Genomic DNA, 115,343 nt, shown 5'->3' on the forward strand with positions numbered 1-115,343 from the left:
GCAACATGCGAGCGTTTACCTCTTTTGGTGATTTTATTACAATTATAGCACATATGTTCTCATGTATACACAAGAGATACTGATTCATCTCCCCCTTGTCGAAGAGGGAATCTTCTCAGCCTTAACGATAAATGTGTACGCCTGGGCAATGAAGCAGTTATCCCCTATCCGAATTTCGCATACATCCAGGAAGACGCAATCGAAATTTGCATAAAAGTTTTCGCCGACATGAATGTTGTAACCGTAATCACAGCGTAAATTCGGTTCTATGTATATACTTTCTCCTGTAGAACCGAACAATTCTTTTAATAAGATGTAGAATTCACTAGAATCATATCACATGGATCATATAATAGAAAAAAATGAGGAGAGCTTAAAGGATGAGACCTTAAAGATTGATAAAAATAGCATAATAAAGGAAACTATTCACTAAATATAAGGCTATAAATATTTATATATTGTACAATATTTCTTTTTGTGTTATACCTTATTAGGGCAAATGCTGGGCAAGGCCAGATATTGGATTGCCGGGCTCACGCATGACCAATAATAACAACATGGGGGAAGTCCACGTGTCCTTGATCGTAAAAAACGAACAGAACGATAAGAATGAACCTACGCAAGCGCAAGAGAAGCTCAATTTGTTCGAAAGAACGCAGGACGTCATCCGTACCGCTCTCGATCGAATGGGGTACAAGGACGATGTATACGACTTGTTGAAGGAGCCGCTTCGACTGCTGACGGTGCGCATTCCGGTTCGCATGGACGACGACTCGATTAAAGTATTTACAGGCTACCGCGCTCAGCATAACGATGCGGTCGGCCCGACCAAAGGCGGCGTCCGCTTCCATCCCGACGTAACGGAAGAGGAAGTCAAGGCGCTGTCCATGTGGATGAGCATCAAATGCGGCATTACGGGACTGCCGTACGGAGGCGGCAAGGGCGGTATCCAGTGCGATCCGCGGTCGATGTCCTTCCGCGAGCTGGAGCGTTTGAGCCGCGGATATGTCCGCGCCATCAGCCAATTGGTCGGCCCGACCAAAGACATTCCGGCGCCGGACGTATTCACGAACTCGCAAGTAATGGCTTGGATGATGGACGAGTACAGCCGCATCCGCGAATTCGATTCGCCGGGCTTTATTACCGGCAAGCCGCTTGTGCTGGGCGGTTCTGCGGGCAGAGAGTCCTCGACTGCGCTTGGTGTAACGATCGTCATGAAAGAGGCTGCCAAAATCGCAGGCATCGAAATTCCGGGCTCCCGCATTATCATTCAAGGCTTCGGAAACGCAGGCAGCTTCCTCGCTCAATTCCTGCATCAAGCGGGAGCGAAGGTCGTGGGCATCTCCGACGCTTACGGCGCTTTGTACGATCCGGAGGGCCTCGATATCCCGACGCTGCTGGACAAGCGGGATTCGTTCGGTACGGTCACGCCTTATTTTAAAAGTCAACAAATTACAAATAAAGAGCTGCTCGTCCAAGAATGCGACATTCTCGTTCCGGCAGCCATCGAAAACCAGCTTACGGAGGAGAATGCGCCGGACATCAAGGCTCGCATCGTAGTTGAAGCAGCGAATGGACCGACGACGCTCAAGGCAACCGAAATTTTGACGAACCGCGGCATTCTGCTCGTTCCGGACGTACTGGCCAGCGCCGGCGGCGTAGTTGTCTCCTATTTCGAATGGGTACAAAACAACCAAGGCTACTACTGGTCGGAGGAAGAAGTTCAAGAAAAGCTGGAAAAAATATTGACGACTTCCTTCCACAATGTGTACCGGACCTCGTCGGACAAAAAAGTAGACATGCGCCTGGCGGCTTACATCGTAGGGCTGAAGCGGGTGGCCGAGGCCATCAAGTGGAGAGGCTGGGTATAAGCCTGGATAGAAGCAAATGGCAGGAATCCATCTATGGGGACATAGGTGGATTTTTGTTTTTGCAGCCGTCGCTCCCGCATAACAAAATTACGGTTTGTTCACCATAATATGGGGGGCGACAGGCATGTGGAAATTGGTTTCGACTCTTCTGATGAATTGGGAAATTATTGTGCAAGCCATCCTGTGCAGTGTGGTGCCCTATGGTGTGTACAAGCTGGGATCTTGGTTGAAATCGGCTTTGACCATCCGCAGCAGCGGCAAGCCCGCCTCCGAAGAGCGGTTATATGTCTTTACCGGGGAGTTCGAGAAGGACTTGCCGGAGCTTCAGGACAGATTAGGCCACAATGACGATATCTTGATCCGAACGTTTGAAATCGGCGGGGAGCGGACGAAAGCTGCCTTGATCCTGGTCAAGGAGCTTGCGGACAAAAACTACATCGATACGCATATTTTACCTCTGCTGATGTCCGAATTCGCCATGCCGGGCTGCGCGGATGAACTGACGCCGCACATCAAAAACCGGATCTTGCCCGTGAGTGAGCTGGGCGAAGCAGGGAACCTGCGCGATTTGCTGCCCGGTTTATGGAAAGGGAATGCCGGCCTCTTGATCGACGGCTGCCCGAACGTCTTCGTCCTGGCCAGCGGAAGCGAGAAAAAACGCAGCCTCGGCGAACCGGCCTCGGAGGCTTTGGTCCGGGGGCCGCGCGTCAGCTTCAATGAAAGCCTGGCGGATAATACCGCGCTGCTGCGTCAGCTTGGCGGGAGTCATACGCTATGTATCGTTTACACGCTGGTGGGACGCAAAGCTCCCAGAACGGTAGCGATCGCTTACAACAGCGACATTGCCAATGACGCCTTGGTGCAGGAGGTTCGGAAGCGTATCGCCCGGATCGATATGGATGACGTTCCCGATTCCGGGTATATCGAGCAGTTTATCGAAGATAACCATCTTACACTATTTCCCCAAGTGCAAAATACGGAACGGCCGGATCGGGTCAACAGCGCGCTCATGGAAGGCAGGGTAGCGATCCTGCTGGACGGCTCCCCGTTTGCGCTGATCGTCCCGGTAAGCGTCAGCATGCTGCTGCAATCCCCGGAGGATTATTACGAGCGCTGGATCCCGGCTACGCTCGTGCGTGTGCTGCGTTATATCGCAGCGCTGATTTCCACGCTCGGGCCCGCGCTCTACATTTCGTTCATCTCGTTCCATCAAGGGCTGATTCCTACCAAATTGGCGGTATCTATCGCCAGCTCAAGGGAAGGCGTGCCTTTCCCTTCGTTAATCGAAGCGTTGATCATGGAAGTATCGATCGAAATTTTGCGTGAGGCCGGTTTACGCTTGCCGAAGCCAATCGGTCAGACCATCGGCATTGTCGGCGGTCTGGTCATCGGGGAAGCGGCGGTACAAGCCGGTATCGTCAGCCCCATCATGGTCATCGTCGTTGCCATTACGGCGATTTCTTCGTTTGCCATCCCTCAGTACAGTGCAGGAATTGCGTTGCGGATCATCCGCTTCGGTACGATGTTTTCGGCGGCCATCTTCGGACTGTACGGGGTCATCCTGTTCTTCCTGCTGGTGTGCAGCCACTTGGCCAAGCTGAAGAGCTTCGGCATTCCTTACTTGAGCCCCGCGGCTCCTTACCAGCTCGGCGATTGGAAGGATTTCGTCCTGCGTGCGCCGCTATCTTTCATGACTCGCCGTCCGAAGGCCATGCAGGTCAAACAACCGAAGCGCCGCGGATAAAAAGCAAGGATTCGTTATCGCAATCACCCGGGTGACACAAGTCGTCCGGGTTATTCGCCGTTATCCGATATGAAAACCTACTTTTATCCATTATTGAAAAATGATTGGGAACTTGGCTTGACCCCCCGTAACACATGCGGAGCGAAATTCATAAAAATGTTGTATGTTCTGTCGAGAGCGGAGAAAACGTGATCACCTGACGCGCTCCTTGCCCGGAAGGTTCCTTTCCGCCTCTTGTCAGTCTCCGGCTGGAGCCGGCATATTACTTTTGACGGAGGGAATGTTCAACATGAGTGAATTTCAGAACGAGCTTCAGCAATTGCAAATCGGGGCATACAATGCGGGCCAAGTAACGCCTTTTGAACATCAGGTCCAATACGAAGCGGATTCACGTCTATGCGGTTGCGTTATTTCCCGTTGCGTCGTTTCCTGCAGTTGTAGCTGCAGCTGCAGCTGTAGCTGTAGTTGTAGTTGTAGTTGCAGTTGCAGTTGTAGCTGTAGTTGTAGCTGCAGCTGCGGCGGTCGTTGTGGCGGTCGTTGTGGCTTTCGTTGCGGTGGACGCTGCCACTAAGTCATTAAACGGGACCGTCGAAAATTTCAGCCCCTGCAGATGCTGTTTCGGTCCAAACTGCGGGGGCTGGAGCGTCCCCTTAAAATAGTTGACAAGAAGGACAAACAACGCTACATAAGATAGCAATGAACATCCGGCCGGATTGAATAAAAGATCTGATAAGGAGGAGTGAGATGACCACATTAGATGCTTCCGTGCGTCCGAAGATCAACGGAGATACTTTTTTTATACCCGACCCGAACGGTTCCGTCTATTTTAGAAACAACATGGGCTCGTTCAAGCTGGAAGGCGAGTCGATGGACCGATGGATCGAAAAGTTGATTCCGGTATTTAACGGGAAGTATACGCTCATGGAATTGACGGACGGCTTGCCTGAGCCGCACAGAGGCCGCGTGTTCGATATCGCCGCTTTGTTGCTTCAAAACGGCTTCGCCCAGGATATAAGCGGAGACCTTCCCCATCGGCTGTCAGACCGGATTCTTGAGAAGTTCGGCTCGCAAATTGAATTTCTGAGCAATTTTGGAGGCTCCGGCGCACACCGCTTCGAACAATATCGCCAACAGAAGGTGTTAGCGGTAGGTTCCGGTTCTTTTCTGCTTTCATTAGTCGCGGCTTTGCTGGAATCCGGGCTGCCCCGAATCGGAGTGGCTATTGGCGACTCGTTGCCGACCAACCGCGAGCGGCTGAAGGAACTGGGGGAGCATGCCCGGAAATCCGACCCGGAAATACATATTCAGGAAGTACCTTACTCCGGAAGGGACGTTTCCGCTTGGCAGGAGGTCCTGAAACCGTTCGATTCGATCATGTACGTATCGCAGGAAGGGGATATCGAAGAGCTTCGGATCGTCCAAGCGGCCAGCAAGGGGGAGCAAAAGCTCTTTCTTCCCGCGATTTGCTTGCAGCAAGCCGGTTTGGCCGGGCCACTTGAGCGGCCGGAGGACGGGAATGGCTGGGAGTCGGCGCTGCGGCGCATTCATCAGCCTGTTCTGCGTCGAGATCCGCAGCAGCACGGGTTTTCTGTCCATGCCGGGGCTTTGCTGTCGAATGTGATCGTGTTTGAGCTCTTCAAAACGGTGACGGGGGCTGCCGATCCGCTGCGAAATCAAGCGGTATATTTGCTGAACCTGGAGACGCTGGAAGGGGACTGGTATTCGTTCGTGGCTCACCCGATGGTGGTCGGCTCCAACCGGATGGATCGCATTCCGGATATCGAGCTGCGGCTGGCGCAGGATTCGGGCCTGGCGGGGCAAAGCGGAAGGCACAACCCGTTATTGGATTATTGTGAACGGTTAACGTCGCCGGATACGGGCATTTTTTACGAATGGGACGAAGGCGACTTAAAGCAGCTGCCTCTTGCGCAATGCCGGGTTCAGGTGGCGGACCCGCTCTCCGACGGGCCGGTTGAGCTGCTTCCGTCGATAGTCAGCGTGGGGTTGACGCATGAGGAAGCAAGACGGGAATCGGCATTTGCCGGATTGGAAGCTTATACGTCCCGGCTAGCCGAACGTATGGGGCAGACGTCTTCCCTGTCGGAAACGGAAGCAACGGGCCCTTGTGTATCCGGATATGTCGGCATCGGGGCGGGTGAGACGCTGACGGAAGCCGTATGCCGGGGCTTGCGAAAATGTCTGGCGGAAGAGCTGGACTTTCGGCGGACCGTTCGAAAGCCGCTTGTCGCTCCGGCACAGCTGAGTATGGTGGATGACGAGCGGGTCCGTTATTATTTGAAATCTTTGTCTACGCTGCAGGGGGAGCCGGCCCTCGTTTTGGAAGAAGAGCTGTTCGGTTTCCCTGTGGTGCGTGCGGATATCGGCGGTAGGTGGTACACGGGCATCGATTTGAATATTACCCTTGCGCTTCGAAGGGCTCTGCTTCAAGCGCTGTCGGAGGTTCAAAGTCAAGCGCCCCGGCTTCAAGTTCGGATTGCTTCGGTTCCAAGCCGGGCACCGAAAAAGGGAAAGCCGCACAGCTTGGCCATTCCGGCCTGTGAAGAAACGACGCAAGCTAGCGTACTAGCTTCCGCCATACAACAGCTGAAGCAGCATGGCAGACAGCTGCATGTATTTGATTACAGGCTTGATCCTTTCTTGAATAAAGGGCCCGTTCACGTCCTGGGCGTTGTGCTGGGAGAGGAGGTTTCGCCATGAGCAGTGTTATAGCCGTCATCGGCCAAGGCGTGCTGGCGGATTTGTTATGCGCCGAGCTGAATTCTGCCTTTTGGGTGATCCGTACGGCCGAGCTTGAGGAGGAGGAATTCCGATCGGCAGATCTGGTTATCCTGGCGCAGGATGGCTGGCTTCCTGCCGAGCAGAGCAGGGCGGAGGAGGTCCTTCATTCTGCCAAGGTTCCTTGGCTGCGGGGCTTTGTGTCTTTCGGGGAGGCGTTAATCGGACCGCTGGTTCGGCCGGGCGTTCAAGGATGCTCCAGATGCGCGGACATGCGGCGGCTTATGGCCACCAGCGATCGCAAGGAGCTGCGAGAACTGCTACAGCAGCTTGCCGACCGCGGCGGAATCCCGCAGGACGCCTGGGCTTCCCGCACGGGATTGACGCAGGCAGCGACGCTCCTGGCCGCGGAAGCCCGGCGGGTGCTTCTCGGCGGACAGCCTCAGTTGGAGGAACGAATTCTGCTGGTGAATCTGAAAACTTTGAAAACGTCACGCCACCTTTTTTTACACGATCCGATGTGCCCGATTTGTGGCGAATTGCCGGAAGATTCGGAGGAGCTGGCCCATTTCCTGCTCGGGTCAAGTCCGAAGATCCATCCGAACAGCTTCCGCTGCCGTTCGATCGATGAACTGAAGCAAGTGCTTCCCCGCGATTATTTGGATTTCCGGACCGGACTCATGAACGGTAAAATGAAAGACGGTGTGTCACCATTCGCCGATATTACCGTAAATCTTCCGTTTTACTCTGGAGATGAACCGGGTTCCGGCCGGACGCTCTCCTATGCGGAGAGCGAGCTGACGGCGATACTGGAAGGCTTGGAGCGTCATTGTGGAGTATTCCCGCGCGGCAAATGGACAAAGGTGCGCAAAAGCTACCGCGAGATCTCCGATCATGCGTTAAATCCGCTCAAGGTAGGAGTCCATGCGGAAGAGCAGTATGCGAGGCCTGATTTCCCATTCCGTCGTTTTGATCCCGATCGTGAGATGGATTGGGTCTGGGGCCGATCCATCATCCACAATCGTCCCATTCTGGTGCCGGAGCTGCTCGCTTATTACAGCCCCAGCTGCAGCAACGGCATCGTCTATGAGACATCCAACGGATGCGCTTTGGGCGGCAGCATGGAGGAGGCGATTTTCCACGGCATCATGGAAGTGCTGGAACGCGACTCGTTCCTGTTGACCTGGTATGCGCAGCTTCCGCTTCCCCGCGTCGATCCTTATTCCGCCGGCGACCGCGAATTAAATATGATGATCGACCGGATGAGGGCGGTGGCGGGTTATGAGCTGCACGTGTTCGATGCCACGATGGAGCATGGCATTCCATGCATATGGACCTATGCGAAAAACCTGAAATCGCGCGGGATGAACCTCATCTGTGCGGCAGGAGCCCATCTCGACCCGATTCGGGCGCTGAAAAGCGCCATCTTCGAGCTGGCAGGCATGATGCTCTCGCTCGATGGGCGATTCGAGTCCAAGCGGCAGGAAAGCGAACGGATGGCTGAGGACCCTTACCAAGTGAGAGAGATGGAACATCACTCCATGCTGTACGGCTTGCGGCAGACGGAGAACCGTTTGGATTTCTTATGGAAGAAGCCTGGACCTCCGTTGACGTTCCGGGAGGCGTTCCAGCCACAAGTCCTTCATGCGGATCTTACCGACGACTTGAAAATGATCCTGCAGAAATTCCGCTCCTTGAATCTGGATGTCATCGTGGTCGATCAGACCTCGCCCGAGCTGAAGCGGAATGGGTTAACCTGCGTCAAAGTGCTGATTCCGGGGATGCTGCCGATGACGTTCGGTCATCATTTGACGCGGGTTACAGGGCTGGAACGGGTACTGAAGGTTCCGGCGCAGCTCGGCTATATGAAGCAGCCGCTCACGGTCGATCAGCTTAACCCGCATCCGCATCCGTTTCCGTAAGGCGCAAGGAGGGGGGAGTAGAGTGAGCCTTAAATCATTTCTGCACAAGCTGCATTATGATCCTGATCATTCCAGGCCGCCGGACTTTGAACCCGATTGGAATAATGCTCCGCTTGGTTATAAGCTGTATCGCGGCTTACCGACCTTTGCGCTCTCTTCGGAAGTACCGTTGACCCTTGAAGGAAGATCCGTGCCGGTTCGACCGGAAATTCGCGATATCGGTCATTTTCTCTGGTATGCCTACGGGCTTGCACAGATGTGCCAGTCCGTCTTTTACATGGATTACGGCGGACTGGAGGGAGGAACAAGCGTAGTCCACTCGTTCCGGCGGTTCGCGCCTTCCGGCGGCTCCCTTTATCCGAGCGAATTATATGTGTACTTGAAAACGGACGATTTGCCTATCGGGATCTATCATTACGATACGGCGCATCATCGTCTCGTGCAGCTGCGCCTTGGCGATTTTGATGCTTATCTGGCGCGGGGGTTGGGGGATCGCTGCGACCTTTCGGCTTGCTTCGGCGCTGTGTTCGTATCAACCGTATTTTGGAAAAATTTTTTTAAATATAATAACTTTAGCTACCGTTTGCAGGGACTTGATGCCGGCGCGCTCATCGGACAGCTGCTGGAAACGGCCAAACGATTCGGATATCATACGGGGGTATACTTCCGTTTCCTCGACCGGGCCGTTAACCATTTGCTTGGCCTTGCCGAGCAGGAAGAGAGCGTGTATGCGATCATCCCCTTATCGCTGCAGCCGGCCAGCGGCTGGTTCTCCAGCAGTGGGACTGAAGCCGGAGTCTTGACATCCCGGCAATTGTGCGAAGTACTGCCTGCGATCCGGCACGAGTCTTACATCCGCTCACTTCAATCGATAGAGTTCCCGATGCTGCTTCGCATGAACGAAGTTTCATTGATGGAAACAACGCAATCGTTCGGTCCGCTCGATACCGCGAATATCGGAGGAATGATGACCGGCGGAGGGGAGAGAGTAGCGTTGCCCCGGACGCAAAGGCTGTCGTTTGATCTGGCTTCGGTCGTCCGGAAACGGTATTCGCCGCACTTGGATTTTGTTTTTGGCACGGTTGATGCTTACCAGGCCGCCGCTTTACTGCACGAGGCAACGTCCTCGTTCCCTTATACGAACGATTTGGATACGGCAGGCGAGCCCGGGAAGCGGGTGTCCATCTACGGCTGTTTGTACGGTATTGAAGGCATTCCCGACGGCGCTTACCGTTACGATGCTCTGGCTCACGAGCTGCGGCTGATCCATGCGGGGGATTACAGAATGCTGCTGCAGCAGGGGATAGCCATAGGTAATGTGAATCTGTTTCAAACTCCGTTTTGCCTGCATGTGGCCGCGGACAGGAATCACTACGCGGATGCGCTTGGTTTTCGGGGGTACCGTATTCAGCAGATGGAAGCAGGGATGCTTGTTCAGCGACTGTTGATCGCGGGGGTCGCTCTTGGGCTGAACGGGCATCCGCTCCTCAGCTTCAACCCGGCCGATTGCGATAAAATTTACAAAATGGAAGCGGAGGGGGTTACCAGTCTCATCCAAGTGCCGCTAGGCGCTTGCAGACCCAGCTCCCGGCTGGAGGGCGGATTGTACTCCTGAAAGAACGGCAAAAGACAGCAGCTCGAAATCACATTCGGGCGTGCTGTCTTTTTTCATTAATAGTAAGGTGAAATTAACAGATACACAAGAACTCCGGTGGAGCTTACATACAGCCAGATGGGCATCGTCCAACGGGCGATTTTCCGGTGCGACTCGATTTTCATATTGAAGCCCCGGGTTACGGTGATTAAGGCCATCGGGACGTTCACGATCGCCAGCAGCACGTGGGTGATCAGGACAAAAAAGTAAACGTATTTCAGCCACAGGCTTCCTCCGAATTTCGTCGGCTCGGTCAGAAAATGGTAAGCAACGTACGAAACAAGGAAGAGGGCCGTGGTCACAAAAGCGAGAAGCACAAAGTTCCGGTGCGCCGCGATGTTTTTCTTCTTCACGAAATAAAGCGAAAGCAGCAAGAAAGCAAAAGTAAAGCAGTTAAAAACGGCGTTCAGCAAAGGGAGCACCGTTACGTCGAAGCCGACCGTACCTTCATATTTTGGCATAAAAAATAAGGCGGCGATCACTCCGATCAGGATGATGGAAAAAACGGTGATCAAAGCGGTAAAATTGCGTGGTTTGCTCATAGTATTCCCCCGTTTTCTGGCATTTTGCAACTATTGTCCATTTAAGGATAGACATCCTTTTCTTCAAAAACAACGGGGTTTTCCTGCGTTTTGTTACATTTTATCGAACGCTGGGAACCGCGAGGTCCTGCCTGCCGTGCTTGCATAACATTGGAGCGGAATGCCCACCATAATATGGACTTCGGAGCAGAATGTGGAACTGCGTTCAAAACACCGTTTTGGAGGCAAAATGAAGCATCACTACCTAGGAAGAGGGGGTTGCCGTGGCTTATTTGCCGCCCGAGGAACGCATCACAACCATACAAGCAACCGTGCTGATCTCCAATTATATGCTGGGCGTGAGCATTCTGACGCTACCCCGTACCTCGGTAGAGGCGGCGCAAACGCCCGATGTCTGGATTTCACTCATCCTCAGTGGGTTAATCACGGTAATGGTCGGAATTCTGATTGTAAAATTGTCCCATCGCTTTCCAGGCCAAACCTACTATCAATATAACCGGCTTCTCGTCGGCAAATGGCTGGGGATCGCGCTCAGTTTTTTTACGGCTTTATACTTCATTCTAATGGCCTCTTTTCAGGTTCGAGCGATGCTGGACGTTACCCGGCTGTTCCTGCTGGAGGGCACGCCTAACTGGGCGATTACGTTCGCTTTTATGTGGGTGGGGGTTTATTTGATGATGGGCGGAATCAATCCGCTCGCCCGGCTCTTCGAAGTGATTTTTCCGATCACGACCGTTATTCTGATCTTGATCGCCTTCATGGGGCTCAGCGTATTCGAGCCCGACAACATGCGGCCTGTGCTGGGTCACGGCCTCATGCCGGTGCTGCGCGGGCTGAAAACGACGATACTGGCTTACACGTCCGTCGAGATCATGCTCGTCATTCCCGCATTTATGAAGCATCCGGAAAAGGCGGTCAAAGCGGTGCTGATCGGGGTGCTCATCCCGACGTTCTTCTACGTGGTCACCTGCGTCATTGTCATCGGAACGTTATCGGTGGACGGCGTCATTACCCGGACCTGGCCGACCATCTCGCTTTTCCGGAGCTTCGAGTTCAGGGGAATCTTCTTCGAGCGCTTCGAGACGCTGCTGCTCGTCATCTGGCTTATGCAGATTTTTACCACCTTTACGTTGTCTTATTATCTCGGAGCGCTTGGCATCGCACAAAGCTGGAAGGTGAATCACCGGGCGGTCATCTTTGTCTTGCTGGCGATCATCTATGTGATCTCCTTCGCGCCTGCGGATACGAACGAATTGTTTAAGCTGGGGGAAATGCTAGGCTTGTCGTCGCTGGTTCTGTTTATCCTGGTGCCTGCGGTTCTGTACGTTCTTCCGAGCAGGAAAGGAGCCCGGTCTTGAAACGCCGAAAGATGATGCTTGCGATCGTGGCTCTGCTGCCGATGATGCCGCTGCTGGCGGGCTGCTGGAGTCAGCGGGAGATCGACGACCTTAGCCTTGTGGCCGGAATCGCGCTGGATAAAGCTCATGAAACGAAGGTCGAAAAGGCTCTGACCAAAAATGGGGCGACGCGCAAAAAAGAGGATTTGATCTCGATAACGTATCAGATTTTTACTTCCAGCTCCGGCGGGGGGCAAGGCAAAGGAAGCGGCGGCTCGTCCGAGCAAAAGAGATACGAAAACTTTACGGAAACCGGAGACTTGCTATTGGAATCGACCCGGGAAATCTCGCTCCGGACGGAACGGCCGATATTTGCCCAGCATTTCAAGACGCTGGTGATCGGCGACGAACTGCTTCGTACGACACCGATCCGAAGTTTTATGGATCTGATGTACCGCGAGTCGGAATTTAGACCGAGCGCCCTGGTGTTCGTCGCCCGCGGATTGGCGAGGGAGACGTTTGAGCTGAAAGGGGCGAAGGAAATCCCGGCATTCCGCATCCTGAAGATGGTTGACAATCAATACAAATCGACCCGCATCCTTCCTCCGGTATCCTTAGCCAAGCTGCTGACGCTCCTGCAGAGTAAGTCGAGCTTTTTGCTGCAAGCGATCGTCAAAGGGGGAGGGGAGATTAAATTTGCCGGGGCCGGAGTCGTTCACGGACAGAGCGGAAAGCTGGTCGGCTTTCTCGATGAAGACGAGCTGGGCAGCATCACGCTGATCACGGGAAATGTACGGGGAGGCGTCGTGAAGTTCGCCGACGAGGAAACCGGGCAAAAAAACCTGTATGAAATTTTGTCGTATAAGAGCGACATTGTGCCGCACGTGGAAGGGGATAACATCTCGTTCGAGGTTCGGATCGAATCCCGGGGCCGGTTAAGCGAAAGCTGGGTAATGAACGAGAAAAGCTTTGACGACCGTTTCCTGAAGCGACAGGGGCAGTATGCGGCGAAGCAATTGGAACGGAACATCCGCCAAACGCTGGAGAAAATTCAGAGGAAGTACAAAGCCGACGTGATCGGATTTAGCAAGGAACTGCGCATTCATGAGCCGAAAACATGGGATAAAGTCAAATCCCAATGGGACCAAAAGTTCAGTCAAGCCGAGGTTCGCGTACACGCCAAAACGATCGTGACGGAGTACGGAGCGAGCGGTTCGAAAGTCATTGAGCATCGCAATCCGCCCGGATCATGAAGACAATCCATAGTTTGGAGAAAATACAAAAAAAACATAACCGGATCTAAAAAAAACAAAAGACATTAGCAGGCGGATGTTATAGATTGTAAGTACAAAAATAAAATTCCAAATGATGAAGGATGTACATTTCCGTGGACCGGAGCAGAACCTGTAAGTTTGTTTCAGGTTCTTTTTTGCACATGCTTCTCCGCTGGAACAGGGGCGAACGATCATACTAAGCGGAAAGGAGGAAATGGTTTACCGCACGCAACAAATCCTACCCGATATAAGGAGGAAAATGACAATGTACAGAACCCGAATTCAATCGACCCGCAGCAAAATGAGAACGGTCTCTCTAATTTTGCTTTCCGCAGCGCTGCTTCTGGCAGCCTTCGGCTTGCCCGCTCCGTTGCAGCCGAAGGCTCATGCCGCCGGAGAAATGAAACCGTTCCCACAGCAGCTGAGTTACCCCGGTATCCTCAAGCCGAATCATGTTTCGCAAGCTTCCATGAATGCGTCCGTCGCTGCTTACTACGACTACTGGAAGGGGGCGCATCTGAAGAACAACTTATCTTCCTTGCCGGGCGGCTATTACGTCAAAGGGAACGTTGCGGGCAACCCGGACGGCTTCAAGGCGCTGGGCTCTTCGGAGGGACAAGGCTACGGCATGGTGATTACGGCGCTGATGGCCGGTCATGACCCGGATGCGAGAACGATTTTCGACGGGCTGTTCAAAACGGCAAGAGCTTATAAAAGCTCTGAAAATTCGAATCTGATGGGCTGGATCGTCGCGGACGACAAGAAAGCTCAAGGGCATTTCTCCTCGGCCACCGACGGAGACCTTGATATCGCCTATGCGCTCATTTTGGCCGATCGTCAATGGGGGTCCGGCGGTTCCGTCAATTATTTGGCGGAAGCGAAAAAAATGATTACGAACGGCATCAAGGCCAGCAACGTGACGACCGGCAACCGGCTGAATCAGGGAGATTGGGATTCCAAAAGCACCTGGGATACGCGTCCGTCGGATTGGATGCTCAGCCATTTGCGGGCATTCTACGAAGTGACGGGAGATCAAACCTGGCTTGACGTCATCAACAATCTGTATAACGTGTACGGCCAGTTCAGCAGCAAATACACGCCGGTCACCGGTCTGATCTCCGACTTCGTTATCGATAACCCGCCGAAGCCGGCTCCGCGCGATCATATGGAAGGGGAAGAATTCCCTGACGAATACAATTACAACGCCAGCCGCGTTCCGCTGCGCATTGTGATGGACTACGCGTTCTACGGGGATGCGAGAGGCAAAGCGATCGCCGACAAAATGGCGACATGGATCAAAGGAAAGACCGGCGGCAACCCGAACAATATCAAAGACGGCTACAAGCTTGATGGCACCGTTAACGAAAAGGCAAGCTATGCGACGGCCGTGTTCGTCTCGCCGTTCATTGCCGCGTCCACGACGAACAGCAGCCATCAGGCGTGGATCAATGCGGGCTGGGATTGGATGAAGAACAAGAAAGAAGGCTATTATAGCGATTCCTTTAATCTGTTATCGATGCTCTTCATTTCGGGCAACTGGTGGATTCCGACGGCCGGCAGCGGCACGCCGGATACGCAGGCACCCACGGCTCCGGCGAACTTGACCGCAACGGCCGTATCGAGCAGTCAAGTGAATCTGAGCTGGACGGCCTCCACGGATAACGTTGGGGTCAAAGAGTATAAAATTTACCGCGGCGGCGCGGAGGTCGGCACGGCGACAGGCACTTCGTACAGCGATGCGGGTTTGAATCCGTCCACGACGTACAGCTACACGGTCAAGGCTTATGATGCGGCAGGCAATGCGTCGGCGAACAGCAATACCGCCAGCGCCACGACGACCGATGGTCCTTCTACGGAAGCCAATCTTGCGAAGGGGAAAGCAGGCAAGGCCAGCTCAGTGGAAGGAAGCGGCTACGAAGCGTCCAAAGCGTTCGACGGCAACGCCTCCACTCGCTGGGCGAGCAAGGAAGGCAGCGACCCGCAATGGATTTACGTCGATCTCGGGAAGACGTACAGCATCCATAAAGTGAAGCTGAACTGGGAAGACGCCTATGGCAAAAATTACAAAATTCAAGTATCGAACGATAGCGGCTCGCCGGCGAATTGGACGGACGTTTATACGAAGACGAATGGGAAGGGTGGAGTCGAAGAGATCAACTTTGCCGCGCAGGATGCCCGTTATGTCCGGATGTACGGCACGGCAAGAGGCACGTCTTACGGGTATTCGCTCTACGAATTCGAAGTGTACGGCCCGAGCGGAATGTGAGGGATATGTAAGCGTTCTATTGTTAAGGTTTTATATTGTTTTTGGGAATCCGTGGACAACGGGCGTTAGCCGGGATTAGACTGATCAATGTTCGAACCTCAACTTTGGCAGTACAACATTGATCAGAGGAGCAGTCAGCATGATATCCCCAAAATGGAAACGCACCTTATCCCTTATTCCCTTGTCCATTTGTATCCTTGGTCAAGGCCAGCCTAACGCAATCGTATATGGAGCGCCGGCCGATGCAGGAGGTCAAGCAAGTCCGTCTGCCGGAAAATGGATGACGGGCGAGTACCACGCGCACACCTATCAGTCCAACGATGCGCAGGAATCTCTGGAACACGTGCTGGACTCAGCATTCGATCAACACGGTTTCGATTGGCTGGCCCTTGCCGATCATTTGAGAATGTCCAACCGGGATGATAACGGCAACGACATTCCCGGAGGACCGATTCCTTTTTCCAAGGGTCTTGCCCAGGTTCAGGCTCCTAAAATCAAACAACTGCAGGAGTCGGGCAAGTACAAAGATAAAATTATTTTTTCGGGCTTCGAGTGGGACATGCCGAAATACGAGCACGTGGGCGTCGGCATCGTCACCGATAACCCGGGTTCGCCCGAGGCGCTGAAAGCCGTAAGCCAGTTCGAATATTTATTCACCGACCGGGACGAAAGCTTGTTCGATCCGACGGACGTTGCCGCCTGGAAGGCGCAGGACAAACGGGCATACACCACTCGCGACGACGCGCTGACCGCTTTGCGGTGGCTTCGTGAAAAATATCCCGAGACCAGTTACGCGATCTTGAATCACCCTTCGAGAAAAGGAGTTTATACGATTGCCGATATCCGGGATTTTAACAGTGCGGCTCCGAATATCGTCTTCGGATTCGAGGGCATGATCGGCGGGCAGATGGAGCCCGACCGGGGCGGCTTCAACCTGACCACCCCGGCCAACCGGTCCTATGGCGGAACGGATTACATGGTCGCCAAGCTTGGAGGCGTATGGGATTCGCTGCTAGGGGAAGGGCGTAGATTCTGGAACTTTTCCAATTCGGATTTTCATTTCAAAATCAGCAGCAACCGCTTGTACTCCAGCGGATATTGGCCGGGCGAATACTCCAAAAACTATACGTGGGTGAACGGTTCCGATATGAAGGCGGTTGTGGCCGGCATGCGGTCGGGCAAATCGTTTTCCGTGTATGGCGACTTGATTAACGCGCTAGATTTCGCGATCGCCGGTGACGGACGCAAGGAAGAAATGGGCGGAGAGCTTCAGGTGAATGAGGGGGATAATCTCCAGCTTACGATCCGGTTCAAAACTCCGAAACAAAATAATAACGGCGATCCTGTTCAAGTCGATCATGTCGATCTGATTTCCGGCGATGTGACGGGACTGGCACAACCGGGTACCCCCGAATATAACAAAGACACCAACGATTCGACGAAGGTGCTGAAACGCTTCACTAGCGCGGACTGGACGACGGATGCGGAAGGGTATCATGTCATCAGCTACAATCTGGGAACGGCAAGCAAGAATCAGTATTTCAGGCTCAGAGGAACGAATCTGGGGCTCAACGTCGAGGGCGAAACAAGCAACGGGGAGCCGCTGATCGATCCGAAAACGGATATCGCCGATAACGAAACCCGTTTCGCCGAAATTGAAAAGCGGAATTACCGGGACCTGTGGTTTTATTCCAATCCGATCTTCGTAAACGTGGCGCCCTACAGCGATCAGCAGGCTGTCGACGATACGAAGCAATCGTTGTCCTTGGGCGATCTAAGCCAAGTCGCTGCCAATCTTCAACTGCCGACGACAGGCAAGCATGGGGCAACCATCTCGTGGACAAGCTCCGATCCTCAACGGATGACCGATGACGGCAAAATCGTATCGCGTCCCTTGCAGGATACGGTGCTTACGCTGACCGCCACGATCAAGCGCGGAAATGCCATAGCGAGCCAAGCTTTTGCGGTGAATTTGAAAGGAACTTCTCTGGAGCTTCACGGTACGTGGAAGACAGCGGACGGACAGCCTTATTCCAGCGGCGCCTGGACGAATCAAAGCGTTACGGGCAGCGTCTATGCCAGCGTATACGGAAGTGTGTATGGGGCCGACTCTGCCGTTGGGTTGGAACTTTCCACCGACAACGGGCAGAATTATAAATCCTATCAGAGCAACAGCAACATCGAGATTTCTCAAGAAGGCGTGCATTCGCGGCTATTCCGGGCCACCGATATTTTCGGAAACAAAGCTTTGCTTCCGTTGACAGTAAACATCGATCTTACGCCTCCGGTCATCACGCTCAAGGGAGACCCGACCGTGAATCTGACCGTCGGAGCGGCCTACGTCGAGCAGGGCGCTTCCGCTGCCGATAACTTCGGGGTGGACGGCGATGTCGTCACCACCGGAGCCGTCGATACGCATACGGCGGGAACCTATACGGTGCATTACAATGCCCGGGATTTGGCGGGGAATCGTGCCGCCGAGGTACGGCGTACGGTTGTCGTAGCGAAAGCGACGGACAGCAGCGATTCGAGCGGCGACTCCGGAAGCTCCGGCTCCGGCGGCGGTTCGAGCTCATCGAGCGGCAATTCGGGCAGCACGACAACCCAACCGGCATCCGGCGATAAACCGAACCGCCCTGTCTCTTTGGAGCTTGCGGTCAATGCAAAGCAAGCGACCAAGGGCAGCATCAAGGACGCTGTAACTGTCGAAGTTCCGGCAGGCGCCTTGCCATCGAACGGCACGATTCGGGCCAACATCCTGTCCACCAAGGAGACTCCTTCCGCTGGGAATCTGCGGGCGGTGAGTCCGGCGATCGAATTCACAAGCACGACCGGTCATACTTTTAATCAACCGATCGCTTTGACGTTCCATTATAACGCGAGTCAATTGCTTCCGGGGCATCAGGCAGCGGTGTATTATTATCACGAGCAGCAAAAACGCTGGATTTATATCGGCGGGACCAATCGTGCGGACGGAACCGTCACTGTGAACGTTAACCATTTTACGAAGTTCGCCGTATTCGATTATCAGCCGGCCACTTTCCTGGATCTCGCCGGGCATTGGGCTGCGCCGTATACCGACCGTTTGGTTGGGATGAACGTCATTCAAGGGTTTGAAGACCGGATGTTCCGTCCGGAAACGTTGGTCACGCGCGGGCAATTTGCGAAAATGATGGCGGAAGCGCTCGGTCTTCAAGCCTCCGCGGACGCCTCCGGTTTTGCCGATGACCCGCAAATTCCGGATTGGGCGAAACCCGGCATAGCCGCAGCGGTCAAAGCAGGCCTGATCCACGGATACGAGGAAAACGGCCGCACGTGGTTCAAAGCGGACCAAACGGTTACCCGGGCGGAAATGTCCGTGATGATCACGAATGCGCTGAATTCCGGCGGCGGATTCAATTCGGGGAACGAAACGAAAGCATTCCGGGATGCCGCAAGCATTCCGGCCTGGGCAGAAGCAGCTGTGAACGCCTCGGTGTCGGCCGGGATCGTGAGCGGGTACGAGGATCAAACGTTCCGCGCCGGTCAAACGGCTACGAGAGCGGAGGCGGCAACGATGATTTACAAGCTTTTGGAAGCTTTGAAGCTGTAGTCGATCCATTCGAACCAGCCTTTTATAAACGTAGAAAGCCTGACAGGGAATCCTGTCGGGCTTTTCCGTGATTTGCGTCTTTTGCGCTTTTTCTAGCATCGTGTTGAAGTGCTTCAGAAGCATCCTTTATAATGATCCTTAATGATAATAATAATCGTTATCAATAACGGAATTGGAGCGAAAAAGGGATGCGCGATTTATATCAAATGAAGGATATCGAGCGGCTGTCGGCGGGGAATGAGGCGCACAGACGTTGGATAGATGCCTATACCTTTATTGTTGCCGAGGAGGGGAAGGGCGAGCTCCGTATCGACGGCTTGCGAATGCTGGTGGATTCCGGCACCGTACTGTTCTGCAACCCCGGGAGAATGATCGAATACTGCGCCGCCCCCGGAAGCGGCCTGCTGCTGGACTTGATTACGTTCCGCATCTTCACTTCGTCCGGTCAAGAAGAACGGCCCGCAGGACGAGCGGCGTATGAAGAAAGGCGGAGCCTGTGGCTTCCCGACGGCAAGCTGTATCCGGAGTCCTCTTACCGGATCGGGATGCTCGTCAAGGAGCTGAGAGCGCTCCGCAGTCAGGAGGCCGGGAATGATCCGTTCCGGCAGGAGATGCTGCTCTATGAACTGCTTCACCTGCTGGCGCCGGGCCGCCATGCAGACTCGGAGACGGACATCCGGCCGTCGCGTAAGGGGATCGAGTCTTGCGATCGACTACATGCATAAGCATTACCGGGAAGAAATCAGCCGGGACATGTTGGCGCATATGACGGGCTTTCACCCGCGCTTTTTTTCGATGCTGTTCAAGCGGGAGACCGGGCACAGCTTTTCCGACTATTTGGCCCGTATCCGGATCGACCGGGCGAAGGAGCAGCTGCTGCTGACGGGCGGGAGCCTGAACGATATCGCCCGTAATGTCGGTTATGCGGACGGGTTTTATTTAAGTCGCAAATTCAAGCAGGTCGTCGGCGTATCCCCGACAGGCTATGTGCGCGAACCGAAAAAAATCGTCGTCTACGACCTGGTCGGACATCTGCTTGCTCTCGGCATCAAGCCGCTCGGCGCTTCATACAATCAAGGGCTGAGCAGCCTGGCGCTGCTGAGGGAGGAGCTGGCGGGCACGCCTGATGTCGGCTACACGTCCGTGGAGCCGATGCTGGAGCTGGAGCCGGAGCTGATCATCGCGACGGACTGGTTGGGCCGTGGCATGATCGAGCAGCTGCACAAAATCGCGCCGACGCTTGTATTTCACAGCGGCGATCCGTTCGAGAGATTCAAGTCGCTGGCGGATATCCTGAAGCGGAGACGGGAAGCGGAAGCATTCATTGCCCGGTATGAGGAAAAAGGGAAGCGAGCGCGGGCGGAGCTGAGCGGTCTTGTCGGACCGAACGAGACGGCGGCCGTCTACGAGATTTGGGCCGACTGCCTCTGGGTCATGTGCGAATCGTACGGAAGAGGCGTCTACAATTTGTACAAGCCGCTCGGGTTCACTCCCCCGCCGAAGGTGAAGCGGGAGGTGCTGGACATCGGCCAACCGAAAAAAATTACGCTCGAAGAGCTGCCGGACTATGCGGCCGATCATATGTTCATCAGCGTATACCCGGTGAACGGCGGGGCCGAAAGAGCTGTTAAGGTGATGGAGAGCGCCATCTGGAAGCAGCTCCCTGCCGTACGGCGCAACCGGGTATATTCCATTGAGCTGGACGTGATTCATTCCGTTGACGTGCTGTCGCTGGAAAAGCAGCTCGATATCCAGACACAGTTGTTGAAATCCGCCCTCGGATGACCTTTTGTCCATAAAAATGATGATCATCGGATATGGTCATTCCGCCTTGGACTGATACAATACGAGATGGGATTTAAAATGATAATCATTATCATTGGCATCGGAGGGGGACTATGGGTCACATTAGCTTTAAACAGATGGCAAGGCTAGGGCTGCTTTTCGTTGTGATGGCGGCCGTTATTGCTGCTTGCAGCGGCAGGACGGAGAATCCGTCGAGTACGGCAGGAAATCGCGCAGCCACCGGGGACAAGCCGGGGACGAAAATATTCAAGGCGGAAAACGGGGAAATCGAGATCCCGGCGAACCCTCAGCGGATCGTCGCGATTCAGTTTGTGGGGGATCTGCTGGCGCTTGGCGTCAAGCCGGTCGGCGTGGGATCGATCGTATTGAGCAATTCCGAGCAATTGAAGGACGAGCTGGCCGGAGTAGCGGACGTCGGAGACGTTTCCGTCGAGAAGGTGCTGGAGCTGGTGCCGGATCTCATCGTTGCGCCGAGCTATTTGCCGCCTGAAGTGATCGAGAAGCTTGGCAAAATCGCGCCTACGGTGACTCTTCCGTGGGGAGGCTTCGCCGGATCAGACCCGCTGGAAGAAGTGCGCACGTTCGGCCGCATGCTCGGCAAGGAGAAGGAAGCGGAAGCCTGGATCGCGCGCTACAAGGAGAAGGCTGCGCAGGCGAAGCAGAAGCTGGCTGGTGTCATCGGGCCGGGGGAAACGGCGGCTTCCTACGAAATTTGGGCCAAAAATTTATGGGTCTGGGACAAAAATCAGCGGGCCGGGTACAATCTGTTTGCCACGCTCGGGTTAACGCCGCCGGACAAAGTGAAGAAGGACGTTTTCGAGCCGGGCAAGAGCCGGGACATCTCGCAAGAGGTGCTTCCGGAATATGCCGCGGACCATATGTTCGTTACGGTGTATCAGGAGGACGGCGGAGCGGAACGGGCCAAGGAGTTGATGGACAATTCCATATGGAAAAACCTTCCTGCGGTTAAAAGTAACCGGGTGTATTTGCTTAACTTGAAGCAATTCTGGTTTTCGGACGGACTGTCGCTGGAGAAGCAGCTGGACATTTTGACGGAAACGATTTTGTCCCGGAGCCAAAAGTAATAAACGCCGGTTCGTTTACAATTTATTTAATTGCGTTTGATGCTCCGATAACAAACCGCAGTACAATTAGAAAGTGTAAGGACAGCCAAATAAGCAGGGTACGAGACGAGGAGAAAACCCTTTTATGCAGCAAACGGAGGAGCCGGTTCGGCGCGCCCCCTCTGTTTGATGGATGGAAGGGTTTTTTTGTCATGTTCACATGAAGGGAGCTGTGCATACCGAACCGGATGTTGCCAGGATAAACGCTCTAAAAGCAGAAGCGGGATCGAAATGACCTACCAAGACGATAGGAAAGGACAGAATCCACAATGATACGTCATGCCAAATCGTTCTACGTATTTCTCATTATCGCATTACTTAGCGGGACGATTCCGGTCGGCCTTGTTCCGGGACAAGCCGAAGCCGCCGACACGGGACGAAAATCGATGATTGCCAAAAAGACGAAGAACGCACCCGTGATTGATGGACAGCTCGACGAATCCGTCTGGAGCATCGACCAGCCGTTAACCGTCCGTACAGGAGAGGGCATCTCCAAGGAGTCCAAATTCGGCCTCTTATGGGACAATCAATATCTCTATATCGGCGTGAAGGCCGACGACGATACGCTGATCCATAACGGACCGGGCTATTGGTTCGAGCAGGATAATATCAATTTATTCTTCGATCCGACGAATCACCGCTCGGCGCCGTTTGCAAGCGAGGACATGCAGCTCGGATTCGTCTATCAGCCGGGGGCGACGACTCCGGAGTTTCACTTCGGCGCAGCGCTGAATAATCACAGCGGCAAGGACGAGAAAAAAATACTGCGTGCCATCCGCACGACCGGCAGCGGCTGGACGCTCGAAGTGGCCGTGCCGTGGGATATGCTCCAGCTTGACCCGAGGCGGAACAAACAGTTCGGATTGGAAGTCGGCACGACCGACCGGTATGATGCCGCAGACCCTGCGAAGCAAAGGTCGAGCTATTGGAGCGCCTACAACACCACATCGTTCTGGAACGATACGTCCGGATACGGCACCGTCAAGCTGGACGACGGCAATCCGGTGACTGGAGCGGTGAATCCGGTCCTTTTGCAAGAGACGTTTGACGGTACCCCGTCAGGACAGCTTCCATTCGGCTGGATCTCCGACGTGAATGCGGGGAGCGATCCGTTTACGGTTGTGCAGGATACATACGGCAACGGGCGAATGGTATTCGACGGGAGCGCGTCAGGCAAGCAAGGTCGGGCGATTGCGCCGGTGCAGTGGGACAACTACGTGATAGAAGCGGACGTCCGATTCGAAAAAGTGCTGGATGCGGGACGCTGGGCTTCCCTCATGTTCCGCGGAGCCGCCAGCGGCAAAGCTCCTTACAACCAGATGGCGGTCCGGCAAAACGGCACCTACGAAATCGCCTACCGGAAGCCGGATAACGCGTGGTTCAGCCCCACACCTATGAGCGGGATATGGAAGCCGCTTGCTTTGAATAACGATTACACGATGAAAGTCCGCGTGTTCGACAACAACGTCAAAGAATACATCAAGGCGAAAAGCGATGCGGATTTTACACTGCTGACCGACAAAACCTTGAGTCCGAATGTGCTGCTGGAACGCGGCAAAATCGGCTTGCAGGCCGACCAGAGCAAAGTGTCGTTCGATAACGTGAAGGTCACGCGGATAACGGCCGATCGGCTCAATCTGGCGATTCCGCCAACGATGGAAGCGCTGACCGGACCGCTGAGCGTGACCGGCAACGTCTACTTCTCGGACGGCGTTACGGAAGCGGTCTATAGCGACCGGCTGAAGCTGTATTCCTCGGACGAGAGTACGATCAAAATCGTGGACGGCAAGCTGTATCCGGTCAAAGCGGGGAAAGCGACGATTCAATCGGTTTTCACCAATGCCGAAGCAGCGCAGGAGGTTACGGTTACGCCGTCGGCCACTGGGGCAAAAGTCGTTTCGCTCAAGCATAACGAAGGCTATGTGCTGGGCACCGCAGGCGGGACCATCGATCTCCAATCCATTGTATTTCAATCGGAGCTTAGCGATTTTACCTCAGGCCCGCTAAGCGGCGACCGTTTAATCTGGAGCTCGAACAGCAGCGGGATCACAATAGAAAACGGTAAAATCAGCGTCAAGCAAAAAGGCGTTCACACGCTGACCGCTTCCATCGATAGCGTATCGGTTCCGATTCTCGTTGTAGCGAAAGAAGCCGGGGACGCCGAGTACGTACTGTATGAAGAGAACTTCGACGCATTGCCGTACGGCGCGCTGCCGCCGGGCTGGACAAGAATCGAAGGCACGACGCCTAGTGCGGCCGTCGTGAAAGCCGGCGCATTCGAGCTGAATGCCAGCTCGGCCCCGGACAACCCGTCGCGCGTGCTGCTTCCGGACTATTTGAAGCTGTTCGGCAACTATAAAATCGAAGCGGATGTCACCCATCTGTCGGCCAATGATGCGGCGAGATGGAATTCGATCATGTTCCGTATCCAAAATAACGACCACCCTTATTACCAAATGGCAGTCCGCAAAGACGCGACGGCTTCCAATGGTGTCGAATTCGCCGAGCGGACCCCGTCGAACGGCTGGAACGTGACGGACCGCGGCTCGAACAACGAAGCGATCGACCCGGCGAAAATGTACCGTTACACGGTCAAAGCCTACGGCAACCGGGTGCAGGAGCTGATCGACAACCGCGTGATGGTCAACTCTGATGCGGCCTCCGCTTATGCCAAGGGCGGCATCGGCTTGCAGGCAAACGGCAGCAGGATGAAAGTGGACAACATCCGTATTACTTTGCAGCAGGAGGCGCTGCCGCCGATGCCGACAGACCGCTTCGTGAACGTCACCGAGCCGGAGACGAAGATTTCGCTTGCGCCGTCCGTTGTCAAGGAGGTTCGCAGCGGAGCGGATCTGGCAAGCTTGAACGGGCCCGCCCTGCCGGCGACGGTGATTCTGCATGTGAACCCTGAGTTGAAGGTGACTGACCCGTCAGGCGCGAACGTGCTCGGAAGCTTGGACGAGGTGCTGGCTTCGCTCGGCACCCGGATGATTCCGGCGTTCTATGTGAAGGATGAGCAAGCTGCCGATAAGCTGACCGACTATGTGCAGCGGACCGAGCTGGAAGACGCGTTCGTCGTCTCGGACCGTGGCGAGCTGGTCAAGCGGGTAAGAACGTCGTACCCGATGATCCGGGGCATTGTCGATTACAGCGCTGCGCCGGCCCCTATGACGCAGGAAAGCCTGCTCGATATCCGCAGAAAGACAACGGTCAATCAGGCGAAAATCGCCATCCTGCCGCAGAGCGCAGCTTCGATTGATAATGTTGCTTATTTGCAGCAGCGTCTGATCGCGGTATGGGCCAAGGAAACGGCAAGCGCAGCGGACAAAAGCGTGTCGATTCACCGGCTGATCACGGCCGGCACGAACGGCATCGTGACGGATTCTCCGGCGGCAGCCTTCGATGCGCTCAAGGTGTACTCGAACCAGACCACGCTGGTTCGCAAGCCGTATGTGATCGGCCACCGGGGCATTCCGTCGGAGGCGCCCGAAAATACGATTGAGAGCAACGAGCTTGCCGTCGATTACGGGGCGGACTTTATTGAGAACGACATGTACGTGACGACAGACGATCATCTGGTCATCATTCACGACGACGTGCTGCAAAATACGACGAACGGGTTCGGCAAGGTCGAGGACCATTCGCTGGAGCAGATCAAGGCGCTCAACGCGAGTAAGCCGAAGCCGGGCTATAAGGAAACGAAGGTGCCGACGCTGGACGAGCAGATCGATCTGGCCAAGCGACGCGGCATTATGGTATACGCCGAAATCAAAACAAGCAATCCGCGCGCGGTCGACGTGCTGGTGAAGCTGATCAAGGAGAAGAACGCGGAGCACCTGCTCAATGTCATGTCGTTCGATCCGAATCAGTTGAAGCGGTTCGCCGAGCAAATGCCTGGGATGCCGATAGGACTGCTGCACAGCGGCTTCGATACCTCGAACGTCAACAAATCGCTGCGCGAAACGTTGAAGATCGTTCAGAAGCAGAACGTTACGTATAACGTAGGGTATACCGGACTGAAGAAGGACTATATGGAAGCGGCCAAGCACCGGGGCGTTTTTATTTCCCCGTGGACGATTAACATCGAGAAAGATTACAAAAGCATGTTCGCGATGGGCGTTTATGGCCTTACGACCGACTATGCAAGCTACTCGAAAAACTGGGCCACCTCGGTTCTTCCTGAGAAGGACAAGTACGTGCTGGCGCAAAATGGAAGCATGGCCGTCACGGCGCAAGTGTATTCCTACGCTCGCGCAAAAACGATCGTCACGCCGGACATCGTTCTGCTGAACGGACAAGACGTCGTAGACGTGAACGGAGGCAAGGTTACAGCGAAAAAGCCGGGAACGGCGCACGCTTTATTAAGGTATACGGCGTCGATGGATGCAAGCAGCAAGTACGATCTGTATACGCAGCCCGTTATTTTTGAAGTGAAGGGCGACAACAGTAACGGCGGAGGCGACAACGGCGGAGGCGACAACGGCGGAGGCAACAACGGCGGAGGCGACAACGGCGGAGGCAACAACGGCGGAGGCAACAACGGCGGAGGCGACAACGGCGGAGGCGACAACGGCGGAGGCGACAACGGCGGAGGCAACAACGGCGGTGGAAACAACGGCGGAGGCAACAACGGCGGAGGCGACAACGGTGGAGGCAACAACGGCGAAGGCAACAACGGCGAGGGCAGCAGCGACAGCGATAGCAGCAGCACCGGTAGTACCGGCGGTACCGGCGGGAAGCCGACGGATGGCGTAGGTAAGCCTAACGTCCCTGCGGCCAAACCGGGAGCGGTGCTTGAAGCAACCGGCGGTAAATTAGACGCTGACACGCTGAAAGAAGCGTTCCGTGCCAACTCCGGCGTCGAAGTGAAATTTACCGGCGAAAAGCTGGAGCTGGCAGCGGCAGGCTTGTCCGATGCGAGCCGCAAGAACGGCGCGACGCTGGCGGTAACCGGGGATAGCGGCCGATATACGCTGCCATTGGACGCGCTGAAGCTGGAAGCTTTGGCTCGGCAGCTTGGCTCGGCGGTAAGCGATATGTCGATCCGTTTTGCGATCAAGAAGCTGAGCGGCAGCGAACACAACGAGATCAAGCTGGCTGCGAACGGCGCGTCGGTCGCAGACGGCGTCCATCTCTCGGTGGAGGCGGCGAACAAAGAAGGACGCACGGTGCCGGTATCGTTCGGGTCCGCACCGATTACGTATCAATTGCTTCTTGGCCAAGCCGTGGACCGGTCCAAAGCGACCGGAGTCCTCTATGATCCGGCCACGAAACGGGTCCGGTTCGTTCCGACCCTCTTCGATACGAGGAACGGACAAACGGCTGCGACGCTGAAGCGGAGCGGGAACGGCACATTTGCCATTATCGAAATGAACAAAAGCTTTGCGGATATGGCAAACCATTGGGCACAAGCGGATGTCGAGCTGCTCGCTAATAAGCTCGTTGTTGAAGGGGTTAGCGACAACCGGTTCGAAGGCGATCGTCCGATCACCCGCTCGGAATTCGCGGCGCTGCTTGTCCGCGCATTGGGCCTCAGTCCTGTGACGGCACAAGGCGGATTCAACGATGTGGCTCCCGGAGCCTGGTATGCGGAGGATGTAGCGGCCGCAGCGGCAGCAGGACTCATCAGCGGATATGAGGACGGTTCGTTCCGTCCGGACCGGCAAATTAAGCGCGAAGAACAGGCGGCCATGCTGATCCGCGCCATGTCTTATGCAGGATTGGAGACACAGCTATCGCAGGCGAAGCAGAGCGAGGTTTTGGCGCCGTTTAAGGACGGCGGTCGCTTGGGCTGGGCGAAGGCCGAAGTAGCTGCAGCGATTCATGCCGGTCTGATGAACGGAATGACGGCGGAGACGCTCGAAGCGGATGGAATTGCAACGCGGGCTCAATCCGTGGTAATGCTGAAGCGTTTCTTAAGTAAAGCGAACTATATCAATTAACTTACGAAAATGAAGCTTTGTTGGAAGCAAGTCTGCCCGGGCTGCCAAGCCTGGGCAGCGATATTGTGCAAAAAAGCCCGTTAAATTTGCCCCTTCCAAGTCGAAAAGGGGAGCGGGCTATTGGCGTTTATCGTATAATCGAGTTAGGAACGAAAACAGTTTCCCCGGCTGGACGGGATGGAGGTTGGAAAATGAAGGTCAGACGAATTGTTGCCAATATTGACACCCGGAAGATCGAGGCAGCCAAAAGCTTTTATCACGACGTGCTCGGCCTCGATCTATTGATGGACCATGGATGGATCGCCACTTATGGCTCGAACGAGGTGATGAGCGTTCAAATCAGCTTCGCCTCGGAAGGGGGTTCCGGCACGCCTACGCCAGACCTGTCCATTGAAGTCGACGACATAGAGGCTGCGCTCGAACGCGTGAAGAGAGCCGGATTTGCGGTCGAATACGGCCCGATGAACGAGCCGTGGGGCGTTCGGCGCTTCTTTGTCCGGGACCCGTTCGGCAAGCTTGTCAACATCCTTGCACATGTCCAGGCGGACTAAATCGTTATAACGATTTTCCCCGTCTTCTTCCTGCAACCTATATCCTCGCTGAGATCGTATAGGGGGTGTAGGATATAACTGGAAATGCAGGGGAGGAACCGACGTGATTGTAGAACTGGATGTAAACGAATACTCGAAAATAACGCCTCTGTTGTCGGAGGAGGACAAAACGAATGTTGCGCTGATGAGCATTGTGGCAGGCAACAACAAGGGCAAAATTTTCGTCGACGATTCTGAGCATCCAAGAACGGCCATGATCTGGGCGATCGCGAGCATCGCTTTTTTCGCAGGAGATTGCCGCAATTCCGAATTTACCGCTCATTTGAATTCGTATATGGGCCGGAAAATAAAACAGGATTCCTTGGATATCATCGGGGGCACCTGGTTCACCATTGCGGTTGGGGACGAAGCCTGGGACAAGGCTTTAAATGAAGCGTTAACAGACTACGAATTGGTTGAGGGCGAGGATTTGGAATTTGATTTTGCGGCGGACCGCTATTCGATGCTCAGGCAGGCGCAGGCGGAAAGCCGTATTCAGGTAACACCGCTCGATGCCGAGCTCTTAAACGATCCGGAAAATGACTTCGTTCTCGAAGACTTGAACGAATTCTGGAATTCGCCCGGCGACTTTATGGACAAAGGGTTCGGCTACTGCGTGTTGAAGGACGGGATCGTGCAGAGCGTCTGCTTCTCTGGCTATGTTTACGGGAACGGACATGACCTTGTCGTCCGCACCTACGAGGAAGAGGAGCGGCAGAAGGGGCTCGGAGCGGCGGTCACCTTCGCTTATCTCGATCATTGCGTCCGCAGCGGTCTGGTGCCTCATTGGACGACGGATGAGGAGAATGAGGCGTCCATTGCGCTGGCCAACAAATGCGGTTTCGTGCTGAAGGAGAAGTCGAAAATATACGAATTCGAATTTTAGCTTATTCGTAGGGCGCTTAAGGGGGAGCATCGGTAGAACCGAATGGCTTCCTCTTTTTTCATGTCTTCAATTCGCAGAAAAGTAGATTTTTCGGCCTACAAAAATTGCCGGGTCCATACATTGGAAAAAAGGAAAATCGCGAATGTTGTCGAATTTACAATGATGCATGACTTCACGACTAAAAACAAGCCGAAGCGGTATTCGAGATATACAAATTATTGACTTAATGATGAATTATAGTATAATAGGAAAAAATTACAAAATTCAGTTTTATAGCTCTGTTTAGCTTATAGTCTATAGAAAAGAGCTTGGCGTGAAGGCGAAATGTCCGGACATGCTAAGTTTTTTATTTTTAGCAAGAATGATTGCGGAGGGGAGTCCTAGGAAACAGCCATTTTAACAAAATAATTGTAAGCGTTTACTAGAAAATGACATTATTGGAAGTGGGGTATTGTTATATGGCTAATGCAATCGAGGAGAAGGACAACCGTCTCAAGCGTTCCATGAAAAGCCGGCATATGTTTATGATTTCGCTCGGCGGGGCCATCGGCACGGGCTTGTTTGTCAGTACGGGGTACTTGATCAATCAAGCCGGGCCGGGCGGAGTCGTTCTGGCCTATTTGGCCGGCGGACTTCTTATGTATCTGGTCATGCTGTGTTTGGCCGAGCTGGCGGTCGTGATGCCCGTGACGGGTTCTTTTCAGGCCTATACGACCAAGTTTATAGGTCCGGCAACCGGGTTTACGATCGGCTGGCTGTATTGGATCAACTGGATTGTCGCCGTCGGCTCCGAATGGGTCGGGGCCGGGATTCTGATGACCCGATGGTTCCCGGACGTGCCCTCGTGGGTGTGGATCTCGGTGTTCATTGTGCTGATGTTCCTGCTAAACGCCTTTTCCGCGAGTATTTTTGCCGAATCCGAATTCTGGTTCTCCGGCATTAAAGTGACGACGATCATGCTGTTCATTTTGTTAGGGCTGGCCGCTATCGTGGGACTTATGCCATTCGAGGGATTGAATGCGGCACCGATCCGTTCGGGCTTCGCCCATGACGGAGGGCTATTCCCCAATGGGTTTATTCCCGTATTTATGACGATGGTGGCCGTCAATTTCAGCTATCAGGGGACGGAGCTTATCGGCATTGCCGCGGGAGAGAGTGAGAACCCCGAGGAGTCGGTTCCGAGGGCGACTAGAAATACGATTTGGAGAATTTTATTTCTATTCGTGACGTCGGTCATTGTCCTCGGTTCGCTGATTCCGTGGCAGGAGGCCGGATTGACGGACAGTCCGTTTGTGCTTGTTTTTGATAAAATGGGCATTCCGTTTGCCGCCGATATTATGAATTTTGTTATTTTGACGGCGCTGCTTTCGGCGAGCAACTCCGGGCTGTATGCTTCCTCGCGGATGCTGTGGGCGCTCTCCAAAAGCAATATGGCCAGTCCTTACTTAAGCAAGCTGACCCCTCAAGGCGTACCGTTTCGGGCGCTTACCGTCAGCGCCGTTATTGCGTCGCTCGCCTTGATTTCAAGCGTCGTGGCCCCGGACACCGTATTTTTGTGGCTGAGCGGCATATCCGGCTTTGCCGGAATTTTGGTTTGGATGGGAGTCGCCTTATCGCAATATTTGTTCCGCCGACGTTATATCGCCGAAGGGAACAGCGTTCACGATTTGAAGTACAGGGTCAAGCTGTTTCCTTTTGTGCCTATTTTCGCGATCATCCTGTGCATCGTTGCGCTGGTAGGGCTTGCCTTCGACCAAGAGCAAAAAATCGCTCTTTACTACGGAATCCCGTTTACGATCATTTGCTATTTGGTTCACTATCTGTTTTACCGGCACAAGCACCCGAAGCAAGAGCAGGCGGAGAAAAGCTTATAAAAGGGCTCTCGAAGCCCCCAAAGGTCTATGGAAGATTACCTTTCATAGGCCTTTTCTTTTGCCGGGACTACAGTCGGCGCGAGTCTCTCGCTTTACACGGGGGAATCGGTTTGCTAGAATAGGATCTAATTGTTAACCAGTTATAATTTATTTAGGTTAACAATAAAATGCGATAAGGGCGGTGATCGGTGATGGAAACGGCCACAACCTGCGAAGAGCTGGCAGCTTGGAATAAGGCGTACTTATGGCATCCGTTTACACAGATGAAGGACTACGTTAAAAGCGAGCCTCTCATTATCGAACGGGGCGAAGGCATCTTGCTTTACGATGTTCGGGGGCGCGCTTACTATGACGGGTTTTCGTCGGTCTGGCTCAACGTGCACGGACACAACGTTCCCGAGTTGAACGAAGCGGTAACGTCCCAACTGGCGAAAGTCGCTCACTCGACTCTGCTCGGCATGGCCAATGTGCCGGCGATCGAGCTGGCTGCGAACCTGGTGCGTATCGCTCCGAAACGGCTGACGAAGGTGTTTTATTCCGATGCCGGTGCGACTGGCGTGGAGATTGCGCTCAAGATGGCGTTCCAGTACTGGCACAACCGGGGCATCGGCCGCAAAACGAAATTTATTACGATGAACCAGGCTTACCACGGGGATACGCTCGGCGCCGTTAGCGTCGGTGCGATTCCGCTATACCACGATGTCTTCCGGCCGCTGCTGTTTTCCTCTTACGTCATACCTTATCCTTACGCTTACCGCACTGCGGGCGGGGCTTCCGCGGCGATGGAAGCAACGCTGTCCGCGCTGCGGGAGCTGCTGGAGTCGCGGGCGGACGAGATTGCGGCGCTCCTTGTGGAGCCTGTCGTGCAAGGCGCGAGCGGCATCATCGTCATGCCGCAAGGATGCTTGCGCGAGATTGCCGCGCTGTGCCGCAAGCACGACGTGCTGCTGATCGCCGACGAGGTGGCGACAGGCTTCGGCCGCACCGGAGCGATGTTCGCCTGCGATTTGGAGGGCGTATCGCCCGACTTGATGGTCGTCGGCAAAGGATTAACCGGCGGCTATCTGCCGTTGGCTGCGACGCTGGCAACTGATGAGATATATGCTGCTTTTTATGCGGACTACTCGGAGCAAAAAACGTTTTTTCACGGTCACTCGTATACGGGCAATCCACTTGGCTGCGCCGTCGCGCTGGCCAGCCTCCGGCTTCTCGAAGAACGGAAGATGATACATACGGTAAATGCAAAGGCTGCATTCGCGGCGAAGAAATTGGCTCTGCTTGCCGATTGGCCGCATGTCGGCGAGATCCGGCAGCAAGGTCTGATGATCGGGATCGAGCTTGTCCGGGATAAAAAGTCCCGCGAGCCTTATGTCTGGACGGACCGCATCGGCGTCCGCGTCAGCATGCGGGCGCGAGAGCTCGGCATGCTGACCCGCCCGCTCGGCAACGTAGTTGTTTTGATCCCGCCTCTCGCCAGTACGGAAGCGGAGCTGGCAGCGATGACGGATATTTTGGCCGCTGCGATCTGCGACGTCACCGAGGAAGGCTGGGGAGCGTGACCGGATCGCACGTGTCGTCTGTGCACGGCAATGAGAAGCCGGCGAGCCGGAAGCGGTGGCGCGGAATATTCGTCACGGGCACGGATACCGGCGTCGGCAAGACGGTAATTACCGCGGCCATCGCCGCCGCGCTTCGCAGCGAAGGGCGGAACGTCGGCGTCTGGAAGCCGGTCCAGAGCGGGGGGCTTCTCGGCGAGGGAATCACCGACGCCGAACGGCTGCTGCGCGGGACGGGTATCGCCGAGCGGCCGGAACAGGTCGCGCCGTTTACGTTCGCAGCGCCGCTGGCTCCCGCACTTGCCGCCAAGCAAGCCGGGATAGACTTGACGACGGCCGGACTTCTGGCGGCAGGGGAACCGTTGGCCGAACGGTACGACGCCCTGCTGATCGAAGGGGCAGGGGGCGCTGCCGTGCCGTTAACCTCCGACGCCCTCGTTGCGGATTTTATCGCCGAGCTTGGCGTTCCGGCGCTGATCGTCGCCCGCAGCGGTCTGGGCACCGTCAACCATACGCTGTTAACCGCAGCGCTGCTTCGGCAGCGGGGAATTCCCGTCGCGGGCGTCGTGATGAACGAGGTCGATCACGCGACATCGCGCACCGACCCGAGCACCGCTGCGAATGCGGAGCTGATTGAGCGCTACGGCAGCCTCCGCGTGCTGGGACGGTTCCCGTGGGTAAGCGGCGAAGCCACGATGGAGAGACTCGTGCGAGCCGTAAAGCAGCATATCGACATTTCACCGGTCCGACAAATATTGGAAAACGTAACAAATTCGTAGGAGGAGAGGGAGATGAGGATGAAGGCAATCGGAACACCGCAAACACCCGAAACACTCGAAAAGGCTGCGGATTGGCAGGCGCTGGCTCAAAAAGCGCTGGACGGAGAACGCTTGTCCGTCGAAGAAGGGCTCGCCGTGCTGGAGGCCGACAACGACGAAGTGATGCCGCTGCTGCAGGCCGTTTTTCGGGTACGCAAACATTTTTACGGCAAGAAAGTCAAGCTGAACATGATTATTAACGCCAAAAGCGGCCTTTGCCCCGAGGACTGCGGCTATTGCGCTCAATCCGTCGTATCCTCTGCGCCAATCGCCAAGTATCCGCTGTTGGAAAAAGCCACGCTGCTGGCCGGCGCGCGCGAAGCGATGGCCCGTCAAGCGGGAACCTATTGCATCGTCGCGTCCGGCAAAGGCCCGACGGACAAAGAATTGGATCAGGTCATCGAAGCGGTGAAGGAAATCCGCGCGACAATGCCGCTCAAAATTTGCGCGTGCCTCGGCCTTCTGAAGGACGATCAAGCCGAACGCCTCGCGGAAGCGGGCGTACACCGCTACAATCATAACTTGAACACGAGCAGGGCGAACTACCCTTCCATCACGACAACCCATACCTACGATCAACGGGTCGAGAGCGTGGAAAAGGTGAAACGCTACGGCTTGTCCCCTTGCTCCGGCGTCATTATCGGCATGGGCGAGACGAACCGCGAAATCGTGGAGATGGCTTACGCGCTTCGGGAGCTGGAGGCCGACTCGATTCCGATCAACTTCTTGAACGCCATTCCGGGGACTCCGCTGGAACAAGCGGGCCGTACTCCCGCGATGAAGGCGCTCAAGGTGCTGGCGCTGTTCCGGTTGATCTGCCCATCGAAGGAAATCCGCGTGGCGGGCGGGCGCGAGGTCAATCTCCGGACGCTTCAGCCGCTTGGCTTGTACGCCGCCAATTCGCTGTTCGTCGGCGATTATTTGACGACGAAAGGGCAGGACGCTGCGGCCGATTATCAAATGATCGAGGATTTGGGCTTCGAGATTGAACAATGTGCTCTATAAGGCGGTGACGGCATGGAATGGATCGAAGACGAGCTTCAGAAGCTGGTAGATCGGTCGCTAAACCGGTCGCTGCAGATCAGCTCCACGGTATTCGACCGCCAAGGTTACGTGCTGCGCGGACAAAAAACGCTGCTTGACCTGTCGTCCAACGACTACCTCGGTCTGGCCCGACATCCGGCTATTGCTGACGCCATGGCACAAGCGCTTCTCGCCGAGGGTGCCGGTTCTGGCGCATCGCGTCTGATCACCGGCAACCGGCCTCCCTATAGCCGTCTGGAAGATGCTCTCGCCGCTTGGCAGCAGAGCGAGGCAGCGCTTGTTTTTGCCAACGGCTATATGGCGAACCTTGGCGTCATCCAGGCGCTTGCAGGCCGCGGAGATGTCGTGTTCAGCGACCGGCTGAATCACGCGAGCATTGTGGACGGTATCGGGCTAAGCCGCGCCGAGCACGTCCGGTACCGCCATAACGACACGGAGCATTTGCGCCGGTTATTGCACAAGCACCGCGACGCAAGACGCAAGCTGATCGTCACGGACGCGGTTTTCTCGATGAACGGCGATCAGGCGCCGCTGGCCGAGCTTGTTGCGCTGAAGCGGGAGTACGGAGCTATCCTCATGGTCGACGAGGCCCATAGCGGTGGGGTCTATGGGGCACGCGGCGAAGGGCTGTGTCATGCGCTGGGGCTGCAGGGCGGCGTGGACGTGCACGTGGGCACCTTCAGCAAGGCGTTCGGTGTCTACGGAGCCTACGTTTCCGGCAGCCGTACGCTCATCCGCTTGTTGGTCAACAAGGCGAGGCCGATCATCTATTCGACGGCGCCGCCTCCTTCCGTGATTGCCGGGATTACGGAAGCTCTGAAGCTGGTGCAGACGGAATGCCAGCGGCGCGAACGGCTTGCCGCGTCCAGTCGGCAGTTCCGCTCGACGCTGCGCGTGGCGGGCTTTCAGGTCGGGCCCGGCGATTCGCCGATCGTCCCGGTTATCGTCGGAGATAACGCGACTGCCCTGCGTTTCAGCTCTGCGCTGGAATCGGAAGGCATCGCCGCCGTTGCCGTTCGTCCCCCGACGGTCCCGGAAGGGACGGCGCGCATCCGCTTTTCCTTATCGGCTGCGCATAATCCGGACGACTTGGCCGATGCCGCCCGCCGCATCGAACAGGTCGCGGTTCGGTTGGGGGTGCTGGCGCCATGACGAACCCGATTCGCATCTTCGCGAATAGAGCGTCGCGCGGCGCATCGGCCAGAACGCCAACAACGGCAAAGCCGCGCGGCGCCGTTATTTTATGGCTGACCGGATGGAGCATGCCGGAAACGGTATTCGCGGAGCTTCAATCGCATCTGCCAGAGTTCGTTCATGCCCCGGTACGATTGAGCTGCGCCGAAACGCCGGAGCAGATGAGGGCTCTGGCAGAAACGGCTGCCGCCGCCTGGTTCACCGGGACAGACGGCGCCCTTCCGAGCCTCGCGTCCTCCCGCAGAAGCGGAAAGCTTCTGATCGCCGGTTGGTCCCTCGGCGGATTGCTTGCGCTGCGGCTCGCCGCCCGGGGGTTCGCGGACGGCCTTGTGCTTTTCGGCGCGACCGCCCGATTCGTCCGCTCCAAGGAACAGGCGAATCTCGGCTGGCCCGACGCCGTTCTCCGGCACATGGCGGCGTCTATCGCCAAGGATCGGCTAGCGGTTGAGGCTCGATTCCGCCAACGGCTGCTTTCGGATGAGGAGAAGAAAACCGGCTTCTGCCCGGAGCTTCCTCCGGCAGGAAGCTGGCCGACCGCAGCGCTGCTTGCGGGTATTCAGCTTTTGCGGACAGAGATCCATGTCCCGGCATTGCCGGAGATTGCTTGTCCGACGCTTCTTGTCCACGGCAAAGAGGACGAAGTATGCCCGTACGGTGCGGCAGAGGAGCTGTATGAACGGCTGCCGCAAGCGGAAATCCTGCCGGTCGAAGGCGGCGGGCATATCCCGTTTCTTGGGCGGGAGGCCGTTATCGCTGAAGCGATAAGGAGGTGGTCGCATGGAACACAGGCTGCATGCGATTCGCCGTCGGTTTGACCGCTCCGCCAAGGAATCCTATGACGTGCATGCGCGCGTTCAACGCGTTATGGCGGACAAGCTCGGCGGGTCGCTGGCCAACCGGAAGCAGAGAGCCGGCGAAACACGGCCGCATCTGCTGGAGATCGGCTGCGGCACCGGCCTGTTGACCGAGATTTTGCTGCGCGATTGGCCCGATGCGGTCATCACCTCGCTGGATATCGCCCCGGCCATGCTGGAAGCGGCGGAACGGCGCATTCGGACTAAGGCGCCATCGGCTGCCGCAAACCAACGGCTCCCCGTGAGCTTCCATCTAGCGGATGCCGAAGCGTGGGCCGCCCAAGCGGAGCCGTTGTCGTTTGATCTTATCGTCTCAAACGCTTGCTTTCAATGGCTGGGCAGCCCGCAGGAAACGCTGCGGCATTTGCGGCGGCTGCTCCGCCCCGGCGGTTTATTGGCGTTCACGACCTTCGGTCCGGAGACGTTCCGCGAGCTGCACGAATCGTTCGCCGCCGTATACCGCTCCCGCGGTCTGGAGCCGCAGCGGCACGGCCTTCCGTTTCTGTCTGCCGGCGAGTGGCGGACCCAGCTTCAATATGCGGGCTTTGCGGAGGTTTGGGAAGAGAGCGCCATCCGGACCGAAGGCTATGCCTCCGTCAGTGAATTTCTGCACTCGGTCAAAGCAACGGGAGCCAGCGCATCGGCAGCAGACGCTCCGCGCGGCCTTGGCTGGCGCTCCTTATTCGCCGGTATGTTTCGGGAGTACGAAAAACGGTTTCCGGCCCCGGAAGGAATTTCGGCCACGTACCAGCTTCTTTTGCTCCAAGCGGAAGTTCCCTCATGACAAAGCTTCCTGGAAACGGTAAAATGGAAAGGAAGTTACCGGAGGTGGATGGCGATGTGCCGTTATGCAATGTATGGCCCGTACAAAAATATTTACGCTTGCTTTTCGTGCCGCAAAGTATTCAAGCAAACGTCCGAATATGAACTGAGCAAAATCGAAGCGGCGAACAGACAATACAAATGTCCGCAATGCGGGGAAGTCATGAATAATATGGGACACGACTTTCAAGCGCCTAAGCAGAAGGATACCAAGCAGTGGAAAAAAGTCGAAATTCTGTATGCTCACGGCTTCAGCTATCATACCTGTGGCTGCAATGGACCGGGGTACCGGCCGGCGAAGCTGAACGAAGTCGAAGCGTTTCTGGAGGCGAATCGAACGTTCAAGACCGAAGGAGAAGTCTTGCTGCGGAAGCTGTCGGTCAAGGCGTAGAACTGAAAATAAACGAAAAAAAGGCCGGGGATGCTTTCCCACAGGCCTTTTTTTGATGGCTCGACGGACCTTTCGATCATTCGAGCCACTAGGACTTAGTGTACCGTATTTTGGAAGTTCACGGCAAGAGAACATTTATTCGGTTCCATCGGCCAAATGAATACATTTTACCAAATTTGAGCAATGTATCAGTAGAACCAGAGCCACAACCAAAATGCAGGTGACGGAGGATGCGTTTCTTCAAATCAACCAGAGCCGGAAGGTTCGGACGCAGCGCTGCTGAAAAGCGGGAGGCCAATCGGGCCGGCTCACCATCGCGGGAAGCCGCGCCTTTAAGCCCGGACATGGAGCTTAATTTGGAACACATTCGGGCGGTGACGGGAAACAGCCCGGATCTGATCATACGGACGATCCGCATCGGAGCTTCAGGAACGATAAAAGCGGCGGTCATTCATACCGACGGGCTGACGGACAAAGAAATCATTACCCGGTTTCTGGAGTCGTTCATGCTGCATGCCCGCGATCCGGCGCTATTCCGGGATTTGGACGGGACCGAGAGCACAGGGACTCCGCTGCAAATGCTTGAAGATTTTACCTTAACGCTCAGTTCGGTAACGGAAATCGAACATTTTGACGCATTGTTCGACAACCTGTTGTCCGGCAATATGATCATTCTGATTCATGGGTTCGCCAAAGGGCTGTCCGCAGATACGAAGGGCTGGGAAGACCGCGGCGTCCAAGAGGCTTCCGTACAATCCGTTGTACGCGGGCCCCGGGAATCGTTCTCGGAATGTCTGGGTACCAACATTGCCTTAATCCGGCGAAAAATCAAAGATCCGAAGCTATGGATCGAGTCCAGGTCGATCGGCCGGGTGACAAAGACGAACGTCGCTTTGGTGTACATCAAAGGCATTGTCAACGACAGCATGGTTGAGGAAGTGCGCAGCAGGCTGGACCGCATTGATATCGACGGTATTTTTGAGAGCGGGAATATCGAGGAGCTGATTCAAGAGAAAACGATTACCCCGTTTCCGACGATGTATAATACGGAACGCCCCGACTCGGTCGCGGCGAATCTTTTGGAGGGCCGGGTGGCGATCGTTGTGGACGGGACGCCGTTTGTGCTGGTCGTGCCGGTCGTATTCGCCCAATTTTTTCAGTCTCCTGAAGATTACTATCACCGGTCGGATTACGGGATTATTCGCATTCTCCGATACATTTCCCTGATGATTGCGCTGCTCGCTCCCGCTTTATTTATTTCCGTCACTACCTTTCATCAAGAGATGCTGCCGACCACGCTGATGACCAGTATCGCGACGCAGCGGGAAAGGGTGCCGTTTCCGGCAGCCATCGAAGCGTTCCTGATGGAGTTTACGTTCGAGCTTCTTCGCGAGGCGGGCATTCGGATGCCCAGAGCGATCGGCCCCGCGATTTCCATTGTAGGGGCGCTTGTGCTGGGAGAAGCGTCGGTCAGGGCCGGCCTGGTATCCCCGGCCATGGTCATCGTCGTATCGATTACGGCCATTGCCAGCTTTGCCTTTCCATCGTTCGCTATGTCCATTCCGATCCGGATTTTACGCTTCGCCTTGATGGGATTGGCCGCATCCTTCGGTCTTTTCGGCGTGTTTATCGGACTGACGGTGCTTAACCTGCATTTGTGCAGCCTGCATTCGTTCGGAGTTCCTTATATGGCGCCTTTTGCCCCGTATATTCCAAGCGACAAGAAAGACGCCATATTCCGGTTCCCGTTGTCCGCGATGCGGAAACGGCCGGTCCTTATGCAGAGTCCGAATCCGGTTCGGCAACATTCAGTCCCATTTGAGCCGGATGCTCATGATCGGCGGGAGGGCGGGAGAGGTAACCCATGAAGCATAACGTGTCGGTGGTTTGCGTTTTATGCTTGCTGCTCGTCCTGACCACGGGCTGTTGGAGCCGCCGCGAGCTGAACGAGCTGGCGATCGTTACAGGCATTGGCATCGATAAGCTCGATAACCAATACTTGCTGTCGCTCCAAATGCTCAACATGGGGCAAGCGGGGAGCGAAGCTCCGGGGGGCGGGGGCGGCTCGAGTTTGCCGGTGACGACGCAGTATATAAAGGCGGATTCGCTCTTTGAAGGCTTTCGCCGTTTGACGACAAAGCTTCCCCGCAAGCTGTATTTCTCTCATATCCGTGTTCTTGTATTTAGCGAAACGCTTGCGCAAGAAGGACTTCGGGATATCCTTGATCTGTTTGTGCGCGATCATGAAATTCGCCCGGATTTTTTCCTTGTCGTGACCAAAGGCGTCGAAGCCAGGGAAGCGATGAGCCAGATCGTGCCGATCGAGCAGTCGCCTGCTACCGCCTTGCTGAAAAACTTGGAAATTTCCGAAAAAAACTGGGCTCCCACCGTTGCCATTACGTTGGACGAGTTTATTACAGATCTAATGAAAGTAGGCAAGGAAGGAGTGATGACCGGGCTGCAATTGAACGGGGATCCTCACAAAGGCCAGACGGATGCGAATTTGAAAACTGTTCACCCCCGCAGCAATTTCCGGTTTTCAAGTATTGGGGTGTTCAAAAACGACAAACTGGTTGGCTGGCTGAATGAGGATGAAGGCCGGGGCTTCAGTTATATTACCAACCGAGTTAATGCCTCGGTGTTTGAAGTGCCGTGCGATTCGGGAGGAAAGGCGGCGGTCGAAGTTCTTCGCAGCAGCACGCACTTAACAGGAAAGGCGCCCGGTGGGGAACCGGTAATTACCGTCGGAATCGCGATGGAAGGTAATATCGGAGAAATCTCGTGCAGGGAGGATTTATCCAAGCCTGAGACGATCTATGCGTTCGAACGCAGAGCGGAGCAGGTAATTGACGGCTTTATCCATAAAGCAGTCCGCAAAGGCCGGCAAAGCAGCAGCTCCGACATCTTCGGATTCGGCGAGGCGATCCACCGCTACGATCCCCGGAACTGGAACCGGTTGAAGGACGATTGGGACCGTCATTTCATGAGCGTCAAAGTAGACACCCGAATCGACGTCAAGCTGCGCAGAACGGGCAAGGTGGGACAATCGTTCATCGACAAAATGAAATAAGGAGGAGCGTTCGTTATGTGGAAGATGCTGCTCGTCCTATTGGTCGCAGCTGCGATTGTTGCTATCGAATGGCGTTCCTTGATGGAGAGGAAGCAGAAGAGAGAGCTGTGGACGTTCTTTCTGCTGTGCCTCGCCGGAACAAGTCTGGGCGTAGCGAAAGCGCTGCAGCTCAACATCCCCAATCCGTTGGACTGGATCTCCGCACTGTACAAGCCGCTGAGCAACCTGATATACGGCGGCTCGGCTTAAGCTCAAATCGTCTGTCGAGGAAATGGCAGGTGGAACCGTATGTTCGATAACGACAAGATCAATACCCATCAATTTACGCTGCTTGTGATTTTATTTGTTGTCGGGGATGCGCTGTTGTACGTGCCTTCGTGGTTAGCTTCCTCCGCCAGGCAAGATGCCTGGCTGGCAGCCGCTCTCGTATGCGTCGAGGGCTTGGCGATCGGTTGGCTGTACACGGCGCTGGCCAAACGGTACTTTCCGTCAACGCTGATCGATCTATGCCGCTCCGTCCTCGGCCGATGGGCGGGAACGGCGGCGGCCTGCTTCTTCGTCAGTTTTTTTATGGTTGATATTTCCATCATGCTGTATGAAATCGGGGACTTTATCACGACACAGATGATGCCGGAGACCCCGATTGAGGTCGTCATTCTGCTGTTCACCGGCGTCATCGTATTAGGTGTAAGGCAGGGTGCGGTTACGCTGAGTCGCTCGTCCGAATTGGTGTTTCCTTCGTTCGTGCTGCTTTATCTGATTCTGATCTTGTTTATTTCCCCGCAGATCAGACCGGAGAATGCCCAGCCGATGTTGAGTGAAGGGATGAAACCGATTATCGAAGGGAATTTAAGATTTTTCGGGAATCTGGAGGAAAGCGTCATTCTGCTCATGTTGTTTCCTTTCGTCCGCAACGCGGGTAGAGGGGCGAAAGCTTTTATGACGGGCCTGGCTGCCGGTACGGTCATTCTTACCGTATTTTCCTCGGTTTCCATTTTAGTGATGGGTAGCGATATGACCGCTTTGCTGGCCTATCCGAGCTATGTGCTGGCACAGAAGGTTGCTGTCGGCAAGTTTTTGGAGCGGATCGAAGCCATTATGGCGTTTATTTGGTTCATTACCGTTTTTGTCAAAATTTCCGTCTGCTTTTATGCCGCTTCCTATGGGATAGCGCAGATCGTAAAGCTGCCGAGGTACCGTCCGGTCACACTGCCGCTTGGCATGATTTGCTATGTGCTGGCGCTGGTGTTCGTTCCGAACCGGCCGTATTTTGACCATTTTGCGACGAAGTTCTGGACTCCTTACACACTCACCTTCGGGTTGTTTCTCCCTTTGCTCATGCTCGGAGCGGCCTGGCTGCGCAGATTGCCCGGGAAGAGATGAGGTGAAGAAATGGACAATCGCATGATTCGGGTGGACGAATACCGCTCGCTTAATTTGTCGATGGGCATGTGTCTGGTGCCTTTTGCGCTGCTCATTTATCTAAATGTGAGCTACGAGCAGACATGGGATTTTAGGGTGCGGCCGTTTTTTTCATTGACATTTGCCTTGTGGCCGGCGGTTCTGAAGCGTTATGCAAAAAATGGTAGGTGAAGCGCGGACAATTCGTTATAATGGGAGCAGATACCAAGGAAGGTGGCTGCACATGCTCTCAAATGTACCGGTAAGCTTCGCTTCGCTTCAATTTCGTAAGACCGCTGAGGAGGACTTGGAGTTTGTATTAACGACGGAGCAGCATCCCGCGAATACGCCATTTATCATTTCGTGGACCCCGGAGCAGCACCGGGAAACCATACACAGCAGCGATAAGCTGCATCTCCTCGTCGAAACGCCGGACGGCAGGCCTGTCGGCTATCTGATTCTCGCCGGATTGACGAGTGCGAACCGCTGCATCGAGCTGGTCCGTATCACCATTGCCGATCAAGGGCGGGGGTACGGCAAAGCATCGATCCGGTTCGTTCAGAACTACGCGTTCAAGCACTTGAAGGCTCACCGTTTGTGGCTGGATGTCAAGGAGCATAACGCAAGAGCGAAGCAGCTTTACGAATTGTCGGGCTTTAAGACGGAAGGAATGCTGCGGGAATGCATTCGCACGAACGGCGGGTACGAATCGCTGATCGTCATGTCCATGCTGGAGCGGGAATATGAAGAGCATGGCGCCGGATGAAGCAGCATGAAACCATTTGGAATAGACGCGGCGTTGCATATTCCGGACCTTGGTGTCCGCCTAAAGTCTGAACCATCAGGCTTTATTGCATATATTTCCTTTAATTGGGCATATTAACCGGGATCGTCCAACCCGGAGGCCTCGCGGATGAAAAAGTACGCTTTTAACGAAATTACGCTTTGGCAATATATTTTTCTCATTTTCACCTCGGAAATTGGTATAGGCGTCCTCCCGTTTCCTTCGAATGTGGCCCGGTATGCGGGGACAGACAACTGGATATCGGTCATCTTGGGCTGGGTTCTGATTACGGCCGCGAGCTTGTTTATCATCCAAGCCATGAAGCGTTACCCGGACGGCACGCTGCTTGATCTGCTGACGAACTATGGGGGCAAATGGGCGGGGATTGCCGGCGCGATCGTCGTCGCTCTCTACTTTGCTTTTTTCTCGTACGTCGTTTTCTCCCGGACGGTAATCTTCGTCAAAGCATGGCTGCTGCCGCAAACGCCGGAGCTCATGCTCGTCATAACGCTAATCATTCCATTCTGGTTCATTGGCCGCAGCGGAGTCCGGGTTCATGGCAGATTTGCGGAGTTCGTTGTCTTGATCTGCTGCTGGATGCCTTTGATTTTTATCGACGTGCTTCGTGACGCCGAATGGCTTCATCTGCTTCCCGTGCTTAAGGAAGGGTGGGGACCGGTGCTGGAGGGAACGCCGGAGATGGTGTTCACTTTTTTGGGCTTTGAAATGACGTTTGTGCTGTATCCGTTTCTGCAAAATAAAAATCGGGCGGCCTTTGGGGTGATTGCCGGCAATACGCTGGCCCTGCTTGTCTACTTGCTGATGGACATTACTTGCCTGGTGTTCTACAGCCCGGACGAGATCCTGCAATACAACGAGCCGGTGATCAGCTTGCTGAAGGTGGTCGAATTTCCTTTCGTCGAACGCTTTGAAATCGTGTTTCTCGCGTTGTATCTTTTACTTATCGCTCTGACGTGGATTCCTTTTACGTACTGCAGCATATACTCCACGAGCTGGATGCTGGGCAAACCGGACCATCGTCCGCATCTGTTTGTGTTTTTGCTGCTGCTTGTTGTTTCTTATGTCTTTTATCAGCCGACGTTTCGCGCCAACGACAAAATGATCGAATGGATGGGCAAATTCGGACTAGGCTTTGCCATTGTGTTTCCATTTGTGCTGTGGCTGCTTGTTGCGGCTATCGACCGATACCGGAGAACGAAGACCGGTTAATTGACAATGATAATCTTTATCAATATTATAAAATGGTAAGTTTATCTAGGGGAGTGATCCGGTTGTTTATTGAAATGAAAACGATTATCGTCAAAGAAGGAACCTCGGATCTGGTCGTTCAGCGCTTCAGCGGAGAGGGAGCCATTGAAAAATCCGAAGGCTTTATCGATTTAAGCGTGCTTGTGAAGAAGGTGAGAAAAGGCGACGAAGAGGTCATTGTGATGATTCGCTGGGAGTCTGAGGAAGCGTGGAAAAAATGGGAGACCAGCGAGGTTCATCTCGAAGGTCACCGGCAAGCAAGAGGCAAGCCGAAGCCGGAGCATATTCTCAGCTCAAGCCACGGAAACTACGAAGTGAAAACGGTCAAAGGGCCGTATCGGCAGCAAGCGCAAGCGTGACGGGCCCGCTCCCGTCCGTTCTATCGATTCGGAAACGAAGCCTTCGGTTTAAGCCCGTCATGGGGCGCCGGAGGCTTTTTTGCTGTCCATATGCTGGAAGGCATCCCTCTGGACAATTGAAGCGGGCTCCATTACAGTAGAGAGGAATGACTTGACAAAAGGGGTACGGGAAATGAAAAGCAAGCTCAAAAAAGTATTACTGCCTGCAATGGCGCTAAGTCTGACGATCATGGCACCCGCTATTGCAGAAGGACCGACTCAAGCGGCGGGCCAGCGGCAGCTGCCGGAAGAAATCGCCTTCCAAATTCCGACGAACAATTATTGCAGCGCGGATAAGTCTCTGGATTTTTCGTTCCAATTATCCAATGCCGGCAGCACGCCTGCCGATATTACGGTGTCCTTCTATCAACAGGACGGCACCAAGCTTACGACGGAAGGCACGTCCTACCAGGAGATCGGCTCCACGATTATCCCCGGCAAGCCTTTTACGCTGAAGGGCTATGCCACAGGGCTGTACCATATTAACTTTGGCAACCATCTCCAGTGCAGCGAGCGCGTATATCTGGGGAGAATTTTCGTCAACTCGGGCAAAGCCTCGCTGCTTGCGAGAGGCTGGGTGAATACGAACGGAGCGGTTCAAAACGTTGAAGTGAACGGCAATCAGACGTTCGAGCTTGCCGCCGTGCCAACGGCAGCCGAAGCGGCAGCAACCAAAGCGGAGTAGATCAATCAAGTCAGTCCATAGAGGAGCGTCGGTTTCATTCGGGAGCCTGACTCCTCTTTTTTTTGTATTATTTTTTCCCTCTTCAGAATAGGAAACGTATGGTAAAGTAGATAGATCGGCGGAAGCTATCGGGGGGATACGTTATGGGTGCCAATTGGGATGACGAAAGCATCGCGAGGGAAGCTTTAAAGCAATTCCCGGTTCATGGGGAGCGGCTTGTTTACTTGGGGAAGAGCGATAATGTGACCTTTCAGGTGAAGACGAAGCAGGAAAGCGTGAACTATCTGATGAAGCTGCATTATGCTGCAATAGGAAGTCATTCCAAAAAGACCGTCGAATCGGAGCTGCTGTGGCTCGAAGCGTTAGCCGCGGATACCGGTTTGACGGTACCTTCTCCGGTAAGAAACCGGGACAACGGGCTGACCGTAGAGGCAGCGGTCAACGCATCCGGGAAAAGCGTCGTCGTCACGCTGCATCGGTGGGTGAATGGCGAGCTTCTGGACAGGGAGCCGACAGCCGGAGAAGCTCGAAGTCTGGCGCAGCTCATGGCCGTGCTGCACAAGCATGCGATGGAGTGGAACGCTCCCGCAGGGTTCACCCGGCCGGCGTATGATACGGACAACGTCTTGTCGCTGCCCGGTCCGTTAAAGCAGCTGCAGGAGCTGAACGTCATTTCGGACGAAGCATATGCTTGCCTGGAGCGGACCGCGCATAAAATCGCCGCCGAGCTGCGGCTGCAAACGGTAACCAAGCCCACTTGGGGACTGATTCATTCGGATCTGCACGAAAGTAATTACGTCTTCGATCAGGGCATACCGAGGCCCATCGACTTCTCTGCGTGCGGCTTCGGCTTTTACCTGTTTGACGTGGCTGAAACGTTCCTGCATCTTTCGCCGGAGAACCGGCGCGAATTTTTGTCCGCCTACCGGGAGGAACGGCAGCTGCGGGAGATCGATGCGAAGAGCCTGGACCTTTTTTTCGTTTGGGCGATTCTGCGCAATTTCGCTTTTCTCGCTCAGAACCCTGCGGAGCATGCGTCGCTATCCGAGCTTATTCCCAAGGTGATGAAAAGCTACTTTGAAAACTATCTGAAAGACGAACCGGTTCTAGGAGGGGGTTAACATGCTGCTGTTTGAAGCGATCAAAAACCGGTCGATGGCGGCGCTCGAAGCCGCAGCGTCCGCGGACGATCTGAACGGGCAGGACAAGTTCGGCCGCACTCCACTGCATTATATCATTACGCAAAAGGCGCCAATGGAGATGTTTGCTTTTATCCTCGCCAAGGGAGCCCATCCGCAGCTGGAAGACAAGCTCGGCTTAACGGTGCTGGAAAAAGCGATCAAATTCGGAAATAAGCAGGCGGTGGAGCTGCTGGTCGCACATGGCATCGAACAGGACCATCCGAAGGGCATTACGCATACGCCTTGGTTTAAGGCGAGACATCATCCCGAAATTGCGGATCTGCTGCTTGGCGCGAAAGGGGCTTTCCGGTTAACGCTGACGGAGGCGGAAAGCGAGCTCGTCGATTCTCTGCTCTATTCGGAGAACGAGGAGCGCATGGCCCGGCTGCATCTCTTGAACACGCCGGAGCTTCTGCACGCTTTTGTGCTGGGATTTAATTGGGACGACGATTTGGAGCCGATTGAGGCGATTGTGCGGCACCCGGAGTGCCGGGAAGCGACGGCTTACGAAATATACGATCTTGCGGACGGAGACTACTGGCTGGAGCGCGAGAGGATCGAGGATGAGTACGAGCGGCAGTACATCGCGTTAATCCGTTATACGCTGGAGAGATTTCCGCAGTTGAAGCACACCTAAAGGAGAAGGCAGAACCATGAGGGAGAGAGTAAAAGGATGGATCGGGCGCTGGGACACGCTGCTGAAGCGCCTTGCAGCGCAGGGCGCAACGGTGTGCGAATGGGTCGTCGAGCCGGAAGCGGACGAGGAACGCGTGAGGGAAGCGGAGGCGCGACTCGGGATCGCGCTGCCGCCGGCCGTGCGCCGGATCATCGCCGAAGGAGCCGGAAAAGTTACGATTACCTGGTATTTTGCTGAAGAGACGCTGTCCCCTTTTGAATCGTCCGGTGAACTGGCGTGGAGTCTCGATGCGTTCGAATGGCCGTATTTCGGCGACGACGAGCTGGAGGAGGAGAAGCGATATCTTGCTTTTCATGTAGCCGGCAACGGGGACTATGTGCTGCTTGATCTCGAAGGCTATCCGGACGATCCGCCGGTCGTCAGCTGGGGACATGAGACAGGCGAGTTTCTGCTGCTGGCCCCTTCATTCACCGAATTTGTGGAGCGGGTCACGGAGCTGGCTTTGGTTGGCGCCGAGGATAGCGCGTACGAGCCGTTTTGCGGGCCGGACGGTCTGGATGTCGACGGGCCGAACGCGAAGGAGTGGAAAACTTGGTTGGACCGCTATTTGACGCTTACGCTGGAGGCGGCGGCGAAGGAGCTGCCGCTGCTCATCGACTATATTACGTTTCATGAAGCGGAGGAGGCGGGGGTGCGCGAAGCTCTTGCGCGCTATAAGCCTGCCGACGTGCTGGACGCGTGGCTGGTCAGGCTTGAGCGGGAGACGTACCGGGGTAACCGGGATCGGCTGCTTGGTTACATAGGGAAAACCGTCGGCGAAGCGGCGGCGGATTGGGTGCGTTCGCTCTGGTCGGACCGGCCTCCGGTTGACGTGTCGAACTATAGCAGAGCGTATTTGTCGGCATGCTGCCTCCCGGGGCGCGAAGGGCTGGAGCGGGTGTTGGCCCGGCTGGAGCAGGAGGCACAGAGCGGCAAAATCGATGGCTACAGCGCCAATGGCTTGCTGCGGTATTTCCACAGCCGGGACGTCATTCGGTGGGCGGAGTCCCACGTTTCGTTTCCGTTCGGAGGCTGGGACGAGCTGTTCGCGGCCTCCGTGCCGCACTGGGAGGACGTCTGCCGCTGGCTGGACGGGCATGAGGCCATGCGGCAGACGGCGCTGTCCGCACTCGGGAGGCTGTTCGCAAGAGGGGAAGTTCCGGAGGGCGAGCCGGATCGCAGTGAAATCATCCGTCTGCTGGATAAGGCCGAGCAGGAAGCCGTGCTGAAGAAGGAAAAGGAAGCGGTTCGGCGGGTAACGGCGCATTTGGCCGATTGGCGGTAACGGAGGCAGGACGAATGTAATGCCCGCGATTAGCACGGTTGACATTTGGCTGAAACTGGTGTACAACTGTAATAATTGAATTCCCTTTTAAATTCATTGACGAGAACGAGTACGCTAATCCCTTGTTCCCCAGAGAGTTGGCCCTGTGCTGAAAGCCAACGTTCAAGAATTAGCCGAACATCCTCTCCGAGAAGGAATGCTGAAGCTTCAGTAAGCAGCCCCGGGATCCCGCCGTTACAAGGGACGCGTATGATGGTACGTCGTAGAGGTGCCGCGGGGTCATGTTTCATGATGGTTGCTGCGGAACAAGGGTGGTAGCGCGAGAACAAATCTCGTCCCTTACGGGGCGGGATTTTTTTGTTTTTCAAGAAGAAAGGATGAGACCTGTGAGAAAAGTCGACGTGAAAGAAAAAGCGAGAGTCCGCGAGCTTCGCGTGCTGGAGCAGTGGAGACGGGACGAAACGCACCGCAAATCGATCGAGAACCGGGCCGGACGGCCGAATTTCGTGTTCTACGAAGGGCCCCCGACAGCCAACGGTTCGCCGCATATCGGGCATGTGCTCGGGCGCGTCGTGAAAGATTTTATCTGCCGCTACAAAACGATGTCCGGGTACCGCGTCGTCCGCAAAGCCGGCTGGGACACGCACGGACTCCCGGTCGAGCTGGGCGTCGAGAAGCAGCTCGGCATCTCGGGCAAGCAGGAGATCGAGAAGTACGGCGTGGCCGAATTTGTGGAAAAATGCAAAAGCAGCGTATTCGAATACGAGAAGCAGTGGCGGGAGCTCACCGAAGCGATCGCGTATTGGACGGATATGGACCATCCGTATGTGACGCTGACCAACGAATATATCGAGAGCGTCTGGCACCTTTTGTCTGTAATCCACGGCAAAGGGCTGCTGTACAAAGGCCACCGGGTCAGCCCGTACTGTCCGGACTGCCAAACGACGCTCAGCTCGCATGAAGTGGCGCAAGGATATGAGGATGTCAAGGACTTGAGCGCCACGGTAAAATTCAGAAGCAAGCGCGGGAACGAAATCTTCCTCGCCTGGACGACCACTCCGTGGACGCTGCCGTCCAACGTGGCGCTTGCCGTGAATAAAGACATTGACTATGCGAAGGTCAAGTATAACGGCGAAGTGTATGTCGTCGCGGAGAAGCTCGCCGAGAACGTGTTCAAGACGGACTACGAAGTTGTGTCTGTGCACAAAGGATCGGAGTTCGTCGGCACCCCTTACGAGCCGCCTTTCGGCTATGTCCATCCGGGCAAAGGGCATATCGTCGTCGATGCCGACTACGTGAGCGATACGAGCGGGACCGGTATCGTGCATACGGCTCCTGCGCATGGGGAGGACGACTACCGGACGACCCGCAAGCACGAGCTGGATTACGTCAACCTCGTGAACCTGGCCGGCCGCTACACCGAGCAGGTGACGGAATTTGCCGGACGTTTCGTCAAAGATTGCGACGTCGATATCGTAAAAAGCTTGTCCGAGCGCGGCCTGTTGTTTTCCAAGGAACGTTACGAGCACAGCTACCCGTTCTGTTGGCGCTGCAAATCGCCGCTGCTGTACTATGCGATGGAAAGCTGGTTCATCCGGACGACGGCGGTCAAGGACCAATTGATCGAGAACAATCGCAAGATCAATTGGTATCCTTCCCATCTCCGCGAAGGGCGCTTCGGCAAGTTTCTCGAAGAGCTTGTCGATTGGAACATCAGCCGCAACCGCTACTGGGGGACACCGCTGAACGTTTGGGTATGCGGGGATTGCGGACAGGAGCATGCGCCGGAAAGCCGGAAAGAGCTGCGGGAGCGGGCGATTCAGCCGCTTGACGAGAGTCTGGAGCTGCACAAGCCGTACGTTGATGAAGTGAAGCTACGTTGCACCTGCGGCGGCACGATGGAAAGAACGCCGGAAGTGATCGACGTCTGGTTCGACAGCGGCTCGATGCCTTTTGCGCAGTACCATTACCCGTTCGGTGACGAGCAGTTGTTCCGCGAGCAGTACCCGGCGGATATGATCTGCGAAGGGATCGATCAGACGCGGGGCTGGTTCTTCAGCCTGCTGGCTGTCTCGACGCTGTATAACGGTCAGTCGCCTTACAAAGCCGTTATTTCAACCGGACACGTGCTGGACGAGAACGGGCAAAAAATGTCCAAGAGCAAGGGCAACGGCATCGACCCTTGGGAAATCATCGAAGAGTTCGGCACCGATGCATTCCGTTGGGCGCTGCTGGCCGACAGCGCGCCGTGGAACAGCAAGCGGTTCTCCAAGCAAATCGTTGCCGAGGCCAAATCGAAGGTGATTGACACGATCCATAACGCGCATGCGTTTTATGCGCTGTATGCCGCGATCGACGGCTACAAGCCGGAGGAGCACCCGCTGCGGACTTCCGCGAACGAGCTGGACCGCTGGATTTTGTCGAGGCTGAACAGCACCTTGCGTCAGCTCGTGAAAGGGCTGGACGACAACGACTTCCTGAATCCGGCGAAGCAGATTGAGGCGTTTGTCGACGAGCTCAGTAACTGGTATATCCGCCGCTCCCGCGACCGTTTCTGGGCCAGCGGCATGACCGAGGATAAAGTGTCCGCGTACCAGACGCTCCGCGAAGCGCTCTTGACGCTGGCCGCCATGATCGCGCCCTATGCGCCGCTTATTGCCGAAGACATCTATGGCAATCTTGGCGGCGAGGGAAGCGTTCATCTCGCGGATTACCCGAAGGCGAGCGATTCTGCTGTGGACCCGACCCTTGAACGGGACATGGAAACCGCACGGCAAATCGTCGAGCTGGCGCGCAGCGTCCGGAACGAAACCGGGATCAAAACACGCCAGCCGCTGGCGGAGCTGATCGTTTCGCTGGACCGGGACTTCCATCTGAGCCGGTACGCGGATATCGTCAAAGAGGAGATCAACGTTAAGGACATCCGCATCGAGCAAAGCGACAGCGGGTTCGTGGACTTCAGCTTGAAGCTGAATCTGAAGGTGGCCGGCAAAAAATACGGCAAATTTGTCGGTCCGGTGCAAAGCCGTCTGAAGCAGCTGTCCGCCGCAGAAGCGAAGCAAGCCGTCGCCGCGGGCTTCCTGGATGTGGCGGTCGACGGAGAAACGCTTCATCTTACGCTCGACGAGTTGCTCGTGGACAAACAAGCGAAAGCCGGCTTCGCCTCCGCGTCCGGCTACGGGATCACCGTTGCTTTAAATACGGCGATCACGGAGGAACTGGAGCAGGAAGGGCTGGTCCGGGAGGTCGTCCGCGCCGTTCAGGATACCCGTAAAAAGCTTGAGCTGCCGATCGAAAAGCGCGTCGCGCTCGTGCTCGACGTCGATCCGCAGCTTAAGGAAGCGCTGGAGCGGTTCGATCATGTGCTGCAGGACAACGTGCTGCTGTCCGGCGTCCGGTATGCCAAGGAAGCAGGGATGGAATCCGTTTCATTAGGAGAGCGCACGATCGGTCTGCGTATTGAATAATCCCGCTGCTGTTGCTTGAAGCAGAGGGGACATATACGGCACGAAGCATCAAGATGCGAGACGTCTTGAGCTTTGTGCCGTTTTTTTTAAATATGACGTATGTTGACAGGTTTGCTTGTTTACAATGAGGGAGTATTCAACAATCAAGGAGGAATCATCGATGAAATCTTTGCATGGAAAGGTAGCTTTGGTTGCCGGCGCTACGCGCGGCGCGGGCCGAGGCATTGCCATTGAATTGGGAGCGTCCGGAGCCACAGTTTATGTCACCGGCCGGACGACCCGGGCGAAACGCTCCGAGTATAACCGGCCCGAGACGATCGAAGAGACGGCCGAGCTTGTCAATCGCGCGGGCGGCAAAGGAATCGCGGTTCAAGTGGACCATCTTGAACCGGACCAGGTCCGGGATCTGGTCGCACGAATAGAACAGGAACAGGGGCGGCTGGACATTCTGGTCAACGACATTTGGGGCTCCGAGTACTTGGTGCAATGGAACGTGCCCGTATGGGAGCAGTCCCTCGAAGGAGGGCTGCGCATGCTGCGGCTGGCGGTCGATACGCATATCAATACGAGCCATTTTGCGCTTCCCTTATTGATCCGCAGCGGCAACGGACTGGTCGTTGAAATGACCGACGGCACGGAAGAATATAATCGTCAAAACTACCGGCTGTCGCTGTTTTACGATTTGGCCAAAACTTCCGCCATTCGCATGGCCCGGTCCCTGGCCCATGAGCTTGCGCCTCACCAATGTACGGCGGTGGCAGTGACTCCCGGCTGGATGCGCTCCGAAATCATGCTGGAGCATTTCGGGGTGAAGGAAGAGAACTGGCGTGACGCCGCTTCGAAAGAGCCTCACTTCATGATCTCGGAAACGCCGCGGTTTGTAGGCCGTGCCATTGCCGCGCTGGCGGCCGACCCGAAGGTGTCCCGGTGGAACGGACAGTCCTTGTCAAGCGGACAGCTTGCGCAAGTGTACGGGTTCCATGATCTTGACGGTTCCCGGCCGGATTGCTGGCGGTATATCGTTGAGGTGCAGGATGCGGGAAAACCGGCGGATGTCACCGGGTACCGTTAATCGGTTATAATGAAATGTATTCCCGCAAGGCGAGGTGATCGGAGATGAACGGAATAACCATCAGGAACGTTGGCGTAACGGATTATCGCGATATTTATTTGCTGAATCAAGACTTTAACCCCAGTTTTTATGTTTTTTCTGAAGATAAAGTAAAAGAACGGATCGAATTCATCACGAACCATACCAAAGATATCATTCTCGTGAGCGAACTTAACAACGAGGTCATAGGTTACATTCATGGAAGCCCGTACTACTTGCTTTTTTCCGACTCGCTGCTCAATATTTTGGGGTTTGTAGTCAAAGAAAAGTACCGAAGCCAAGGTGTTGGCGGTATGCTGATCCACAGTCTTGAAGATTGGGCGGAGACCAACGGGTTTTCCGGAATTAAATTGCTGTCCCATCCGAGCCGGATTCATGCACACCGGTTCTACGAACGAAGAGGTTATGTTTTTACAAAGGACCAAAAAAATTATATTAAAAAGTTCAACTAGCACTCTTTTCTTGATCGGCATCATACGGAAAAAAAAGGATATTTGAGGATGCTCCTCGAATACATTACTTCACTTACGCCATCTCATGCCGACAAGGAGTGAAGTTTAGACGATGATCGACCGCCGCCATGATGTGAGACCCGAAATAAGCGCTTATCTGGAGCGAATCGGATACGAAGGCCCGCTGGATGGTAGCGCGGCCGTGCTGGCCGAATTGCAGGAATGCCATATTCATTCGGTGCCTTATGAAAACCTGGATATTGTGCGTCGCATCCCGTTGTCATTGGAAGTCGAGGATCTGATCGACAAAATTGTCGTTCGCGGCCGCGGCGGATACTGCTTCGAGCTGAATGCGCTCTTCGGCTGGCTGCTGCGCGAGCTGGGTTACCCGGTCACGGATTTCGTAGCCCGCTTCTGGCGAGACGAGCCGGCACCGCCCCCCAAGCGCCGCCATCAGGTGCTGAAGGTTGAGGCGGAGGGGGCGACGTATTTATGCGATGTGGGAGTAGGCGGGATTGTCCCACGCCGGCCCGTCCAGCTCATCGAAGGACTGGAGCATCAGCAGGGAGACGAATGCTACCGGATGGAGCGCGACCCCTATTACGGCTGGGTGCTCAGCGAGTTGAAGCAAGGGCAATGGTGCCGGCTGTATTCCTTTACCGAAGAGCCGCAGCTGCCTAAAGACTTCATCATGGCGAGCTATTGGTGTGAGAACGCTCCCGGCTCGCCCTTTATCAACCATGCCAGGGCGGCGATTCGTACCCGGGATGGTCGCAAGACGTTGGCCGGGGAGGAGTTCCGGATTTTTACCGCCGACGGCGTCGAAACCTTTACCCCGCAGACCAAAGAAGAGTACGCCGAAGCGCTGCGCAGTCATTTTGGCATTGTCATGGATGGAAAGGAGGAGGACGCATGAGCCTTCGACAAAAAATCCAAAAATGGTTCAAATACTTTGTGATTATGACGAAAATGTAGTTAAAGCAGCGTATTATCAATGACATTAATAATTAATGAGATAAAAAAGAACTGCCGCACCGCTAAGAAACGGGGCTGGCAGTTCTTTGCTTTAAGTCGGCTTGACATGCGCTCAAAATTTTGTTGCTTAGCTCCGGATCGTTGACGGAACGGGCCAGCAGGATGGAGCCGACCATGGTCGCGGTAAGAGCGATACTTTTGTCCTCGCCTTGGCCGGCAAGTCCCGAAACGAAAGAGAGGAAGCGGGATACTTCTTCGGTAAACACTTCCCGTATGTCGTCGGAAGAGCGGGCGATTTCGCCTGCCAGAGCTGGCATGATGCACCCTTGCTCCGCAGAGTCACGGTGGGCCGCGCTCAAGTATGATTCGATCACGGCGCCAAGCTTCTCCTCGACTGACGCCTGTTCCGCGACGGAACCAAGCCGGGTGACGGTGCTTTCCATCGCGCTTTTGCAGGCTTCGGCGACGAGCTGCTCCTTGCTGTCGAAATGGGCGTAGAAGCCGCCGTGCGTCAGTCCGGCTCCGCTCATGATTTGCGGCACGCTGACCGCTTTGATCCCGTTCGCCCGGAATGCTTGCGAGGCGCTTTGTACAATTTTATGCCGAATGTTCATTTTATGTTTTTTGGTATAAGGCATTATTTCTCACCACGCCTAACGATAATTTATGTGTATTCTCTATGATGTCACGAAGGAAAGCATTTGCGGAACGCCGTAAGCAGCTTGAGCGGGCCTTTCGTCCGGATTTTGCGAAGCAGCATAGCTGGAAATGGATGCTCCGTCTTTCCAAGGACGCGAATCCAGGTCCCGCTGTCTGCGGTCAGCTCGAAATCCGCTTGTCCGGTATGCCCCTCTGTTACGGTAATCGTCTGCTGTTTGATCACAACCGTTGCTTTCGCTTCTTCCTGACCGGTAAAGGTAAAATGATACGTTGCGTTCAAGTCTTTGGCTTGATGGCGCTGAAAGAAGAGCGGGAGCATCTTCAAAAAAGATCGGACGGACTTCGAGCGCAGCCCGTTGCTTACCCGTTTCACCTGCTTGTGCGGAAAACGGCGGACGACATGCTGCTCCGCATCGGAGCCGGGAACGACATAGATCGTTTCCTTTTTGTTCTGCAGCGGCTTGACGATGTCCTCCAGGAATTGCTTGCGGTTGTTCCAGAACGCCCCGATAACGTCCTCTCCCGCAGGACAGACGGCCATGCAGTAGGCTGCCTTGTAATTCGCGCCGAACGATAAGCTCTGCCACATGGAGGCTGTTTCTCCGTCTTCGACTTTGGCGCGGTACGCTTTGGCGTTTTTGCTGTCCGCAATCGTTTCGATCCAGTTGGTGAACCCGCCTGAAAATTCCCGGTAGTTGTGCGTATAGCACGCCGAAAAATTAAAGTGTCCATCCGGCTCGATGGCGCCGACGGGGCAGGCGGCGACGCAGAGCTTGCATTCCAGACACGGATTGTAGTCGATGGGTCTCGACTCCTCCGATATGCGGGCGTTCGTCACGATGGTCCCGAGCAAAATGAAATTGCCGAATTTCGGATGAATGACAATGCGGTGAATGCCCATTTGGCCGAGCCCGGCCGCCACGGCGATCGGCTTGTGCGAAATGACCCATTGCTTGCCGTCTCTTGCTACCTCCATGGGGAAGCCCATCGGAGGATTCACCGCTCGGATGCCCATTGCCTCTAGGCGGGCTATAATCTCATGCCCGACATGCGTAATGCGGTCGTGCACATGATAAAATTCCGCGTTAGCGACGGAGCGGGCCGCTGCCCGCACCGGCTCGCGGTTCATTCGGCATACGAAGCTGATCAGCAGACCGGCATCCGGCAGCAGCTCGCGTATTTCGTGCCGCTGCCCATCCAGCTCGGACCGGTCGACCGCAACGAAGCCGACGTCGTCCGCTCCCGCTTCCAGGCAAAGCTTACGCAGCCAGGCGGAATCAAGGGCCGTTTCCCGGGACGTGCCGGAAGGGGGCTGTTTGGCAAGGTGCTGGCGGACGGTAGGATGTTCTTCGAGCTTTCTTCTCATTGATCATTATAGCTCCTTTCGTTCCAAAAACGAAAATGAAGAAACCGGATCGATAATCTAAATATGATGATCATCATAAATATTATAATCATCATATTTAAAATGGTCAATAAATATCCACATTTGAAGAACCCGCACCAGGACGCAGGCGGGACCGAATGCACCCCAAAAATCACCCGAAGACCGCTGTTCAACCCATGAGCATTAGTCTTGACAAACACAATATCTTGATATAGATTTGAAACTATCATCTACATATCGTGATTGGACAGGTGCCTCTCGCTATAAACGCGGACAGGCTTAATAGGGAAGTCCGGTGCAAAGCCGGCGCGGTCCCGCCACTGTAAGGATGAGTGTCCCTCCGAGTTCGCCCACTGGTCTTGCTGCATAGATGGCCGGGAAGGGGGAGGGAGCGATGACTCCGAGCCAGGAGACCTGCCTGTCCATTCGACACCCGCCCTACGGAGATAGGAACGTGTCCGGCATCGTGCTTAGACAGCATGTTTATTTACATGCTGTTTTTGAGACGCATTCGGTCCGTTCCGCGGGCCGGCAGCGTCTTTTTTTGCCGGGCCCGGGGGGTTGGCGGGTGAGAAAAAAGGAGACGAGAACCTATGCTGATTGCGTACGATTCCAGAACGGGGAATGTGCGGAGATTTATCGGTAAGCTGAATATGCCATCGGTTCAAATTGAGGAGAACATGCAGATGGACGAGCCTTTCGTCCTTGTTACGTATACGACCGGTTTCGGTCAGGTTCCGGAGAAAACGGCCGCTTTTCTTGAGCGCAATCACAGCCGGCTGCTTGGGGTTGCCTCCAGCGGCAACCGCAATTGGGGCGACGGCTTCGCCAAGAGCGCCGATCGGATTTCATCCATGTACGGCGTGCCGGTCTTGAGCAAATTCGAGCTTGCAGGGACGAAGCGCGATGTAGAAACGTTTAGAAGCGAGGTGGGCACCGTTGCGGCATATTGAATTGAACAACCAGCTGATGCGGCGGGAAGCGGACGGATTTTTCCAATTAGAGAAGGACCGGGAAGCGGTCCGGGCGTTTATGGAAGAGGTGGAACGCAGCAGCATCCGTTTCGCGGATACGTCTGAAAAGGTCCGTTATATGATCGACAACGACTTCTATGAGAACGTGTACGACCGCTATTCGCCGGAAGAGGTCGAGGACGTCTACCGGATTACGCACAGCTACGGCTTCCAGTTCCAGTCGTACATGGCGGCGTCGAAATTTTATACGGATTATGCGATGAAAAGCAACGACCGTTCGCTCTACCTGGAGCATTATCCTGACCGCGTGGCGATCGTGGCGCTGCATCTCGGACGAGGCGATGCGAATACGGCTCGGGCCTTGGCGGCTTCGATGATGGAGCAGCGGCTGCAGCCGGCGACTCCGACGTTCCTCAATGCCGGAAAAAGCCGGCGCGGCGAGATGGTGTCGTGCTTTTTGCTGGAAATGGACGATTCGCTCAACTCGATCAACTACGTGCTCGGCACGTGCATGCAGCTGTCCAAAATCGGCGGCGGCGTTGCGGTGAACCTGTCCAAGCTGCGCGGGCGCGGTGAGCCGATCAAAGGCGTGGAAGGCGCCGCCAAAGGCATCATGCCGGTGCTGAAGCTGATGGAGGACGCGTTCTCGTACGCCGATCAGATGGGACAGCGCAAAGGCTCCGGCGCGGCCTATTACAACATTTTCGGCTGGGACGTCATGGAGTTTCTGGACAGCAAGAAGATTAACGCGGACGAGAAAAGCCGGCTGAAGACGCTCTCGATCGGTCTGATCGTCCCGAACCGGTTCTACCGGCTGGCCGAGGAGAACGAGCCGCTTCACGTGTTTGCGCCATATTCCGTCTGGAAGGCCTATGGGACGCATCTGGACGACATGGATATGGACGAGATGTACGATCGGCTGATGGCCGACGACCGGGTGCGCAAGAAAGCGGTCATGAGCGCGCGCGACATGCTCGTGAAGATCGCGACGGTGCAGCTCGAATCCGGGTACCCGTACATGATGAACAAAAGCAACGCCAACCGGGCGCATGCGCTTAAAAATATCGGCTCGATCAAAATGTCTAACCTTTGCACGGAAATTTTCCAGCTTCAGGAAACGTCGGAGATTGCCGATTATGGGCAGCTGGACATCATCCGCCGCGACATCAGCTGTAACCTGGCTTCGCTTAACATCGTCAACGTGATGGAGCAGGGCAAAATACGCGAATCGGTCTACGAAGGGATCATAGCGTTAACGGCGGTCAGCGATATGACCCATGTCGCCAATGCGCCGGGCGTAGCGAAAGCGAACCGCGAGATGCATTCGGTTGGGCTCGGTGCGATGAACTTGCACGGTTTCCTGGCGAAGAACAAAATCGCGTACGAAAGCGAAGAAGCTAAAGATTTCGTACGTACCTTCTTTATGATGATGAACTTCTACTCGCTGGAAGCCAGCATGGAGACGGCGAAGATGACGGGCGTTACGTTCGCGGGCTTCGAACGGTCGGATTACGCCGACGGCAGTTATTTCGCCCGTTACACTAGTACGGATTACCGGCCGGTGACAGAGAAGGTTAAGGAACTGTTCGGGCAAATGGCGACTCCTTCTCCAGAGGATTGGCGGGTGCTGCAGGAGGCCGTCCGCACGCATGGGCTTTACCATGCCTACCGGCTGGCGATTGCCCCGACGCAAAGCATCTCGTATATCCAAAATGCGACCTCCAGCATCATGCCGATCGTCGAGCCGATCGAGACGCGGACGTACGCGAATTCGACGACGTATTACCCGATGCCGTATATGAACCGGGACAACTTCTTCTATTACAAGTCCGCCTACCAGATGGACCAGTTCAAGGTGCTGGATCTGATCGCGGAAATTCAGGCGCACGTTGACCAAGGCATCTCGACCGTGCTGCACGTCAACAGCGACGTGACGACGAGACAACTGGCAAGGTATTACATTTATGCGGCACGCAAAGGCTTGAAGTCGCTGTACTATACCCGGACGAACCGGTTGACGATGGAAGAATGCATAAGCTGCTCCGTGTAACGACGACAGCATTCGAGCAAGGCAAGAGAGAGGAGCCAATGGGATGAGCGTGTTGAAGGCGGTCAACTGGAACCGTCCGGATGACGATTTTACGATAACCTTCTGGAACCAGAACATCATGCAGTTCTGGACTGACGACGAAATTCCGCTGTCCGACGACAAAATGAGCTGGCTGACGCTCAATGACGACGAACGCGATTTATATATGAAGGTGCTTGGCGGATTGACGCTGCTCGACACGGTTCAGGGCGGCGTTGGGATGCCGAAGCTGCTGGAGCACGTCGAAGGGCTGCAGCGCAAGGCGGTGCTCGGCTTCATGGGCATGATGGAGCAGATTCACGCCAAATCGTACAGTAGCATCTTTACGACGCTGGCGACAACCGAAGAGATCGACGGCGTGTTCCGCTGGGTGGAGCAAAATGTGTTTTTGCAGACGAAAGCGGAGACGATCTCCCAATACTACAACCACATCCGGACGCCGAAGGAGCTGTACTTGGCGATGTGCGCGTCCGTTTTGCTGGAAAGCTACTTGTTCTACAGCGGCTTTTTCTACCCGCTCTATTTAGCCGGGCAGGGGAAAATGACGAGCAGCGGCGAAATCATCGATCTCATTCTCCGCGACGAGAGCATCCACGGACTGTATGTCGGCGTGCTCGCGCAAGAGGTGTTCGCCGGGCTTAGCGAGGAGGACCAGGAGGACGTTACCGAGACGCTGCTCGGGCTGCTGCGTTATTTGCACGGCAACGAGGAACGGTATACGGAGCAGCTGTATTCCTCCGTCGGCTTGGTCGACGAGGTGAAGGCGTTTCTGCGTTACAACGCGAATAAGGCGCTGATGAATTTGGGCCAGGACCCGCTGTTCGAGGAGGAAGAGATCAACCCGATCGTCCTGAACGGCATCAGCACGCGGACGAAGCAGCATGATTTCTTTTCCAAAAAAGGAAACGGCTACGTGCGCACGATTCATGTCGAGCCGCTGACCGACGACGACTTCCGGTTTGAATAAACGGCGGCTGCCCAGAGCAGGCAGTCAGCTTTAATAGAGAAGCACGGTTTGCCAATCAGCGATTCGCTTCAAGCGGATAGGGTGGCGAACCGTGCTTTTGCTTGTTGTGCCCTAAGAAAAAATCCCTCTGGCGTTCGGCACGCTCCGCGGGACGGCGGACACCGGCTTCCGTTCGCTCTAGAATAGAGAACGAAACGGAGGGAGGAATTGTTAGATGCGTGCAAAATCCATTATTTTTACTTCGGTCCTGATCGGCTATGTCGGTCTGGGCATTCTCAATCCGCTCGTCGCTCCGCTGATCCGCGAGCTCGGGCTTTCGGAGACGGATGCCGGCTGGATTGTCGCGGCTTCCTCGTTCATGGTGCTGCTCACTTCGGCGCTCTGGGGAAGCTGGAGCGACCGCATCGGACGCAAGCCGGTGCTGCTGATCGGCTTGACGGGCATGGCGGCCAGCTTCGGCATGTTCGTCGCGGTGACCGAGCAAGGCTTGGCCGGCAAGTTCCAGCCCGCCGTATTGTTTACGCTGCTGCTCATCTCGCGCCTGCTGCTGGGAGCCGCGTTCCCGGCCGTCCTGTCATCCAGTCAGGCGTATATGGCGGATATTACGACGGAGAAGGACCGCGCCGCCGGCATGTCGTTGATCGGCGCCGCCAATGGGCTCGGGCTTGTCGTCGGTCCCGCAGTCGGCGCGCTGCTGACCGCTCTGAGTCTGCTTGCCCCGATCTATCTCGCGGTGGTTCTGCCTCTGCTTGTCATGCTCTGGGTTACCTTCGGCATGGCGAATTCCAAGCCGCAAGTACACGGCCAGCAGAAAAAAACGCTGCGCAAAGGAATACTTCCTTACCTTGCGGTCGCGATGATCGTTATGATGGCGTTGATCCAGACCCAAGTAACCGCCGGATTTTACTTTCAGGATAAGCTTGGCTTGTCGGCGACCGAAACGGCTCAAGCGGTCGGCGCAGCTCTGTTCTGCATCGGCTTCATGATGGCGTTGGTCCAGTTCACGGTCGTCCGCAAAAACCGGCTGACGCCCTTGAAATTGCTGCAGCTGGGAGTCCCGGTCTTCGCCGTCGGTCTTGTGCTGCTGGTAAGCTTCAGCCATATCGTCACGTTCTTTGCCGCTTTCGCCCTGATGGGGGCCGGGGTGGGGCTGGCGATTCCCGGCTTCACCTCGGGCGCTTCCTTGGCCGTAGCGAAGCATGAGCAGGGCGCTGCCGCAGGCATGATCGCCGCATCCATCGGGATCGGATCGCTTCTCGGCCCACTGGCCGGGACGTTCCTGTACCGGATCAGCCCGGAAACGCCGTTCTGGCTCTTGATCCTGCTGCTTGCGCTGCTTACGGGCTATGTGTGGGGCAGCCGGAAAATCCGGGGGGAACAGCAGACCGTGGTTGACTAATCAATTGAGAATCATTATCATTTAAGAGGAGGGATGAACGACTACGGAGTGAGAGGATTCAGGTGCTAACGATGATGGCTGAGGATTTTCATCAAATATATAATGCGTTTTTCGACGGATTTCAATTGTCGCGCCGTTATGCCGACCGGACCGAGCAACTGCCCGTTCCGCGTCATGCCGGAGAGGGCGCGCTGCGCCGGTTCGTGCCGCGTCCGGATTTGGAGATCGTCATTTCGGATTATACGCTTTCGCGAAACCGGCAATTACAGGTGCGCACGGATTCGGCGATGGTCGAGCTTAGCTTTTGCCTGCAAGGGAAGCGGGAGCTGAACATTTCCGGCACGAGGCATGAATTTCGCGCGAACCGCTGCACGCTGCAGTTGGTGGACCGGTTTCACGCGCAGTTTGACTTCGACGGGAATCAGCCGATGCTTGCGGTTGGTATCGGGATTCCAGTCGCGACGTTCGACCGTTTTATGGAAGATTTTGAAGGGAAGCGCTCCGTCTATTTTGCCAAGCTGGTCGACCGCCGTTCGTTTCGCCTGTTCGAGCAGACGATCGAGCCCGCGGCTTCCGTCATCCTGCAGCAGATGCTGGACGCTTCCTTCTCGAACGAGACGCGCAAAATTTATATGGAAAGCAAGGCGCTGGAGCTGCTTTCCCTGTCGTTTCATACGCTGCTGTGGGACCGCGAGCCCGACGATAAGCATATTCGGTCGAAGCTGAGCAAGAACGATCTGGAGAAAATACGTCAGGCAAGGGAAGTGCTGCTGCACCGCATGGATAGTCCGCCTTCGCTGTTGGAGCTGTCCCGAACGGTCGGTCTCAACGACTTTAAGCTGAAAATCGGGTTCAAGGAAGTGTACGGGAACACGGTATTCAGCTATTTGCGGGAGAAGAGGCTGGAGAAAGCGCTCCTGCTGCTGCAAAAGGGGCAGGTCAACGTGAATCAGGCCGCCTGCGTCGTCGGCTATTCGAATCCGAGCCATTTTGCCGAAGTGTTCCGCGAGAAATACGGGTTCAATCCCGGTGAGCTTGTCCGCAAGTAGCAGGTCTTCCGAGTTCGACCGCCGAACCGCCAGAGGAAATTCCTTTGGCGGTTTTTGTTGCGTTTAAAAATCCCGCCAACCGCGGGAAAAATCCGTGCAGGGGTGGATGAGCGGACGTGGATACGGTAGCATACCATTTGTTGATAATGAGTATCGTTATCAATTAACTCGAGAGCTCTGTAAGGAGCGGCGGCGAAAACAAAAGGAGGGCCTAAAAAACATGCACAGACGAATTTGGTTATCGCTTCTGCTTCTGATTGCGATGGCAGGGATGATTGCCGGATGTACGGCAAACGACCCGGGAGCAGGCGCTTCGGGGGATCGGAAAAAGTCCGAGGGGACGGCGGCGCAAGCTTCTTTTCCGCGGACGATCAAGCATATGAAAGGGGAAACGGTGATCAAGGAGCGGCCGGTAAAAATCGCGGCGCCTTATGTCTCTTTTGTCGACGACTTGGTCGTCTTGGATGAAATACCCGTGGCCGCTCAAGGGATGACGATGATGAGCAGCTTCCCGAATTTACAGAAAAAGCTCGATGGGAAGCCCGTGATCGATTTGGGTAAAGAAGTGAGCATGGAAAGGCTGCTCGCCTCGCAGCCGGATCTCATTATCGCCTCCGACGATATGGCCGATAAATACGACCAGCTCAGCCAAATCGCGCCGACGGTAATTTTTCCGTATACGGAGGGTTGGAAAGGGACGCTGCAGTTGATTGCCGGAGCCATCGGGAAGGAGGAGAAGGCGGCGGCTTTCTTGGCCGAATTTAACCGCAAGGCGAAGGAATACAAAGCGAAGCTGGCGGGCCGCAGTGAGGAGACAGTTTTGTTCGCGATGTACGGCGGGAAAGAATTCATCACCTTCAACGAGCAACGCGTCGCCGACTTTTACAAGGAGCTTGGGCTGAAGCCGGTGCCCGGTAACGAAAAGGGCGGGTCCTTGTCCCTCGAAACGCTGGCGACGATGAATCCGGATCATATTTTTATCGTCAACAACTATGCTGCGCCGATTAAGCAGGGCGTCAAGGAAACGCTGAAGGACAACGCGATCTGGAACGGCATGAAAGCTCCCAAAAGCAATCAAGTCTACTATATCGAGGATACGTCCATTCTCGGTCCGATGCCGCTTGGCAAAATGATCGCGATCGAAGAAGTGATGAAGGCAATGGGGAATCGGTAAGGGGCTACCATTGTGGCTCTTTAGCTTGTCGAGAAGGTGGTCAAATGGGGATAATAGAGGTTACGAGGGGGTGGAGTATCCACTTCCGACCACTCTTGTCTTCGGGAAATTTGATTGGAAGCTGCTTAGTGCGGACATTTCCCGAAGACAAAGGCGGCTGCTATCGCTTCTCCAGTGGATACCCCACCTCCGTATGTTCCTCTGTATTAGTGAAGACCACTTTCTCAACACTCTGGGGCCACAATTGTGGTTCCTTTTTTATCGTGTGTAAAGGTTTTCGAACATAGAAACCGCTTGACAGGGGAACCGACGACTAGTAGAATGGCTTTAAATCGTAAATATTACTATTAAATGGAGTGGTGAGATGAAGGAGAAATACATGTTCTTGCTTGCCTTGAAGCTGCTCGAATACGAAATCTGCGAATTGACCGAGTATTCCAAGACGTGCCTGGAATGCTTCGAGCAGCTTCAGACGAAGCTGGACGAGCTTTGCCGGTTTATCGCCCGCGAAGAGAACGAAGCGCGATGGAGCGAATGGGAGCATCATGACGAAATCAGGGAATATGCGGAGAAGTTAAGGGAAAGCTCGGTCAAGGCGCTCTGCGATATGGAGAAATATCAGTCGGAGTGCTTGCTGAACCGGCGAGCGGATATTAGCGAGTATATTGGCCTTCTGTCCCGCAGCGTCGCAAGCGAGCTTGAGCGTTTGCATATCGGCCCGTCGTCGAAGGTGCTTTTTATCGGAGCGGGCGCGTTGCCTGTCTCGGCGCTGACGATTGCGAAGAGCATCGGAGCGGAAGTCATGGGCCTGGATATCGATCCGCATGCGGTCCATCTCGCGAAGCATGCGGCCAAGGCGTCCGGGCTGGCTTCGAAGGTGCGGTTTTCGAATCAGAGCTCGCGAGAGCTGCGTTTTACGAAAGAGGCGACCCATATTATTGTCGCCTCTCTGGTCAAGAATAAGCAGGAGGTGCTTACCGAGCTGCAAGAAACGATACATAACCGGGCGAAAGTCATCGTCAGATACGGGAACGGGTTGAAGTCGATTTTTAATTACCCGTTCGATACAGGCGCAGTGGAAGGATGGAAGCCAATCTACCGAGGCCGGAGCAATGCCATCTACGACTATGCGGTCTTGGAAAAATGCGAAAGGAAGCGGATGCCATGCTGAGCGGTTCCTATACGCCGATGCCGTTCGGGCATACGCTAATCGTCGGGGCGGGCCCGGCCGCCGTCCATACCGCAGTTCATCTTGCCCATGGCGGATGGTGCGGTCTGCTCGGGCTGATGAACCGGCGGGGCCCGCATACGACGCAGCTTGCGCAGGAACTGGAGTGCAGCAAGTTTACGCTTGTCTCCAGCGTACAGACCGCATCAACCGATCCATATCGCATACAGGCTAGCATCACGGACTGGTACGAAGGCTGCGACCGGCCTGACGATCTATGGGACACCCTGTTCCTGTGCACGCCAAGCGACGCCTACAACGATGTCCTTCGTGCTCTGCAGCCGGATTCCTTAACCCGTCTTAAAACGATAGTGCTGCTCTCCCCGGGCATGGGCTCGAACCTGCTGGTGCAAAGTCTGCTTGGCGCATCGAAGGACCGGATCGACGTGATCAGCCTATCGACGTATTATGCTGCGACGAAGTTCGAGCCCGGCAGCTTCAGAGCCGCCCGGACCAAAGCTTACAAAAAACGAATCAGCATCGCCTCCGACAAGCCGGACAGTATGGCCGTCCGGGACGTGAAGCGTTTTGTCGAAAGCCTCGGCGTACAATGCGGCGTGGCGGGCCGCTCGATTGAGGCGGAAAGTCGAAGCGTTACGACGTATGTGCATCCTCCGTTGTTCATGAATGATTTTTCGCTCGATGAAATTTTGGGAAGCGGGATCTCGAAGAAGAGCATGTACAAGCTTTACCCGGAAGGACCGATTACGCCGGATGCGATCCGGACGATGGTGCGGCTGTGGAGAGAAATTTCCGAATGGCTTCGCTCGCTTGGGGCAGAGCCGGTGAACCTGCTCCGGTTTCTCAATGACGATAATTATCCGGTGCACGAAGCGACGCTATCCCGGGACGAGATCGACCGTTTCACGGAATGGGAGCCCGTGAAGCAGGAATACCTGCTCTACGTCCGGTACGCGTCCATCCTGATCGATCCGTTTTCCGTTCCGGACGAGAACGGCCGTTATTTTGACTTCTCCGCCGTTCCTTATAAGCAAGCTTATCAGGACGGGAACGGGAAGTGGATGATTCCGAGAATTCCACTGGAGGATTACAAAAAGTTGAAGCTGATCTGCGGGCTGGCGCAAAAAGCGAACATCGCCATGCCGCAAGCTTCGGCTTTGATCAAACGCTTTGAGGCGAGGCTGGACGCGTTTGTCCGGGAGAAAGGCGCGGACCTCGTGCATCCGGGACTGCTCCGGGATACGACCTCCGGGGACGTGGAAGCGGTATGGCGCGAAATGAGGAGAGGCCTATGAAAAACGGTGTTCTGCTCGCGATTTTCTCATCTCTCGTATTCAGCGTCATGAACGCTCTTGTGAAGGCGGCCAGCGTAACGATCCCTTCCGCGGAGGTGGCGTTTTTCCGCAGCATCATCGGGACGGCGATCATTTATGGCATGATGCGCTACAGCAAGGTGCCGTTTTCCCGGGAAGGCATTCCGCTGCTGGTGACGCGGGGCGTGCTCGGCGCGCTTTATTTGCTCGCGTATTTTTACACGATTTCGAAAATCCCGCTGACGGATGCGAGCATTCTGGCGCATTTGTCTCCCTTTTTCGTGCTGGCGCTTGCCGTGTTGGTTCTGAAAGAAAAATTATCCCGGAGAGCGCTAACCGTCCTTCCGGTGGCGATTCTCGGCGCGATGCTATTGATCAAGCCGTTTCAGTTCTCGTCGTATTCTTCGGACGCGCTTGTCGGCTTGCTTAGCGCCTTCTTTGCGGCGGGGGCCGCCGTCAGCATCCGGATGCTCAGCCAAAAGCATCATACGTACGAAATCGTTTTTTATTTTTTGGCGACGGCAACGCTGGTGTCGGTGCCGCTGATGTGGAACGATTTTGTCGTGCCTTCCGCGCTCGATTGGCTGTACCTGATCAGCATCGGAGTCGTTTCTTTGCTCGGACAATTGTTTTTGACGAAAGCTTTTACGCACGAAAATGCCGCCGTTGTCGAAGTCACCCGCTATATCGGCATTGTGTTTAACGCCATGTGGGGGTTTTTGTTCTGGATGGAGGTGCCGGACCTGCTCACGTTTGCAGGCGGCGTTCTGATCGTGACCGCCTGCATCGCGCTGTCAAGGCAAAAGCGGTCGCAATCCAAAGCATATTGACGCAGGACACGACATATGGTACTTATTAATAGTAAATATTACTATAGTAATTATTACAAATAATTGGCCGAGAGGATGTTTAAAGTTCATGCAATCAACGGTTTGGAGTGCAATCCGTACGAAACCATACTTATACATAGCGCTGCTCTGCTTGCTCATGGCAATGACGGCTTGCAGTTCGGGAGGGAATGGCCCGGACGGCGGGGCAGGGGCAAGCGGAACGAAGGCCGCCGACGGTGCGGAGAAAGCGGGCGCGGCAGGCGAGGCCAAGAAGCTGACGCTTCTCTATAATTTCAAGAGCGGCAGCCTCGACCCGCACAATGGAGCCATTCCGCTGCGGATGGGTGTCACGGAAACGCTCGTGCGCATGGATGAGAAGCTGGAGGTGAAGCCGTGGCTTGCGGTAAAGTGGACGACGAAGGATGAGCGGACCTGGGTGTTTACGATCCGGGATAGCGTCACGTTCCAGGACGGGACGAAGCTGGATGCGGCGGCGGTAAAAGCGTCGTTCGAGCGTGGCGTTGCCGCCAGCAAGTCGCTGGCCTCCGCGCTGAAGATCGCTTCCATGGAAGCGAGCGGTCAGGAGCTGACGGTCGTGACGACCGAGCCTTCGCCGTCGTTCCCGTCCGAATTGGTCAATCCGTCCGCTGCCGTCATTAGCGTAGAAGCGGAGAAGAAGCTGGGCAAGGACGCGTTCAACCTTGCCCCTGTAGGAACGGGGCCGTTTCAAGTGAAGCAGTTTAAGCCGAATATCGAGATTGCGCTGGAGCGGTACGAAGGCTATTGGGATGGCAAGGCCAAGCTAAACGAGGTGACCGTGAAATTCAACGAGGACGCCAACGTCAGGGTGCTTGCGCTTCAGTCCGGAGAAGCGGACATCGCTTACCATATTCCGGCGGAATCTGTAGGCTCGCTCGAAAAGGACAGCCGGCTTCGGGTGGAGTCCGTGGCAGGTCTGCGCGTTCACTTCCTGCTGTATAACCAGAAGAAACCGCTGATGCAGGATTTTAAAGTAAGAAAAGCGATCGATCTGCTGCTTAATCGCGAAAGTATAGCCAAGGACGTCATGCTCGGACATGCTGTCCCGGCCAACGGGCCGTTCAATTCGAGCCTGCCCTTCGGAAGCAAGGACCCGGTGCAAAAGCCGGACCCGGCCAGGGCCAAAAAGCTGCTGGAGGAAGCGGGCTTCCAGGCGGGCGCGGACGGGAAGCTGGCGAAGGACGGTCAGCCGCTTACGCTGGAGCTCATCACGTATAAAGGCCGTCCAGAACTGCCGCTGATCGCCCAACTGCTGCAATCGGACGCGGCGGCGGCCGGCGTGACGATGAATATCAAAACGGTCGAGAACGTAGATACGTATTTGCGCGAGAACAAGGACTGGGACTTGGCGACATACAGCAATTCGACGGCTCCCCGCGGGGACGGGGGCTTCTTTTTGAATTCCGCCTTCATGCCCGGCGGGGCGCTTAATGCGGCCGGTCTGGACTCTCCCGACCTGAAGGAGGTTATCGGCCGGTTGAACGCCGCGGGCGACATCGGGAAGCGGGTTCAGCTCACGCAGGAGGCGGTGGGCGTCATTAAACGGGAGCTTCCGCAGTCCTATGCCGTTTACCCCAATATTGTCGTGGGCGTTAACAAGCGGGTGTCCAATTGGAAGCCAGGGGCTGAGGAGTACTATATCGTGACGAATCAAATGGATGTGAAGTAAAAATGGTTCTGTGGAAGCTGGTCAGGACGCGCTTGCTGCAATTGATATTCGTGCTGCTTCTGCTGTCCTTCGTGACATTTGCGTTGATGAAGCTGGCGCCGGGCGACCCGGTGCTGTCCATTCTGAACTCGGACGAACTGTCCGTGACGAAAGCCGACGAAGCCCGGGTGCGCGAGGAGCTCGGCTTCGACCGGCCGCTTTACGAGCAGTACGGCCGGTGGATGCTGAATCTGCTGCGGCTCGATCTCGGCCATTCCTATATTAAAGGAAAGCCGGTGCTCGAGGAGATCGTGCAGCGGCTGCCGACGACCGCTCAATTGACCGCGGGCGGTCTCGCCGTCATGGTGCTGATCGCCGCGCCGCTTGGCTTGCTTGCAGCCCGGTATCCCGGCCGCTGGCCGGACCAAGCCGGGCGGATTTTTGCGCTGATCGGCGCTTCCGTTCCCAGCTTCTGGATGGGGTTGCTGCTGATTTATGCTTTTGCGTTCAAGCTGCAATGGCTGCCATCGATGGGCAAGGGGGGCTTTGCGTATCAAATTTTGCCCTCGATCACGCTCGGCTTTTCCATGGCCGCGGTGTATGCCCGGCTGCTCCGGGCAGGGCTGCTCGAAAGCTTGTCACAAGAGTACATTCGGGCAGCGCGGGCGAGAGGGATCGCGGAGTGGAAAATTATGGTCAATCATGCGATGCGCGCGGCGCTCATGCCGGTCGTCACCGTATTCGGGATGAGCATCGGCAACCTGCTGACCGGGTCGGTCGTCACTGAGATGCTGTTTTCCTGGCCCGGGCTCGGAAGCATGGCGGTGGAGGCTATTTTTCAGCGCGATTATCCGGTCATTCAAGGGTACGTCCTGCTGACGGGAGTTTTTGTCGTACTGGTGAATCTGCTGGTCGATCTGACCTACACCATTCTTGACCCCCGAATCCGCTACGGAAAGGCGGGGCTGACATGAACGCGGCACCAACAACCTTGGCTTCCCGGCATTTTATGGCCCGGAGAAGCGCATGGCGGCGTATGCTGCGCGATCCGATGGCCGCCGTGGGCATCGGACTGCTGGCCGTACTTCTTTTGATTATTTTACTGGGTCCTTATATCGTGCCGAACGATCCGCTGACCGTGAAAATGGCGGAGCGGCTGAAGCCGGCCAGCTTACAGTATCCGCTGGGGACGGACCATTTGGGGCGCTGCATTTTTTCGAGGCTTGTCGCCGGGGCTCGGACAACCCTTGGCTTTACGGGGCTCGTCGTCCTGACGGTCGCCCTGATCGGACTGCCGTTGGGGCTATGGTCCGGGTATGTCGGAGGGCGCGTCGATGCGCTGCTGATGCGGCTGGTAGACGGGATGGGCGCTTTGCCTGAGTTTATTTTGGCGATTGCCTTGACCGGTTTTCTCGGCCCGAGTCTGAGCAATCTGATGCTGTCCGTCGTACTGGTCAAATGGATGGGCTACGCCCGCGTCGTCCGCAGCATTGTCCTGTCCGAACGGGAGAAAGAGTATGTGCTTGCGGCGCGAGTCGGGGGAAGTGGTACATGGAAGGTGATCGGGCTGCATTTGCTGCCGCACGCGCTTTCGCCGGTTCTCGTGCTGGCTGCGCTGGATGTCGGCAAAATCATGTTGACCATTTCCTCGCTGTCCTATCTGGGGCTTGGCGCGCAGCCTCCCGCACCCGAGTGGGGAGTGATGCTGAACGACGGACGGGCATATTTCCAGACGGCGCCGGAGCTGATGATCTACCCGGGCATGGCGATTTTGCTGGTGGTCGTTGCGTGTAACCTGATCGGCGAAGGGCTTCGGGATCTGCTGGACATTCGGAGCCAATAAAAGCGAAAGGGGAGAGGTGAGCATGAAGGAATGGGCGGACGGCGCCGGAAAGCTTTCTGAGCCGGTGCTGGAGCTGGAGCGCTTGACCGTCGATGCTGTTCGGGGACAAGCGCGGCAGCCGCTGGTTCGCGATCTGAGTCTCGCCATCCGGCCGGGGGAGATGCTGGCGCTGGTCGGGGAAAGCGGCAGCGGCAAGAGCGTAACGGCGGGCGCCGTGCTGGGCCTACTGCCGAGCTCTCTTCGCATCGGCGAGGGCCGAATCCGGTTTCGGGGCGAAGAGATTTCGGCGTGGCCGGACAAGCGAAAGCGGCGGCTTCGTGGCAAAGAAATAGCTCTTGTGTTCCAGGATTACCAAGGGAGCTTCACGCCGTTCATGAAGGTGGGCAAGCAGCTCGTTGAGGCGGTGCGAAGCCACGTCCGGATAACTTACGGCGAAGCGAAGGAGCTTGCGCTGCATTGGCTGAATGAGGTCGATCTGCCTGCGGAGCGCGTCTTCGGCAGCTATCCGTTCCAGCTCAGCGGCGGACAACGCCAGCGTGCGGCGCTTGCGGCCGCGATGCTGCTGCAGCCGAAGCTGTTGATTGCCGACGAGCCGACAACGGCGCTGGACGTGCTGACCGGGGAGCGGGTGCTTGATCTGATGACGAAGCTGCGGCGGCAGACGGGCTGCGCGATTCTGTTCATCTCGCACGATCTGAGGCTTGTGCTGAAGCGGGCCGATACCGTTGCCGTAATGCAAGGCGGACGAATCGTCGAGTGTGGGCGGGCCGACACGATACGTCGCCAAGCGGTGCATCCTTACACGCGGCTGCTGCTTGAATCGCGTCCGCTTCTGCTGCGAGATCCCGGTACCGGCCGGGCCGCAGAGCCGGATTAAGCCATTGCAGCTCGTACCTTGAAAGAATAGGAGTGGATCGGGTGAACCGTCTGTTGGACGTCCGTCAGCTTAGCAAAACGTTTGTTCAAAACGGGAGCGTCGTAACGGCCGTGCAGGACGTTTCTTTTGACATCGGGGAGGGTGAATGCTTAGGTCTGGTCGGAGAAAGCGGCAGCGGCAAAAGCACGCTGGCCCGCATCCTGCTTGCTCTGGAGCAGCCGGACCGCGGAGAGATTACCTTGTCCGGACGCTCCTTGCTCGCCCTTAAAGGCAGCGCGCTGCGTGAGGTCCGCCAGCATATGCAGGTCGTCTTTCAGGACCCGACGGCGTCGCTCAATCAGCGTTTGCCCATATGGCGGTCGGTCATCGAGCCTCTGGATAATTTCCCTCAGGTTGCGCCGTCTTTTCTGACGCAGGTGCGGCATTCCCGCCGGGCGGCAGCGGCCCGCCTGCTTGAGATGGTGGGCTTGTCCGCGGATTTTCTGGACCGGTATCCGCATGAGATGAGCGGGGGACAGCGGCAGCGCGCGGCGATCGCCAGGGGAATCAGCCTCGGCCCGAAACTGCTGATTTGCGACGAGCCGACCTCCAGCCTGGATGTGTCGGTGCAGGCGCAAATTTTGCAGCTGCTAAAAACGATGCAAGCGCAGCTCGGCATGACCTGCTTGTTCATCTCCCACGATATCGCCGCCGTTCAGTCCGTCAGCGACCGCATTATCGTCATGAAGGGCGGCCGAATCGTGGACCGGTTCGCAAGCCGTCAGCTCATGGATGCAGACCGCGACGAGTATACGAGACGGCTGGTGGACGCGGTGAGTGAGTAAAAAAAGAACCCCGTCATTACGGGGTTCCGTGCGATTTAAGGACAAGCCGCTTCACGAAAGTAATATCCGGCTCGAACCATCGTTTGGCATGGGCTTCGACCCATGGCTGCGACAGCAGCCAGACGATGCCGAACCCTGCGATAATCGTCAGCCCTTGACTCCAAGGGGTTTGCAGGTAGACGTAAACCCCTGCCGCGAGCAGCGATTTCAGAATGAAGGCATGGAGCAGAAAGACGTACCCCGTCCGTTTTCCCCAATCCGTGATCCGGCCGGCCGCCCAAGGCACCAAGCTCAAAAAAGCGATCGAAGCGGCCGCCTGCACCCCGTACATCCCCAAGCGATATATTCCGGCGTACCATTCCGGATGACCGGCCTCAGCGTAGGTGAAGCTGCCGTACAGCCAGTGCGGATCGATTCGTCCGCCCAGCCAGAAGAAGCAAATGACGCCTATGCCGAGAAGGACGGTGGGCATACGCAGCCTTTTGACTATGGTTTCCCAATGCTGCGGCAGGAAGTATCCCGCCAGAAAGAACGGAAAGTACACGAGTGTCCGCGATACGCTGAGCCAAGCCCCGGGCCAAGGGAGGTAACCGACGGCGATGCCGAGCAGTATCGAAATGATCAGCGGATGGCGCATATGAACAAACGCGCGCAGCAGCAACCTCCAGCACAAGTGGCTGAGCAGGAACCAGAGCAGCGAGTAAGGCATGAAGAACGAATGAATCACGCCTTTGGCTTGAAAGAAGACGATATCCGCCAAGCTGTAGAGCGTCTGGAACAACACATATTGATACGCAATCGTGCAAAGCCCGTCGATTCCGGGCCGGTCGAGACGGAAGCTTTTGGCAAAATAGCCCATCGCCAGAGCGAACATCGGAATATGGAACGAGTAGATCGTCTCGTAAAGGGCGAACAACGGCGAGCTCCGATCAATCATCGGCTCGATGATGTTGGCTGTGACGACGCAAGCGATAAGCAAAAATTTCATATTAAGCGCATAAGTGTTAAGCGATGGTACGGAAGCCTTTCCCACGGGAAGTCACCTCTATATGTTCTGTGTCTGCCGGCTTTCTCGCCGCTGTGGAGCGGCTGCTGCCGGCTCCTCGTCTTGAGCATACCTCTTTCGATGCGCCGGAGCAGTGAGAAGGATCACGGCTCGTTGGTGATTAAAATCACAGACATTTCGCAGTCGCTGGAATTCAATCCAAGTGACGATGCCAAACTTCACCAAATCTTCATCCGATCCTCATCTTCTCTTCATGAAAGAAGGCCAGGGCGATGCTACAATCAGATTATGAATTTAGACCTAATCTAAATATAAAACATGAGGAGGAATCATCCATGAATGAACAATTAACGGTGCTGCTGAACAACCAAATCGCCAACTGGTCGGTCCTGTATGTCAAGTTGCATAATTACCATTGGTATGTCAAAGGCCCTCAATTTTTCACGCTGCATACGAAATTCGAGGAGCTGTATACGGAAGCGGCGCTGCATGTGGATGCGCTGGCCGAACGGCTGCTGGCATTGGGCGGCAAGCCGGTCGCGACGATGAGTGGAAGCCTACGGCTCGCTTCGGTTCGGGAGGCGGAAGGCGAGGAGAACGCAGAGCAAATGGTGGCGGCGCTGGTGAACGATTTTACTCTGATCATCGCGGAGCTTAAAACAGGTATGAAATACGCCGAGTCCGTGGAGGACGAAACGACGGGAGATCTGCTGTTGGCCATTCATTCGAGTTTGGAAAAGCACGTCTGGATGCTGAACGCGTTTTTGGGCAATTAATTCAAGCGGTAAGATCAAAGATCGCAGTGCTGCGGCTCTGCCCGCCGGTACACGGCTTGGACAATCGGCTTGCTTCTATCGTATGATGAAGTCATAGATATGGAAGAAGCTGTATTGGAGGAGATCAGAACGATGAAGCCGCGTTCCAAAAAGATAGGGTACTTGCTCGCCGGAACGGCCCTTGCCGCCGCTTGTGTGGTACTGGTCGCGTACGGCGGCGAGCCGCCTGCATGGCTGCTTACGTCCGGGAAGGGCGCTGCGCCGGAGGCTGCCGAAAAACAAGCCCCGGTCCGCCGCGAAATTCTCGATTTTCATATGACCGATCTGGATAAAGGCCGGATTCGCTATACGGATGGCACAAGCAGCGTGACGGAGGACGGAGGCGCCCATTGGACGGCGCCGACCCCGGGCCTCCCGGATGCAGCAGCATCCGATACGAACGGGCCGAGCGCTTCGCTAACCGATGGCAAAAAGCTCACGGCGATTGCTTACCAGACTAAAGACTATCCGGTGAAGCAGTCGCAATTTGTCACCGACCGGGTCGGCTGGGCGCTTGTCTCGGCCGGAACGGAGTTGGCCAATCCGCTGCTGGTAACGACGGACGGAGGACAAACCTGGCATGCCGAGGTGACGCCTGCGGTGAAGGATGCGCTGCAGGAAGAAAAGCAGCGTCAGCAGCGGATTAGCCGGGAAACGGCTTTGTACGCTTCTCCCGAGCAAGCCAAGAAGGCGATGGATACCGCTTGGACGCTCCTGCCGGATACGGCCAGTCCCGGCGACGTCGTGCTGGTGCGGCACGATCAGCCCGGCGAAGTCGCTTGGCAGGGGAAGACGTATGAGCTGCGGCCGTTCGAGGCCGGGTATTTCACTTATCTTCCGGTGCCGATGAAGACGAAGCCCGGCTCATACCCGATCGGCGATCAGACGCTGAAGATCAAGGATAAAAAGTTCGAGACGCAGCACCTCAAAGTATCGAAGCAGATGGAAAGCATGCGTCAGGATACGAAGCGAATCGAAGCCGACCAGAAAAAAATCGACGCCGCGCGAAGCAAGTCGGAGCCCATGTTTCTGTTCTCCGACCCCTTTATTCAGCCGATCGAAGGGATATTAACGACGCCATACGGTCATACCCGTTATGTGAACGGCAAGTTTGCCAGCTCCCATACGGCCATCGATTTGGCGGCCAAAGAAGGCACCCCGATTAAAGCAGCGAATGACGGTATCGTAGCGCTGGCGGACAATTTCTATTTGACGGGCAATACGATCTATATCGATCATGGAATGAATTTGTTTTCCCAGTACGCGCACTTGTCGAAGCTTCAGGTAAAGACAGGGGACCGGGTGAAACGGGGAGATATTATCGGGCTGGTGGGCTCGACCGGATTCTCAACGGGACCGCACCTGCATTTTACGTTCTGGGCGCACAACGTTCCGGTCAACCCGAATCTGTTCTTTAATGCGACTCCGTTTCAATGGCTGAAGCAGGAGCCCCAATCGCGTTAAGCAAGCAAGTCCGCTGCTTTCCGAAAAAGTCCGGTGAATGGCACCGCAGCTATGCGCCGGACTCGCAAAGCAGCTGTACATCGTTCGTGGCTGAATTGCTTCCATAATATGTCGGAGGCCACGTCTTTCTGTCACCTTCTTATATACCATAGGTTATGAAATACATAGATTAACATATATTATTATTTATTCATCAACCATTGTAAAATAAACCTTATCAAAATAAAGACAAGCAGAAAGGGGGAGTCAGAGTGGAAACGACAGCTAAACAGCAAACAGGAGAGAAAGTGATTCGTATCCTCGTTTTCACACTGGTTATCTCTGTCATGAGCGCGACGATGTTCAACATCGTGCTGCCGCAGATTGGGGCGGAGTTCCGGCTCACGCTTGCGCAAGTCAGTTGGGTCTCATCGGTCTATATGCTGATTTACGCGATCGGCTCGGTCACCTACGGGAAGTTGGCCGATAAGTATAAGCTCAAAAATTTGCTAACGTTCGGGTTAATCTTCTTCGCGATAGGTTCCCTGATCGGTTTAGCCGCGCAAACGTATTGGATGGTGCTCCTCGGCCGGATTTTGCAGGCCGCCGGGGCTTCGGTCGTGCCTGCAACGGCCATGATCATCCCGATTCGCTACTTCCCGCCGGAGACGCGCGGCCGCGCTATGGGCATTGTGGCTGCCGGGCTGGCGCTCGGCGGAGCGCTCGGGCCGACAACCTCCGCTTTGATCGTCAGTGTCGTTCATTGGCGCTGGCTGTTCCTGCTGCCGATCTTGGCGCTGCTTACGCTCCCGTTCTATCGCAAGTATCTTGACGACGAACCGGGCAAGGCCGGGAAAATCGATTGGCTGGGCGGTGGCCTGCTGGCTATAACGGTAGCGCTTGTGCTCCTGTCCGTGACAAACGAGGCTTGGCTTCTTGCAGGCTGCGCACTGCTTACACTAGGATTGTTTATCGTACGCATTCGTTCCGCGGCCGAACCGTTCGTTCAACCTGGGCTGTTCCGCAATAAAAGCTACTCTTACGGGCTTGCGATCGCTTTTATTGTGAACGGGGTCGGGTATTCGCTTGCCTTTTTGAGCCCGCAGCTTTTATCCCTCGTCAACGGTCTGGCTCCGGGATTGGTTGGCTTCAGCATGGTGCCGGCCGCCATCGCGTCGGCGCTTCTGGGCAGAACGGGCGGCAAGCTGGCGGACGATAAAGGCAATCCGTTTCTGTACTTCACGGCTTCGGCGCTGCTGATCGGCTGCTTTGTCCTGCTGTCGACCTTTGCGGGAATTTCGCCGATCGCCATTGCCATTTTCCTGATCTTAGGCAACGTTGGACAGACGTTCATGGTCGTGGCTTTGTCGAACACGATTTCCCGGACGCTGCCTAAAGACCAGACCGGCGTGGGGATGGGGCTGCTCTCGCTGCTGAACTTTATCTCCGGTGCTCTCGCCGCCGGCCTGTACAGCAAGATGGTCGATCACGGTTCCTCGCTTCAATGGAATCCGGCGAACATATCGTTGAATCACAACGCGTTCGTATTCAGCAATATTTATATGGTGCTCGCGATTTTGCATCTCGCGACGCTGGCCTTCTACTTTTTTCAGTTCGGCAAGGTCGTTCGGAAAAGCCGTGTCGCGGAAGGGTGAACGAACGGAGAACATGGCCCGCGATGATTGCTGCAAAACGAATCGATACGAGCCTTCAAGCGTCCCGAAGCGGGACGCTTTTGTTTACTTTAGTATCGTCTAGTAGTCTTCCTTGCCGCAAGCGAACATGATATACTTCTAAATACTGAACTGTTTTGTTTATAGCGTGAAGACTAAATAACGAGCATTGGACAGGTGAACGACATGGCTGCACGCGCTTCCGTACGCCAACACATTTTGGATGTCGCTTCCGAATTATTTTATCGTGAAGGGATCCGTTCCATCGGTGTAGATACGATTGTTGAGAAAGCCGGTATTAGTAAAGCAACCCTATACCGTCATTTCACAACCAAAGATGAGTTGGTTGTTGCCTATCTTGAGGCACAGGATCATATCAACTGGCAGCACTTTGACGAAGCGATCGCTGAGCATGCAGGATCGCCAAAAGAGCAGATGCTGGCGTTGATTGATGCTACAGTGGAATTGTTGGAGCCGGGATATCACCGAGGCTGTCATTTCTTGAATGCACTCGCCGAGTTTTCCGAAGAAGATCATCCCGTACATCTACTGGCGGTCGAGTACAATCGGGCAATTCGGATGCGCTTATCCCGCCTGTGCCAGCAAGCAGGCGCGAGCGACGAGAACCTGACCGATCAGCTGATGCTGGTAATTAACGGTGCCTTATCGTCAGTGCCGATATATGGCTTTATGGGCCCTGCGGCCCAGCTTAAAACAATCGCCGCACATCTGATTGATTTCTATCTCGAAAAAGCAAAAGCTTAGAGAAAAGCAGCCATATAGGCCAAATCCCCCTTTTGATCATCATCCGAATGGGTTCGATGAGATGAAAAGGGGGATTTTTTATTGCCGAAAAAAACATGTTGACACGAAACAAAACTGTACTGTATTATTTTGACATGAAACTAAACAGAACTGTTTCGTTTCGATGAAATGTAATGAACTGCATCACGGAGGTGTCCCCCGAATAGCTTGCAGTAAAGAAGGAGGTTCTTCATCTAGGGGCGGGTGTACTCATTTATCGTTTGTTACATAGAACGACTTTCAAAAGAGGTAAGATCTCGGCTAATCACAAGGAGGAAACAATGTGAGTAATGTAACTGTCATCGGCTTGGGGCCAATGGGCGCTGCCCTCGTACAGGCGCTGCTTCGAAAAGGTCACCGCGTTACCGTCTGGAACCGGACGACGGCCAAGGCTGAACCATTGGTCCGGGAAGGAGCGATGCTTGCTGATAGCGCGGCATCTGCGATAAGTGCGAGCCCGGTCACGATCGTCTGCGTTGCAAACTACGAGACTTCGTACAGCATTCTGGATACCCAAGAAGTTGCCCCGGCCCTTGCTGGTCGAGTCCTCGTACAGCTTAGCACGGGAAGTCCCCAACAAGCACGAGACAACGAAGCGTGGGCACGTGAGCGGGGGGCCGACTATCTGGACGGTGCCATCGCGGCTACTCCGCCTCAGATGGGGAGGGCGGACACTACCATTTTTACATCGGGGACGTACAGCGCGTACCAAAAGAGTGAGCCGTTTCTCAAGAGTTTGGCCGGGAATGTGCCGTATTTGGGAGATAAGGTTAGTTCGGCCTCTTCGACCGATCTGGCATTTCTTTCCTACTTATTCGGTTCGATGCTGGGATTTTTTCATGCGGCCCGTATTCTGGAATCGGACGGCCTTCGCGTGGATTCGTTCGGCTCCATGATCGCTGAAATATCTCCGGTTATAGGGGAGATGGTCAAACACGAAAGCGAAGTTATTCAAACCGAGACGTACGATCAGCCTCAGAGCTCTCTCAATACCTGCATGGTAACGGTAAAACTGTTCTTGGAACAAGCCCGCGAAGCCGGGATTAATTCGGAATTTCCAACCTTCGCTATGGGTCTTTTCAAGAAAGCCTTGGATGCGGGTTACGGAAATGAGGAGCTCGGCGCACTTATCAAAGTGCTTCGATAGAGAGGCAGAGGCTGACCGCGAACCTTGTACTACTCGGGTTGTCATGAAAAAAAACGGTTGCTTCGGCAGGCCGTTTTTTTATATCGGAGTAACTGGTGTTCAAGGCTGGCTTCGCAGCTCCGGCGAGACGAATTGGATATTGCGGACATCGGCGTCCGCCGCGGCGAAGTCGAGCAGTCCGCGACCTTCCTCAGCCAAGGCTCCGCAGTCTTCCCTGGTTAACGGCTCGAAGGGCTCGATGACCAGCGTGACGGTACGGCGTTGGCGCACGATCCTCCATATCCCCCGGACGAAGCCGTCGACGAGGATGGTGGCCCGAACGATACCGTTCTCGGTGCAAACTAGGGGGCGGTACTCGTCCGCCAGGATGCGCGTTCGATCGGCATAGGACAAGAGCATGTTATCGAACTCGCCGAGAAAGCGGGGCGGCGCCGGGGTATCCGGACCGGGGAGCGGCGCGCCCGGCACATCGAACAGCTCGCTGCCGTCCTCGCTCTTGTAAACGGATAGACGCGGCCGGAGCCGGTCGATCGTTTCGCGCAGCCGGGTTAGTCCCGACCACACCTGCATGTCCTTGACCGTGGCCGGTCCGAATGCGGTGAGGTAGCGGAGAATCGTCTCCTCCAGCGATGGAGCCGTGGCTAACGATTGCCCCAGCCAAGCTTCCGCAGAGGTGTGGGCGGCTTGACCGCCGTCGCCCCAGATGCCGCGCGGCGGGACTTGAACGAGCGGCACCAAAGCGCGTACGGCGTTGGCAAGCGCAGCGGGATCGCGGTCGGGCCACTGCTCGCGCAGCAGCTTGCCAAGCTCGCCGAGTGTCCGGGGCTGTTCCTCGACCAGTATCCGGCCGGCCGCCGCGACCGCTTCAAGATCAAGCCCCGTCAGACGCCGTCCGTAGCTGCCGCTGAGACCGCGTTCATAGACGGACTGCATCAAGGGACGCAAGAACAGGCTGTCGCGGGCGGTAACCAGATGAATGGTCGACCGCATCAGCGCGATGCGAACCGCACGCCGGTCCAGAAGTAAACGGGACAGATCGTCCTGACGGAACCCGCGCAGCCGCGTCCACAGCCCGAAATAGGGCGGGTTGGGCGCTTGAGCCTGCATGCCGACCAGATGCTCCAGCACGTCGGCAACCGGCATGTCCGCGCGTTGCAGCAGCAGCTGGCGTGTGAGCAGGGCACGGTTCAAGGTGCGGGCTCCAAGCACGACGGGACGAGAGGTTTCCCCGAGGGGGCCGTTTGCGGCGTCCGGCCGCGGTTGTGTTTGCACGAGATGAAGACCTCCTTAACAGCGCAATCAATCTGTACTATCTTTTAATTCCTATCATACTCCGGCAATCCTGACAGCATTATGTCCGTATTGAAATGGCTAAATAAATGTAAAGCGCCCCCTCTGGACAGCGTTCGAGCAGCTCGAACAACCCCAAGGAGGCGGCCTAAGGACAACATATCACGGGCGCCGATCCGATTCTCAAAACCGTCCCGACCGGAAAATCGACAGCAGCAGCCATAGAAACATCAGCGCGGCGACGCAGAAACCGATTTCAATGACGGGAAAATTCCACAGGAAGGTCGATTGTCTGCCAAGCGACGAGCCGATAATAAGACCGACCATAATAATGCTGAATGCGAGCAGAACGATGCTAAACGATAGCTGGTTGCTGATGCGGTCCATTTTTCGCATCAAGGTATCCAACTCGGCGATCGATATTTCAAAGCGAAGCCTGCCTTTCTTCACCATCGCAAGCAGCTCGCGCAGCTTCATCGGCGTTTCCGTCAGCAGGGAGGCGGCCTCGCTTACTTGATGCCACACGCTGTCGGCCATATTGCGGGGACTAAACCTTTCGGCGAACAGCTTCCGCCCGAACGGCTCGGCAATGCTGATGACGCTGAACGTCGGGTCCAGCGAAGTGACGACGCCTTCGAGCGTGAGAAGCGCTTTGCCGAGCAGCGTCAGGTCGGCCGGAATGCGCACACGGTGTTCGTAGGCGACGGCCAGCAGGTCGTTGACCGATTCGCCTAGCTTGACGCGGCTGAGCGGTACGTCGTAGTATTTCTCCCGCAGCTCGTCCACATCCGCGCGCAAGGAGTCCATGTCGACATCGTCGGGAATGATGCCGATGCCTTCAATCGCCTTGATGACGCCGTCTGTGCTATTGCGCCGCAGGGCAATGACAAGCGAGCCGAAATGGTATTTCATCATCGGGGTAAGACGCCCAACCATGCCGAAATCGATCAGTCCGATCACCCCGCCCGGGAGGACGATAATGTTGCCCGGATGCGGATCGGCATGAAAGAAGCCTTCCACAAAAATTTGCTGGAAGACGATCCGGGCAATCGTTTCGGACAGCTTTTTGGGATCGTACCCCAGCTCTTGCAGACGCTCCGTTTCGGTAGGCTTTACGCCTTCCAGATACTCCATGGTCAGCACGTTGCGGCTCGAATAATCCCAATAAATCGCTGGTATATGTACATCCGAATCGCGCTCGAATGGCTTCGCCATCCGCTGCGCGCTGCGCCCTTCGTTCGTGTAATCCAACTCGGCGCGCAGCGACTGGGACAGCTCGTACACCATGTCGCGCACCTGATATTTGGCCGCCCAGTCGAGCCGATGCTCGGCCAGGCGGGCCAAATCGTCCAAAATTTCAAGATCCGTTTCAATAATGGAACGAATGTTCGGGCGCTGGATTTTGACAGCGACCGGCTCGCCCGTATGCAGGCGGGCGAGATGGACCTGCCCGATGGAAGCCGCGGCGATCGGCGTCTCTAGAAATTCCGCGAACAGCTTCTCGAAGGGCTCGCCGAACTCGCTTTCGAGAACTTCGCGCACTTGCTCGAAAGGGAAGGGCGGAACCCGGTCCTGCAGCTTGACGAGCTCGTCGATAATATGAGCGGGCAGCAGGTCGGGACGCGTGCTGGCGATTTGGCCGATTTTGACGAAGGTCGGGCCAAGCTCCTCCAGAAACGTCCGGATGCGCTCGCCGATGCTGCGCGACCGGGCCTCCCGCCGTTCATTCAAGCCGATACGCGTCCCCGCAAGCAGATCGGGCAGTCCAAGCTCTTTGACGAGGAAGCCGAGCCCGTTGCGGGCAAACGCTTTGGCAATGTCGCGGTACCTCTGCAGGTGCCGGATTTTCCGTCCGAGACTCATGAGCTTGCGGGAGGTAACGTTTGGCCGGCTTCGGGCTGCTTGCCTTCCAGCTCGGCGACGCGGCGCTCGAGCTCCCCGATGCGCTGATTCAGCCGGACGTAATCGTCCTTGGTCGTCAAGTTCATCTCATGAAGCGCCTGACGCATGTAGCCGCGCACCTTCTCCTCAAGCGTGGATTGGGCTTCCTCTCCTTTGCGTACCAGGTCATCCACGAACTGCTCCGACTCGGCCTTGTTCAGCTCGCCTTTTTTGACCAGCTCGTCGACGAATTTCTCCGCCTGCTCTTTGCTAACCACGGCAAAGCCCAGCCCCATCGAAACCGCTTTTCCCAACAAATCTCTAATCATCTCTGTCCCTCCTGTTCGTATCCGTATAGAGTGATTTTATCATAGCGGAACGCAAACGCCAAAACGGACACCGGGCCTAAATAAATTGCGCCGATGAGCACGGATTATCAAAAAAAACGGTGTGTTTTGTTGTACAATAAATTCCATGACACGACGGCTGGAGGCTTGGTGATCGAAATGGATTATTATAAAAGAATTCAAGGGGCGATACAGTTTATCGAAGACCGCCTTCAGGAGGAGCTGGACATTACGGCCATAGCGTCGGCGGCTTGTTTTTCGGCTTTTCATTTTCAAAGGCTGTTTCAAGCCATCTCGGGATTTTCCGTGCACCAATACATTCGACGACGGAGATTGTCCGAAGCCGCGGTTCTATTAAAGGAAACGGACAGAAGCGTTCTTGACATCGCGGTTGCATTTCAGTACGGATCGCAAGAAGCGTTCACCAGGGCGTTTGAGAGTCAATTCGGCATCACGCCGGCGAAATACCGGAAGGAGTCCGGCCCGCTTCGCTTGCAGGACAAGGTGAATTTTCTCGATTATCAACAACATGCGGAAGGGGAATTGAACATGAACCGGCCTGAGATTATCGATCTGGATGCAATCCGGATCATCGGCTACGAATATCGGACGACGCTGCAAGAGGAGCAATACTTTGAAGAAATTCCGCGCTTTTACGGCGAATTTGGGAGTAACGGATTGTTTCTGAAGATTCCGGGTAGAGCCGCTCCGGAAATGGCCTACGGGATTGCTTGTGAGTTCCAGGATGACGGCCGATTTTCGTTCGTGATCGGAGAAGAAGTGCACGAGTTGACGGACGAGCTGGAGCCGGGATTCATTTGTTACGAGATTCCAAAGGGGAAATACGCGGCATTTCGGGTCGACGGATCTGCTCAAGATACGAGAAAATACATATACGGCACATGGCTGCCGAATTCGAATTACGAGCGGCGGGAGGGGCCGGATTTTGAGGTGACCGATGTGCTCAAGTCGTCTCCGGATGCCATAAGCATGATCATCTATATTCCTATCGAATAGGTGGGATAAGAAGCTGCAATTCGGCAGCTTCTTTTTTTATGGTTGGCGGTTATAATTGCTTAAGTCAATGGTCGATTTTTGACCAAAGATCAGCTACAATAGTCAAGGCATTCAGAATTGAAGTCGTGAAGGAGAGTTACCGTTGACGTTATCCCATGAACGCGGCCTGGAATCCCCGTTCCAGCTCCGGCATTATCTTACGCTGATTACCGTAGTCATTATCGCCGGGATGAACCAGGGGCTGCTGCTGCCGCTGCTTACTCTGCTGCTTGACAAGACGGGGGTCTCGACCGGGGTGAACGGCTTGAATGCGGCCGCTTTGTATATCGGGACCTTTGCCACGATGTTTTGGATTGAGAAGCCCGTGCGCCGGTTCGGCTACAAGCCGGTGATCGTCGGCGGCATCCTGATCGTGCTTGTCGCGCTGATCTTATTTCCATCATTTCCTAATTTCTGGGTATGGCTCGTGCTCCGGTTTATGGTAGGCGTGGGAGACAGCGGTCTGCATTATGCGACCCAGCTGTGGATCGTTTCCCGCTCTCCGGCGGACAAGCGAGGCCGGTACATCTCGCTCTACGGGATGGCTTACGGGGCAGGATTCAGCTTGGGACCGCTTGGCATCAACCTGCTGCCCTACGGAATGTGGGCGCCTTTTCTGGCGACGATGCTGTGTACGGTCGTGTCGCTGATGTTCGTAAGCCGGCTGCCTAATGCGCTCCCGGAAACGGTAAAAAGGGAGCCGGGGGCGCAAGCCGTCACCACCTATCCTGCTGTATTCCGGCTGGCTTGGTACGCTCTGCTTACCTCGTTCCTGTACGGTTACATGGAATCGTCCATGAACAGCAATTTTCCCGCTTACGGCTTGCGCATCGGCATGTCCGACGCATGGATATCGCTGCTGCTGCCGGTCATCGGGATCGGTTCTCTGATCCTCCAGCTGCCGCTTGGCGTATGGAGCGACCGGTGGGGCCGCAAGCCGATCCTGATGGCGGCGGGCTTAATCGGCGGGGCCGCCTTTGCCGCCGTCCCGTTCGCCTCGCAGGGGAATCTGCTGCTGGTGCTGATTCTGTTCGGCCTGGCGGGCGGGCTCGTCGGCTCGTTCTTTACGCTGGGGCTAGCCTATGCGGCGGACGTGGTGCCGAAATCCGTGCTGCCGCGCACGAACGTCATCGCCTCCGTGCTGTTCAGCATCGGGAGCATCACCGGTCCGAACATCGGCGGCTTCAGCATGCAGTACTTCTCCGTCCACAGCATGTTTTATTGGCTTGGCGGCGCGTATGTCTTATTTGCGCTGCTCGGACTATGGTTCCGGCCGAAGGTTTCCTGAGTCAAGCAGGCAAGCAAAGGAGGGCCGCACAAATGCGGTTCTTTTTTGCATGGAAGCGCGAATTGCCTTAATTTAGACATAAAGATAGCTCTTGCGAGTCATTGTGAGACGATTGAACTGGGTTATCCTTAAATCAAATAACAGTACCACAGGATGATTCGGAAGGATGACACAATGTTCCATGTCCGCACGGTGCTCGTTCCGTTATACTTGAGGTATTCCACAACGGCAGATCATAACCAACGGAGAGGGTGGAATGGAATGAAAATCAATAAAAACAAGTTGCTTTTCTTGGCGGCTGCCTTCGGTATATTGTGCATCGGAGCCATTCTCGTTGCATTCATTCAAGACGATTCGAGTTCAGTCGATCCTTTGATCGCTGAAAAAGCGGCGGGTTACCAGGTCGCGACCGTTCAGGTAAAGGAAGATGGCTTTGAGCCCAAACAAATCGAGCTTCAAGCGGGCGTGCCGGCGAAAATCAACTTCAAGAAATCGTCGCGATTTACTTGCATCAAGAGCATGATCTCCAAAGACCTAGGAATTATCGACGCTCCATTGGCAACTGGAAACAATATCGTCGCTTTACCCGAATTGAAGCCTGGCACGTATCGCTATCATTGTGGAATGTATATGTTTGACGGCGTCATTACGGTGAAATAAAGTAAGAACGAGGTTGTCCCGTCAAGGCGGCAAAGATAGCATCATCAAGCGAAGCGGCGGTCGTCTCCCGATATGTTGTCGGGGGAGGGTCGCCGTTTTTTTGTGTTTTATTTGCGATTATTCCAGTTTCCGGAAGGTTCATAGCGGGTTTGTATCGAAATACATTGGATAGTAGATCCTTTAAGGAAGGTGATCTGAAATGAATACGACGACGGCATCAATCGAAAGCTTCAGGAACATCATCGAGGTATCCGGCGAAGGAACGGTTGCCGCGGCTCCGGACCGGGCTTTGATTACACTCGGGGTAGTGACGGAGAAGGCGAATCTGAGCGAAGCGCAGGCCGAAAATGCCGCAGCGGTGTCAAGCATCCTTCAATCGCTGTACCAGCTGGGAATTCCGAAGGAGAAGGTGCAGACGGTCCAGTACGGCATCGATATCCAATATAACTACAAGGATGGAGTGCAGACGTTCCGCGGCTACAAAGTCACCCATCTTTTGCGAGTGACAGCGGACAAGATCGAGCAGACGGGTGTTATCGTGGACACGGCGGTTCGCCATGGAGCGAACACCATATCCGGCGTCCAGTTTACTTCGGCTCATCCCGAGGCTTATTACCATCAGGCGCTGACGAAGGCGGTCCACAGCAGCCGCCAGAAGGCGGCGACCCTCGCCACAGCGATGGGCGTAGCGCTTCATCCTACCCCGGTGCGGATTCAAGAGGTGTCGCATGGCATCGAACCGCCTCCGTACCAGATGGCGACTTTTGCCGCTGCGGCCTCCACACCCATCCAACCGGGAGAGCTGAACATTTCCGCTGCCGTCAAAGCTTATTATTCTTATTCTTGACGATTTCTTGGATCGATTGAAAAAGTAGACGCCAGTCCCGCGTAATTTCCAGCCATGCTTTCCAGCGGCTTCCAGAGCTCCCCTGCCATTTTATAATTTCCCGCATTGGCGGAGGAATCGACTTGCACGCGCTCCACGATTCCAAGCACGAGATGATCCCCGCCAACGGGAATAATTCGATCCAGCTTCAGCTCGAACGCAATCGGCGCTTCAAACACGGAACGGCACAGCGACGCTCTTGCTAAGCTCAAACGAATTACTAATCCGTAATGTTTCCGCACCAGCGAGTGATTCCTTCATTTATTGTTTGCATTGGATTCGGATCTGATAGAGAAATCGCCCAGGCAATATGTCCATCGGGCCGAATAAGTGCCGTGTGGACGTCGTTCCAATCCGCGTCTGCCTCAGCCAAAGATGCATGTACAACTTGCAGGTTGCTATACGTTTCCCATTGACCGCTATTCTGTTCATTAAAATGGAAGTGCAACAGAAGAAAAGTACCTTTGTGCAGGAACGGATAGGAGTTAATCAATTGCCCGTCTTTCAGCTTTAAGCCTAGATCCTTGAAACGTTTCCCGTTTAAAGGATGGGGAGGCGCTTCGGCGTCTGGAGCATAATGTACATCAATTGCGGAAATTTGTGCGGCGATTTGATAATTAGCCTCCGGTATTTGAATCAGATTAGCTAGCATGCTTCGCAGTTCCGTGATGGGAGGAGTCACGTCCAGAAGCAGGGTTTGGACCTCGGTATTCCGGAGCAAGGCCGTATTCCATGGGAAACGTTCGGTATGATAACTGTCCAATAGCCAGTCCGGAGCCCAGCCTTTGATTGCTCCTGCAAGCTTCCAGCCTAAGTTCATCGCTTCTTGTAAGCCGACGTTCATTCCCTGTCCACCAGCCGGAAAATGAATGTGCGCCGAATCTCCCGCCAAAAACAATCGACCATTCCGATAGCGTCCCGCTTGCCGCGTCGCATTTCCGAAACGGGACATCCATTTCACATCGTTCAATCCCAGGTCGCTTCCGGTCGTACGGATGATCGATGAACGAAACTCTTCAAATGTAACGGTCTCATCCTTAGAGATGTTACGTCTCTCCATATCGATAATTAAGACCCGATACATATGATCATTGATCGGCATGATGCTGACCAAACCTTTTTCTGTAATCCGGGATATAACACTCATAGGAGCCAAATCAGATAGAACGGCATCCCCCAGAATAGCCGTGAAGGTCGCGTCTGTACCTTCAAATGATATATTTGCATGTTTGCGAACTAAACTTCTGGCTCCGTCCGTACCTACCACATAAGCAGATCTTAACGTTGTTTCTCCATTAGGTCCCGCGATCTTAACGTCGACCCCATCCTCATCCTGATGCACAGATAGAGCCTCAACCTCTCTCCAGACCTCTGCGCCAAGGCTAAGAGCCCATTCCTCCAGCACCTTCTCCGTCTCACTCTGCGGTAAAAAGAGAGTGTGATTGGAAGAAGAATCCAACACCGAGAAATCCAAAGGAGTTTCTAATCCGGCAAAATGCCCTCGTGAAAGTAAGCGGCCTTTACTGATTAATTTTGATTTCACTCCACGCATATCTAATATTTCTAGGGTTCGTGGATGTACTGTAAGCGCACGTGAATATGGAGTTGTTTCTTTTAATCGCTCAATGACGCAGACCTTTACACCGTTTAATGCCAATTCTCCAGCCAACATCATGCCGACAGGTCCGCCACCGATAAGGATGACTTCATATTTCATATAAATAACCTCTTTTCTTAAACATTATGGGAAGATCACGATAGCGTCTATTTCGATAAGCCATTCAGGATCGGCTAGTGCTTGAACGCCTATATAGGTACTTGCTGTCTTCGGCCAGTTAGGGCCAAATACATGAAATCCGGCGTCAAAAATAATCGAAATCAATTCCGGGTTGTGGTTTACCACAAAAATATTCATTTTTGCAATGTACAATGGATCCGCTCGCGCGGCTTCCAATGCATACTTTAGATTGGTGAACACTTGAATCGCTTGCGCGTAATAGTCCCCTGAGCCGACCAATGCTCCTGTTTCATCTACAGAAACCTGACCTGAGATGAAGGCCAGTTTAGAGGCAGTAGTTACCACGACATGAGAAATTACAGATGTAACCTTATCCGTCAATGTCTTTGGATTCACGATTTCCATAGGCAAGCATGCTCCATTTCCATATTTATAAATCTTTTCTTGAAAAGTGGATAAGTGTTTCCGACAGAACCTCCTTCGTAAATTATTGTTTCGTTTGAACTCTTTTTAATTCTTGTTATAAAAGAAAAAAATAAAAACAACGTATAAAATTTGTTTCATATGAAACAATATTATTGTACTGGGTCACTCCTTATCCTGTCAACCCCAATATGAGCATGCCCGTTTGTTTCTCAGAAAATAATCTATGCTATAATGAAACAAATGAGTCGAGGAGCCAGCATAATCATGGATACTGCCAATAAAAACAAAACCGCAATTCATGAATTTTTCGTTCAGTTTCTTCAGCAAAAAGAGCAATATGAAACCCGAATAACTGCAACATACCTCGAGGATATCCGGAAGCATATCGAACCGGAATTCAGATTGAACATGACGGAACTGCACACCATTGCGTGCATCGGAGAGCAGGAGCCGATCAATGTCACTTCCATCGCGGAAAGGATAAATTTAAGCAAAGGGAATACCTCCAAGATCGCAAATAAATTACTAAAGGCAGGTTGGGTGCGAAAAGCCCAACTCAACGATAACAAAAAGGAAGTGTATTTTCGGCTAACGCCTGTCGGCAAAAAGCTATTTGCTGCTCATGATGAGCTCCATACGAAGGAAAAGCAAAGAATGTACGAATTTTTGGAAAGATACAACGAAAGCGAGCTTGAATTTATCAAACGGCTGTTTGGAGATATGGTTGACTTCTATCGCTAACGTACCTCAACAAAGACAATAGGCAGCCGTCCGGAGTTGAACTGTACATATGTTAGACATCAATAACAATTGGAGGTACAGTTCAAGTGAGTGCTACGGGGAGCTCAAACGGCGAATTCCCGAAATTACGCATAAGGTATTAAGCTCCCAGTTGAACGAGTTGGAAAGCAGCGGTATCGTTAACAGGGAAGAGTACCGGCAAACGCCTCCGAAGGTGGAATATTCGTTAACTCCAAGAGGAAGAACGGTAATGCCCATTCTGGAGGAGATGTGCAAATGGGAGTGCACAATCAATCACCGTTGAAATGAACGCACCGACCAAGTACAATGGGGATAGATGATAATCATTCTCATTGGATAATTGGAAGAAGGTGCGTTTTTTGACACCGAATATCTTGGTAGCCGACATACACGATTATTTTGACCGGATCGCCGAAATGGTTCATGGAACGGTGCGTACCCGAAGCTGGGAGCAGCAGCTTTCCCCGCCGCCTCATATCGGAAAGGGGAAGATCACCCGGATGCGGATTCGTCCGGGAATGGAGATTGTTGTTTCGGATATAACGTACGAGCGCAATATGAAGCTGCACATTATGGAAGCATGCCGGCTGTTCGAATTGAGCTACTGCTTAAGCGGTGAAATTTATTGCGAATGGGACGGCAAAGAAAATTGGACGGGGAGCCGGGCGGGCAACGTTCTGTTCCTGGAAAATATTCGAGTGTACGAGGAAATGAAAGCGGGTCTCCGGCAGCAATTGCTGGAGGTGCGTTTTGCTCCCGAGGAACTGCTTCGTTATGCCGACGATGCGATCGAGAAGCACGGGATGGAAGCTTGGATGAAGCGGCATAAGGGGAGTATTGATCCTTACTCCGATTCCCCGGCCATCCGCAAATGCGTATCCGACCTTATCCATTGCACCTATAAAGGATCAATGAAGCGATTGTACATGGAAGGCAAAGCGATGGAGCTTCTTGCTTTGTTTGCCGAGGCGGGCGGACGCAGTCCTATAGACGGCAAGCTCGTGTTGCGCCGCGACGATATCGAGAAGCTGAAGGAGGTCAGGCAGTGGGTGATCAGCCGGGTTGAGCACCCGCTGTCCATCCGGGAACTGGCCAGACTCGCCGGGATCAACGAGTTTAAGCTGAAGAAGGGCTTTCGCGAGCTGTTCGGCATGACGATCTTCGAGCTTGTAAGACAAGAGCGGATGGAAAGGGCGCTTCGTTTCATAGAGATCGAGCGGATGAATGTGGGGGAGGCTGCCGTTGCCGTCGGTTACAGCAATGTCAGCAATTTTACGACGGCTTTTCGGAAGCATTACGGCTGCAATCCCGGCGAATATGTAAGGCAGCTTCATCATTTGGATTTGCGGCAAAGCATGGAGCAGGAGAACAACAACCGTTGAAGCAGGCCCTTCAGACCCTTGGATTTCCAAAGGTTTGAGGGGTTTTTCGTTTATTTGACCCTCCTTGTGCAGGGATAAAAACTTCCTCCACAGGTAGCGCGGCGATGGCTTTTCGAATGATAATCGTTATCAAACGCTGGACTGACGTGCTGACGGCCGCCTGTTCCAACGCGAAAAGCTTAGATTTTACTGTAGGAGGAAATTCCATGTCCAACCCGATCTCCGAAACATTCACATCCGATCGCTTCCCGAAGCAGCAGACGGACCGCCGCCGTTGGTACGCGCTTGCGGTGATTTTACTGCCCATCTTGTTGATCCAATTGAATACGTTCATGATTCAGGTCGCGCTGCCGTCTTTGCAGAACAGCCTGCATGCGGGTTTCTCCGAAGCTCAGTTTATGGTCGCAGGTTACTCGCTCGGCATGGCGCTGGCCTTGATGATTAGCGGCAAGCTCGGCGATATGTATGGCCGAAAACGAATGCTGCTCATCGGCGTGGCCGGCTTTACGCTTATGGCTGCGCTCGGCGGGCTGGCTTCCGATCCGTCGGTGCTGATCGCCATTCGGATAATGCAGGGATTGGCCGCCGCGGTTATCCAGCCGCAGGTGCTGTCGACGATGCAGGTCAGCTTCCCGCCGCAGGAGAAGGCTCTCGCTTTTGGAATTTACGGCGCCTTGATCGGCGTCGGCTTCACCTTCGGCCTGATCTTGGGCGGGCTGCTGATCGATTGGAATTGGTTCGCGCTCGGTTGGCGGAACGTTTTCTTTTTCAACGTGCCGATCGGCGTGCTTGTTCTGTTGTTGTTGCCGATCATCCCCGAATCTCGCGGGGGGCAGGCTCAAAGCATAGACTGGAGCGGCGCCATACTACTGATCGCTGGTTTGTTTCTGCTGATTTATCCGCTGTCGGAGGGGCAGAAGCGGGGCTGGCCGCTCTGGACGTGGAGCTGTCTGGTCCTGGCTATCTCCATTCTATTGGCCTTCGTCGCCGTCGAACTCCGCAAAAGCAGGCAGGGCGCCGTTCCGCTTGTCGACCTGTCCATTTTCCAGCTGCCTTCGTTCAGAGTCGGCATAATCACGGTAACGGTGTTCTATAGCGGCATGTTCTCTTTCTTCTTTATCCTAAGCTACTTCCTGCAATACGGCCTGCATTACAGCATCAAATCCACGAGTCTGGTTTTTCTGCCGATCGGCGCCGGTTTTTTCCTGAGCTCTCTCGTATCGTCCGGAATCGTCAGGAGATGGGGAGGGAACGTGCTGAAAATCGGCGCGCTGGTCATGGCGATCTGCAGCTTTGCACTCATTGGCACGCTGCATGCCGATGCTGTGGACCTGCTAACCATGCCGAATATGGTGATCCTGCTCGTGTACGGTCTCGGGCTCGGATTGGCCGGTACGCCGCTTGTCAATGTCGCGCTCAGCGAAGTGCCTGCGGAAAATGCGGGCACCGGATCGGGTTTGTTCACGACCTTTACTAACTTGGCCAATTCGCTGGGGGTTGCGCTGATTGGCATTTTGTTCTCGGCCGTGCTGAGTAAGCCGCTGGCGGCAGCGGACCTGCCGGATTATGTACGGGCATTCTCCGCCTCTTTAACCGTTACCGGGTGCCTTGCTTTTGCCGCATTTCTTTGTCTGTGCCTCCTACCCAAGCGGAAGGTGTAAGAACATGTGCCCGGTCGTGCTAAGCAAACAAACAAGCCTTCGAACCGCAGGGTCCGAGGGCTTGCTTTGTTTGTCGTGGACAGGAGGTCGTTTAAGGCTGCGGGTCGTCGATTTTCATATGGTACATCGTTTGGTCGCCCATCGACCAATAGGGGAAGTAGAGCTGGTCTTCGGCTATATATAACGCCATTGCCCGCGCTTCGGCCAGTGCTTGACGCCCGGTGCCGTCCAACCGGATACGCTCCATGGAAGCGTCCCCCGAGATCCCGAAGCCGCCGCTGACATAGTAAACCCAACCATCCCGGTAGTTCAGTCCGAAAATCGGCGTCCTCGCGGATTCGTGCAGCGGGATATCGATGGAGGCGTCTCCGCTCATTTTGCGCAGCTGCTTGCCGTCCTTCACATAATAGATCCACCCGTCAATGGTACTGATCTCCGTCACATTATCCCGCAGCTCTGTTTGTCCCGATCCGTCGTTCCCCATGACGTAAAGCTTCTTTTTCTCCCCTTCGCCGGTCAGATAATAGAGGCGTTCGCCTTGCAGAAAAAAATACTTGATGTGTTCCATATTGGAAAGCAGCGTCTGTTTCTCCGAACCGTCCGTTCTCATCCGCTCAATGCCGCCCGGAGTGTAGTAGGTAGCGTTTTTGTTGCCGCTGCGTTCGGTAAGGCGAAGGTAATACATCCATCCGTCCCGGACCCACAGACAGCTGGCATTCGTCTGAGAGACAAGCGTCCGCTCCGTGCCGTCGGTTTTGATTTTGTAGATGGCGTTTGGCTTGCGAGGCTCGGATGCGATGTAGTACAGCCAATCCCCAACCACATTGATGTAAGTGGCTTTATCGTCCGAAAGTTTGGTCTTACTCGAGCCGTCCGGCTTGGATTTGACCAACTGGTGCGCTCCCTCCGACCAGAGGTACGGATTCATGTACACCCAGCCGTCCTTGACGGCAAGCTTACCCCCGTTCGCCAGGTTTAACGCCTCCGCTTGAGTACGTTCCTCATCGTCGGGTCTGGCGCACGATTGAATGGCAAAGCCGCGTACGTCGTTCCAAGAAGTTTTCCAGTTGAACTCCTCGTGAGCAAATCTCCAAGTCATCGGGAAATAAGCGATGTTGCGGTACAGCAAAACAGGATATGGTTCGTCCGCATTAACGATCGTTTTGCCGTTCACCTTCACGGAAAAGGGAGTAGGGACGGCAGCTTGCGGACCACCAGTGCTTGCATTGACCTCTGCGGTCAGATCTTGTGCCAGAGAAGCGCAGCCGTCTTTTTTATCCAGAGACAGTCCGTTCTCCTTGCTCCAAGAAACGGCCAAGCCCAGGGAAGACGTATAATTCCAAGTCATCGGAAAATAGGTGATGTCACGGTACAGCAGCAGCGGATACTGGCTATGGGTCTGGTCGGTAACCGTGCCGTTCACGGTCACCGGGAACGCAGGGAACGACGCTTGAACCTCCGGCGAAGCTGCCGCCCGGGAAACGGGAGCCGGCCAAACAAGCATAAGGCTCAAGGCAGCTACTGCGGTCCAGACTTTCAAAATTTGAGGCATGATCAAAACTCCTTTCGGCTAGAGCTTCGGACAAGCTTTGCGGTGCTTGAAGGAAAAAGCTAACGTTGTTATTAACGCCGGAATCGCCTGTTTGTTGCGCGTATTTACAAGGGGACGAGAAGTTTGCGAACCGTCATTTTGAGGAGATTGCGAAAGACAGCTGTGGCACTGCGAGGATTAAGGCGTTTTGTTGGAATGTCTACTTAAAGATAGACGTTTAAGGAGAATGTTTATAATTTTTATCATAAGCCTCTTGATTAAATCTGGACGATATAATAATATGTCTATAGATAAATAAACGAAATTCATTTTCGTCTATTTGTTAGGTGTGGAGAGGATGAGTCGGATCAATGGTTCTACAGCATAAATCCGATGAGATCTTGCCGTCGTCCGGGCAGATCTAACCGCACGATGATCAAAGCTTGAAAGGAAGTAATACCCGTGTTAAACAATCGTTATGTTCGAACCATCATTTTATCCAGAGTTTGTCTGCAGCTTGGCATTTGGGTAAGAAACTTTGCCATTCTGCTTTACGTGACCGAGTTGACGAAGAACGACCCGCTGTATGTATCGCTGATCTCAGTCGTAGAATACGCACCGATCTTTTTGTTCTCCACGATCGGGGGGACATTCGCCGACCGGTGGCTGCCGAAACGAACGATGGTCTGGTGCGATCTCTTGTCCGCCGTCTCCGCTTTCGTCGTGCTGATGGTAATACACTCAGGCTCGTGGTACGCGCTGCTTTTTGCTACCTTTATCTCCGCCGTGCTTTCCCAGTTTTCCCAGCCGTCGGCAATGAAGCTGTTTAAGCAGCATGTACCGGAAGAGCAGCTGCAAGGTGTCATGGCTCTGTTTCAGTCGTTAATGGCCATCTTTATGGTGGTGGGTCCGGTCATCGGTGCGTTCGTTTATCAGCGATTCGGCATCGAAATTTCACTTTGCGTGATGGGTGCGCTGCTGCTTGTCTCGGCGCTGATCTTGTCCTTTCTCCCACGGGATACCAAGACCCCGGCTGCGGCGGACCGGAGCTTTGCGCAGGAACTGCGGGACGGGATTCGTTATGTATGGGCGAGCCGCCCGCTCCGGACGCTGGGAGGGACCTTTGCCGCATCCGGCTTGGCCGTCGGATTGATTTCGCCGCTTACGATCTTTGTGGCCATGGAAAATCTGGGACAGGACAAATCGTTCCTCCAATGGCTTCTCATGACGAACGGCGCCGCCATGTTGGTCGGCGGAGCTCTTGTGATGACAGTATCCAAGAAAGTAAAGCCGCAAACGCTGCTTGCGGCGGGTTTGCTCGTCAGCACCTTCGGCGCGATCGGAATCGGCTGGTCGACCAGCATCCCGCTGACTCTTCTTTTTCAAGCCACCAACGGACTTGGCTTCCCCTGTATCCAAATCGGCATCAATACTTTGATCTTGCGGAATACGGAAGGCCCGTTTATCGGCCGGGTCGGGGGCGTGCTGACGCCGATGTTTATGGGCATGATGGTCGTTGGCATGTCCATGGGGGGATACTTGAAGAATGCGATCTCACTGCACATGGTGTATACCATCAGCGGAGTATTATTTTTCGTCGGCGCGTTGATCCTAGCTCCGCTCATGGGGAAACGTCGCGAGGCGGGCGTAAATAAGGCGCAAGGATAACGGACGATATTTCTTCTGGGACGGGGAGTTTTGGAGTCGTTACCCACGAATTACCCACAAAAGGGGGGGATCATAACCCATTGAGAAGTATGTCGAGTTTGTCGACAGCTTCTCTTTTTTTGTTTTTGTTACGTGTAGATATACTTCACGTGTAATAGCATTGTTAATATGGCCGCGTAGTCGAAGTTCTACGCTGGCTTCAGCCATTAAGCTAGTGTACGTATATCTGAACGAGTGAGGCGTGAAGGATGATGGAAGTTTTGTGATCTGTAATATTTTACCGTATAAAATTCAACACGAATAATAGCTTCTGGGTATTAAGAGATTTTTAGGGAATTTATAAAAACGAACTTTTCTTTGGTGTCAGAGCGATATGCGACCGACATCCTATATTCTTTTTCCACGCTTCTTGCATTTTCAATACACGTATTACCGAATCTCCAATGTCTACTTTGCGAACGGATGAAGGTGTTTTTGGTGGAACCAGCTTATACTCGGTTATAATTTCGTGCATATAGTGTTTTCGTGATATTAATTCGCCGATTAGTCCAATCAACATCTGAAGGGCAAGCAGTTCTCCTATTCTTAAATCAGTATGTGCAAGGGTGAAAAGGATGTTATATCCTTGAACATTACCATGTTTCTTAGCTTCTCTAAGGAGCGCAGCCAATGCCTCTTTTTTTAGATATTCTGGCAATCATCTTCTGATTCCAGTTGTTTAACTGTGCGGTGGAAGACGGGGAGTTCGGCATCTTTTGTAATGTCTGTTTCTTTGCAGGCAACGTGAGCCAAATTAATAGATGATTGAGAATAATCATCTTTTTCTTTCATCTCGTCTAACATAGTTTGATACTGAAGTTTTGTAACTTCTTTCAACTTCAATAAAGCTATTGAAGTGACGGAACGAGAAGCGTGATTCGGAAATAAAAGAAGATCGGAGAGAACCGAAATGTTTAACGTCAGAGAACACATCATTACCAGCTATCCGTGGACGAATCACGATGTAATCGAAAAGTGGGTCGAGCGCGCGGAACGGCTGATCTCGATAGAGCAGGCTCTTGGCCGGCCAGTTAAATGTGGCTGAAAAGCAAGTGCTTTTCTGGCTGGCTACATCTGAAACGTCGACGGTTGACGACATACAACTGATATTTGATGAGGTTATCGAACTTAGAGGAAATGGCCAGATAACGGCGAGCTCGAGCAAAGAGGTAGGGGTAATCCCGGAGACTATTTCTTACCAGAAGCATCACACTGGAAATTTTGTTGTGAGGTACGGGGAACAAGAAATTATTGTTTTGAAAGATGCTTTTTCGAAAATCACCGGCGTCAGTCCCGAGGCAACATAGGGAAGCGTAGAAGCAGATCGCACGCAGCATAAAAAACTTGACTTTAATGTGGGAGGGAATTGAATGATGTGGAATATCGGTCACAAAGTCAATTGGATTTGCCAGGCATAAGGCAGTGAAAAGGAGAAGTGCGGAACTGTGCATGCGGTTGTGCCGGTTGGCTCGTATGGTCGGCGCTATTGCCGGAAGGCCTCGCACAATCGAAAAAAAAATTTGATACTAACCACGCAGAATATACCCGGTACATCATTGCTGTTCCCTGGAGCCGAAAATTTCGAAGGTAGATTATTACTGCCCGCGCCCGAACCTGCTGGAGGCGGCCGGCGACTAGCACATGAAGAAACCCACGTTTTTATGAGCGTGGGTTTCTCATCAATCTGAAAATATCTATAAAAATAGACATCCGGATTTTCCCAAACCTAGTTTTGTACAATAAAGTAACCGCTGTCTCCTCCCGTGAAGCTGCCTTTACTGTACGCGTAGACTGAGAACTTAATTAGAGTGTTCCTTGGCAAGGCGTCTTTCTCGCCTTGTGACAAGTAGTATGTTCTAACGGTGGAGCCTGCCGGGTAAGTCCATGATCCATTTAAAAAATCTCCGTTTGCAGTCGAAAAATACCAGCGCGATTCATCATCTGTTGGCGACTGAGACCATACAAGGTAACTGGGGGGAGAACTGAAAATAGCGGGATTGTTAGCTGGTTGGTTTGGAAGAAGTATTTTCGCTGCGGCAAACGATGCTGTTGAAAAACCTAGAGCGAGAACGATAGAAATAATCGTCATCAGTAGGGCACGTTTTGGGAGTTTCATCCTTAAACACCTCCGTTTTTTTGTGCACATGTTTATTTGAAAGCTGGCCAGCTATTCAAAATGTATTTCAACAACCAAACTATAACATAATATATAAAATATGTAAAACAAAGAATATTTTATGTTTTGTCTTGGTAATTAGGGCGTCCTTAACGAAATCAATGTCGAAGTGACCATTGATCGGATCATTGCCGTGCAGTAATAGCATAAAAGGTAAGACTGACAGCGGAGGTGCAACGATGAGTCTGTATGACTTACTGCTCGATTACCGCAAGGCGAAAAAGGATCTCATATCTTCGTACAATCGAACAATAGATAAAGAAGACGGCTCGTTGATTTCGGATATCATCAGCGATTGCGAGTTCGTGGAACAAGTGGCTTGAGACCGGCCGCATGCCGGGGAATCAGAGGGGTATTGATCGGCGTTCAGTCTACCAGCGAACAAAGGTATGGGACACTTCCTGGATGGAGCAACTGATCACCAAGCCGGCGGGGCCGGATCGGGAACTGGACCGATGACGAGCGGTTCAAACTTTACGATGCGATGTGCAATCTGTCCGAACGTGAACGGCAATGGATGTACTTGCTTGGGAAAGATGACGATTTCGCTACGCATCGTTACTCCTTCGGTGGCCTGAACGATATATACGAGAGCTTTATGCTGGATATAGCGGGCGCATGTCGAATGCCAGTGACGAGGTTGTTTGGCCAGGCGCCGGCCGGGATGAACGCGACCGGGGAAAGCGATATGGAGAACTATTACGAGACTGTACAGCAGGGGCAGGAGACGTATTTTGCACGAGTTATCGTACAAACTGCTAACCGATCATGTGTATGTGGGAATCCCGAAATAGTGAAGACCCCGAGAGCAGAAATGATCGAAATTCCATCATTAACGAAAGCACCGGATAAAGGTGCTTTTATTTTATCGCATCTTGCATTTCGACAATTTTTGTACCAGATAATCAAGAGATGAACTTAGTTAAGGAAAATAATGTATAATATGGATGTGAGAGGGTTTTTTTCTCGACATTATTAACGAAAAGGAGAGGTTCCTATGAAAAAAACATTCATAGCACTTGGCACTACAGCGACGTTACTGGCCGGCGTATTGGCACCAACCGCAAGCTTCGCATCTGCCCCTATGCAGCAGGAAACCGTTTTTGCTGCAGAAGAGTTAGCTGCACCTATGATTTCAGAGCCTAAGGAATTTACTGATGTTGAGATCCCTTCGAAAGATACAGACAAGATAACGGGGACGCTGGAAACAGATAATAGCGTGGTGTGGTATCGTTTTATGACACCGGCGAAACTAGGAAATCTGAAAGTAAAGCTTTTTGGCCCTAGCGGTCAGACCTACAAGATTTCGGTGTATGATTCCGATCCCAATAATAACACTGCTCTTTTATCCATAAGCCAAGGTACATTGGGAACAGTTAAGTCCGATAAATTGAAGGCAAACACGTATTATTATTTGCGTGTTGGTTCGACTACATGGAAGGCAGACAAGTCCCACGATTTCAAAATTGAAGCCTACTATACAAACTAAAAAGTCTTGCATGAGAAGCACTCTAATCGGAGTGCTTTTCATTTGCGAAAAAGACAAAATAAAACGGCAACCTTGGGATGAAAGTATGGCATTCGACAATTTTTGCACCGGATCATTTCATTTTTCTGCGGGATAATCCAAAATGAGTTTTAAGTCAAGTGATATTGTATTATATGGCTTGAAGTACACACACTCATCGGTTGGAGGCGAATTGGATGAAAAAGAGATTTTCTATTATTATGGCGTTGACTGCATTACTGGCGTTCGTTATTCCGAATAGCAGCTTCGCAGGCATAGGTGGCCCGACATCATACAAATACTCTACTTATTCGGCGAATAACGTTAAATTAAATGTGATTCAAACGAGTCCCGGTAATATTCAGTTGAAAGCTCTCAATCTTAGCGCTAATCTGGAGAATACAAGCAATATTGGTATAAACGGCGGATTTTTTTCCAATCAAGTCGAAGAAACGACAGGTATGAAAAAAACACATAATATTGCTATAAATAATGGAAAACCGGTCATTGGTACAGATAAAGCTGGCAATAACGGCTGGTACAATTCGGGAAACCAAGGCACGATTATTTGGGATGCGAAAAATGGAAAGTTTCTGTTTAAAGTGTTAAACAACGGTTGGGAAGTCAACAAAGCGGTTGGGCATAATAGTTATTGGGCACAAGGCGGCGTGTCGATGAGCCTTGGTTCGACAAGCTGGAAAGACACAATAACAAAGGAAAAGCTGCCGAACCCGGACGGAAAAGTCCAACGAACAGCCATGGTTTATAGCGGTACGGGAATTTATTTAATTGTGACAGATACGAAATGTACTGCCGAGGCGTTTCGGGCGGCGATTCAACAGTATTTTGGAATTAAAGATGGCTCGCCTAAAAATGACGTGAATGGGATATTTTTGGATGGCAGCGGTTCTTCTCAAATGAGGGCCTATGACAATAATAATAAGCTAATCAACATTAAAGGGGATAGCAGAGCGTTGCACCAGATTGTTACGGTTACCCCGTAATAACAGCGAATTCGGAAGCAGGCAGGCAGTCATTTAAAGACGGCCTGCTTGTTTTTTGTTTTGATTCTCGAAATATATGTATAAATATTCCATTAATTATGTTATAATGTAGAAGTTTCCTATAATATACAATTCGAGGTGATTTGATGGTTTAAACTTCTTTGAACGAACAGGCTGTCGATTCTGGAGAAGCCCTGAACGAAATCGCAATGTTTCGATCATTAAAAATGAGGAGTGGTGAACGTGCTTAAATCTCTGAAATTTCACAAAAATTGGGTGATCGCGTTAAGTATTAGCTTTTGCTTCGTGCTGCTGGCCATCGTAGGTACAGGGACCAAGTCTGCGGAAGCGGCGGTCGACATCGACCCTGCGGCCATTTATAACATCATCGCCAAGCATAGCGGCAAAGCGCTGGACGTAAGGAATGGTTCCTCAGACGATGGCGCGGCCATCCAAACCTGGACTTATAATAATAGGGGCAATCAACAGTGGAGAATCGTGCCGACGGGCGACGGCTTCTATAAGATTGTTGCCGTACATAGCGGCAAAGTGCTCGATGTTGCCGATGGCTCCTACGCGAACGGGGCGTATATCAATCAATGGTCCGATAACGGAGGAAATAATCAAAGGTGGAGCATCGAGCCCTTGGGCGACGGCTCTTATAAAATTACCGCCAAGCATAGCGGCAAAGTTCTGGATGTGAAAAACGGCAGGACTGATGACCCGGCGTTTTTACACCAATGGCCTTTTCAAAACACGGACAATCAAAAATGGTTTCTTCAAAGAGCAAATTAAGTTTGTCCTTACCTATAAAACACCTGCTACAGGTGTTTTTCTTTTGCCTCAATAATAAACCAAAGGTCTAAAAGACGGCCGTCGGAACGAATGCAGCGATTCACGAAATTTTCATTGTGCGACGGTTGGTAAAGATTGTATGGCGGGCTTCTTTTCTCGTGGATACTTGCTATAATGAGAGAGCAGCGCATGATCGCCGGACTTTTCAAACTCAATTTGCTGGTGTAGCGCAGGGCCGATTTGGATTCTTGTGATGTTGTGTTGGAGATAGGGAAAGGAAGAGTCGGAGCATGAAAAAAATCAACAAAGTCAGGATGCACGAAATGGTTTCCGAAGAATTGAAACAATATATTCGGAACAACGACCTGAAGAAAGGAGATAAGCTTCCTTCCGCGGAAACCATTATGAAGATTTTGGGCGTCGGACGTTCTTCTCTGCGGGAAGCTTTGCGTTATTTGGAAGCGTCGGATGTCATCGAGGTCGTCAACGGAAAAGGTATTTATGTGAAAGAAACGGCCCAGTATCAAATGTCTGCGAAAATCAATGTAGAGGACGAAAGGTCCGCTTTGCTGCAGCTCATGGACGTTCGTCGCGCCTTGGAAGTGCTCGCGGTTGAATTGGCGGCTCAGCGTTCTACGGATGAGAATATTGAGGAAATGCGCCACTATTTGCTGGAAATCGAAAGGACGCGCGGACAGGCCAGCTCGATTGCCGATATGAAATTTCATCAAGCGATCTATAAAGCAACCGGGAATCCGATTTTGCAAAGCATCGTGGAATCGGTGTGGGAGTTGTTTTCCGTATTCTGGAATGCTCCGTTCGGACATCAGGAAATATTTCAAGACAGCTTTCCGTTTCACCAAACCTTATTCGCCGCCATCGTAGAGAAAAATCCCATGAAAGCGCGTGAGGAATTCAATAAAATTATGGATAGTATGGAGCAGTCGATCAAAAACTTTCAGTTTCATGTCACGTAAAGTAACATTCAAATCCATTTAATTCCCAGTACAGCGTTTTCAATTTTCTTTCAAAGTGATGAAAGATAACAAAAGGTATTGACTTCCTCTCCTCCACCATATTATGATTTGGTTATCTCAACTGACTATATACCTGTCTGACAGGTATATAGGTCCAAATCATTTTCACGCTGGAGATTCTTGTCTTCATGAACTGGAGATAGCCTCTACAACACAAGCTATCATACAGGTATACAGGTGGGTAAGATTTCCACGGGAAAAGGCCTCCGTTAGCTCAAAAGGGGCCTCATCAGACACAGAGGTCTTGTCTGGAAAACAATTATGGTGGAGGGGTGCAGTATGAAGGGGACACAACGATGGTTGACCGTATCTTTGATTCCGGTTTTGGCGGCAGGGGCGTTAAGCGGCTGTTCGAGCGATGAAACGAAGGGAACGGCGGGCGAGGGAAGCAATTCGAAAACCGTGAATCTCAAGATGATCGAAAGCTTGACCAGCCCGGCAAGGACCGAAGTGATTAAGAAAATGATCGCCAGCTTTGAAGCGGCGAACCCCAACATTAAGGTTGAATTGATTTCTCCGCCTCTGGAAAGCGCGGATAACAAAATCTCCACCTTGCTTTCCGTCAAAGACGATCTCGATGTGCTGGAAGTAAGAGACGTTACCGTGAAGCAATTCGTGACAAACAAGTGGATTGCCGATCTTTCCTCGTTTACCTCCTCTTGGAGCGGCTACAAAGACCTGAATGCCAACTCGCTGGCTATGGCGAATTACATTGATCAAAAGCCTTATTATATTCCATACGGACTGTACCAGAAAATGCTGTTTTACCGGAAAGACTGGTTTGATCAAAAAGGCTTGACGCCTCCGAAAACGTGGGACGACCTGTACAAGGCGGCCAAAACGTTGACCGATTCCGCGAACAATCGCTTCGGCTACTCGTTCCGCGGCGGGGCAGGGGCCGACGGCTATATCGTCGACCTGCTGCGCGACTACAACGGCACGAACGTCAATCCCGACGACGCGATGTTCCTGAAAAACGGGGCTACGATCTTCAGCACGCCGGAAGCCAAGCAGGGCATGACGATGTATATGAACTTATACAAGGAAGGCTCTCCTAAAGACTCCGTCAACTGGGCTTTCGCGGAACAGGTGCAGGGCTTCGTCTCCGGAGCGACGGGGATGCTCATACAGGACCCCGATACGATCGATCCGGTCAAGCAGAAGCTGAAGGAAGGCACTTGGGCGACCGCGCCGATGCCGACCGGTCCGACCGGAGCTTCGCACTACAAAGTCGGCGCAGCCGGTTGGGGAATTACGTCGTATTCCAAGCATCCGCAAGAAGCGTGGAAGCTGATTGAGTTTATTTCCAGTCCTGAACAAAATGCGATCTTCACCAAAGCGGCTGGCGTTATTCCAATTCACAACAGTGCATCCGTTGACAGTTACTTTAAAGAAGGCGCTTACAAGCCGTATATCGATATGGCTAACGATACCGCCCACTACATCCCGTACAAACCGGAGACGGATTATAAGGGCTTCGGCGAATGGAGAAAAATCGTTCAGCAGGATGCGCAAGGAATTCTCCTTGGTCAGATGTCGATTGACGATGCTTTGAAGAAATGGGATGCCTACTGGATCAATGAGAAGAAGCAAGGCAAATAAGCAAGCACAAGCGGGCGGCGGATAGGCATCCCCTAGCCGCCGCCTCTATTCTGGGAGGGACCATGCATGAAAAACCGGGAAGCGACACCGTCGCGGGGTACGGGAAGGTTGTTCCGGCTGAACCGAACACAAACGTTTATTTTTCTATGCTTGCTTCCAACCCTGCTGCTCGTCTTCGGCTTCACCTATTTTCCGATTCTCAAAGGGATTAGCGTAGCGTTTCAAAACTATTCCTTGTTTAATTTGACGGATGTTCATTTTGTCGGCTTGCAAAACTTTCGTACGGTGCTCGCCGGGGATCAGTTCAAAACGATCCTTAAAAATACCGCCTTATGGGTGATCATCTCGCTCGTTTTGCAGTTTGTCATCGGATTTTGCCTGGCGCTGCTGATGCGCAAAAGCTTTCGCGGACGCGGGGTTTATCAAGGCTTCGTGTTTTATTCGTGGGCGCTGTCCGGCTTTCTGATCGGCATCATCTGGCGCTGGCTGTTCAACGGACAAATCGGCGTCATCAACGACCTGCTGCTGAAATTCGGCTTGATTACGGAGCGCATCGGTTTTTTATCCGACCCGAAGTGGGCGATGTTCTCGGTCATTGTCGCCAACGTCTGGTACGGGGTAGCTTTCTTTGCCATAATGCTGCTGGCAGCGCTGCAATCCGTGCCTTCCGAGCTGTATGAAGCCGCCGAAATCGACGGGGCGAGCCGGTTCAATCAGCTGTTTCATGTAACGATCCCTTACATTATGCCGACCATCATTTCAACGACCGCGCTGCGCGTGATCTGGATCTTCAATTTTCCCGATCTGATCTACGGCATGACCAACGGCGGACCGGCAGGCTCAACCCATATTTTGACGACGTACATGCTCGATAAAATTGTCTTTTCCGGCGATTACGGGCAGGCGAGCGCGATCGGGATCATCTGCATCGCCATTCTGGCGCTGTTCACGACCTTCTATCTGTTTGCGACTAGAGCGGAAAAAGCGGGTGATTTTTAATGAAGAAACAGCTGGCTTTTGCCGGAAAGGCAGGCAAGGCGGCCGCTCTTGGCCTTTATTTAATCTTTATGGTGTTTCCGTTGTATTGGATGGTCATTACTTCACTCAAGCCGCGTAACGAGATCTTTACGCTGCCTTTGCAGTATTGGCCCGAACGAATATCGTTCGAAAACTATATTCAGATTTTCAAAATCTCGAAGTTTCATATTTACATCGGCAACAGTCTTATCGTCTCACTGACTTCGGCGGCCGTCGTGCTTGTCGTGACCGTTCTGAGCGGATACGTTCTGGCCCGGTTCACGTTTCGGGGCAGCAAGCAGTTGATGATCGCCTTTTTCGTTACCCAGATGGTTCCGCTTTTTATCGGATTCAGTACGCTCTATTTGATGATGTCCCGTATGGGACTGCTGAATAAGCAGGGCTCCCTGATCCTGATGTACACGGTCGGCCTCGTTCCGTTTTGTACCATTATGCTGCGGGGTTTTTTTCAAAGAATTCCGGCGAGCCTGGAGGAAGCGGCGATGGTTGACGGCTGCTCTAGGCTGAGCGCCTTGTTTCGCGTCATCGTGCCGGTCATGATGCCGGGGATTTCGGCCACGTTTATTTTTGCCTTCGTCCAGAACTGGAACGAGCTGTTCATGGCCATCATGTTTATCGACAAGGAAAGCTCCAAGACGCTGCCGGTCGCCATGAACTCGTTTATTACGAAATTTGATATCGATTGGGGTTCGATGTCCGCCGCAACCGTGCTGTCCATTGTCCCGACGGTCATTTTATTCGCCATCTGTCAGCGATTCATCGTCGAAGGCTTGACGCAGGGAGCGGTAAAAGGATAGTCAAAACCATAGTGAAAGGACCGATTCCCGTGAACCCTAAATTGGATGCTCAAACCGACGACCGTACCCGCAATCATGTTATCGATCCGAGCACGCAGGTAGCCCACGATTCGCATGACGAGCTGCACCAGGGCGCCGTGGTCATGCCGATTTACCAAAACAGCTTGTTCACCTTCGCCACGTACGAGGAATTTGACCGTGCGTCTACAGATGTAAGCGATTCGTTCGTGTACACGCGGGGGAATAATCCGACGGTACGTCAACTGGAAATGAGGCTGGCTGCGCTTCAAGGAGGCGAGAAAGCGCGCTGCTTCGCTTCGGGCATGGCCGCCATCTCCACCGCGATCCTGGCGAATGTCCGCGCGGGCGACCATATTATTTGCATCGATCAGGTTTATGGACCGACGCGGGAGCTGTTGACGAGTTTTCTTACGCGGTACGGCGTCGAGACGACTTTTGTGGACGGCGCTTCGCTCGAAGCTATTCAGGCTGCCGTGCGGGCGAATACGAAGCTGGTGTATCTGGAAAGTCCCACGACCATGACGTTCCAGCTTCAAGATTTAAGCGCATGCGCCCGTTTGGCGAAAAGCATCGGGGCCGTGACCATGATCGACAATACGTGGGCGACGCCGTGTTTGCAAAATCCGTTCGAGCACGGGATCGATTTCGTGCTTCATTCCATGAGCAAATATATCGGGGGGCACAGCGATATCATCGGCGGGGTGCTGATCGGGTCCGCCGAGAACATCAATCGGATTAACGCAAGCGAATACTTGCTGCTGGGCGGGATTATGACTCCGCATTCGGCCTCGCTTGCGATGAGGGGGCTGCGAACGCTGCCTTTGCGGCTCGAGAAGCAGGAGCAGAGCGGGCTGACCGTCGCCCGCCATCTGGAAAGCCTTCCGTTTGTGAGGAAGGTAAACCATCCGGGGCTTGCTTCCCACCCGCAGCATGAACTGGCCCGGCGGCAAATGAGCGGCTCGAGCAGCCTGTTTTCCTTCGAGACCGACCTCCCTGCCGAAGAAATGAAAGCGTGGGCGGACCGGCTCGAATATTTCCGGATCGGCGTCAGCTGGGGAGGCCATGAGAGTCTGGTCACCGTCGGCCGGCTCGGACCCGGCTACGAGTCCGTTCCGGGCTCGCTCGTCCGGCTGTATGTCGGCTTGGAAAAGCCTCAAGTTTTAATTGAGGATATTGAGCAGGCCAGTGCAAAGCTGCCGGTGGAAAAGACCGATAAGTAATCAACCTTCTTGCAGACCAGCCTCCCGGCCGGGGGCCGAGCGGACGGCCAGCCGATATTCGCTGGGGGATAACGTCGTAGACCGCTTAAACAAATTCGAGAAATAAAACCGTTCCAGTCCGATCTGGCTTGCGATTTTTTCGATGGATTGGTTCGAATGGGTAAGCAGCCATTTGGCCCTTTCGATCCGGACCTTGTTAATATATTCGATCGGCGTGACTTGGAACAAGTTTTTGAAGTACCGGCAGAAATAGTTCGGACTGTAATGAAACGCTTCGGCCAGCGCTTTTGGTGTCAACGGCTCGGCCAGATGCTCCTCGATATACTGCAAAATTTGATTCGACCGGCTGATCGCCGGGGAAGAGGACAGACGGATCGCCTGCGGTAGGAGCCGGTCCATATAGTACGTTACAATTTCATATAAAATCGCATTTGCTTTGAGCGGGGACGTGAGGTCTCCGCTTTTTTGATTTGCTTTCGTAAGCTTCTCGAACAAGTGCTGCATATAGGACATGTCATCCACTTCAATATAGTAAGGAAAGTCGATCAAATGGGAGAGATGAAAGCTGCCGACGTTCGCGGAAAAATGGCACCAGTACTTGTGAAAGGTGTTGTCGCTGATGATCGAGTACGCCAGAGGGGTGTCCGACGGCAAAAAATACAGCTGGCCGGGAACGGGATAATATTCCTGGCCTTTGACTTGAAGCCAGCCTTCCCCGCCCAGGATCAAATAAAAACGGTTGAAGCTGTCCGTCCTTAGCGGTCTCCGCCAATTTTGCGTGACTCTTTCGCAGTAGCTGGCAACCATAAGCTCCAATTGCAGCGTTTTGAAATAATTTTGAATGATCTCGTTCCGGTTTCCGCTCATCTTGGCATCCTCCTTTATCAGCCAAGTATAGCATGGAATGGGAAGTTAGGATATTCCATGAAAAAGTTTCAGATACACATACTGCAGGGAGCCGATTTTCGGTACGATGGGGGTAGCCTGGCAATAAGCGTAGGCAAAGGAAAGGAGGGTGTTCGCGCAAGCATGAAGCCGTCGGAATCGTCCGGCAAAATTTACATTTGCAAACACACATGGGAAAGGAGTCGATCAAGTGAAAAACGAACAAAAGAACGGGTATCCGAAGCAAATGTGGCGCAGAACGGTATCTCTGCTGCTCGCCTCTCTGTTATTTGCGTTTCAATGGGCAGGCAGCGCGGGAGCGGAAGAGGCTGCTGACAGCCGGGCAGCGGCGGCCAAAGAGACCGCGGCGGAATGGATCTTCACGGATAAAGGAACCGATGGCGTGTTCCCAGCAACGGGCGGAGTGTACAAGACATCGTCGACGTTTCGGGACGTAGGCACGAACACGGATCAATACACCTACGAACCGGGGGAGCGCAGTATCCGCAATCAAGGGTGGAACGACGGCACGGGCAAAAAATATTGGCTTGCCACGTTATCCACCAAGGGCTTCGAGAACTTGACGCTGTCCTCCCAGCAGACGTCATCCAGCACGGGTCCGCGCGATTTCAAGGTACAATTCAGTACGGACCAAACAAATTGGACCGACCTTCCCGGGGGCAATCTGGTGCTGGAGCAGACCAACTTCAACTGCAAAAACAACAGCTGCAAGCTGGTTGACGCTCCGCTTCCGAGTCAAGCCAACGACAACGACCTGCTATACATCCGTTGGGTCGTAAATTCGACGAAGAGCGTGAGCGGAGGAACCGTATCCAGCTCCGGCTCCAGCCGGATCAAGGATGTGATCGTCAAGGGCGACCGGAAAACCGGCGGCCCGACTCCGACCTTAAGTGTGCAGCAAGCTCCTGCCAACGGAGCGAGCGACGTTGCGCCAAATGCGGCCGTCTCCGTCAAATTCAACAAAGCGATCGCTTTGAACAGCGGCCCGGGCGTAAGCATCGTCGACCAGAACAACACTTCCTTGAGCAATCTGTCCGTAGGCGTCGTCAACAGCGATACGCTGGCGATTAATCACCCGAATTTTATCGACGGCAAAACGTATACGGTCACCGTTCCGAAGGAGCTTGTCCGGGGGGCGGCAGACAACGTGCCTCTGACAAGTCCGATCGTCTGGAGCTTTACAACGAGAGGGGCTTCGGCAGCGGGCGCGCCGACCTTGTTGAATATGACCTTTAACGGGGATACGAAGACCAGCATCTCGTTTGACTGGTATACCGGGACGGACGTCACGGGGACCGTCGTTCAGGTCGTCGAGGCCTCCAAAGCTACGGGCGGAAGCTTCCCCGAGCAGGAGGCAATGACCTTCACCGGAACGACAGAAATCATAAAGACGCTGATGAAAAGCAGCGACCGAAGCTCGAATAAAACGACCTCATTCGCCAATCACAAGGTGACGGCGAATGACCTGAAGCCGGGCACGAAATACAAGTACCGCGCAGGCAGCGGAAGGGCGGACAGTTGGAGTCCGGTCGGCTCGTTCACGACCGACCATGCAAACAATCACGATTTTCACTTTATTTATACGACGGATACGCAGGGCTCAAGCAAAGGAAATTTTGAGCTGTGGCAGGATACGTTCCGCCGAGCGATTGATCATATCGGCGACCCGAAATTTATGCTGCTGACGGGCGATCTGATCGATGACGGGGATCTGGAGGAGCAATGGCAATGGTTCTTGGGGATCCCGCAGAAAGAATTTGCGAACGTGCCATTCGCCCCGATCGTCGGCAACCATGAGATCGAAGATCATCCGAACAACAACTTCTATTATCATTTCAACCTGCCCAAAAGCGTCGGCACAAGCACCGAAGACGGCACGGTATATTCCTTCGAATACGGCGATGCGCTTTTCATGCAGATCAATACGCAGTACGAAGGCCAAGTCGATCCGTACAAGGCTGATGCCGGCTTTAAAGCGCAGGTGGATTGGATGCGCAACCAAGTGGCGAAGACGGACAAGAAGTGGAAAATCGTCACGATGCATAAGGGAGCGTATTCCTCCGGGGACAACGCAGATGCGGAATCGGAGCGCGTGGAGTTTTACCGCAAATATTTGATTCCGGTCTTCGACGAATTAGGCATTGATATGGTGCTGGAAGGCCACGATCACCTGTACATGAGATCGCATCAGATGCTGGGCAACAAGGCGATCAAAGACGTTGTTGTAGACGGGCAAGGCAATGTGGTGAACCCGAAGGGCTCGGTGTATTTGATGGGCAATTCGGCAGCCGCCAAGTTTTACAAGATCAATCCGAACATCAAGGACTTCTTCTCCGTGAAAAACGCCCAGCCGAACAAAAAAATGTTCGTAGACGTGCAAGTGACGGACGGTATCCTGAAATTCACCTCGTATACCGCTGCCAAAAACGAGCCGCTGGCCGTTTACGACCAATACAGCATCAAGCGGACGGACGGCAAGCCGTCCAAAGTGGAGAATGCCAAGGCCGAGCTGAAGAACCGCAGCGCCGTCATCTCCTGGAACGCTCCCGCGTCCACGTCAGAACCGGTTAGAGGCTACCGGATTTACGAAAAGAACGACAAAGCCGGCACGAACTGGAGCGTATACGTTCCGGCGGTGAACGGGCAGAGCACATACCAATACACCGTCAATAACGCGGACCCGTCCAAAACGTACGACTTCGTCATCAAGGCGGTCGGCGCTAGATCGAATTCCGACCCGATGGAGGCAAGTACGTCTACGAATCCGTGATCAGCAAATCGCAGCCTGTGCCTGCGGCTTCTTCGATAATAGAGGGAGCCCGGGCACGGGTCTTTTTATGTGCCGAAAAAATATTCCGCCAAGTACCTTGCAGAACAAAGTAGTGTGTGGTAGCATAGTAGCGGAAGGGGAGATCGTATGGATATGACGGAGTGGACTTCCCAGGTTCGCCGCGGAATTTTGGAATATTGCATCCTGCTGCTGGTCAGCAAGCAACCGCGATACGGCTACGAGCTGGTGACGCTGTTAGACCGATGGGAGCCGCTTGCCGTGACGGAAGGGACGCTGTACCCTCTTCTACGCAGGCTGCTTAAAGAGAACTATATTGATTCCTTCTGGAAGGAATCGGAAGCCGGCCCGCCGCGCAAATATTACAGCCTGACTGCCGACGGACGCCTCCTGCTGGAGGCGATGTCCCGCGAATGGAACAAGCTGGACGCGGCAGTGTATCAAATTCAATTGTATCGGGGAGAGGAAGCGTTATGAGTCCGAAGACGAGAGCGTACTTGGAGAAACTGTATCAACTATTGGAGAAAATGCCGGAAGACGAGCGGCTGGACGCGATCCGGGAAATCGAGAGCCATATTGCGGAAGGCGTGGCGGGCGGCCAGTCGGAGGAGGCCATTCTGGCCCGGCTCGGCGACCCGCGAGTGCTGGCGAAAGCGTACCGGAGCGAATATATAATGGAAAAGGGCCCGGCAAAAAGGTCATTCGCGAATGTCCTGACGATGGTCGGCTTTTATTGCACGACCGGGCTGCTGAGCGTCATGGTCATCCCTGTGCTTGCCACCATCGCCTATGGGTTTGGGTTTTGCTCGGTTCTCATCTTCATCGCCGGGTTCATCCGTACATTCGGCGTCACCTGGATTCATATGAATCTCGGACCCGGGATCGAAGTTCCGACCGAGTGGAGCATGCTGTACTCCACGATCGTCGGCGGCATCGTTGGGGGGATTGCTTACGTAAGCTGGAGAGGCCTGCGCAACTATATGAACTTCCTTTCCGCGAGCTACAAAAAAGTGCTGCCTGGCAGCAGAACGGCGTAGCGTTATACGATGAAAGGTCCATAGTTAAGCGGGGAATACCGCAGTGCAATGACCGCATTCCGTGTCGGAATATGCGGTTTTTTTGCTTGGAGAAAAGGGATACGGCGGGGCTGTCGCGAATGGATAATAGGCTTTAAGGGGTATTAGACAAAGTTAGTACTATGTTCCGGCCGATTTTTCTTTACAATAAAAATATGGCTTGAATCATACACGCACACACGGAAAGCAGAGGATACGTATGCAAACTCGTCATGTAAAAATTATCGGAACCGGTAAATATATGCCGAAGCGCCGGGTCACCGATTCGGAGATGGATCGGGCCTTGGGCGTGCCGGAAGGCTGGGTAAGGAAAAAAACAAACGTCATTCACCGCCATTTCGCAGAGGACGAAACGGCTTCTTTTATGGGAGCGAAGGCGGCTTATGCGGCCTTGGAAGCGGCTGGATTAACGTTCGACGATGTCGATTGTCTGGTATGCACGAGCGGGACGATGGAGCAGCCGATTCCTTGCACCGCCGCATTAATTCAAGAAGCAATGGGGCAGCAGCATTCCGGCGTTCCCGCCTTCGACATTAACTCGACGTGCCTGAGCTTTGTCGCCGGTCTCGATGTGATGTCCTATATGGTAGATGCCGGGCGATACCGCCGCGTCCTGCTGGTGTCGACCGAGATCGCCTCGAAAGGCTTAAACTGGAAGCAAAAGGAAAGCGCAGCTCTCTTCGGCGACGGTGCGGCGGCAGCCGTCATTGCGAAGTCCGGGCCGGAAGAGCGCTCGCGCATCCTCTCCGCTTGCATGGAAACGTACAGCGCCGGGGCGCATCTCTCGGAAATTCGGGGAGGCGGCAGCGGCCGCCCTGCCGGGGCTTTTGCTCCGGAGACGGCGGAGCATTACTTGTTCGACATGCAGGGAGAACCCTTGTTTCGGATGGCTTCCAAGAAGTTGCCGGATTTTATGAATCGCCTTCTTGCCGGGGCTGAGTGCTCCATCGCGAACATCAAGCTGGTCATTCCGCATCAAGGCAGCGCGATGGCGATGCGGCTGCTCAGCCGAAAGCTGCGTATTTCCGAAGAGCAGCTGCTGTACATTACACCCGATCACGGTAATACGATATCCGCTTCGATTCCGATGGGTCTGCACGAAGCGATCCGTCAAGGGAGGATCGAGCGGGGCGATCGCGTGCTGCTAATCGGCACTTCAGCCGGACTGACGCTGGGAGGCGTTGTGCTTGATTACTAGACGGTTAGGAGCTTCGGCCAAGTATCCCAAGGTGCTGATTACCGGCGGCCGCGCTCCGGCAGCTCTGGAGCTTGCCCGGCTGCTCGCTGCCGCCGGCTGTGAGGTGCACGCGGCCGAAAGCGTGCGACACCACCTATGCCGCGTATCGAAGGCGGTCGCCCGCAGCCATGCGGTGCCGGGTCCGGCACGCGAACCCGAGCGCTTCGTTGCGGCGCTCGAAGAGATCGTGCGGCGCGAAGGCATCGCCTGGTTGATTCCGACCTGCGAGGAGATTTTTTACGTGTCGGCCGGGCTGGAGCGGCTTAGTCGGATATGCCGCGTGGCTGCTCCGCCGCTGGAGCAGCTTCGGAGGCTGCACAGCAAATGGGAGTTCATCCGCCGGGCCCGAGAGCTCGGCTTGTCCGTTCCGCATACGGAGCGGGTGAGCACTCCGCAGGAGTGGGCCCGATTCAAGGCGCGAATCGTCTCTAGCCCGGAGGAAGTGTTCCGGGACGGCTATGTCGTGAAGCCGGAATTTTCGCGCTTCGCTTCCAAGGTTCGCATTGTGAAGCCATGCGGCCGGGAAGTAGCGACGGAGAGGACTCGGACTACCGGGGAACGCCTAACCGAAGTCCGGCTGGAAGCCGAAAGCTATCCTTGGGTCGTTCAGCAGTTCATCCCCGGTCGAACGCTGTGCACCTACAGTATCGCGTATGAAGGCAGACTCGCGATTCACGCCGCCTATGCCGCCAGTTACGCGGTCCGCGGCGGGGCCAGCGTATATTTCGAGCCGCTGTACCATCCCGGCCTTCTCGAATGGGTACAGCGGTTTGTCCAGATGGAACGGTTCACCGGGCAAATCGCGTTTGATTTCATCGAGACGGAGCGGGGAGAGCTGTACGCTATCGAATGCAATCCGCGGACGACAAGCGGCATCCACCTGTTCCGGCCGGAGGACGGGCTGGTCTCGGCTTTGCTACAGCCGGAAGCGCTGGGCGAATCGGTGATCGAGCCGCAGCCGCATGCGCGAGGGATGCTGGGGCTGCCGATGCTGGCCTGCGGGCTGACGGGAAGTCGCTCGTGGCGGGCCTTCGCGGCATGGCTATCCAAGTATGCGATAGCCCGGGATGTTGTGTTCCGCTGGAGCGACCCGCGGCCTTTTACGGAGCAGCTTTTTCTGCTCTTGGAGCTGCGAAGAGCCGCAGCCGCCCGCAAGCAGACGCTTATGGAAGCTTCGACCGGCGATATCGAATGGAACGGAGGGACGTCATGAGCAGGAATGCCTTAGTGACGGGAGGAACAGGCTTTCTGGGCAGACGGCTAGCTCTCCGTCTTCGGGACGAAGGCTGGAACGTTACCGCGTTAGGCAGACAACCGGCGATCGGGGAGAAGCTTCGGAGGCAGGGTATCCGTTTCGTGCAGGCGGACCTGCGGGACCGGGAGCGGATGGACGTTGTTTGCGCCGGTCAACAGGCTGTATTTCACTGCGGGGCATTATCGGCATCGTGGGGGCCGTACAACGACTTTTACGATAGCAACGTTCTCGGGACGGAACATGTTATCGCCGGCTGCTTGCGGCATCAGGTCGGCCGGCTTATTCACGTGTCGACGCCCAGCGTGTATTTCGGCAGCACCCACCGGCTGGGCGTCCGGGAATCGGACCCGCTTCCGCGCCGCCAAGCCAGCCCGTACGCCGCGACGAAGCGGCTGGCCGAGGATGCCGTAACGCGGGCCGGGGCGGCAGGGCTGGAGACCGTTATCGTGCGGCCGCGCGCCTTGTTCGGTCCGGGCGACGCTTCGATTTTGCCGCGGCTGATCGAAGCGAATGCGGTACAGGGTAT

The 115,343-nt window shown here is 54.3% G+C and carries 100 protein-coding genes, 2 pseudogenes, 1 riboswitch and 1 other annotated feature (1 of these 104 running past the window's edge); of the genes and pseudogenes, 85 read left to right on the plus strand and 17 right to left on the minus strand.

What is annotated here, in order from left to right; all coding sequences use genetic code 11:
• Positions 1-127: 127 nt before the first annotated feature.
• Positions 128-312: pseudogene (locus PEL01S_RS35165) on the minus strand (LbetaH domain-containing protein); the annotation flags it as partial.
• Between the two features lie 374 nt (positions 313-686).
• Between PEL01S_RS35165 and PEL01S_RS07950 the strand changes: the two are divergent.
• From PEL01S_RS07950 to PEL01S_RS07970, 5 genes are all read left to right on the plus strand, one after another.
• Positions 687-1,871, plus strand: coding sequence for a Glu/Leu/Phe/Val family dehydrogenase (locus PEL01S_RS07950; RefSeq protein WP_223275767.1), 1,185 nt, complete (start codon positions 687-689; stop codon positions 1,869-1,871).
• Between the two features lie 124 nt (positions 1,872-1,995).
• Complete coding sequence (locus PEL01S_RS07955; RefSeq protein ID WP_063187685.1) at positions 1,996-3,615, plus strand: spore germination protein; 1,620 nt, start codon at positions 1,996-1,998, stop codon at positions 3,613-3,615.
• Between the two features lie 744 nt (positions 3,616-4,359).
• The gene (locus PEL01S_RS07960) at positions 4,360-6,333 is read left to right on the plus strand and encodes a putative thiazole-containing bacteriocin maturation protein (RefSeq protein ID WP_063187687.1); all 1,974 of its coding nucleotides are present in this window, start codon (positions 4,360-4,362) and stop codon (positions 6,331-6,333) included.
• On the plus strand, positions 6,330-8,273 hold the full coding sequence (locus PEL01S_RS07965; protein WP_063187689.1) for a TOMM precursor leader peptide-binding protein: 1,944 nt from the start codon (positions 6,330-6,332) through the stop codon (positions 8,271-8,273). The genes PEL01S_RS07960 and PEL01S_RS07965 overlap by 4 nt, the downstream gene beginning before the upstream one ends.
• Positions 8,274-8,295: 22 nt before the next feature.
• Positions 8,296-9,888 (plus strand): SagB family peptide dehydrogenase, encoded by a 1,593-nt coding sequence (locus PEL01S_RS07970; RefSeq protein WP_063187690.1) that lies wholly within the window; start codon positions 8,296-8,298, stop codon positions 9,886-9,888.
• A 56-nt stretch (positions 9,889-9,944) separates the two neighbouring features.
• Here PEL01S_RS07970 and PEL01S_RS07975 read toward each other — a convergent pair whose 3' ends face one another.
• Complete coding sequence (locus PEL01S_RS07975) at positions 9,945-10,469, minus strand: DUF420 domain-containing protein (protein ID WP_063187692.1); 525 nt, start codon at positions 10,467-10,469, stop codon at positions 9,945-9,947.
• Between the two features lie 263 nt (positions 10,470-10,732).
• On the opposite strand from PEL01S_RS07975, the gene PEL01S_RS07980 reads away from it, so the two are divergent.
• From PEL01S_RS07980 to PEL01S_RS08145, 35 genes and pseudogenes are all read left to right on the plus strand, one after another.
• A complete protein-coding gene (locus PEL01S_RS07980) occupies positions 10,733-11,827 on the plus strand; it encodes a spore germination protein (protein WP_255320085.1) in 1,095 nt (364 codons plus the stop codon).
• A complete protein-coding gene (locus PEL01S_RS07985) occupies positions 11,824-13,059 on the plus strand; it encodes a Ger(x)C family spore germination protein (RefSeq protein WP_063187693.1) in 1,236 nt (411 codons plus the stop codon). The genes PEL01S_RS07980 and PEL01S_RS07985 overlap by 4 nt, the downstream gene beginning before the upstream one ends.
• A gap of 280 nt (positions 13,060-13,339) precedes the next feature.
• A pseudogene (locus PEL01S_RS35170) lies at positions 13,340-14,629 on the plus strand (family 8 glycosyl hydrolase); the annotation flags it as partial.
• A 51-nt stretch (positions 14,630-14,680) separates the two neighbouring features.
• Positions 14,681-15,346, plus strand: coding sequence for a discoidin domain-containing protein (locus PEL01S_RS35175; RefSeq protein ID WP_371860690.1), 666 nt, complete (start codon positions 14,681-14,683; stop codon positions 15,344-15,346).
• A 139-nt stretch (positions 15,347-15,485) separates the two neighbouring features.
• Positions 15,486-18,938 (plus strand): S-layer homology domain-containing protein, encoded by a 3,453-nt coding sequence (locus tag PEL01S_RS07995; RefSeq protein WP_127459958.1) that lies wholly within the window; start codon positions 15,486-15,488, stop codon positions 18,936-18,938.
• 188 nt (positions 18,939-19,126) lie between these two features.
• Positions 19,127-19,663: an AraC family ligand binding domain-containing protein gene (locus PEL01S_RS08000; RefSeq protein ID WP_127459959.1), complete on the plus strand. Its 537-nt coding sequence runs from the start codon at positions 19,127-19,129 to the stop codon at positions 19,661-19,663.
• Positions 19,560-20,723 carry a helix-turn-helix domain-containing protein gene (locus PEL01S_RS08005; RefSeq protein ID WP_164824261.1) on the plus strand — a complete coding sequence of 388 codons (1,164 nt, stop codon included), beginning with the start codon at positions 19,560-19,562 and terminating at the stop codon, positions 20,721-20,723. Before PEL01S_RS08000 ends, PEL01S_RS08005 begins: the two co-directional genes overlap by 104 nt.
• Positions 20,724-20,836: 113 nt before the next feature.
• Positions 20,837-21,829, plus strand: coding sequence for an iron-hydroxamate ABC transporter substrate-binding protein (locus PEL01S_RS08010; protein WP_127459961.1), 993 nt, complete (start codon positions 20,837-20,839; stop codon positions 21,827-21,829).
• 308 nt (positions 21,830-22,137) lie between these two features.
• Positions 22,138-27,810: a glycerophosphodiester phosphodiesterase family protein gene (locus PEL01S_RS08015; RefSeq protein WP_127459962.1), complete on the plus strand. Its 5,673-nt coding sequence runs from the start codon at positions 22,138-22,140 to the stop codon at positions 27,808-27,810.
• 191 nt (positions 27,811-28,001) lie between these two features.
• The gene (locus PEL01S_RS08020; protein WP_063184707.1) at positions 28,002-28,361 is read left to right on the plus strand and encodes a VOC family protein; all 360 of its coding nucleotides are present in this window, start codon (positions 28,002-28,004) and stop codon (positions 28,359-28,361) included.
• Positions 28,362-28,464: 103 nt separating this feature from the next.
• Positions 28,465-29,286 (plus strand): GNAT family N-acetyltransferase, encoded by an 822-nt coding sequence (locus PEL01S_RS08025; RefSeq protein WP_127459963.1) that lies wholly within the window; start codon positions 28,465-28,467, stop codon positions 29,284-29,286.
• A gap of 458 nt (positions 29,287-29,744) precedes the next feature.
• Positions 29,745-31,160: an amino acid permease gene (locus tag PEL01S_RS08030; RefSeq protein WP_127459964.1), complete on the plus strand. Its 1,416-nt coding sequence runs from the start codon at positions 29,745-29,747 to the stop codon at positions 31,158-31,160.
• Positions 31,161-31,351: 191 nt separating this feature from the next.
• Positions 31,352-32,719, plus strand: coding sequence for an adenosylmethionine--8-amino-7-oxononanoate transaminase (gene bioA, locus PEL01S_RS08035; RefSeq protein ID WP_127459965.1), 1,368 nt, complete (start codon positions 31,352-31,354; stop codon positions 32,717-32,719).
• Positions 32,716-33,495 carry a dethiobiotin synthase gene (gene bioD / locus PEL01S_RS08040; protein WP_127459966.1) on the plus strand — a complete coding sequence of 260 codons (780 nt, stop codon included), beginning with the start codon at positions 32,716-32,718 and terminating at the stop codon, positions 33,493-33,495. The genes bioA and bioD overlap by 4 nt, the downstream gene beginning before the upstream one ends.
• A gap of 18 nt (positions 33,496-33,513) precedes the next feature.
• A complete protein-coding gene (gene bioB / locus PEL01S_RS08045; protein WP_127460045.1) occupies positions 33,514-34,539 on the plus strand; it encodes a biotin synthase BioB in 1,026 nt (341 codons plus the stop codon).
• 12 nt (positions 34,540-34,551) lie between these two features.
• Positions 34,552-35,730 carry an 8-amino-7-oxononanoate synthase gene (bioF, locus tag PEL01S_RS08050; protein WP_063184703.1) on the plus strand — a complete coding sequence of 393 codons (1,179 nt, stop codon included), beginning with the start codon at positions 34,552-34,554 and terminating at the stop codon, positions 35,728-35,730.
• On the plus strand, positions 35,727-36,587 hold the full coding sequence (locus PEL01S_RS08055; RefSeq protein WP_063184702.1) for an alpha/beta hydrolase: 861 nt from the start codon (positions 35,727-35,729) through the stop codon (positions 36,585-36,587). Before bioF ends, PEL01S_RS08055 begins: the two co-directional genes overlap by 4 nt.
• Positions 36,550-37,410 carry a malonyl-ACP O-methyltransferase BioC gene (gene bioC, locus PEL01S_RS08060; protein ID WP_063184701.1) on the plus strand — a complete coding sequence of 287 codons (861 nt, stop codon included), beginning with the start codon at positions 36,550-36,552 and terminating at the stop codon, positions 37,408-37,410. Before PEL01S_RS08055 ends, bioC begins: the two co-directional genes overlap by 38 nt.
• Before the next feature lie 54 nt (positions 37,411-37,464).
• Positions 37,465-37,839 carry a hypothetical protein gene (locus PEL01S_RS08065; RefSeq protein ID WP_063184700.1) on the plus strand — a complete coding sequence of 125 codons (375 nt, stop codon included), beginning with the start codon at positions 37,465-37,467 and terminating at the stop codon, positions 37,837-37,839.
• Between the two features lie 230 nt (positions 37,840-38,069).
• Positions 38,070-39,707 carry a spore germination protein gene (locus tag PEL01S_RS08070; protein WP_063915731.1) on the plus strand — a complete coding sequence of 546 codons (1,638 nt, stop codon included), beginning with the start codon at positions 38,070-38,072 and terminating at the stop codon, positions 39,705-39,707.
• Positions 39,704-40,909, plus strand: coding sequence for a Ger(x)C family spore germination protein (locus PEL01S_RS08075; RefSeq protein WP_127459967.1), 1,206 nt, complete (start codon positions 39,704-39,706; stop codon positions 40,907-40,909). The genes PEL01S_RS08070 and PEL01S_RS08075 overlap by 4 nt, the downstream gene beginning before the upstream one ends.
• Before the next feature lie 15 nt (positions 40,910-40,924).
• Positions 40,925-41,158: a hypothetical protein gene (locus PEL01S_RS08080; RefSeq protein WP_063184698.1), complete on the plus strand. Its 234-nt coding sequence runs from the start codon at positions 40,925-40,927 to the stop codon at positions 41,156-41,158.
• A 39-nt stretch (positions 41,159-41,197) separates the two neighbouring features.
• Positions 41,198-42,292, plus strand: a complete 1,095-nt coding sequence (locus tag PEL01S_RS08085; protein WP_063184697.1) for a GerAB/ArcD/ProY family transporter — start codon at positions 41,198-41,200, stop codon at positions 42,290-42,292.
• A gap of 9 nt (positions 42,293-42,301) precedes the next feature.
• A complete protein-coding gene (locus PEL01S_RS08090) occupies positions 42,302-42,502 on the plus strand; it encodes a hypothetical protein (protein ID WP_063184696.1) in 201 nt (66 codons plus the stop codon).
• 52 nt (positions 42,503-42,554) lie between these two features.
• Positions 42,555-43,076 (plus strand): GNAT family N-acetyltransferase, encoded by a 522-nt coding sequence (locus PEL01S_RS08095; protein WP_063184695.1) that lies wholly within the window; start codon positions 42,555-42,557, stop codon positions 43,074-43,076.
• A gap of 147 nt (positions 43,077-43,223) precedes the next feature.
• A complete protein-coding gene (locus tag PEL01S_RS08100; RefSeq protein WP_127459968.1) occupies positions 43,224-44,324 on the plus strand; it encodes a GerAB/ArcD/ProY family transporter in 1,101 nt (366 codons plus the stop codon).
• Positions 44,325-44,386: 62 nt separating this feature from the next.
• Positions 44,387-44,722 (plus strand): antibiotic biosynthesis monooxygenase family protein, encoded by a 336-nt coding sequence (locus PEL01S_RS08105; protein WP_063184693.1) that lies wholly within the window; start codon positions 44,387-44,389, stop codon positions 44,720-44,722.
• Positions 44,723-44,894: 172 nt separating this feature from the next.
• Entirely contained in the window at positions 44,895-45,446 is a 552-nt protein-coding gene (locus PEL01S_RS08110; protein ID WP_127459969.1) for a hypothetical protein, read from the plus strand.
• Between the two features lie 143 nt (positions 45,447-45,589).
• Positions 45,590-46,567: a phosphotransferase enzyme family protein gene (locus PEL01S_RS08115; RefSeq protein WP_127459970.1), complete on the plus strand. Its 978-nt coding sequence runs from the start codon at positions 45,590-45,592 to the stop codon at positions 46,565-46,567.
• Position 46,568: 1 nt separating this feature from the next.
• The gene (locus tag PEL01S_RS08120; protein WP_127459971.1) at positions 46,569-47,264 is read left to right on the plus strand and encodes a DUF4274 domain-containing protein; all 696 of its coding nucleotides are present in this window, start codon (positions 46,569-46,571) and stop codon (positions 47,262-47,264) included.
• A 16-nt stretch (positions 47,265-47,280) separates the two neighbouring features.
• Complete coding sequence (locus PEL01S_RS08125) at positions 47,281-48,588, plus strand: SMI1/KNR4 family protein (protein ID WP_127459972.1); 1,308 nt, start codon at positions 47,281-47,283, stop codon at positions 48,586-48,588.
• A gap of 87 nt (positions 48,589-48,675) precedes the next feature.
• Positions 48,676-48,931 (plus strand) — a binding site (T-box leader).
• Positions 48,932-48,974: 43 nt separating this feature from the next.
• A complete protein-coding gene (gene ileS / locus PEL01S_RS08130; RefSeq protein WP_127459973.1) occupies positions 48,975-52,055 on the plus strand; it encodes an isoleucine--tRNA ligase in 3,081 nt (1,026 codons plus the stop codon).
• Between the two features lie 160 nt (positions 52,056-52,215).
• Positions 52,216-53,127: an SDR family oxidoreductase gene (locus tag PEL01S_RS08135; protein ID WP_063184687.1), complete on the plus strand. Its 912-nt coding sequence runs from the start codon at positions 52,216-52,218 to the stop codon at positions 53,125-53,127.
• Between the two features lie 44 nt (positions 53,128-53,171).
• Entirely contained in the window at positions 53,172-53,618 is a 447-nt protein-coding gene (locus PEL01S_RS08140) for a GNAT family N-acetyltransferase (protein ID WP_108533809.1), read from the plus strand.
• Between the two features lie 112 nt (positions 53,619-53,730).
• Positions 53,731-54,534, plus strand: coding sequence for an arylamine N-acetyltransferase family protein (locus PEL01S_RS08145; RefSeq protein ID WP_063184685.1), 804 nt, complete (start codon positions 53,731-53,733; stop codon positions 54,532-54,534).
• Positions 54,535-54,655: 121 nt separating this feature from the next.
• Here PEL01S_RS08145 and PEL01S_RS08150 read toward each other — a convergent pair whose 3' ends face one another.
• Together PEL01S_RS08150 and PEL01S_RS08155 are read right to left on the minus strand one after the other, a co-directional pair.
• Entirely contained in the window at positions 54,656-55,231 is a 576-nt protein-coding gene (locus tag PEL01S_RS08150) for a TetR/AcrR family transcriptional regulator (protein ID WP_063184684.1), read from the minus strand.
• Between the two features lie 47 nt (positions 55,232-55,278).
• Complete coding sequence (locus tag PEL01S_RS08155; RefSeq protein ID WP_127459974.1) at positions 55,279-56,619, minus strand: SCP2 sterol-binding domain-containing protein; 1,341 nt, start codon at positions 56,617-56,619, stop codon at positions 55,279-55,281.
• A 253-nt stretch (positions 56,620-56,872) separates the two neighbouring features.
• Positions 56,873-57,076, plus strand: a riboswitch (cobalamin riboswitch).
• 157 nt (positions 57,077-57,233) lie between these two features.
• Between PEL01S_RS08155 and nrdI the strand changes: the two genes are divergently transcribed.
• From nrdI to PEL01S_RS08225, 14 genes are all read left to right on the plus strand, one after another.
• Positions 57,234-57,593, plus strand: a complete 360-nt coding sequence (gene nrdI, locus PEL01S_RS08160) for a class Ib ribonucleoside-diphosphate reductase assembly flavoprotein NrdI (protein ID WP_063184682.1) — start codon at positions 57,234-57,236, stop codon at positions 57,591-57,593.
• Complete coding sequence (gene nrdE / locus PEL01S_RS08165; protein WP_127459975.1) at positions 57,580-59,664, plus strand: class 1b ribonucleoside-diphosphate reductase subunit alpha; 2,085 nt, start codon at positions 57,580-57,582, stop codon at positions 59,662-59,664. Before nrdI ends, nrdE begins: the two co-directional genes overlap by 14 nt.
• Before the next feature lie 43 nt (positions 59,665-59,707).
• The gene (nrdF, locus tag PEL01S_RS08170) at positions 59,708-60,670 is read left to right on the plus strand and encodes a class 1b ribonucleoside-diphosphate reductase subunit beta (protein WP_127459976.1); all 963 of its coding nucleotides are present in this window, start codon (positions 59,708-59,710) and stop codon (positions 60,668-60,670) included.
• A 214-nt stretch (positions 60,671-60,884) separates the two neighbouring features.
• Positions 60,885-62,069: an MFS transporter gene (locus PEL01S_RS08175; protein ID WP_127459977.1), complete on the plus strand. Its 1,185-nt coding sequence runs from the start codon at positions 60,885-60,887 to the stop codon at positions 62,067-62,069.
• 71 nt (positions 62,070-62,140) lie between these two features.
• Positions 62,141-63,118, plus strand: a complete 978-nt coding sequence (locus tag PEL01S_RS08180; RefSeq protein ID WP_127460046.1) for a helix-turn-helix transcriptional regulator — start codon at positions 62,141-62,143, stop codon at positions 63,116-63,118.
• 220 nt (positions 63,119-63,338) lie between these two features.
• Positions 63,339-64,292: an ABC transporter substrate-binding protein gene (locus tag PEL01S_RS08185; RefSeq protein ID WP_127459978.1), complete on the plus strand. Its 954-nt coding sequence runs from the start codon at positions 63,339-63,341 to the stop codon at positions 64,290-64,292.
• 364 nt (positions 64,293-64,656) lie between these two features.
• A complete protein-coding gene (locus tag PEL01S_RS08190) occupies positions 64,657-65,463 on the plus strand; it encodes a class I SAM-dependent methyltransferase (RefSeq protein ID WP_127459979.1) in 807 nt (268 codons plus the stop codon).
• Positions 65,457-66,776 (plus strand): opine metallophore biosynthesis dehydrogenase, encoded by a 1,320-nt coding sequence (locus PEL01S_RS08195; RefSeq protein WP_127459980.1) that lies wholly within the window; start codon positions 65,457-65,459, stop codon positions 66,774-66,776. Before PEL01S_RS08190 ends, PEL01S_RS08195 begins: the two co-directional genes overlap by 7 nt.
• Positions 66,773-67,624: a DMT family transporter gene (locus PEL01S_RS08200; RefSeq protein ID WP_063184675.1), complete on the plus strand. Its 852-nt coding sequence runs from the start codon at positions 66,773-66,775 to the stop codon at positions 67,622-67,624. Before PEL01S_RS08195 ends, PEL01S_RS08200 begins: the two co-directional genes overlap by 4 nt.
• An 88-nt stretch (positions 67,625-67,712) precedes the next feature.
• Positions 67,713-69,332 carry a nickel ABC transporter substrate-binding protein gene (nikA, locus tag PEL01S_RS08205; RefSeq protein WP_127459981.1) on the plus strand — a complete coding sequence of 540 codons (1,620 nt, stop codon included), beginning with the start codon at positions 67,713-67,715 and terminating at the stop codon, positions 69,330-69,332.
• Between the two features lie 2 nt (positions 69,333-69,334).
• The gene (gene nikB / locus PEL01S_RS08210) at positions 69,335-70,285 is read left to right on the plus strand and encodes a nickel ABC transporter permease (protein WP_127459982.1); all 951 of its coding nucleotides are present in this window, start codon (positions 69,335-69,337) and stop codon (positions 70,283-70,285) included.
• Positions 70,282-71,154 (plus strand): nickel transporter permease, encoded by an 873-nt coding sequence (gene nikC / locus PEL01S_RS08215; protein ID WP_127459983.1) that lies wholly within the window; start codon positions 70,282-70,284, stop codon positions 71,152-71,154. The genes nikB and nikC overlap by 4 nt, the downstream gene beginning before the upstream one ends.
• Positions 71,155-71,176: 22 nt before the next feature.
• Positions 71,177-72,031 (plus strand): ATP-binding cassette domain-containing protein, encoded by an 855-nt coding sequence (locus tag PEL01S_RS08220; protein WP_127459984.1) that lies wholly within the window; start codon positions 71,177-71,179, stop codon positions 72,029-72,031.
• Between the two features lie 41 nt (positions 72,032-72,072).
• Positions 72,073-72,855 carry an ABC transporter ATP-binding protein gene (locus PEL01S_RS08225; RefSeq protein ID WP_127459985.1) on the plus strand — a complete coding sequence of 261 codons (783 nt, stop codon included), beginning with the start codon at positions 72,073-72,075 and terminating at the stop codon, positions 72,853-72,855.
• Positions 72,856-72,871: 16 nt separating this feature from the next.
• Here PEL01S_RS08225 and PEL01S_RS08230 read toward each other — a convergent pair whose 3' ends face one another.
• Positions 72,872-73,888, minus strand: a complete 1,017-nt coding sequence (locus PEL01S_RS08230) for an acyltransferase family protein (protein ID WP_127459986.1) — start codon at positions 73,886-73,888, stop codon at positions 72,872-72,874.
• 308 nt (positions 73,889-74,196) lie between these two features.
• Between PEL01S_RS08230 and PEL01S_RS08235 the strand changes: the two genes are divergently transcribed.
• The 5 genes from PEL01S_RS08235 (at position 74,197) to PEL01S_RS08255 (ending at position 79,743) form a co-directional block, all read left to right on the plus strand.
• The gene (locus tag PEL01S_RS08235; protein WP_127459987.1) at positions 74,197-74,637 is read left to right on the plus strand and encodes a Dps family protein; all 441 of its coding nucleotides are present in this window, start codon (positions 74,197-74,199) and stop codon (positions 74,635-74,637) included.
• A 132-nt stretch (positions 74,638-74,769) separates the two neighbouring features.
• On the plus strand, positions 74,770-76,140 hold the full coding sequence (locus tag PEL01S_RS35545) for a M23 family metallopeptidase (RefSeq protein ID WP_275587223.1): 1,371 nt from the start codon (positions 74,770-74,772) through the stop codon (positions 76,138-76,140).
• 251 nt (positions 76,141-76,391) lie between these two features.
• Positions 76,392-77,774, plus strand: coding sequence for an MFS transporter (locus tag PEL01S_RS08245; protein ID WP_127459989.1), 1,383 nt, complete (start codon positions 76,392-76,394; stop codon positions 77,772-77,774).
• 204 nt (positions 77,775-77,978) lie between these two features.
• The gene (locus PEL01S_RS08250; protein WP_063184722.1) at positions 77,979-78,557 is read left to right on the plus strand and encodes a TetR/AcrR family transcriptional regulator; all 579 of its coding nucleotides are present in this window, start codon (positions 77,979-77,981) and stop codon (positions 78,555-78,557) included.
• A 322-nt stretch (positions 78,558-78,879) separates the two neighbouring features.
• Complete coding sequence (locus PEL01S_RS08255) at positions 78,880-79,743, plus strand: NAD(P)-dependent oxidoreductase (protein WP_010497388.1); 864 nt, start codon at positions 78,880-78,882, stop codon at positions 79,741-79,743.
• A 99-nt stretch (positions 79,744-79,842) separates the two neighbouring features.
• Here the strand turns inward: PEL01S_RS08255 and PEL01S_RS08260 are convergent, their stop codons facing one another.
• From PEL01S_RS08260 to PEL01S_RS08270, 3 genes are all read right to left on the minus strand, one after another.
• Positions 79,843-81,015 carry a winged helix DNA-binding domain-containing protein gene (locus PEL01S_RS08260; RefSeq protein WP_174806916.1) on the minus strand — a complete coding sequence of 391 codons (1,173 nt, stop codon included), beginning with the start codon at positions 81,013-81,015 and terminating at the stop codon, positions 79,843-79,845.
• A 201-nt stretch (positions 81,016-81,216) separates the two neighbouring features.
• Positions 81,217-82,896, minus strand: coding sequence for an ABC1 kinase family protein (locus tag PEL01S_RS08265; protein WP_127459990.1), 1,680 nt, complete (start codon positions 82,894-82,896; stop codon positions 81,217-81,219).
• On the minus strand, positions 82,893-83,243 hold the full coding sequence (locus PEL01S_RS08270) for a phasin family protein (RefSeq protein ID WP_010497392.1): 351 nt from the start codon (positions 83,241-83,243) through the stop codon (positions 82,893-82,895). The genes PEL01S_RS08265 and PEL01S_RS08270 overlap by 4 nt, the downstream gene beginning before the upstream one ends.
• Before the next feature lie 177 nt (positions 83,244-83,420).
• Here PEL01S_RS08270 and PEL01S_RS08275 point away from each other — a divergent pair, with 177 nt between their 5' ends.
• From PEL01S_RS08275 to PEL01S_RS08290, 4 genes are all read left to right on the plus strand, one after another.
• Positions 83,421-84,278 (plus strand): AraC family transcriptional regulator, encoded by an 858-nt coding sequence (locus PEL01S_RS08275; protein WP_108533789.1) that lies wholly within the window; start codon positions 83,421-83,423, stop codon positions 84,276-84,278.
• A 142-nt stretch (positions 84,279-84,420) separates the two neighbouring features.
• Positions 84,421-85,605, plus strand: coding sequence for an MFS transporter (locus PEL01S_RS08280; protein WP_174806917.1), 1,185 nt, complete (start codon positions 84,421-84,423; stop codon positions 85,603-85,605).
• A 261-nt stretch (positions 85,606-85,866) separates the two neighbouring features.
• Positions 85,867-86,265, plus strand: coding sequence for a cupredoxin domain-containing protein (locus PEL01S_RS08285; protein ID WP_163768510.1), 399 nt, complete (start codon positions 85,867-85,869; stop codon positions 86,263-86,265).
• Positions 86,266-86,464: 199 nt separating this feature from the next.
• Positions 86,465-87,112 carry an SIMPL domain-containing protein gene (locus PEL01S_RS08290; protein WP_127459992.1) on the plus strand — a complete coding sequence of 216 codons (648 nt, stop codon included), beginning with the start codon at positions 86,465-86,467 and terminating at the stop codon, positions 87,110-87,112.
• On the opposite strand, the gene PEL01S_RS08295 is transcribed toward PEL01S_RS08290, so the two are convergent.
• Genes PEL01S_RS08295 through PEL01S_RS08305 form a run of 3 tightly spaced genes read right to left on the minus strand, consistent with a single transcriptional unit; the run spans position 87,103 to position 89,294 of the window.
• On the minus strand, positions 87,103-87,363 hold the full coding sequence (locus PEL01S_RS08295; protein WP_127459993.1) for a flavin reductase family protein: 261 nt from the start codon (positions 87,361-87,363) through the stop codon (positions 87,103-87,105). The genes PEL01S_RS08290 and PEL01S_RS08295 overlap by 10 nt on opposite strands.
• Before the next feature lie 8 nt (positions 87,364-87,371).
• Positions 87,372-88,868: a monooxygenase gene (locus tag PEL01S_RS08300; RefSeq protein ID WP_127459994.1), complete on the minus strand. Its 1,497-nt coding sequence runs from the start codon at positions 88,866-88,868 to the stop codon at positions 87,372-87,374.
• A gap of 24 nt (positions 88,869-88,892) precedes the next feature.
• Positions 88,893-89,294 carry a RidA family protein gene (locus PEL01S_RS08305; protein ID WP_063184662.1) on the minus strand — a complete coding sequence of 134 codons (402 nt, stop codon included), beginning with the start codon at positions 89,292-89,294 and terminating at the stop codon, positions 88,893-88,895.
• Between the two features lie 285 nt (positions 89,295-89,579).
• Here PEL01S_RS08305 and PEL01S_RS08310 point away from each other — a divergent pair, with 285 nt between their 5' ends.
• The 4 genes from PEL01S_RS08310 (at position 89,580) to PEL01S_RS08325 (ending at position 93,120) form a co-directional block, all read left to right on the plus strand.
• Positions 89,580-90,056 carry a MarR family transcriptional regulator gene (locus PEL01S_RS08310; protein WP_108533784.1) on the plus strand — a complete coding sequence of 159 codons (477 nt, stop codon included), beginning with the start codon at positions 89,580-89,582 and terminating at the stop codon, positions 90,054-90,056.
• Between the two features lie 49 nt (positions 90,057-90,105).
• A complete protein-coding gene (locus tag PEL01S_RS08315) occupies positions 90,106-90,360 on the plus strand; it encodes a winged helix-turn-helix transcriptional regulator (RefSeq protein ID WP_127459995.1) in 255 nt (84 codons plus the stop codon).
• A 76-nt stretch (positions 90,361-90,436) separates the two neighbouring features.
• Entirely contained in the window at positions 90,437-91,459 is a 1,023-nt protein-coding gene (locus PEL01S_RS08320; protein ID WP_127459996.1) for a helix-turn-helix transcriptional regulator, read from the plus strand.
• A gap of 206 nt (positions 91,460-91,665) precedes the next feature.
• On the plus strand, positions 91,666-93,120 hold the full coding sequence (locus PEL01S_RS08325) for an MFS transporter (RefSeq protein ID WP_063184658.1): 1,455 nt from the start codon (positions 91,666-91,668) through the stop codon (positions 93,118-93,120).
• 91 nt (positions 93,121-93,211) lie between these two features.
• Here the strand turns inward: PEL01S_RS08325 and PEL01S_RS08330 are convergent, their stop codons facing one another.
• On the minus strand, positions 93,212-94,672 hold the full coding sequence (locus tag PEL01S_RS08330) for a DUF5050 domain-containing protein (protein ID WP_063184657.1): 1,461 nt from the start codon (positions 94,670-94,672) through the stop codon (positions 93,212-93,214).
• Positions 94,673-95,113: 441 nt separating this feature from the next.
• Here PEL01S_RS08330 and PEL01S_RS08335 point away from each other — a divergent pair, with 441 nt between their 5' ends.
• A complete protein-coding gene (locus PEL01S_RS08335; protein WP_063184656.1) occupies positions 95,114-96,319 on the plus strand; it encodes an MFS transporter in 1,206 nt (401 codons plus the stop codon).
• Between the two features lie 337 nt (positions 96,320-96,656).
• Here the strand turns inward: PEL01S_RS08335 and PEL01S_RS34405 are convergent, their stop codons facing one another.
• Together PEL01S_RS34405 and PEL01S_RS08340 are read right to left on the minus strand one after the other, a co-directional pair.
• A complete protein-coding gene (locus PEL01S_RS34405) occupies positions 96,657-97,016 on the minus strand; it encodes a site-specific integrase (protein ID WP_157244168.1) in 360 nt (119 codons plus the stop codon).
• The gene (locus PEL01S_RS08340; RefSeq protein ID WP_063184655.1) at positions 97,001-97,294 is read right to left on the minus strand and encodes a hypothetical protein; all 294 of its coding nucleotides are present in this window, start codon (positions 97,292-97,294) and stop codon (positions 97,001-97,003) included. Before PEL01S_RS08340 ends, PEL01S_RS34405 begins: the two co-directional genes overlap by 16 nt.
• An 83-nt stretch (positions 97,295-97,377) precedes the next feature.
• On the opposite strand from PEL01S_RS08340, the gene PEL01S_RS08345 reads away from it, so the two are divergent.
• On the plus strand, positions 97,378-97,665 hold the full coding sequence (locus PEL01S_RS08345) for a hypothetical protein (protein ID WP_063184654.1): 288 nt from the start codon (positions 97,378-97,380) through the stop codon (positions 97,663-97,665).
• A gap of 419 nt (positions 97,666-98,084) precedes the next feature.
• Here the strand turns inward: PEL01S_RS08345 and PEL01S_RS08350 are convergent, their stop codons facing one another.
• Positions 98,085-98,474, minus strand: a complete 390-nt coding sequence (locus PEL01S_RS08350) for a hypothetical protein (protein ID WP_127459997.1) — start codon at positions 98,472-98,474, stop codon at positions 98,085-98,087.
• A gap of 239 nt (positions 98,475-98,713) precedes the next feature.
• Here PEL01S_RS08350 and PEL01S_RS34410 point away from each other — a divergent pair, with 239 nt between their 5' ends.
• Complete coding sequence (locus PEL01S_RS34410; RefSeq protein WP_157244166.1) at positions 98,714-98,857, plus strand: hypothetical protein; 144 nt, start codon at positions 98,714-98,716, stop codon at positions 98,855-98,857.
• Between the two features lie 95 nt (positions 98,858-98,952).
• On the opposite strand, the gene PEL01S_RS34905 is transcribed toward PEL01S_RS34410, so the two are convergent.
• Positions 98,953-99,090, minus strand: coding sequence for a hypothetical protein (locus PEL01S_RS34905; RefSeq protein WP_197483521.1), 138 nt, complete (start codon positions 99,088-99,090; stop codon positions 98,953-98,955).
• Between PEL01S_RS34905 and PEL01S_RS35675 the strand changes: the two genes are divergently transcribed.
• The 9 genes from PEL01S_RS35675 (at position 99,052) to PEL01S_RS08395 (ending at position 107,555) form a co-directional block, all read left to right on the plus strand.
• Complete coding sequence (locus PEL01S_RS35675; protein WP_063184653.1) at positions 99,052-99,450, plus strand: anti-CBASS protein Acb1 family protein; 399 nt, start codon at positions 99,052-99,054, stop codon at positions 99,448-99,450. The two genes, PEL01S_RS34905 and PEL01S_RS35675, sit on opposite strands and share 39 nt — an antisense overlap.
• A gap of 81 nt (positions 99,451-99,531) precedes the next feature.
• Positions 99,532-100,023, plus strand: coding sequence for a hypothetical protein (locus tag PEL01S_RS08360; protein ID WP_010495163.1), 492 nt, complete (start codon positions 99,532-99,534; stop codon positions 100,021-100,023).
• A gap of 215 nt (positions 100,024-100,238) precedes the next feature.
• Complete coding sequence (locus PEL01S_RS08365; protein ID WP_063184652.1) at positions 100,239-101,045, plus strand: phosphodiester glycosidase family protein; 807 nt, start codon at positions 100,239-100,241, stop codon at positions 101,043-101,045.
• 243 nt (positions 101,046-101,288) lie between these two features.
• Positions 101,289-101,840, plus strand: coding sequence for an RICIN domain-containing protein (locus tag PEL01S_RS08370; protein ID WP_063184651.1), 552 nt, complete (start codon positions 101,289-101,291; stop codon positions 101,838-101,840).
• A 290-nt stretch (positions 101,841-102,130) separates the two neighbouring features.
• Positions 102,131-102,817: a FadR/GntR family transcriptional regulator gene (locus PEL01S_RS08375; RefSeq protein WP_063184650.1), complete on the plus strand. Its 687-nt coding sequence runs from the start codon at positions 102,131-102,133 to the stop codon at positions 102,815-102,817.
• Between the two features lie 339 nt (positions 102,818-103,156).
• On the plus strand, positions 103,157-104,479 hold the full coding sequence (locus PEL01S_RS08380; RefSeq protein WP_063184649.1) for an ABC transporter substrate-binding protein: 1,323 nt from the start codon (positions 103,157-103,159) through the stop codon (positions 104,477-104,479).
• A 66-nt stretch (positions 104,480-104,545) separates the two neighbouring features.
• Complete coding sequence (locus PEL01S_RS08385; RefSeq protein WP_108533772.1) at positions 104,546-105,478, plus strand: carbohydrate ABC transporter permease; 933 nt, start codon at positions 104,546-104,548, stop codon at positions 105,476-105,478.
• Positions 105,478-106,314, plus strand: a complete 837-nt coding sequence (locus PEL01S_RS08390) for a carbohydrate ABC transporter permease (RefSeq protein ID WP_063184648.1) — start codon at positions 105,478-105,480, stop codon at positions 106,312-106,314. Before PEL01S_RS08385 ends, PEL01S_RS08390 begins: the two co-directional genes overlap by 1 nt.
• 29 nt (positions 106,315-106,343) lie before the next feature.
• A complete protein-coding gene (locus tag PEL01S_RS08395) occupies positions 106,344-107,555 on the plus strand; it encodes a trans-sulfuration enzyme family protein (protein ID WP_127459998.1) in 1,212 nt (403 codons plus the stop codon).
• On the opposite strand, the gene PEL01S_RS08400 is transcribed toward PEL01S_RS08395, so the two are convergent.
• Complete coding sequence (locus PEL01S_RS08400; RefSeq protein ID WP_127459999.1) at positions 107,556-108,422, minus strand: AraC family transcriptional regulator; 867 nt, start codon at positions 108,420-108,422, stop codon at positions 107,556-107,558.
• 229 nt (positions 108,423-108,651) lie between these two features.
• Between PEL01S_RS08400 and PEL01S_RS08405 the strand changes: the two genes are divergently transcribed.
• The 6 genes from PEL01S_RS08405 to PEL01S_RS08430 form a co-directional block, all read left to right on the plus strand.
• A complete protein-coding gene (locus PEL01S_RS08405) occupies positions 108,652-111,231 on the plus strand; it encodes a metallophosphoesterase (protein ID WP_127460000.1) in 2,580 nt (859 codons plus the stop codon).
• A gap of 153 nt (positions 111,232-111,384) precedes the next feature.
• Positions 111,385-111,726 carry a PadR family transcriptional regulator gene (locus tag PEL01S_RS08410; RefSeq protein WP_371860687.1) on the plus strand — a complete coding sequence of 114 codons (342 nt, stop codon included), beginning with the start codon at positions 111,385-111,387 and terminating at the stop codon, positions 111,724-111,726.
• Positions 111,723-112,286, plus strand: coding sequence for a DUF1700 domain-containing protein (locus tag PEL01S_RS08415; protein ID WP_063915730.1), 564 nt, complete (start codon positions 111,723-111,725; stop codon positions 112,284-112,286). The genes PEL01S_RS08410 and PEL01S_RS08415 overlap by 4 nt, the downstream gene beginning before the upstream one ends.
• 238 nt (positions 112,287-112,524) lie before the next feature.
• Positions 112,525-113,523, plus strand: coding sequence for a beta-ketoacyl-ACP synthase III (locus PEL01S_RS08420; RefSeq protein WP_127460001.1), 999 nt, complete (start codon positions 112,525-112,527; stop codon positions 113,521-113,523).
• Positions 113,513-114,775: an ATP-grasp domain-containing protein gene (locus tag PEL01S_RS08425; RefSeq protein WP_127460002.1), complete on the plus strand. Its 1,263-nt coding sequence runs from the start codon at positions 113,513-113,515 to the stop codon at positions 114,773-114,775. Before PEL01S_RS08420 ends, PEL01S_RS08425 begins: the two co-directional genes overlap by 11 nt.
• Positions 114,772-115,343 carry the 5' portion of an NAD-dependent epimerase/dehydratase family protein gene (locus PEL01S_RS08430; RefSeq protein WP_127460003.1) on the plus strand. The gene runs 433 nt beyond the window's last position, so only the first 572 of its 1,005 coding nucleotides appear in the window; the start codon lies at positions 114,772-114,774; the stop codon falls past the right edge of the window. The genes PEL01S_RS08425 and PEL01S_RS08430 overlap by 4 nt, the downstream gene beginning before the upstream one ends.

Source organism: Paenibacillus elgii NBRC 100335, from assembly GCF_004000865.1.
GTDB classification, from domain to species: domain Bacteria; phylum Bacillota; class Bacilli; order Paenibacillales; family NBRC-103111; genus Paenibacillus_G; species Paenibacillus_G elgii.

Excerpts from the sequence above, each read along its gene's own strand:
- PEL01S_RS08400 (WP_127459999.1), bottom strand. The coding sequence starts at position 108,422 with ATGAGCGGAAACCGGAACGAGATCATTCAAAATTATTTCAAAACGCTG.
- PEL01S_RS08375 (WP_063184650.1), top strand. The coding sequence starts at position 102,131 with ATGAAAAAAATCAACAAAGTCAGGATGCACGAAATGGTTTCCGAAGAA.
- PEL01S_RS08005 (WP_164824261.1), top strand. The coding sequence starts at position 19,560 with ATGAACTGCTTCACCTGCTGGCGCCGGGCCGCCATGCAGACTCGGAGA.
- PEL01S_RS08305 (WP_063184662.1), bottom strand. The coding sequence starts at position 89,294 with ATGGAAATCGTGAATCCAAAGACATTGACGGATAAGGTTACATCTGTA.
- PEL01S_RS08085 (WP_063184697.1), top strand. The coding sequence starts at position 41,198 with ATGTTCGATAACGACAAGATCAATACCCATCAATTTACGCTGCTTGTG.
- PEL01S_RS08055 (WP_063184702.1), top strand. The coding sequence starts at position 35,727 with ATGACGAACCCGATTCGCATCTTCGCGAATAGAGCGTCGCGCGGCGCA.
- PEL01S_RS34410 (WP_157244166.1), top strand. The coding sequence starts at position 98,714 with ATGAGTCTGTATGACTTACTGCTCGATTACCGCAAGGCGAAAAAGGAT.
- PEL01S_RS08150 (WP_063184684.1), bottom strand. The coding sequence starts at position 55,231 with ATGCCTTATACCAAAAAACATAAAATGAACATTCGGCATAAAATTGTA.
- PEL01S_RS08275 (WP_108533789.1), top strand. The coding sequence starts at position 83,421 with ATGGATTATTATAAAAGAATTCAAGGGGCGATACAGTTTATCGAAGAC.
- PEL01S_RS08020 (WP_063184707.1), top strand. The coding sequence starts at position 28,002 with ATGAAGGTCAGACGAATTGTTGCCAATATTGACACCCGGAAGATCGAG.
- PEL01S_RS08360 (WP_010495163.1), top strand. The coding sequence starts at position 99,532 with ATGAAAAAAACATTCATAGCACTTGGCACTACAGCGACGTTACTGGCC.
- PEL01S_RS08030 (WP_127459964.1), top strand. The coding sequence starts at position 29,745 with ATGGCTAATGCAATCGAGGAGAAGGACAACCGTCTCAAGCGTTCCATG.
- PEL01S_RS08075 (WP_127459967.1), top strand. The coding sequence starts at position 39,704 with ATGAAGCATAACGTGTCGGTGGTTTGCGTTTTATGCTTGCTGCTCGTC.
- PEL01S_RS34905 (WP_197483521.1), bottom strand. The coding sequence starts at position 99,090 with ATGCGTAGCGAAATCGTCATCTTTCCCAAGCAAGTACATCCATTGCCG.
- PEL01S_RS07995 (WP_127459958.1), top strand. The coding sequence starts at position 15,486 with ATGATATCCCCAAAATGGAAACGCACCTTATCCCTTATTCCCTTGTCC.
- PEL01S_RS08415 (WP_063915730.1), top strand. The coding sequence starts at position 111,723 with ATGAGTCCGAAGACGAGAGCGTACTTGGAGAAACTGTATCAACTATTG.
- PEL01S_RS08180 (WP_127460046.1), top strand. The coding sequence starts at position 62,141 with ATGATGGCTGAGGATTTTCATCAAATATATAATGCGTTTTTCGACGGA.
- bioA (WP_127459965.1), top strand. The coding sequence starts at position 31,352 with ATGGAAACGGCCACAACCTGCGAAGAGCTGGCAGCTTGGAATAAGGCG.
- PEL01S_RS07975 (WP_063187692.1), bottom strand. The coding sequence starts at position 10,469 with ATGAGCAAACCACGCAATTTTACCGCTTTGATCACCGTTTTTTCCATC.
- PEL01S_RS08190 (WP_127459979.1), top strand. The coding sequence starts at position 64,657 with ATGAAGGAGAAATACATGTTCTTGCTTGCCTTGAAGCTGCTCGAATAC.
- PEL01S_RS08265 (WP_127459990.1), bottom strand. The coding sequence starts at position 82,896 with ATGAGTCTCGGACGGAAAATCCGGCACCTGCAGAGGTACCGCGACATT.
- PEL01S_RS35675 (WP_063184653.1), top strand. The coding sequence starts at position 99,052 with ATGTACTTGCTTGGGAAAGATGACGATTTCGCTACGCATCGTTACTCC.
- PEL01S_RS08080 (WP_063184698.1), top strand. The coding sequence starts at position 40,925 with ATGTGGAAGATGCTGCTCGTCCTATTGGTCGCAGCTGCGATTGTTGCT.
- PEL01S_RS08325 (WP_063184658.1), top strand. The coding sequence starts at position 91,666 with ATGTCCAACCCGATCTCCGAAACATTCACATCCGATCGCTTCCCGAAG.
- PEL01S_RS08110 (WP_127459969.1), top strand. The coding sequence starts at position 44,895 with ATGAAAAGCAAGCTCAAAAAAGTATTACTGCCTGCAATGGCGCTAAGT.
- PEL01S_RS08310 (WP_108533784.1), top strand. The coding sequence starts at position 89,580 with ATGGATACTGCCAATAAAAACAAAACCGCAATTCATGAATTTTTCGTT.
- PEL01S_RS08015 (WP_127459962.1), top strand. The coding sequence starts at position 22,138 with ATGATACGTCATGCCAAATCGTTCTACGTATTTCTCATTATCGCATTA.
- nikC (WP_127459983.1), top strand. The coding sequence starts at position 70,282 with ATGAACGCGGCACCAACAACCTTGGCTTCCCGGCATTTTATGGCCCGG.
- PEL01S_RS08200 (WP_063184675.1), top strand. The coding sequence starts at position 66,773 with ATGAAAAACGGTGTTCTGCTCGCGATTTTCTCATCTCTCGTATTCAGC.
- PEL01S_RS07950 (WP_223275767.1), top strand. The coding sequence starts at position 687 with ATGGGGTACAAGGACGATGTATACGACTTGTTGAAGGAGCCGCTTCGA.
- PEL01S_RS08315 (WP_127459995.1), top strand. The coding sequence starts at position 90,106 with ATGTTAGACATCAATAACAATTGGAGGTACAGTTCAAGTGAGTGCTAC.
- PEL01S_RS08235 (WP_127459987.1), top strand. The coding sequence starts at position 74,197 with ATGAATGAACAATTAACGGTGCTGCTGAACAACCAAATCGCCAACTGG.
- PEL01S_RS08390 (WP_063184648.1), top strand. The coding sequence starts at position 105,478 with ATGAAGAAACAGCTGGCTTTTGCCGGAAAGGCAGGCAAGGCGGCCGCT.
- PEL01S_RS08145 (WP_063184685.1), top strand. The coding sequence starts at position 53,731 with ATGATCGACCGCCGCCATGATGTGAGACCCGAAATAAGCGCTTATCTG.
- PEL01S_RS08010 (WP_127459961.1), top strand. The coding sequence starts at position 20,837 with ATGGGTCACATTAGCTTTAAACAGATGGCAAGGCTAGGGCTGCTTTTC.
- nrdI (WP_063184682.1), top strand. The coding sequence starts at position 57,234 with ATGCTGATTGCGTACGATTCCAGAACGGGGAATGTGCGGAGATTTATC.
- PEL01S_RS08090 (WP_063184696.1), top strand. The coding sequence starts at position 42,302 with ATGGACAATCGCATGATTCGGGTGGACGAATACCGCTCGCTTAATTTG.
- nrdF (WP_127459976.1), top strand. The coding sequence starts at position 59,708 with ATGAGCGTGTTGAAGGCGGTCAACTGGAACCGTCCGGATGACGATTTT.
- bioB (WP_127460045.1), top strand. The coding sequence starts at position 33,514 with ATGAAGGCAATCGGAACACCGCAAACACCCGAAACACTCGAAAAGGCT.
- PEL01S_RS08350 (WP_127459997.1), bottom strand. The coding sequence starts at position 98,474 with ATGAAACTCCCAAAACGTGCCCTACTGATGACGATTATTTCTATCGTT.
- PEL01S_RS08070 (WP_063915731.1), top strand. The coding sequence starts at position 38,070 with ATGCGTTTCTTCAAATCAACCAGAGCCGGAAGGTTCGGACGCAGCGCT.
- PEL01S_RS08385 (WP_108533772.1), top strand. The coding sequence starts at position 104,546 with ATGAAAAACCGGGAAGCGACACCGTCGCGGGGTACGGGAAGGTTGTTC.
- PEL01S_RS08175 (WP_127459977.1), top strand. The coding sequence starts at position 60,885 with ATGCGTGCAAAATCCATTATTTTTACTTCGGTCCTGATCGGCTATGTC.
- PEL01S_RS08065 (WP_063184700.1), top strand. The coding sequence starts at position 37,465 with ATGTGCCGTTATGCAATGTATGGCCCGTACAAAAATATTTACGCTTGC.
- PEL01S_RS08095 (WP_063184695.1), top strand. The coding sequence starts at position 42,555 with ATGCTCTCAAATGTACCGGTAAGCTTCGCTTCGCTTCAATTTCGTAAG.
- PEL01S_RS08185 (WP_127459978.1), top strand. The coding sequence starts at position 63,339 with ATGCACAGACGAATTTGGTTATCGCTTCTGCTTCTGATTGCGATGGCA.
- PEL01S_RS08340 (WP_063184655.1), bottom strand. The coding sequence starts at position 97,294 with ATGATGTGTTCTCTGACGTTAAACATTTCGGTTCTCTCCGATCTTCTT.
- bioF (WP_063184703.1), top strand. The coding sequence starts at position 34,552 with ATGGAATGGATCGAAGACGAGCTTCAGAAGCTGGTAGATCGGTCGCTA.
- PEL01S_RS08270 (WP_010497392.1), bottom strand. The coding sequence starts at position 83,243 with ATGATTAGAGATTTGTTGGGAAAAGCGGTTTCGATGGGGCTGGGCTTT.
- PEL01S_RS08285 (WP_163768510.1), top strand. The coding sequence starts at position 85,867 with ATGAAAATCAATAAAAACAAGTTGCTTTTCTTGGCGGCTGCCTTCGGT.
- PEL01S_RS08365 (WP_063184652.1), top strand. The coding sequence starts at position 100,239 with ATGAAAAAGAGATTTTCTATTATTATGGCGTTGACTGCATTACTGGCG.
- PEL01S_RS08410 (WP_371860687.1), top strand. The coding sequence starts at position 111,385 with ATGACGGAGTGGACTTCCCAGGTTCGCCGCGGAATTTTGGAATATTGC.
- PEL01S_RS08120 (WP_127459971.1), top strand. The coding sequence starts at position 46,569 with ATGCTGCTGTTTGAAGCGATCAAAAACCGGTCGATGGCGGCGCTCGAA.
- PEL01S_RS35545 (WP_275587223.1), top strand. The coding sequence starts at position 74,770 with ATGAAGCCGCGTTCCAAAAAGATAGGGTACTTGCTCGCCGGAACGGCC.
- nikA (WP_127459981.1), top strand. The coding sequence starts at position 67,713 with ATGCAATCAACGGTTTGGAGTGCAATCCGTACGAAACCATACTTATAC.
- PEL01S_RS08100 (WP_127459968.1), top strand. The coding sequence starts at position 43,224 with ATGAAAAAGTACGCTTTTAACGAAATTACGCTTTGGCAATATATTTTT.
- PEL01S_RS08290 (WP_127459992.1), top strand. The coding sequence starts at position 86,465 with ATGAATACGACGACGGCATCAATCGAAAGCTTCAGGAACATCATCGAG.
- PEL01S_RS08140 (WP_108533809.1), top strand. The coding sequence starts at position 53,172 with ATGAACGGAATAACCATCAGGAACGTTGGCGTAACGGATTATCGCGAT.
- PEL01S_RS07955 (WP_063187685.1), top strand. The coding sequence starts at position 1,996 with ATGTGGAAATTGGTTTCGACTCTTCTGATGAATTGGGAAATTATTGTG.
- PEL01S_RS08125 (WP_127459972.1), top strand. The coding sequence starts at position 47,281 with ATGAGGGAGAGAGTAAAAGGATGGATCGGGCGCTGGGACACGCTGCTG.
- PEL01S_RS08300 (WP_127459994.1), bottom strand. The coding sequence starts at position 88,868 with ATGAAATATGAAGTCATCCTTATCGGTGGCGGACCTGTCGGCATGATG.
- PEL01S_RS08380 (WP_063184649.1), top strand. The coding sequence starts at position 103,157 with ATGAAGGGGACACAACGATGGTTGACCGTATCTTTGATTCCGGTTTTG.
- PEL01S_RS08330 (WP_063184657.1), bottom strand. The coding sequence starts at position 94,672 with ATGCCTCAAATTTTGAAAGTCTGGACCGCAGTAGCTGCCTTGAGCCTT.
- PEL01S_RS08155 (WP_127459974.1), bottom strand. The coding sequence starts at position 56,619 with ATGAGAAGAAAGCTCGAAGAACATCCTACCGTCCGCCAGCACCTTGCC.
- nikB (WP_127459982.1), top strand. The coding sequence starts at position 69,335 with ATGGTTCTGTGGAAGCTGGTCAGGACGCGCTTGCTGCAATTGATATTC.
- PEL01S_RS08420 (WP_127460001.1), top strand. The coding sequence starts at position 112,525 with ATGCAAACTCGTCATGTAAAAATTATCGGAACCGGTAAATATATGCCG.
- PEL01S_RS08115 (WP_127459970.1), top strand. The coding sequence starts at position 45,590 with ATGGGTGCCAATTGGGATGACGAAAGCATCGCGAGGGAAGCTTTAAAG.
- PEL01S_RS08220 (WP_127459984.1), top strand. The coding sequence starts at position 71,177 with ATGAAGGAATGGGCGGACGGCGCCGGAAAGCTTTCTGAGCCGGTGCTG.
- PEL01S_RS08135 (WP_063184687.1), top strand. The coding sequence starts at position 52,216 with ATGAAATCTTTGCATGGAAAGGTAGCTTTGGTTGCCGGCGCTACGCGC.
- PEL01S_RS07965 (WP_063187689.1), top strand. The coding sequence starts at position 6,330 with ATGAGCAGTGTTATAGCCGTCATCGGCCAAGGCGTGCTGGCGGATTTG.
- PEL01S_RS08000 (WP_127459959.1), top strand. The coding sequence starts at position 19,127 with ATGCGCGATTTATATCAAATGAAGGATATCGAGCGGCTGTCGGCGGGG.
- PEL01S_RS08195 (WP_127459980.1), top strand. The coding sequence starts at position 65,457 with ATGCTGAGCGGTTCCTATACGCCGATGCCGTTCGGGCATACGCTAATC.
- PEL01S_RS08250 (WP_063184722.1), top strand. The coding sequence starts at position 77,979 with ATGGCTGCACGCGCTTCCGTACGCCAACACATTTTGGATGTCGCTTCC.
- PEL01S_RS07960 (WP_063187687.1), top strand. The coding sequence starts at position 4,360 with ATGACCACATTAGATGCTTCCGTGCGTCCGAAGATCAACGGAGATACT.
- bioC (WP_063184701.1), top strand. The coding sequence starts at position 36,550 with ATGGAACACAGGCTGCATGCGATTCGCCGTCGGTTTGACCGCTCCGCC.